The organism is Tabrizicola sp. YIM 78059, from assembly GCF_004959785.1.
GTDB classification, from domain to species: Bacteria; Pseudomonadota; Alphaproteobacteria; order Rhodobacterales; family Rhodobacteraceae; genus Tabrizicola; species Tabrizicola caldifontis.
In genome coordinates, this window is record NZ_SJZH01000012.1 from 1 (window position 1) to 113,579 (window position 113,579).

Below are 113,579 nucleotides of genomic sequence, written 5' to 3' on the forward strand. Positions count from 1 at the left end.
ATCGGGAGAACGCTTTCTCTAGGGCAAGTGGCGGAGGAGGTGGGATTCGAACCCACGGTAGAGTTGCCCCTACGTCGGTTTTCAAGACCGGTGCGTTAAACCACTCCGCCACTCCTCCGGCCCATCGCACATACCCGGGGTCTCGTGATTCTGAAAGGGCTGCGGCCAGAGCCTCAGGGGGCTGATCCGGCGGGTTTTTCCGCTGATCGTGATGGAAGGGCTGTGCCTCTGCCCTTTCCACCGGTCGTCGAAGCCGGTATGCTTGCCGAAAAGGCAGGCGTATCCGGACCGGACCAGCGGCGCAGCAACAGCCCGGTTGGCAGCAACACCGGCAGGATGGAACCAAAGCGCGGCGCCCAGACCGCGCGATCTTGAGGGCGGAACATGGCAAGAGCGGTACTCCGGCATATTCTGTTGGGTTGTGCGGCGGGTGGCTTGCTTGCGGGCTGCGTGGCCAGCGGCGGCGCAGGGTCGGGTGCTGCCGGTGCCAGCGCAGGCATGCTGGCCTCGCCTTCGCGCTCCGGGGCTGCACGCGAAGTCGAAGCGCCGGAAATCTACCAGACCACCGACACTGCGCTTTGGGACGGGCGGCCCTCGCTGGGCGGCATCTGGGTGGCCGCAACCGATGTGAAGGATCCCGAACGGGTCATCATGGTCAACCTCGCAAACGGCAAGTCCGTGGCCGGCGCCCTTTTCCGGCGCGAGGCGGGGAACCCCGGGCCCAAGCTGCAGCTGTCCTCTGATGCCGCAGACGCACTGGGCGTGCTGGCCGGTCAGCCGGTGCAACTGCGCGTGACGGCGCTGCGCAAGGTCGAGGTCGAGACGCCGGCCGCCCCTGCCCCCAAGGTAGCCGCCCCGGAAGAAACCCCGCCTGCCGCGCCGGCGCAGACTGCGGCGAGTACCGCCGCAGTGGCCGCCTCGGCGCTGGAGGCAGCCGACAGCGGCGCGCCGACCGCCACCTCGGGCGGAACGGAGGCCGTTTCGGCAGCGCCCGCAGCCGCCCCCGAGGCACCGCAGCGCAAGACCTGGGCCGAGCGCCGCGCCGAGGCGAAGGCCCGGCGCGAAGCGGAAAGGGCAGCGCGGGCCGCAGCCAAGGCTGCCGCGGAAGACCAGGCTGCAGATGCCGCCGCGGCCGAGGGGATTGGTGTGACGGCAATCGAATCCGCGCCGCTTGACGCCCGGGCGCCCGAAACCGCCGCTGGGGCCGCGCCGCCCGTAGCGGCCGGCCGCCCGATCCAGGTGGCGTCCTTCTCTCAGGAAGAAAATGCCAAACGCGCCGTGGAAGCCCTGGCGAGAATCGGCATAAGTGCCAGGCCCGTGCGGTCGGAACGCGACGGCAAGGCGGTCTGGGGCGTGGTCGCCGTGGGCGACGCCGAGCTTCTGAAAAAGATCAAGGGCGCGGGATTCGCCGACGCCTATTTCCTGCAATGACCCATCCGAAAGGCCCCCGATGCTTCAGCGCCTGCGCACTGTCCTGATCCTTCTCGCCCTTGGTCTGGCGGCCCTGCCCGCCCGTGCCTTCGAGACGGCGGCCACCGCGGCCTGGGTGTATGACATGTCCACGCAGACCGTTCTGATGGACAAGAACGCCGATGTGCCGCTTCCCCCGGCATCGATGTCGAAACTCATGACTATCAACATGCTGTTCGAGGCGCTGCGCGACGGGCGGGTCACGATGGAGACGGAATTCGCTGTCTCGTCCCGCGCCAAGGCAATGGGCGGCTCGACCATGTTCCTGCAGGAAACCGACCGCCCCACGGTGAAGGATCTGATCCACGGCATGATCGTCAATTCGGGCAACGACGCCTGCGTTGTGGTGGCCGAAGGGCTGGCCGGTTCGGAAGAGGCGTTTTCGGCGCAGATGACCGAACGCGCCAAGGCCTTGGGAATGACGAATTCCACCTTCGCCAATGCAAGCGGCTGGCCGGATCCGAACCACCGCATGTCGATGCGCGATCTCGGCATCCTGGCGCAGCACCTGATCCAGGATTTCCCCGAATACTACCCGATCTTCGCCGAGACCCAATTCAACTACAAGGATCGCGCACCTGCAAATGCGCGCAACCGCAACCCGCTTCTGGAGCTGGGCGTCGGCGCCGACGGGCTGAAGACAGGGCATACACAAGAGGCGGGCTATGGTCTTGTCGGCTCGGCCAAGCAGGGCAACCGACGGATCATCTTTGTGATCACCGGTCTGCCGTCGGAAAAGGCGCGGGCCGAGGAATCCGAACGCATCGTGGCCTGGGCCTTCCGCCAGTTTTCCGAAAAGACGGTTGCGAAGGCAGGGGCCCGCGTGGCAGAGGCCGAGGTCCATCTGGGCGATGCCGATACTGTCGGCCTGGTTCCGGCCGAAGATGTGCGCCTGCTGGTCCCGGCGCTTGTCCAGGACAGCATGACCGCCGAGGTCGTCTACAAGGGCCCGCTGATCGCCCCGGTCGCCGCTGGCACGCCAGTGGCCGAACTGATCGTGCATGTCCCCGACCTGCCCGATCGGCGCGTCCCGCTGGTAACCGAGGCGGCGGTCGGCAAGGCCGGCTTCGTCAAGCGGCTGACCACCGCGGCCGAGGTGCTTTACCGGCAGTATGTCGGATCGCCGGCCAGCTGAATGCCGGGCCTGTTCCTCAGCCTCGAAGGCATAGACGGTTCGGGCAAGTCCACTCAGGGCCGCCTGCTCGCCGAACGGCTACGCGCTGCCGGTCATGCCGTGACCCTGACGCGCGAACCGGGCGGCAGCCCTGGTGCCGAAGAGATCCGCCGCCTTGTGCTGGAAGGTCACGTCGACCGCTGGTCGGCCGAAACGGAAATCCTTCTGTTCACGGCAGCCCGGCGCGACCATCTGGAAAAGACCATCCGCCCGGCGCTGGCGCGCGACGAGATCGTGATCACCGACCGCTTCGCGGATTCCACCCGTGTCTTTCAGGGCCTTGCCCGAGGCGACCTGACCGAAACGGTCAATCGTCTGCACGACCTCATGATCGGGATCGAACCCGACCTGACACTGCTGTTCGATCTCGACCCCGCTGTTGGCCTGGCGCGCGCCACGGCCCGCCCCGGTGCCGAGCTTCGGTTCGAGGACATGGGCCTTGCCTTCCAGGAAAGAGCCCGCGCCGGCTTTCTGGCGCTGGCCGCGCAGAACGCACGTTTCCGGGTGATCGATGCCGACGCCGACGCCGAGACCGTAGGCGCCCGCGCCTGGGCAGCGGTCGCGCCCCATCTGCCCCAGGCATAGGCCCTGCACCGGCCGGCTTCCCGGCGATTCGCCCTTTTCCAACGGCCGGAGCTGAGCCGGACCGATCCAGGAATGGAACAGGAGGCAGCAAAGATCTGGAAAAGACCGGCGCCCAGACGATCTGAGGCCGGACAATGCGCAGCGCGCCAGGGCGTGGCCCTGACCTTGTTGCCTGACTGCCTGCCCTTGGCGTGATTTCGCTGCCATGCCGGCAACCGCTGCGGCGACTGCCCGCCTACCCCTCTTCCCCCGTCCCGCTTGCCTGTGCAATCTGCCAGCCATGGCCGCGACCGATCCCCTGCCCGAACCCGATCGCCTGCAAGGCGCCCCCCACCCGCGTGAGACGCACAGGCTTTTCGGCCATGCCGTTGCCGAGGCCGAGTTTCTGCGCGCCCATGGCTCGGGCCGGCTGCACCATGCCTGGATGCTGACCGGCCCTAGGGGAGTGGGCAAGGCCACGCTGGCGTGGCGCATGGCCCGTTTCCTGCTGGCCACACCGGATGATGACGGCGGCATGTTCGCCGCCCCCCGGGCCGAAACGCTTGACATCCCCGACAGCCACCCCGTCGCCCGCCGCCTGCTGCAACTGGCCGAACCGCGGCATTTTCTGCTTCGCCGCGGCGCGAACGACAAGGAAACCGCCCTGTCTCAGGTCATCTCGATCGACGAGGTGCGCAGGATGAAGTCCTTCTTTGCCCTCTCTGCCGCCGACGGCGGACGGCGCACTGCGATCATCGACGCAGTGGATGAAATGAACACCGCCGCCGCCAATGCGCTTCTGAAACTTCTGGAGGAACCGCCGCTAAACGTGACGCTTTTCCTGATCGCGCATCAACCCGCGCGGCTTTTGCCGACAATCCGCTCTCGTTGCCGCGAACTTCGGCTGTCGCCGCTGGGTCCGCAGGATCTGGCCGATGCCCTGACACAGGCAGGCGGCGAGATCACGCCAGAGGATCGTACCGCCCTGGCCGAATTGTCCGGCGGCTCGGTGGGCGAGGCCTTCCGGTTGACCAACCTCGAAGGCCTGAAGCTGTACGCAGCCCTTGTCCGCCTGTTTGCCACCCTGCCCCGCCTTGACCGACCGCAGGCTCTGGCGCTGGCCGACCTTGCCGCCGCTCGGGGTGCGGCCGAGACCTTCGAACTTCTTGTCACCCTGATCGACCTGTTTCTTGCACGTCTTGCCCGGTTCGGTGCGACCGGTGCCCTGCCGCCAGAAGCCGCGCCAGGCGAAGCCCAGCTTCTGCAGCGGCTTGCACCGCACCCCCTTGCCGCACGCGCCTGGGCCGACCTTGCGCAATCCCTTTCCGCCCGCGCCCGTCGCGGCAAGGCGGTCAATCTTGACCCCGCCGCGCTTCTGATGGATATGCTCCTGAAGGTCGACGAGACGGCGGGGAGCCTCGCCCCGAGGTAGCCCGAAGATGTCCCCCACCGCACCTGCCCTTCCCGATCTGGTTGACAGTCACTGCCACCTCGACTTTCCCGACCTGATTGGAGAACTGCCCGAGGTCATCGCCCGCGCCCGAGCTGCCGGGGTGAACCGCATGGTCACGATCTGCACCCGGCTTGGGAACGAACCAGGGGTGCGCGCCATTGCCGAGGCACACCCCGAGGTCTTCTACGCCGCCGGCACCCACCCGATGAGTGCCCATGAAGAACCGCTGGTCACGGTCGAGACCCTCGTCTCGCTTGCCCGCCACCCGCGCTTTGTCGGCATCGGCGAGACCGGGCTCGACTACCACTACACCGCCGAAACAAAGGCCATCCAGCAGACCTCGCTTCGCATCCACATCGAGGCCGCGCAGGAAACCGGCCTGCCGCTGATCATCCACGCCCGGGACGCGGATGAGGACATGGAGGCGATTCTGGCCGAAGGCATGGCGCGCCGCCCCTACGCCTGCGTGATGCACTGCTTCTCCTCCGGGCCGCGCCTTGCCGAAGCGGCGCTGGAGATGGGTTTCACCCTTTCGATTTCCGGCATCGCGGCCTTTCCGAAATCGCAGGCGTTGCGCGACATTTTTGCCAGAGCACCGCTCGACCGGCTGATCCTGGAAACAGACAGCCCCTATCTTGCGCCGCCGCCCCATCGCGGCAAACGCAACGAACCCGCCTATGTCGCCCATACCGCCGCCGCGCTGGCGCCGGTCTTCGGGCTTGCCCTGCATGAGTTCGCGGCGATCACCACCGCGAACTTCGACCGTGTCTTTCCCCGTGCCGCCCTCGCGGCCAAGGCGGCCTGATGGCCCGGCTTTCGTTCACCATCCTTGGCTGCGGATCTTCGGGCGGGGTTCCACGCCTTGGCGGCGACTGGGGCGCCTGCGACCCCACGAATCCGAAGAACCGGCGTCGGCGCTGTTCTCTTCTTGTCACGCGCGAAACCGAGGCAGGTTCGACGCGCGTCCTGATCGACACCTCGCCCGACATGCGCGACCAGCTTCTCGACGCGGGCGTGGGCACACTGGATGCCGTGGTCTATACCCACAGCCATGCCGACCACATGCACGGCATCGACGACCTGCGGCAGATCGTCTTCAACCTGCGCAACCGTCTGCCCGTCTGGGCCGACGGCCCCACGCAGGAGGCTCTGCTGACGCGCTTTGGCTATGCCTTCATCCAGCCCGAGGGCAGCCCCTACCCACCGATACTTGATCTGCACACGATCGAGGGACCGATTTTCGTCACCGGCGCGGGCGGCCCGGTAACGCTGACCCCGTTCCGTGCCGAACACGGTGCAATGGATGCGTTGGGCTTTCGCATCGGCCCCCTGGCCTATCTGCCCGATGCCGTCGAAATTCCTGCCGAAAGCTGGGAGGTGCTTCGCGGCCTCGACTGCTGGATCGTCGATGCGCTGCGCCGCAAGCCGCATCCGACCCATGCGCACCTAGCTCTTGCGCTGGAATGGATCGCCCGGGCGCAGCCCACCCGTGCCGTGCTGACCAACATGCACATCGACCTCGACTACGAGACGCTCAGGGCGGAATTGCCGCCGCACATCACCCCGGCCCATGACGGCATGACCTTGACCTATGACAACCTGCCCTGAGTCTGCCGCCTGCCAACTGCAGGATGTTCCATCGGGAGGCAGGGGATGTGGAATCCCCGGCCACGGCCTGAATTGAGCGCCCTGCTCGACGTCATCTTGCCGGTCTTTCTGGTCATCGGCTTCGGCTATGCGGCCGTCCGCGCCGGATGGCTTGGCGAGTCCGCCATCGACGGGCTGATGCGCTTTGCCCAGACCTTCGCAGTGCCCTGCCTTCTGTTCCGGTCCATCGCGCATCTCGACCTTGGCAGCGCCTATGATCCCGGGCTGATGGTCAGCTTCTACACCGGGGCCTTCGCGGGCTTCTTCGCCTGCTTCTTCGGCGCCATGGCGATCTTCGGCCGGGCGATGCCCGATGCCGTCGCGATCGGCTTTGCGGGTCTCTTCTCCAATTCGCTGCTTCTTGGCCTGGCGATCACCGAACGGGCCTATGGGGCGCAGGCCCTGCAGGCGAACTATGCCATCATCTCGCTGCATGCGCCCATGCTGTACGGGTTCGGCATCGCCCTGATGGAATGGGCGCGCTCGCGCGGCCGGGGCCTTTCGGGGGCGACGCTTGCCCGGCAGATCGGCAAGGCGATCCTGTCACAGGCACTGGTGATCGGCATCCTTCTTGGCTTTGCGGTGAACCTGGCCGGGAACCCGCTGCCCGGCTTCATCTGGTCGGGGGTGGACATGGTGGCCGGAGCGGCGATTCCGGTTGCACTTTTCGGTCTGGGCGGCGTGCTCACCCGCTACCGGATCGAGGGTGACCTGGGCCCGGTGCTCATGGTGAGCCTTGCCTCCCTGGTCCTGCACCCGGCAGTCACCTGGGTTCTGGGTGCCCATGTCTTCGGCCTGGGTGTGGACGCATTGCGGTCCGCCGTGGTCACGGCGGCCATGGCGCCGGGCGTCAATGCCTATGTCTTTGCCCACATGTACGGCGTCGGCAAACGGGTGAACGCCAGCGCCGTTCTGGTCGCGACAGCGGCCTCGATCGGCACTGCCTGGTTCTGGCTGCACCTTCTGCCGTGATGCCGCATCATGATTTCACCCCGCGTCGCGACAGGACAGCGACGTGGGGGCGCAGTCCGATCGGGAACCTCCTACCGCCCCGTCACCCCGCGCAGCCGGTCCGAGCGCCGCCGCAGAAGTTCAACCGAAGCCAGAAGCAGCACGGAGATCACCACAAGGATCGTCGCCACCGCAAGGATTGCCGGGGAAATCGCTTCGCGAATCCCGTTGAACATCTGCCGCGGGATGGTCTGCTGGTCGGGTCCGGCGATGAACAGCACCGCCACCACCTCGTCGAATGATGTGACAAAGGCAAACAGCGCGCCAGAGATCACGCCGGGCAGGATCAACGGCATGATGACCTTGAAGAAGGTCGTGCGCGGGTTCGCCCCCAGCGAATGAGCCGCCCGGATGAGCGACTGGTCGAAGCCGGAAAGCGTCGCGGTGACGGTGATGATGACGAAGGGAATGCCAAGCACCGCATGGGCCATGATCACGCCCAGATGCGAATTGGCCAAGCAGCCTTTTTCCGACAGGAACATCCCGAAGATCGCGCCCATTGCGCTGTCAGGCGCCACGCAGGCCTTGGCGAAGAAGAAGCTCATCCCCACGGCGATGATGATGATCGGCACGATCATCGGACTGATCAGCAGTGCCATGATCAGCCGGCGATAGGGCATTTCCGGTCGCGACAGACCCAGCGCCGCGATCGTGCCCAGCGTGGTCGCCAGGATCGTGGCCCAGATCCCGATCCAGAACGAGTTCTTCGCCGCCCTGATCCAAGTCGCACGCTCCCAGGCCGTGCTCCACCATGCGGCGTCGCGGGGTGCGTCTGCCGTCGGATGGCCCAGGGTCAGAAGCGCGTCATACCACCGCAGCGAATAGCCTTCGGGGTCGAAGGTCAGCATCTTTTCGGTGAAAGTGAAATAGGGCTCGGCGTTGAACGACAGCGGCAGGATCACCAGGATCGGCGCAATCAGGAAAAGAAAGATCAGCGCGCAGATCACCAGGTAGGTGTAATACCAGACGCGTTCCAGCGGAGAGGCATAGGTGGGCAGGGCCATGGTCGTTTCCCTCAGCCGAATTTCAGCCGGTCGATGCCGATCAGCCGGTCATACAACCAGTAAAGCAACAGGATCGATACCAGAAGCATCGCCGCGATCGCCGCAGCCAGCGACCAGTTCGACTTGGACATGTGGAATGCGATGAGATTGCTGATCAGCTGCCCGTCCGCACCGCCGACCAGAGCCGGCGTGATGTAGTAGCCAACCGCCAGAATGAAGACCAGAAGCGAGCCCGCCGCGATTCCCGGCAGGGTCTGCGGCAGATAGACCCTGCGGAAGGTCGTCCAGCTGGTGGCACCCAGGCTGCGTGCGGCACGGGCATAGCTGGGCGGGATGACCCGCATCACTGAATAGAGCGGCAGGATCATGAACGGCAACAGAACATGGGTCATGGCGACCACCGTGCCGGTCATGTTGTACATCATCGCCAGCCTGCCGGAATTGTCGATCAGCCCCAGCGCCACCAGCACGTTGTTGACCACGCCCTGTTCCTGCAACAGCACGATCCACGAGGTCGTGCGCACCAGAAGCGAGGTCCAGAATGGCAGAAGCACCAGGATCATAAGAAGCGAGGACTTTGCCAGCGGCAGAGTGGCCAGCAGATGTGCGACAGGAAAGGCCAGAGCCAGGCAGATCAAGGTGATCAGCGCCGAAACCAGGAAAGTCTTGCCGAAGAGGTATAGGTAGATCCGTTCGTTTTCCGCCCCCCTTGCCCAGCCGGCATCAGTCAGCTTGTGGTCCGAGGCGACCAGGTAGAACTCCGGGGTGTAGACATGGCTGGCCGACTCCATCCCACGCCACAGCGCGGGCCGCCCCCAGGCCGGATCCACAGCTAGCAGCGCCTCCTTGTACGGCGGCTGAAGGTCGGCGGCGACGCGGGCGCCGCCCTTGAACAGGCTGATCGTACCCGGCACGGAATAATTGATGCGGGTTCCTGCCACACCGGTTGTCTTTTCAACCTGCATGCGGGCAAGGTCGGACACTAGGGCGGCAAAAGCCTCTTCCGGCGGGTTGGCGGGATCGAAGTCCGGGTTTTCGGCGAACCAGGCAACCAGTGCCGGAGCCGAAGAAGCAAAACCGTCATGCTCAAACGAGCGCTTCAGCATGTAGCCGATCGGAACGAGGAAGGTCAGAAGCACGAAAAGCAGCAGCGGCAGGACCAGAAGAAAAGCCCTGCGCCGTGCACGCGCCTGCGCCGCCTGAAGCGCAGCCTTCAGCGGACGCCCGTCCGCAGTCGTCAGAAGTTCGCCAGCCACTTCGGCCATGCCTGCCCTCGTCAGGTAGAGAACCGGGCGCGGCATGCACCGCGCCCGGCAGGTCGGATCAGCGGGTGAGCCAGGCCTGGAAGCGCTCGTTCAGTTCCGCGTCGTAGTCGACCCAGAAGTCTGCCGAGGTTTCCAGCGCGTTACCCATGTTTTCCGGCGCGGTCGGCAGGTGCGGCGCCATGACCGTCTTGCCATCCTTGAAGATCAGCTCTTCCTTCATCGAGGATCTGCGAGCCGGACCGTAGGAAATGTGCTTCGCCTGGGCGCGCAGACCTTCGGTCGAGGTGGCGTAGCGGATGAAGTCCATCGCCAGATCCTTGTTCGGGGCCCCCTTCGGAACGACATACATTTCGTTCTCATAGATCTGGCCGTCCCAGACGATCTGGAAGGGTTTGCCCTCATTCACCACAGCGGCGAAGATCCGGCCGTTGTAGGCAGTGGTCATCGCCACCTCGCCGTCGGCCAGAAGCTGTGGCGCCTGGCTGCCGGCTTCCCACCAGACAACCTGGCTCTTTATCGTGTCGAGCTTGGCGAAGGCGCGGTCCACGCCCTCGGGGGTGCGCAGCACATCATAGACTTCGGCCGCAGGCACGCCGTCGCCCAGCAGCGCGAATTCCAGAACCGCCTTGGCGCCCTTGCGCAGGCCGCGCTTGCCGGGGAACTTCTCCAGGTCGAAGAAATCGGCAGCCGTCTTCGGGCCTTCGGGGAACTTGGTCGTGTCGTAGGCGAACACGTTCGACCAGATGTCGGTCGAAACGCCGCACTCGGTGATCGCACCGGGCAGGAAATCCTCGGTCGCGGGGGTGCCGTCGGGCGCGGGCGGCAGGCTGGCCGCGTCGATCGGCTCCAGGATACCTTCGTCGCACAGGCGGATCGCGTCGGCATATTCGACCGAGGCAACATCGACCGTGACGTTGCCCGCCTCGACCATGGCCTTGATCGCGGGCGCGGGGTTGTCGCTGTCCACCATGATGGCGGCATGGCCGGTCGCTGCCGACCAGGGCTTCACGTGGGCTTCGTTCTGGGCCTCGCCATAGGCACCGCCCCAGGACATCACCGTCACGTCGGCCTGCGCCGCGAAGGCAAAGCCTGCGAGGGCTGTAGAGAGGATGAGGGTCTTCTTCATGTCTTGCTCCCTGTTTGTTTCACTGGCTACCGACCGGGTATTCCCGGCCCTTCATCAAGGGTCCAGCGCGCGGGCATCCTGCGGATGCCAGCCCACCTTGATCTTCTGGCCGGGTTCCAGACGGGTCTGGCCCAGCGTGTTGCGCATCTTCATCACGAAGTCGTCCGAGCCGGCGACTTTCAGAACGACGCGCAGGATGTCGCCCATGTAGATGACCTCGACCACCTCGGCATCCAGCGTATGGGCGCCAGGCGGCATCATCTCGGGTTTGAACTCCACCCGTTCCGGGCGGATCGAGACCAGCGTCTGCTGCCCCTTTTCCTTGATGTTTACCGCAGTTGCGTCGATCAGTTCGCCCGTCCGCAGCCGCACCAGCGCCTTGTCGCCCGAAAGCTCCTCGATCGTTCCCGGCAGCTTGTTGTTCTCGCCGATGAACTGGGCGACGAAGCTGTTCTCGGGACGTTCATAGAGTTCGGCCGGCGGTGCAAGCTGCTGGATCCTGCCGTCATTGAACACGGCCACGCGGTCGGACATCGTCAGCGCCTCGCCCTGGTCATGCGTGACGTAGACCACCGTGATGCCAAGGTTTTCATGCAGATGCTTGATCTCGAACTGCATGTGCTCGCGCAGCTGCTTGTCCAGCGCGCCCAGCGGTTCGTCCATCAGCACAAGCTTGGGGTCGAAGACCAGCGCCCGTGCCAGGGCGATGCGCTGCTGCTGTCCGCCCGATAGCTGCGCCGGGCGGCGGTTGGCATAGGCGCCCATCTGCACCATGTCGAGTGCCCGCTTGATCTTGCCTTCGCGTTCCGTCTTGCCCATGCCGCGCACTTCAAGCGGAAACGCAAGGTTTTCGGCCACCGTCATGTGGGGGAACAGCGCATAGTTCTGGAACACCATGCCGATCCCGCGCTTGTGCGGGGGCACCGAGTTGATGTTCACGCCGTCCAGCCGGATTTCGCCATGGGTTGCGGTCTCGAACCCGGCAAGCATCATCAGGCAGGTCGTCTTGCCAGACCCCGAGGGCCCGAGCATCGTCAGAAATTCGCCCTTGCCGATCGTGAGGTTCAAGTCCTTCACGACCAGCGTCACGCCGTCATAGCTTTTCTGGACATGCTCAAACACGACGAAAGCGTCGTTGCGGGACTCAAGCGTCAACCGTGTCTCCCTGGTCTTCCGGGCGCTCTGCGCCTTCTATTGTTTCCCGACTAAAGCGAAAGGTCAGCCCCATTGCAACGCAGATTCAGTGGCCCGAGGGGCGATTCCGAAACTGCGGGAAATTCGGGCAGGAAAGCCGTCGATCGCCGGTCATTTGGACGCGAATCTGCTCGCTGACGGGAAAAATTCCGACATGATCAGGCAAGAAAACGTCATACGCCACCATCCACGGCAAGAAGTGCGCAGAAAGAAAAAGGACGCAGGGGGCATAGTCCCTTGCGTCCTTTGCTCTGCCTCCGGCTGGGTTGGTGCGGATGAAAAGACTCGAACTTTCACTCCGGTTAAGGAACAGCGACCTCAACGCTGCGCGTCTACCAATTCCGCCACATCCGCACATGCCCCATCGGGACGCCCGCTATCTAGCGGCAGTTGCGGGCGAAGAAAAGGGGGATTCGCATGTGCCGCGCCCCCCTTGGCTGGCCGCGCGCATGTGACCGCGCGGGCAGACCGGGCACCTTCTCCCTTCAGAAGCTGGAAAAGATCAACAGCGGCAGACGCGCCGCCGTAATCGCCGCCTGGGCGCCGACCGCCAGGATCCCGGCCTCGTCCGACGCCGCTGCACTGGGCTCGGGCCGTGCCGCAGGCGTGCCGATCCTCAGATCAGCGACCTTCGGCGCCACAAACACCGGTGGCCCGGCCGGAACCACAGACGACGGCTCCGGCAGGACCACGGGATCTGGCGGAACGGTCGCTCCCCCTGCCGACACAAGATCGGCAGCCGGCGCGACCGGCTCCGGCTCGGGCGCAACCACGGCCTCTTCGACCACGAGGGCGGGTTCGGGGACAATGTCGAACACGGGCAGAGCGGCCTCCTGCACGTTAGGGGCGGGCATCGCAGGCTGCAGTTCCGCGGCACGGCCGTTGATCGTGTAGGCCGCCTTGCGGATCAGGGCGTCACGTCCGCCAATACCCGGCGCCACGACCATCTGCCCCTGTCCCATGGCATCCAGCGACAGCTGATACCAGTCCATGGCCAGATCGGGCCGCCGGGTTGCGCCGAAGCCCTGGCTCAGATGATGGCCCAGGTATTCCGCGTAACCCCGCTCGCCCATCGCTGCCAGCAGCAGTGCCGAACCGATGGCGACATCCATTTCGTCACGCGCATATCCCATGCCGAGACAGACCCTGGCCGTGCCCGCCAACTGCGCCGGCGTCATTCCCGAAGAAAGGACGAAGGTCTCGACGCCCTTAAGCACCTCATCCGCGGGTTTCAGCGAAACTGCGGCGACATGTTCCTTCAGCACTGGCCCGAAGGCCGCGCACTGTTGCGCGATCTGGTTAGAGGTGAAGCCGGCAATCTGCGCGGCAAGCTCGTCGCTTGTGGCCATGGCATAGCCCCGGGCGAGGCAGAACTGCTCGGCCAGCGCGAAATTTGCATCCTGCATGCCCTCGACCGTGGTCATCCTGCCGTTTGAGGCGGTCTTCAGGCTGATCGCGCCGCATTCCGCTGCAAGCGAGCCCTTTGCCGCCGCAGATCCCATGAACGAAGGCAGCTCTGGCGCTGCCTCGGCCACGAGGGCCCCGGGCTCGGGCTGTGTGGCGACCTCGACCGCCACCTCCTCTGCTGGTGGCGCCTCTGGCACAAGCTTCGGCAGGGCGGCAGCCGCGGCGGCGGCCACGCTGCCCTGCACCGGATCGCCCGGCGCCGCCGGCATGATCCCGCCCGGTGGCAGGCCCGCCATCTCGTCCTGCTGGGCAATCAGCACGGCCTTGAGGCCATGCATGCTGCCGGCAACTGCCTGCGCTACCAGCGGCCCCCCTGCCACGGCGCGATGATAGGCGGTGATCAGGATCGTGCGCTCGTGCTCGGTCAGCTCGCCGGTGGCCGGATATCCCAGGAACGCCTGGTATTCCTTGATGGCAGCCCGCGACTTCGGCCCGATTGCGCCATCGGGGGTGCCTACAGGGTAGCCGAAATAGTTCAGCGCGACCTGCACCTCCTTGTTCGCGGCGCGCTGCTCGGCGCTGATCGAGGGCGCCTTTGCCTTGGCCGTTCCAGCCTTGGTCGATTTCGCTGCCTTCTTCTTGTTGTTCTCGTTCGTCACCGCGCTGCCAATGATGCCCCCGATGATCGCGCCGGCGATGAAATCGCCGCTGTCGGCGCGGGCCGGGGCCGAAACGGGCGACAACGGCGACATGGCCAACGAGGCCATCAGCGCAGAGGTTGCAATTGCCCTGATCTTCATAGCATGACTCCTGGAAATAAAGGGATTCTATGGCTGTGATCGTAGCACGGCCTTGCCCTTGCGTAAGGCTGGAATCCGCGGCCGCATTGGGGATTGGAGCGCAGCTTGGTCGAATGGCGCCACATGCCGGGGCTTTCGCCCTACGAGGAAACCGTCGCCGCGATGGAGGCGCATGTCGCCGCAATGCACGAAGGTCGCGCCGCGGAATCGATCTGGCTGCTGGAACATCCGCCGCTCTACACTGCCGGAACATCGGCGCGTGCCGAGGATCTGGTCGATCCGCACCGCTTCCCAGTCCATCCTGTCGGGCGTGGCGGGCAATATACGTATCACGGGCCAGGCCAGCGGGTGATCTATGCCATGCTTGACGTAAAGGCCCGGGGCCAGGATGTCCGATGCTTCGTGCGAGAACTGGAACAATGGGTCATCGACACACTGGCCGAGTTCAACGTCAGAGGCGAAATCCGCCCCGGCAGGGTCGGCGTATGGGTTCAGCGTCCCGACAGGCCAGGCCCGGATGGGCGCCCGACCGAGGACAAGGTCGCCGCCATTGGCATCAGGCTGCGCCGATGGATCAGCTTCCACGGCATCGCGATCAATGTGGAACCCGATCTGACGCACTTCGATGGAATCGTCCCCTGCGGCATCCGAGAGCATGGCGTCACCAGCCTTGTCGACCTTGGCCTGCCGGTCACGATGTCCGACCTCGACGCCGCCCTGATCGCCACTTTCCCGCGCCGGTTCCGGGGGGCTGCCTGCGGGGTGTGATGCCGCATAACACAAGGTTGCTATTGCATATCAAGGCCTCGTGCCCCCATGTTCGACGTCGTGAGGCGTCTGCCGGCCTCCGCTGATCGTGAGGACAACATGAGCAAGTTCATCCTTCTGGCCATTGCCGCCGCCGCGCTTGCGGCCCCCGCCTTGGCGGGCGATCCGGCTGCGGGCGAGGAGGCGTTCAAGAAATGCAAGGCCTGCCATTCGGTCGTGGCCCCCGACGGAACCGAAATCCAGAAAGGCGGCCGCACCGGGCCGAACCTCTGGGGCGTGATCGGGCGTCGCGTCGCGTCCGACCCCGACTTCCGCTACGGCGAATCGATTGCCGCCCTGGGTGCGACCGGCGCGGTCTGGGACGCGGCGAGCTTTGCGGCCTATGCGGCCGACCCGGCGGGCTATCTGAAAGAGGCACTGGGCGATCCGGCCGCAAAATCGAAGATGTCCTTCAAGCTGCCCGCGGGTGGCGAGGATATCGCGGCCTACCTTCAGTCGGTTTCGCAGTAGGCGCTAGCGGAAAGGTCATGGGGCGCGGTCCGGCAGGGCCGCGCCGTTGCCATTTCAAGACGCATTTTCAGGCAAGATTTCTTCCCCCTGCGGCAAAGTCGGACATTGCGACATCGACCGGGCGCGGCTAAAGACGGAAGCACAAGGGAACCGGGCGGACCCAGGCTTTGGGGCCGTCAACCGGCAGGACAGAGAATACCAAAGCGGGAGAAGCCAATGGCGGACGCAGCCATTCACGGCCACGAACATGAACGACCTGGGTTCTTCACCCGGTGGTTCATGTCAACCAACCACAAGGACATCGGCATCCTCTACCTCTTCGCAGGTGGGATCGTCGGTCTGATTTCGGTCATCTTCACCGTCTACATGCGGATGGAGCTGATGGAGCCGGGCGTTCAATACATGTGCCAGGAAGGCATGCGCCTGGTGGCTGATGCGGGCGCGACCTGCACCCCGAACGGGCACATCTGGAACGTGACCGTCACGGCGCACGGCATCCTGATGATGTTCTTCGTGGTCATTCCTGCGCTCTTCGGCGGCTTCGGCAACTATTTCATGCCGCTTCAGATCGGCGCGCCGGACATGGCCTTCCCGCGGATGAACAACCTGTCGTTCTGGCTGTACATCGCGGGCACCTCGCTGGCCGTGGCCTCGCTATTTGCCCCGGGCGGCGGCGGCGACCTTGGCACCGGTGCAGGTGTCGGCTGGGTGCTTTACCCGCCGCTCTCGACCACGGCCGAAGGCGGCTATGCGATGGACCTGGCGATCTTCGCCGTTCACCTGTCGGGCGCTTCGTCGATCCTGGGCGCGATCAACATGATCACGACCTTCCTGAACATGCGCGCGCCGGGCATGACCCTGCACAAGGTGCCGCTGTTCGCGTGGTCGATCTTCGTCACCGCGTGGCTGATCCTGCTGGCGCTGCCCGTGCTGGCCGGCGCGATCACCATGCTGCTGACCGACCGCAACTTCGGCACCACTTTCTTCACGCCCTCGGGCGGCGGTGACCCGGTGCTCTACCAGCACATCCTGTGGTTCTTCGGCCACCCGGAAGTCTACATCATCATCCTGCCGGCCTTCGGCATCATCAGCCAGGTCATCGCGACCTTCTCGAAAAAGCCGATCTTCGGCTATCTGCCGATGGTCTATGCGATGGTGGCAATCGGGGTGCTGGGCTTCGTCGTCTGGGCGCACCACATGTACACCGCCGGGATGAGCCTGACGCAGCAGTCCTACTTCATGCTCGCGACCATGGTCATCGCGGTGCCGACCGGCATCAAGATCTTCTCGTGGATCGCGACGATGTGGGGCGGCTCGGTGGAATTCAAGACGCCGATGCTCTGGGCCTTCGGCTTCCTGTTCCTCTTCACCGTCGGCGGAGTGACCGGGATCGTGCTGAGCCAGGCGCCGGTGGACCGCGCCTACCACGATACCTACTATGTCGTGGCGCACTTCCACTATGTGATGTCGCTGGGCGCCGTGTTCGGCATCTTCGCGGGCATCTACTACTGGATGGGCAAGATGTCGGGCCGGCAGTATCCGGAATGGGCAGGCAAGCTGCACTTCTGGATGATGTTCATCGGCTCGAACCTGACCTTCTTCCCGCAGCACTTCCTGGGCCGTCAGGGCATGCCGCGCCGTTACATCGACTATCCCGAGGCCTTCGCCTACTGGAACTGGTTCTCGTCGATCGGCGCATTCATCTCGTTCGCGTCCTTCGTGTTCTTCATCGGCATCGTGGTCTACACCCTGACCGCCGGGCGCCGCGTGACCGAGAAGAACTACTGGAACGAATACGCCGACACGCTGGAATGGACCCTGCCCTCGCCTCCGCCCGAACACACGTTCGAGCAGCTGCCGAAGCGAGAGGACTGGGACAAGTCCCACGCACACTGAGGCGCACAGCCTGACAAGGGGGCCCCGGGAAGAAAGACCCGGGGCCCTTTGCTTTCTTCACACCGGAGACGACGGATGCGCCTTGTTCTGATGTTCGTCTTCATCTTTGCCTTGGCCGCGGTCGGCTATGTCGCCGCCACCGGCCATTTTCTGGCCAAGGCCGCAACGGACCTTCTGAAGGTCGGCAACATCTCTTCGCTCATAGCCACCGCCACGCCGCCCGAGGATCCCATGTCGCCTGGTTATCGCGGCGATCCGATGCAGGCCTTGTCGCTGCCATTCCAGGTCGTGCGGATCGCGACACCCCTCGGCCCGGCCGAGGCCTGGAAGGTGCCGGCTGCAGGGCGCGAACGGGGCCGGGCGATCTATGTTCATGGAATCGCCGGTGCGCGCGAGGATGGCTATCGGCACCTTTCCCTGTTGCACGAGGCCGGCTGGTCCGTCCTGCTGATCACCTACCGCAACGACCCTTCGGCGCCGGGCGGGGCGGACCACCGCTATGGCTTCGGCCTGACAGAGTGGCCGGACCTGGAGGCGGCGGTCGCGCACCTGTCGCCCGGACCGGACGGCCCCGGGGTTCTGGTGGTGGCTGAATCGATGGGCGGGGCGATACTCGGCCAGTTCCTGGCGCAAAGCCCGCTGGCCAACCGCGTATCGGCCGTGGCGCTGGACAGCCCGGCCCTCAGCTTCCGGGCGGTGATCGGGCAGCTGGCCTCTCAGAGCGGCAAACCTCTTCCCGGGCCGATGGCATGGGCTGCGGGCCTGATGCTGCCCTACATGTCGGAGCTGCCGCTTGAACGTGCCGAAGTCGCCGACACCATCGCGGCCTTCCCCGGCCCTCTGTTCATCGCCCACGGCAGCGGCGACAGAATCGTGCCGGTCGGCCCCTCGCAGGCTCTGGCCGCTGCACACCCGGGGAAGACGACAGCGTTGTGGACCGGCGCGGATCACCTGGGCTCGTACACGGCAGACCCGGCCGCCTATCGCAGCGCGTTCCTCGCCTTTCTGGAAACCCTGGAAGACTAGCCCCCTTCTAGGCTTGACGCTCTTTCCATTTCCGACGGCACGACTAATCTTGCGCCATGCCCTACGAATGGCTTTCCACCCCTGACACAGAGGCAAGGCTGCATGTCTGGCCGCACCGTTCGCTATCGCAGCGGGGGTTTGTCTGGTTTCTGGGACTTACCGCCGCGCTGATCGCCCTGCCACTTCTCGGCATTCTCGGCAGTCCGGTGGTCTGGGCACTGCTGCCCTTCCTTCTGGCCGCGATCTGGGCGATCTGGTTCGCGCTCCGCAAGAACGGCCGCGACCGCGACATCGTCGAAGATCTCAGCCTTACGCGCGACAGGGTGCACCTTGTCCGCCACGGGCCACGCGGGCAGCGCCGGGAATGGGATGCAAACACCTATTGGCTGCGCGTCACCCTGCACAAGACTGGTGGACCGGTGCCGAACTATCTGACGCTCAAGGGCGAGGGGCGCGAGGTCGAGCTGGGCGCCTTCCTGTCGGAAGAGGAACGCATCGCGCTGAAGGACGAACTCGCAGAGCGCCTTGCCCGTTTGCGCTGAAGCGCCCTAGCGTCAGATGCCCCGGCGACGGGTTCAGGGTGATCCGGCCAGGTTCTACCCCAGCCGCGCCTTCACCAAGCCGCCGACAGCACCGAAGTCCATCTGGCCGGTGTATTTCGCCTTTAGGGCGGCCATGACCTTGCCGACATCGCGGATGCTGGCCGCGCCGGTTTCCGCCACCGCCGCATCCACGGCCGCCGCGACCTCTGCCTCGGACAACTGCCGGGGCAGGAACTCCTGGATCACCGCGATCTCGGCAAGTTCCTTTTCTGCCAGCTCCAGCCGTCCGCCCTCTTCATAGGCCTTGGCTGATTCCTGACGCTGCTTCACCATCTTGCCCATGATCTGCAGGATCTCCGCCTCGCCGACTTCGCCGGCCTCGCCCTCGCCGCGGACGGCGATCTCGCGGTCCTTGATGGCGGCGTTGATCAGGCGCAGCGTGGACAGCCGGTCGGCATCCTTGGCCTTCATGGCCTCTTTCAAAGCCGCCTGCAAACGGTCGCGCAAGAGCATGGTTGCACCTTCCCCATGGTTCCCCAAGTCTGGCAACATACCCCTTACCGCCTGGAACCGCAACCGTGGCCTTGTTCTGCAAGGCATTGAATTATATTGATAATCCATTTCCCATCCGGTCTTGACCCAGACACCCGCAGCCCTTAGGTTTCGGCCAATTTGCCCTTAAGGAGAGTCGCCATGCCCGCCCCGCGCGATGCCACCGCCTGCCTGGCCCTGGCCGATGGCACGATCTTCTATGGCAGGGGCTTCGGCGCCACCGGGGAAACGGTCGCTGAACTGGTTTTCAACACCGCAATGACCGGCTACCAGGAAATCATGACTGATCCCTCCTACGCGGGCCAGGTCGTGACCTTCACCTTTCCCCACGTCGGCAACGTCGGCGTCACGCCCGAGGACGACGAGACCGGCACCCCGGCCGCAGCCGGGATGGTGGTGAAATGGGATCCGACCGAACCCTCGAACTGGCGTGCGACCGGTGAACTTACCCAGTGGATGACGAAGATCGGCCGCATCGGGATCGGCGGTGTGGATACCCGGCGCCTGACGCGCGCGATCCGCCAGCAGGGCGCGCCGCATGTTGCGCTTGCCCATGACCCCGAGGGGCGGTTCGACATCGAGGATCTGGTGGCGAAGGCGCGGGGATGGAAGGGTCTTGTCGGCCTCGACCTGGCGAAAGAGGTTACCTGCGCGCAAAGCTATCGCTGGGACGAAATGCGCTGGGCGTGGCCGCAGGGCTATCAGCGGCGCGAAGGGCCGGGCCTGCGGGTTGTCGCGGTCGACTACGGCGCGAAACGCAACATCCTGCGCTGCCTTGCATCGGTCGGCTGCGAGGTCACCGTGCTGCCCGCCACCGCCACTGCCGAGGACGTTCTGGCACTGAACCCGGAGGGGGTGTTCCTGTCGAACGGCCCAGGTGACCCCGCTGCCACGGGAAGCTATGCCGTGCCGATGATCCAGGGGGTTCTGGAAAAGGATCTGCCGCTGTTCGGCATCTGCCTTGGCCATCAGATGCTGGCGCTTGCGCTGGGGGCAAAGACCCGCAAGATGAACCACGGCCATCACGGTGCCAACCACCCGGTCAAAGATCTTACCACCGGCAAGGTCGAAATCACCAGCATGAACCACGGGTTCACGGTCGATGCCGACACCCTGCCGAAGGGCGTCATCCAGACGCATATCAGCCTGTTCGACGGCACGAATTGCGGCATCGCGGTGGATGGAAGGCCGGTGTTTTCAGTCCAGTATCACCCCGAGGCGTCGCCGGGCCCACAGGACAGCTTCTACCTTTTCGAGCGCTTCGCGAACGCCATGCAAAGCCGCAGGACCGGCTGAACGGCATTAACGGGCCGTTAACCCGTTTGCCGCAGGATGCCTTCCGCATGGCGGGGGCCGGATGGGGCAGAGCGCGGTTCAGATGGACGGTCTGGTGGCACCGGCATCGCCGCGGCGCTCGATCGCGGCCCGGCTTCTTCGGGATGGCGTAGTCTCTGCCGACGACATTCTCGGCGCGCTGACCTGCAGGGGGCGGGAAGGTGCGCGTCTGCCCGATGTGCTGCGTGCGCGCGGACTGGTGGCAGAGCGCGACCTTCTCGAGGCCGAGGCAAAGACCTGGGGCATCGGCCTGCTTGACCCGTCGCGGCACCTGCCTGACCCGCGCCTGATCGACGCGATTGGCGCTGCCGACTGTCTACGATATGGCCTGGTGCCGTGGCGGCGGGTAGGCGATGTGACCGTCATCGCCCTTTCGCATCCAGAGGAGTTCCGTCGCCTTCGCCCGATGCTCGAGGCGAGACTCGGCCCGGTCTGTGCCGCCCTGGCTTCCAGCCGGGCGGTGACGGCTGCGGTGCACGCGTGGCGCGGGCCACAACTGGCCCACTCGGCGGAAAACCGGGTGCCCGCCGCCGAAAGCTGCCGCGATTGGCCACGGCTGCACCTGCTGGCCACCCTGGCCATCGCCATCGCAGTTGTCATGACGGCACCGATGGCGAGTGGCCTTGCCCTGCTCTGGCTTGCAGTCCTGTCGCTTGCCGGAAGTGTCGTGCTTAAGTTTGTCGCCATGATCGCCGCGCTTCGCCAGCCCCCGCAGCCCACGCTGGCAAACGGCAATGACATTGCGCCAATCGTCACGGTCATCGTGGCTCTTTACCGCGAAGGCGACATTGCCGGCCGCCTCATTCGCCGGCTCGCCCGTCTTGATTACCCCGAAGAGCTTCTGGATGTCATTCTCGCGGTCGAGGCCGGGGACAGCATGACGAAGGAAGCCCTGGACAAGGCCGAACTGCCCCCCTGGGTCCGCATCCTCATCGTTCCCGAGGGCACGGTGAAAACCAAGCCAAGGGCGTTGAATCATGCGCTGATCTGCGCGCGGGGCACCATCGTCGGCGTCTACGATGCCGAAGATGCCCCCGCCCCAGACCAGATCCGCAAGGTGGTGGCCCACTTCCAGCGCTGTGGGCCCGACGTCGCCTGCCTGCAGGGTGTGCTTGATTATTACAACCCTTGCACCAACTGGCTTTCCCGTTGCTTCACCATCGAATACGCGGGCTGGTTCCGGCTGATCCTGCCCGGGATCGCGCGGCTTGGACTTGCCGTTCCGCTGGGCGGGACAACACTGTTCTTCCGCCGCGAAGTGCTGGAAAAGCTTGGCGGGTGGGATGCGCACAACGTGACCGAGGATGCGGATCTGGGCATCCGGCTTGCCCGCCACGGCTACCGGACCGAGCTGATCGATACCGTAACCGAGGAAGAAGCCAACTGCCGCGCCCTGCCCTGGATCAAACAGCGTTCGCGCTGGATCAAGGGCTACATGCTGACTTGGGCCGTCCACATGCGTGACCCGCTGCTTCTATGGCGCCAACTCGGGCCACGCGCATTTCTCGGCTTTCAGATCATGTTCCTGGGGACCATTGCGCAGTTCCTGCTGGCGCCGCTGTTGTGGTCCTTCCTGTGCATCCCGTTCGGCATCCGGCACCCGCTGCTGGGCCTGCTGTCCCCGCCAGTGGTATGGGTGATGCTTGCCACCTTCATCCTGTCCGAAGTGGTGAACCTCAGTGTCGGCATCATCGGCCTCGGCCGCACGCGGCACCGGATCAGCGCCTGGTGGGTTCTGACACTGAAAGTCTACTTTCCCCTGGCTTCACTTGCGGCCTACAAGGCGCTGCTGGAACTGGTCACGCGCCCCTTCTACTGGGACAAGACCGCGCATGGCCTGTTCGACCATGTCGCAGGAAACCGGGGATAACGACATGGGCGCATTGGGTGGGGCTGCCTGCGGTCGAATGGCTGCACCGCCAAATTGGGCGTCAACGCATCTTCAGTTCACCGGCGTCCACCCGAAGACGGGTCTCGAAGGCCTGGCTGATGTGGGATTTCAGGGCCTGATAGGCAGCCTCGCCGTCGCCCGCCTCGATTGCCGCCACGATCCGGGCATGTTCCTCCAGCGCCACCTCGTCCCGCCCTTCCGCGGCAAACGAGGTATTGGCCATCAGCGCCATCGACCGGTGCACCAGGTCCAGCTGCTGCACCAGGAACCGGTTGTGGCTGGCAAGATGGATCTGCTTGTGGAACCTTTTGTTGGCCCGGCTCAATGCCTTCGGATCGCCCCCTAGAAGCGCGCGGTCGTCCTCCACCATGCTTTTCAGCACCCGCACCTCTTCCGGGGTCGCATGCCGGGCCGCCAGCCGGGCCGCCAAACCCTCCAGTTCGGTGCGCACGGCGTAAAGTTCGGCCAGCTGGTTGTGGTCCAGGCTGGCCACGATCAGGCTGCGCCCGTCGCGGGTCAGCATGGCCTGGGTCTCAAGCCGTTGCAGAGCCTCGCGCACCGGCGTGCGGCTGACACCCAGACGCTCGGCCAGTTCGCTTTCGACCAGGCGATCGCCGGGCTTGTAGATCCCCGCCTCGATCGCCTCCATGATCAATGTATAGGCGTCTTTCTGCACCGCTTCAGCCTTTCGCAACATCGCCGGACCCTAGCGCGCCGCCCGCCCCGCAATCAACCCTTCCCAAGGGCGCAGCTTGGCACTAGACCCGGCCCATGCCGGCTGCCGATTTCACTCATGTCACAACCTGGGTCTTCGACCTGGACAACACGCTTTATCCGCCGCACATGCGTCTGTTCGACCAGATCGAGGTGCGGATGACGAACTGGGTGATGCGCGCCCTGAACGTCGACCGGGCGCGGGCGGACCACCTGCGCGCCCACTACTGGCAAACCTACGGCACCACCCTGGCCGGCCTGATGACCGAGCACGGCATCGATCCAGGGCCCTATCTGACCGAAGTGCATGACATCGACTTTTCGGTTCTGTCCCCCGATCCCCGCCTGGCCGAGGCCATTGCGGCGCTGCCCGGACGGCGAATCGTCTACACCAACGCCTGTGCCCCCTATGCCGAAAAGGTTCTGCAAGCCCGCGGCCTGGCTGGCCTGTTCGATGCAATCTATGGGGTAGAGCATGCCGGCTTCCACCCCAAGCCCGATGCCCGGGCCTTCGCCGCGGTCTTCGACAAGGACGGACTGGTGCCGGACGCCGCTGCGATGTTCGAAGATGACCCCCGCAACCTCGCCGTTCCGCACAGCCTGGGGATGCGAACTGTCCATGTCGCCGCGGAACCCAGGCCGGCGCCGCATATCCACCACCACACCGACGACCTCGCCGCCTTTCTGGCCCGGCTGCAGGGGTGACGAAACGTCACAACCCCTGACCCTTTCCCAGCCCTGTCCTATCTTTTAGGCACCAACCAAGGAAAGGACGCCATGACCGCACAAAGCTTCGAAACCCTCAGACCCGCCCGTAGCCCGCTTTCGCGCTTCTTACGTGCCTTGCCTGTCGTCGGACGGGTGATCCGCGAGATCGAACGCGAGATCGACACGATCTACTACCTGATCGTCATCCTGCTTACCGCGCTTGTCCTGGCGGTGCAGGCCTGGGGGCTGGCGGCGCTGGTCGTGACGGCGGTCAGTCTGGTCCCGGTGATCTTCGTGCTTCTGATCTGGATCACCCTGCCCTGACGCAGCCCTTGGGACAACCTGTCCTCTGGCCGCCAGCGCTGCTGCGACCTATGGTCCAATGCGGAGGCCCAAGATGCGCGAGACGACCGACATTCTGATTTCCGGCGGCGGTGTTGCCGGGCTGACCGCGGCATGTGCCCTTGGATCGGCGGGCTTCCGGGTTATCTGCGTTGATCCAGCGCTGCCCGTGACCTCGGATGAGGCAGACGGTGCCGACCTGCGCACCACAGCCTTCCTGCAACCATCGATCCCGGTGCTTCAGGGCGCAGGCCTCTGGCCGCGCCTTGAACCTCATGCCGCCGCCCTCCAGGTCATGCGTATCATCGACGCGGGGGGAGCCGAACCCATCGCGCGGCTGACAAGGGATTTCGACGCCCGCGACATTTCCGACCAGCCCTTCGGCTGGAACCTGCCGAATTGGCTGTTGCGGCGCGAAATGGTGGCACGACTGGAAGAGCTGGCGAATGTCAGCTTCCGTCCCGGCATCGGGTTTTCCCGGATGCTGGTCCGCGAAAGCGAGGCGCTGGTCACGCTGACTGACGGAACCCGGATCGCCGCCCATCTGGTGATTGGCGCGGATGGAAGGCAGTCGCCGGTGCGCGAAGCGCTAGGGATCGGGGCGAAGACCTGCCGTTACGGCCAGAAGGCCCTGGCCTTTGCGGTGGCCCATGACCTGCCGCATGGCAATGTCTCGACCGAAGTGCATCGCAAGGGCGGCCCGTTCACGCTGGTGCCGCTGCCCGATCGCGACGGCCGACCCGCCTCGGCCGTCGTCTGGATGGAGTCGGGCCCCGAGGTCGCCCGGCTGGTTGCCTTGCCGGTGTCGGACTTCGAAGCCGAGATGACGGCTCGCTCCTCCGGCATTCTGGGGCAGCTTCGGTTGATCAGCCGGCGGTCGGTCTGGCCGATCATCAGCCAGATTGCGGACCGGATGTCCGGCCAGCGCAGCGTGCTGCTGGCCGAGGCCGCCCATGTCGTTCCGCCCATCGGCGCGCAGGGCCTTAACATGAGCCTTGCCGACCTGGCCTGCCTGTTGTCCCTTGTCGAAAAGCACCGCGATGACCCGGGCGTGGCAGCGGTGACGGAAGCCTATCATCGGCGCCGGCACTGGGAGGTAAGGGCCCGCGTGACCGGCATCGACCTTCTGAACCGTGCCTCGATGGCCGAGGCGCGGCCCTTGCGCGATCTGCGGGCAAGGGCGCTGGATCTGCTTTATTCGACAAAACCCGTGCGCCAGACCCTGATGCGCGCGGGCCTCGGCTTGGGTGCCGTCGGCGCCGGGACAGACCCCTCCTGAGGTTTCGTGCAATTGCGCACATGAATGCTGCACCTCCACCAGGTGCGCTGAAGCCGTAGCTTGATGTGAACTGCGGCTCGCCTGCCACGCCGAAAGTGCTGGGAAAACCCCGATATCCGCGCGGCAAGAGGCACGGACCATCACATTGGGGGCGACCCGCGGCGATCAAGGCGTGATTTCCCTCTTGCGGTTTCAGAACCCATCCCTGCCGCACCGCCCCATGGTTGGGCAGGAAGAAACCAGCGAAGGATTACAACATGAAGCGCATCGTTCTTGCATCCGCCTTGGTCGCAACAACGGCTTCGGCGCCCTCGCTCAGGAAGCTCCGGTCACCCTATCTTCGGAGATCACCTCGCAAATCCTGACCCTTGTTCCGAACGCAGATCTGTCTAACCTGACCAATACCCAATACGCCCAGATGGTCACCTTCTTTGGTGACAGCGGGAACCTGCGCACCCCTGCCGGTGCTGCTCAGGGCGTCTTTGTCATACTCGGCGCGCAGTAATCCGCAGGCCAGACAACAGAAACGCACAGGCCGGATGCTCCCTTCCGGCCTGTGTGTCGCTAAAGGACCGCGTCCACCGCCCGCTTCAACCGCGCGACCGTCGCGTCCACATCCTTCAGCTTGTCCAGACCGAAGAGACCCAGGCGGAAGGTCCTGAACTCCGGCCCCTCGCCCACCTGAAGGGGCACACCTGCGGCGATCTGCAGCCCCTCGGCCCGGAACTTCGCCCCGTTCTGGATGTCCGGGTCGGCAGTGTAGCTGACGACCACCCCTGGCGCCTGGAAGCCTTCGGCCGCGACCGACGCTACCCCCTTCTCCGCCAGCATGGCCCGGACCGCCCGCCCCAGTGCCCATTGTGCGGCCTTGGCGGCCTCGAAGCCCATCGCCTTGGTCTCGACCATCGCGTCGCGAAAGCCGACAATCGCGTCCGTCGGCATCGTCGCGTGATAGGCGTGCCCGCCCTTCTCGTAGGCCTCCATGATCGCGCGCCACTTCTTCAGGTCCAGCGCGAAGGAGTTCGACGTGGTCTCGGCCAGCCGCGCCTCGCCCGCCGGCGACAGCACCACGACACCTGCACTGGGAGAGGCCGACCACCCCTTCTGCGGGGCCGAGATCAGCACATCCACCCCCGTCGCGGCCATATCCACCCAGACAGCGCCGCTTGCGATGCAGTCCAGCACCATCAGCGCGCCCACCTCATGCGCGGCCGCCGCCATCTGCGCGATGTAGTCGTCGGGCAGGATGATGCCCGCGCTCGTCTCGACATGCGGGGCGAACACCGCCTCGGGGCGAACCTCGCGGATCTTCGCCACCACCTCTTCGATCGGCGGCGGGGCGTATGGCGCGCGCGCGTCATTCCCGGTCTGCCGCGCCATCACCACCGTCGTCTCGGCGGCGAACCCGCCCGCCTCGAAGATCTGCGTCCAGCGATAGCTGAACCAGCCGTTGCGGACGATCAGGACGCGCCCTTGGCCGAACTGCCGCGCCACGGCCTCCATCGCATAGGTGCCGCCGCCCGGCACCAGCGCCACGGCGGTTCCCTTGTAGACCTCCTTCAGCATGCCCGAGACATCGCGCATCACCTGCTGGAACCGCGCCGACATGTGATTGAGCGAGCGGTCGGTGAAGACGACCGAAAACTCCTCCAGCCCCTCGGGGTCGATGTGCGCGTGCAGTCCGGGCATCTCAGGTCCTTTCCGAAACCTTGTGGCGGGCGCGGGCCAGCCAGTCGGGGTTGATCTCCACCCCCCAGCCGGGGGCCTCTGTCACCGTGGCATGGCCGTCCTCGATCCGGTAGGGATCGTTCAGGAACAGGCCGTGCTGCCAAGGATAGTAGTCCAGCCCCTCGATGGAAAACTCAAGGTATTTGCCGGGGTTCGGGATCGCGCGTAAAAGGTGCATCGTGCAAAGCGTCACCAGGCCAAGGTTCGCCGCATGGGGCGTGATCGGCAGGCCCGCCGCGTGGCCCATCCGGCAGACCTCCAGCGTGCGATACATCCCGCCGAGGTAAAGGATGTCCGGTTGCAGGATGTCCACCGCCTTGTGCTCGATCGCCAGCTGCCAGGCGGTCAGCTCGCAATCCTGCTCGCCCCCCGCCACGTCAAGGTTCAACGCGGCGCGGACCTCGGCGGTCTGGTCTACCTCCCAATAGGGACAGGGCTCCTCGAAATGGCCGATGCCGTGATCTTCCAGCATGCGGCCGACTTCAATGGCGCGGGCCGGGGAATAGCAGGAATTCCCATCAACCAGTTTCTCGACATCGTCGCCGAGTGCCTTGGAAACAATGGGAATTACCGCCTCGGTGCGCCCCGGCCATTCGTCCTCGTCGCGCCCCACTTCCGCGCCCACGCGCCACTTGAAGGCGGTGAAGCCATGCGCGTCGCGCAGACGCAGGAAACGCTCTGCCTCGGCCTCGGGCGTGATGTCGCGCTTCATCGACGACGCATAGGCCCGCACCCGGCCGGGCGTCCCGCCCAGCAGCTCCACCACCGGTTTGCCCAGGGCCTTGCCCCGCAAATCCCAGACTGCGGTGTCCAGCCCGGCCTGCGCTCGGCGCAGGTAGCTGCCGGGGAACTTGTGCTCGCGCTCGAAGATCCGCCGCAGCGTGTCCTCCAGGTCCTCGACACGGGTGCCCAGCGCATGGGGCGCGACCTGGCGGTGGAAGATTTCCGCGGTGATGTCCGCCTGATAGGTCGAACACTGGCCCCAGCCGGTATCGCCCGTGTCGGCTGTGACCTTCACGAAGCAGACGTAGGGCGTGTCGAAGGTTTCCAGTTTCGCGATCCTCATGGCCCCTCCTGCGGCGGCTCGTCGTACGATTGCGGCATCCCCTCTAGACGAGGGGGCAGGCCCAACCCTAGATGCGGCGGATCTCCCTTTCACGACCGTTTCCGTCAGAGCCGGGCACCGCCAGCGTCATTCCGCGCCAGCCCATTGGGCAAGGGACACCTCGCTGCAACGCGCAAGGATCGCCTCGATCAACCGGCGGGCCGAGGGCGTTGGCTGCGATCCGGCACGGGTCACAAGGCTGAACGGGGCAACTGCAAGCCCGAGATCGACCGGCAGCGAAACGAAGGGAATCGACGGGTTCCCGGCAAAGCTGTCGACAACCGGCGTCGCCATCGGCGCGATGCAGTCGGTCTGCGTGATCAGGGCCAGCGTGAACAGGAAAGACGAGGTCGAAATGCGCCGTTGCGGCATCGGCAAGCGCAGTTCGGCAAGACGCGCCTTCACCGACTGGGTCAGCAGCGTTTCGTCGTCGCCCATAACCCAGTCGTGGCACATCAGGTCGGCTGGCTTGATTCGGGGCAGGACCAGAAGTGGATGGCCACGACGCACCACCAGCGACACTGGTTCGCCCGCGATCAGCCGCGCGTCAAGTTCACCGTCCTCGGGACCGGGCCGGGCCAGGGCAAAGTCCAGCCGGCCCGCACGAAGCTGGTCGCAAAGGGCGACAGACGTGGTCACCGTCACCTCTGACCGCAGGTGGGGATGGCTCTGCTGAAGTTCCTTCAGAGCCGGCAGCACCAGGTTCAGCGCCGGACCGGTCACCGCCCCGACGCGCACCACACCCGCACGGCCTGTCGCCGCCTCGGCCAGGTCGCGGGCGGCATCGGCGATCTCGATCTGGATGCGCCGCGCCCGCAACGCCAGTGCCGCACCGGCCGGGGTCAGGCGCAGGCCACGTCCCTGGCGTTCGTGCAGGGCAATGCCGAGATTCGCCTCCATCTCGGCCAGAAGGCGCGAAGCGGCGGGCTGCGCAATTCCCATGCGCGCCGCAGCCACACCCAGCGCGCCGCTGTCGGACAGTTCCACCAGCAACCGCAGATGCTGCTGACGCAGTTGCCGCAACTGGCTGGAAAGGCCTGCGATGGACGAATTCATGACGAAACCGTTATGTTTTTTTTCGATAGCGTCATTTGACAGATATGCAACTTCCACGCAATCTGCGCTGCGTCCGTGAGCAGGGGCCTATTCGGCATGCTCATTGCGGATGCAAATAAGGTATCATCGGGAGGAAACAGATGATCTTGACCCGCCGCGGCCTCATGGCCCTTGCAGGCTCCACTGCTGCGCTTTCGGCCCTGCCCGTCTTTGCCCAGGACAAGGGCACCATCGGCATCGCCATGCCCACCAAATCCTCGTCGCGCTGGATCTCGGACGGCGAGTCGATGGTGAAGGCCTTCCAAGAGGCCGGTTATGCCACCGACCTGCAGTATGCCGAGGACGACATCCCGACGCAGCTGAACCAGATCGAGAACATGATCACCTCGGGCGTCAAGGCGCTGGTGATCGCTGCCATCGACGGCACCACCCTGTCGAACGCGCTGGAAAACGCCGCCGCCATGGGGATCAAGGTCATCGCCTACGACCGCCTGATCCGCGACAGCGCGAACGTGGACTATTACGCGACCTTCGACAATTTCAAGGTCGGCGTCCAGCAGGCCGAAAGTCTGGTGAAGGGCCTGAAGGAACGCTTCCCCGACGTAAAACCGTGGAACGTGGAACTGTTCGGCGGCAGCCCGGACGACAACAACGCCTTCTTCTTCTACAACGGCGCGATGTCGATCCTGCAGCCGATGATTGATGCGGGCGACATCGTGATCCCGTCGGGCCAGATGGGCATGGATGTGGTTGGCACCCTGCGCTGGGATGGCGCGGTGGCCCAAGCACGGATGGACAACCTTCTGACCTCGAATTACGGCGACAAGCAGCTGCACGGCGTGCTTTCGCCCTATGACGGGCTGTCGATCGGGATCCTGTCGTCGGTCAAGGGCGTGGGCTACGGCTCGGGCGATCTGCCGATGCCGATCGTCACCGGCCAGGACGCCGAAATCCCCAGTGTCAAGTCGATGATCGCGGGCGAGCAGTATTCGACGATCTTCAAGGACACCCGCGAACTGGCGAAAGTCACCGTGAAGATGGTCGATGCCGTGCTTGGCGGTGGCGAGCCCGAAATCAACGACACCTCGACCTACGACAACGGCGTCAAGGTCGTGCCGTCCTACCTGCTGGAGCCGGTCTCGGTGGACATCTCGAACTACGAGGAAGTCCTGATCGGTTCGGGCTACTATACGGCCGATCAGCTGAAATAGGCTGATCACAGGGTTGCCCGCCTGCGCGTGCTCTCACCGGCAGGCGGGCGACCTTTGCGGAGGGCACATGACCACACTTCTGGAAATGCGGGAGATCACCAAGGTCTTCCCCGGCGTGAAGGCGCTTGACCGGGTCAGCCTGACTGTAGAGGCGGGCGAGATCCACGCGATCTGCGGCGAGAACGGCGCGGGCAAATCCACCCTGATGAAGGTGCTGTCGGGTGTGTATCCGCACGGCAGTTTCGAGGGAGAGATCCTTTACGACGGCGCCCCTCTGCGCAACCGTTCGATCCGAGACAGCGAGGACAAGGGCATCATCATCATACACCAGGAACTTGCGCTGATCCCGCTGCTGTCGATCGCCGAGAACCTGTTCATGGGCAACGAGGTCGCCTCGAGGGGCGTCATCTCCTGGCCCGCGGCCTTCAAGAGAACCGAGGAACTGCTGCGCCAGGTCGGGTTGAACGAACCCCCAGGCGCGATCGTCGGCAAGCTGGGCGTGGGCAAGCAGCAGCTGATCGAGATCGCCAAGGCGCTGTCGAAGAACGTCCGCCTGCTGATCCTGGACGAGCCCACCGCCGCCCTGCAAGAGGCCGATGCCGACCGGCTGCTGGACCTGATGCTGGAACTGAAGGCCCGCGGCGTGACCCAGATCATCATCAGCCACAAGCTGAACGAGATTTCCCGCGTCGCCGACCGGATCACCGTGATCCGCGACGGCACCACCGTCTCCACGCTGTCGAAGGATGAAATCTCCGAGGACCGCATCATCAAGGACATGGTCGGCCGCGACATGGCGCACCGCTACCCCGAACGCGAAAGCCACCCGGGCGAGGTGCTGTTCGAGGTGGAAAACTGGTCCTGCTGGCACCCTGAACAGGCCGGACGGCAGATGATCAAGGATGTCAGCCTGAACGTCCGCAAGGGCGAGATCGTGGGCATCGCCGGGCTGATGGGCACGGGGCGCACGGAACTTGCCATGTCGATCTTCGGTCGCAGCTACGGCAAGGGACATCAGGGAACCGTGCGGATGCATGGCAAGCCCGTCGATGTCTCGACCGTCAGCAAGGCCATCGCGGCCGGCATTTCCTATGTGACCGAGGACAGGAAGGCACTGGGCCTGATCCTGGACGAACCGATCGTCAAGAACATCAGCCTGGCGAACCTTGCCGGCGTGGCGCAACGCTGGGTGCTGGACAAGCGGCGCGAGATGCAGGTGGCCGAAAGCTACCGCAAGCAGCTGGCGATCCGTACCCCCGGGGTGCAGCAGAAGGTGGTGAATCTGTCCGGCGGCAACCAGCAGAAGGTGGTGCTGTCGAAATGGCTGTTCACCGACCCCGAACTTCTGATCCTGGACGAACCGACCCGCGGCATCGACGTGGGCGCGAAGTTCGAGATCTACACGATCATGAAGGACCTGGCCGATCAGGGCCGCGGCATCCTGATGATCTCAAGCGAGATGCCCGAGCTCCTGGGCATGTGCGACCGCATATATGTGATGAACGAGGGCCGGATCGTCGGTGAACTGGCGCGCGGCGAGGCAAGCCAGGAACGGATCATGGCACTGATCGTGACAGACAACGGCAAGACCACGGGAAAGGTGGCGTGAATGTCTGACGTGAAGACAAATCCTCTGGGCAGCCACCTGCGCGAGAACGGGATGCTTCTGGCGCTGGTGGCGATCGTGGTGCTGTTCTCGATCCTGGTGGCGATGCAGGGCAAGCCGATGTTCCTGCAGGCGCCGAACATCACCAACATCTTCCTGCAGAACGGCCATGTCATCATCCTGGCGCTGGGGATGCTCTTGATCATCGTCTCGGGCCACATCGACCTTTCGGTGGGCTCGGTCGCGGCCTTCACCGGGGCGGTCGCCGCCTGGCTGACGGTAACGCACAAGCTGCCGGTATATGCGGTCATCCCGCTGACGCTGATCGTCGGCGGGCTGATCGGGGCTGCACAGGGCTACTGGGTGGCCTACTGGCGCATCCCCAGCTTCATTGTCACGCTGGCGGGGATGCTGGTGTTCCGCGGGGCAACGCTGTGGCTCCTGGGCGGGCAGAACATCGGCCCCTTCCCACGCGAGTTCCAGGCCATGTCCTCGGGTTTCATCCCCGACCTGACCGGCCTGATGAAGCCGCACGGCCTGACGCTGATCATCACCGCGCTGGCCATCGGTGTTGTCATCTGGATCGGCCTCAGATCCCGCGCGCGGGATGCGGAATTCGGCATCACCCCGGAACCCGCCGGCCTGTTCTGGGGCCGAACGCTGATCATCGCGGCGGCAACCGCCTTTGTCGGCTGGCAGCTCGCCAGCTTCCGCGGGCTGCCGAACGTGCTGATCGTGCTGGCGGTTCTGACCGTCCTTTATGCCTTCTTCACCGAAAACACCGTTCAGGGGCGGCGCATCTATGCTGTAGGCGGCAACGAGAAGGCGGCCAAGCTGTCGGGTATCCGCACCGAACGGCTGGTGTTCTTCTGCTTCGTCAACATGGGGATGCTGGCGGCGCTTGCCGGCATGATGGTGACGGCACGGCTCAACAGCGCCACGCCCAAGGCCGGCACCGGCTTCGAACTCGATGCCATCGCCGCAGTGTTCATCGGCGGGGCCTCGATGGCCGGCGGCTCGGGCAAGATCGTTGGCGTTGTGATCGGAGCGCTTATCATGGGCGTGATGAACATGGGCATGTCGATCCTGGGCGTCGGCATCGACTATCAGCAGATGATCAAGGGGTTGGTGCTTCTGGCCGCCGTCATCTTCGACGTCTACAACAAGACCAAGTGAGGCCTGTCATGCATCTGTCCACCGTCCGGGGTGTCGGCGTCGTCGTCCGCGAGGGCACCGAGGCCAGGGTTCTGCGCAACACGGGCTCGGTCTACGAACTGGCACAGGCGGCCATCAAGGCTGGCCACGGGCTGGCAGCCGAGGTCGCCCGGCGCGACCTGGGGGAAGGCGTGGACCTGACCCGCGCCACATTCGATCTGCCCGTCAGCCACCCCGACCCGGCGCATCTTCACCTGACCGGGACGGGCCTGACCCATCTTGGCAGCGCCGCCGCACGCGATGCGATGCATGCCAAGCTGGACGGAGGGGAAAACCTGACCGACAGCATGAAGATGTTCCGCATGGGCCTGGAAGGCGGCCGCCCGGCGCCGGGTGAGGTGGGAGCACAGCCCGAATGGTTCTACAAGGGCAACGGCCATTCCGCAGTCGCCCCCGGCGCGGCGCTCGAAGCCCCGGGTTTCGCCGAAGATGGCGGCGAGGAACCGGAAATCGCCGGCATCTACCTGATCGGCCCGGATGGCACGCCGCACCGCATAGGCTGGGCGCTGGGCAACGAGTTTTCTGACCATGTGACCGAACGGGTCAACTACCTGTGGCTTGCGCATTCAAAGCTGCGCGTCGCGTCCTACGGCCCGGAAATCCTGGTGGGGGATCTGCCGGCCGACATCAGGGGCACCAGCCGCATCCTGCGGGGGGGGCACGTGATCTGGGAAAAGGCGTTCCTCTCGGGCGAGGCGAACATGTCGCATACCATCGCCAACCTGGAACACCACCACTTCAAGTATGGCATCTTCCGCCAGCCTGGCGATCTGCATGTGCATTTCTTCGGCACGGCCACGCTGTCCTTTGCCGACGGCATAAAGACGGAGCCAGGCGACACCTTTGAAATCGAGGCGGCCGATTTCGGCCAGCCCCTGCGCAACACCCTCAGCTTCGAACCCCGAATGAAGGGCGCCGTCCGCGTCCATCCGCTTTAAGGAACCGACCATGACCACGTTCAAACCCGCCCCCTGGCCGCGCAAGCTGCGTTCGCAGGAATGGTTCGCGGGCAGCTCCAAGGACGCCATCTACCACCGCAGCTGGATGAAGAACCAGGGCCTGCCGGCCGACCTGTTCGACGGCCGCCCGGTGATCGGCATCCTGAACACCTTCAGCGAGGCCAACCCCTGCAACGCACACCTGAACGACCTGGCCGAGCGGGTAAAGCACGGGGTTTACGAGGCCGGCGGCTTTCCGATCATCGTCCCGGTATTCTCGGTCAGTGAAAGCGCCTTCCGCCCCACCGCGATGATGTTCCGCAACCTGGCCGCCATGGCGGTCGAGGAGACGATCCGCGGCCAGATGATGGATGGCGTGGTCTGCCTTGTCGGCTGCGACAAGACCACGCCCAGCCTGCTGATGGGCGCGGCCTCGGTCGATCTGCCGACGATCATGGTCTCGGGCGGGCCGATGCTGAACGGATACTATCGCGGCGAGCGGGTCGGCTCTGGCACCCATCTGTGGAAATTCTCCGAAGCGGTGAAGGCCGGCGAGATGACGGCCGAGGAATTCGTCGAGGCCGAAGCCTCGATGTCGCGGTCGCCCGGATCGTGCAACACGATGGGCACTGCCAGCACCATGGCCAGCATGGCCGAGGCGCTGGGGATGACGCTGTCGGGCAACGCCGCAATCCCGGCGGTGGACAGCCGCCGCCGGGTCATGGCGCAACTGACCGGACGGCGCATCGTGCAGATGGTGAAGGACGACCTGCGCCCCTCCCACATTCTGACCCGCGAGGCCTTCCAGAATGCGATCCGCACCAATGCGGCCATCGGCGGCTCGACCAACGCGGTGATCCACCTTCTGGCCATCGCGGGCCGCTGCGGCATCGACCTGACGCTGAACGACTGGGACGCCTGGGGCAAGGATGTGCCGACCATCGTGAACCTCATGCCCTCGGGCAAGTATCTGATGGAAGAATTCTTCTATGCCGGCGGTCTTCCGGCGGTGATCAGGCGGCTGGGCGAGGCGGGGCTTCTGAACAAGGATGCGCTGACCGTCTCGGGCGGGCCGATCTGGGACGAGGTGAAGGATGCCCGCATCCACAACGACGATGTGATCCTGCCGGCAGAAAGGGCGCTGACGCAATCGGGCGGCATCGTGGTGCTGCGCGGCAACCTCGCCCCGGACGGGGCCGTCCTGAAGCCTTCGGCCGCCAGTCCGCATCTGATGAAGCACCGGGGCCGCGCGGTCGTCTTCGAGGACATCGACGACTACAAGGCGAAGATCGAGGATGAAAGCCTGGACATCGACGAGACCTGCGTCATGGTGCTGAAGAACTGCGGCCCCCGCGGCTATCCCGGCATGGCCGAGGTCGGCAACATGGGCCTGCCGCCCAAGGTGCTGCGCAAGGGGATCACCGACATGGTGCGCATTTCGGACGCGCGCATGTCGGGCACGGCTTATGGCACGGTCGTGCTGCACACCAGCCCCGAGGCCGCACGCGGAGGTCCGCTGGCCGTTGTCCGCAACGGCGACATGATCGAGCTGGACGTGGAAAACCGCCGCATCCATCTGGACATTTCCGACGAGGAGCTGAAGGCCCGCCTTGCCGCCTGGAAACCGCCCGTGGACCCCCCGTCCTCGGGCTATGCCAAGCTTTACCACGATCATGTGCAGGGCGCGGACAAGGGCGCGGACATGGACTTTCTGGTCGGGTGCCGCGGCAACGCCGTCGCGCGGGAGAGCCACTGATGCCGAAGATGAAGGTCGCTCTGGTCGGCATCGGCAAGATCGCGCTGGATCAGCACGTCCCGGCGATCGCTGCCAGCCCCGACTGGGAACTTGCCGCCACCGTCAGCCGCAAGGGCAGCGTTCCGGGTGTGCCCGCCTTCACCGACTTTGCGGCCTTCCTGGCCGAGCGGCCGGATGTGCAGGTGGTCTCGCTGTGCCTGCCCCCCGTTCCGCGCTTCGACTATGCCGAGGCCGCGCTTCTGGCCGGGCGGCATGTGATGCTCGAGAAACCCCCCGGCGCCACCCTGGCCGAGGTGCACGAACTTGAACGGCTCGCCCGCGACCGGGGCCTGACACTCTATGCCACCTGGCACAGCCGCATGGCCCATGCCGTCGCGCCGGCGAAGGCCTGGCTTGCCGACAAGGCGGTGCACGAGGCCCACATCACCTGGCGTGAGGACGTGCGCAAATGGCACCCCGGCCAGGAATGGGTGTTCGAGCCCGGCGGGATGGGCGTCTTCGATCCCGGCATCAACGCCCTTTCAATCCTGACCGAGATCCTGCCGCAGCCCATCCACCTGACAAAGGCTCGGCTGGAATTTCCTGCCAACCGCCAGACCCCGATCGCCGCGCAGCTTGCCTTCACCGGTAACGTGACGGCCGATTTCGACTGGCGGCAGGAAGGCCCGCAGACCTGGGACATCATCGTCCAGACCGACCGGGGCGAACTTGCACTGCGTATGGGCGGCAACGTGCTGGAGATCGACGGCAAACCGATGGCCGGAGAGAACTCGATCATGGGGGAATACCCCGCGCTTTACGCCCGCATGGCAGAACTGGTGCGCAAGGGCGAAAGCGAGGTTGACCTTGCCCCGATGGTCCATGTGGCCGATGCGCTTACGCTGGGCGAGCGGGTGACGACCGCCGCCTTCGAATTCTGAAAGGACACCTTCCATGCTGACCGGAAAACACCTGATCGCGGGCGACTGGGTCGGAAGCGACCAGACCTTTGCCTCTTCTCCCGCCCATGGCCCGGCGCATGACTTTGCCGTGGGAACACCAGCCCATGTCGATGCCGCCTGCCAGGCCGCCGAAGCCGCCTTCCTGCCCTACGCCGCCCGCTCGCGCGCCGATCGCGCGGCCTTCCTGAACCGCATCGCCGACGAGATCGAGGCGCGCGGCACCGCGATCACCGAGATCGGGACCCAGGAAACCGGCCTGCCCGCCGCCCGGCTGGAAGGTGAACGCGGCCGCACCACGATGCAGCTCCGCCTGTTTGCCAGCCATATCCTCAAGGACGACTGGCTGGACCGCCGCCACGACCCGGCCCTGCCCGACCGCCAGCCGCTACCGCGCCCCGACATCAAGATGATCCAGCGCCCGATCGGCCCGGTGGCGGTCTTTGGGGCATCGAACTTCCCGCTGGCCTTCTCGGTTGCTGGGGGGGACACTGCCTCGGCATTGGCGGCGGGCTGTCCGGTGGTGGTCAAGGGCCATTCCGCCCATCCCGGAACCGGAGAGATCGTGGCGCAGGCGATCCTGGCCGCCGTTCAGGCCTGCGACATGCCGAAGGGGGTGTTCAGCCTGGTGCAGGGCGGCAAGCGCGACGTGGGCGAGGCGCTGGTCCAGCATCCCTTCATCAAGGCGGTGGGCTTCACCGGCAGCCTTGCCGGAGGACGGGCGCTTTTCAACCTTTGTGCCGCCCGGCCCGAGCCGATCCCGTTCTTCGGCGAACTTGGCAGCGTGAACCCGATGTTCCTCTTGCCTGCCGCGCTTGCCGCCAGGGGTGAGACGATCGCAAAGGGCTGGGCCGGGTCGCTGACGCTGGGCGCGGGCCAGTTCTGCACCAACCCGGGCATCGCGGTGGTGATCGACGGGCCTGACGCCGACGCCTTCGTGGCCACCGCGAAAGAGGCGGTGGGTGCAGTCGGCCCCCAGACGATGCTGACCGATGGCATCGCCCAGGCCTACCGTCAGGGCCGCGACCGGGTGGCCGCAGGCACCGGGGTCCGGGCCGTCCTGACCACGATGTGCGATCAGCGCGACGCCACGCCATACCTCTTCGAGGTTTCGGGCGCCGACTGGCTAGTAGATCACATGCTGGCGGAAGAGGTGTTCGGGCCCCTGGGCCTGATCGTCCGCGCCCGCCACGCCGCCGAGATGCAGGAAATCGCCCGCAGCCTGCAGGGCCAGCTGACCTGCACGCTACATCTCGACGAAGCCGACATGGACCTGGCGCGCACACTGATGCCGGTGCTGGAACGCAAGGCGGGACGCATCCTTGCGAACGGCTTCCCGACGGGGGTCGAGGTGGTCGATGCCCAGGTCCACGGCGGCCCCTACCCCGCCAGCACCAACTTTGGGCATACCTCGGTCGGAACGCTGTCGATCCGCCGCTGGCTGCGGCCGGTGGCTTACCAGAACATGCCCGACGCTCTGCTGCCGCAGGACTGGGCTCACTAGCCGGGAGGCACACCGTTGGCTGAGATAGAAAGCGTCGGGCAGGTTGAGGGACATGACATCCACGCCGTCACCCTGCGCGGCCCCGGTGGCCTGCGGGCGCGGCTGCTGACCTGGGGCGCCCGCCTCGCCGAGCTGTGGGTGCCCGACCGGCACGGCGCCTTCGCCGACATCGTGCTGGGCTGCGACCGGCCGGAAGACTGGCTGGTCCATGGCGCCTACATGGGCGCCACCTGCGGTCGCTACGCAAACCGGATCGCGCAGGGACGCTTCATGATCGACGGCCATGCGGTGCAGGTCGACCGCAACGAGGGGGAAAATCACCTGCACGGCGGCCGCGCAGGCCTCGACCTCAAGCATTGGCATATCGAAAGCCATTCGGAAACCCATGTCACCTTCACCACCACATCGCCCGATGGCGACATGGGCTATCCCGGTCGTCTTGATGTGCGCACGACCTACAGGATTGACGGCGGCCTCTGGATAAAGATGGAGGCCGAGACCGATGCCCCGACCGTGGTGAACCTGGTGAATCACGCCTATTTCAACCTCGCTGGGCAAGGCACGGGCGACGTGCTTGGCCAGGAATTGCGCGTTGAAGCGGAATATTATCTGCCGGTTGATGACCACCTCATTCCCACCGGAGAGGTGCTTTCCGTCACCGGAACACCCTTCGACTTCCGCCAGCTCCGCCCGATCGGCGCGGTGCTGCCCAGCCCCGGCGGGTTCGACCACAACCTTTGTCTTTCGACGCCAACCGGACCCGATGGCCTGCGCCCCTGTCTCGAAGCGACCGATCCGGCCTCGGGCCGGCGAATGCGGCTTTGGACCACCGAACCCGGCGTCCAGCTTTATACCGGCGCGCACTTCGCAGACACGCCCGGGAAATCTGGCGCGCGCTACCCGCGTTTTGCGGGCTTTGCGGCCGAAACCCAGCGTTTCCCCGACACGCCGAACCGCCCACACTTCCCCTCGGCGCGACTGGACCCCGGCCAGACCTATCGCCACATCATGCGCTTCGACTTCACGCCGGCCCACTGATAGCCACCGCAGCCCGGCACATCCCGCAAGGACGCGGATTCCGCCCCGGACCTGCAAGCCACAATACCCGAGCATCCGCCATCAAGGCGGCACACGGGCGCCGGCAGCGACAGAGCGCCGCCTGGCCGGTTCTGCCTGACCTGACCGCCCCTTGCTGCCACCTCCGCAACCGGGCGGCTTTGTGCTTGCATTCCTCAGCTTAAAAGCTTTATATATGACAAACCATCATCGAGGACCCGAGTCGCATGTCCCGTCCTTTCCACGCGCTGCTTTTCGTCACCCTTCTGGCCGGCCCTGCTCTGGCCAATCCCTTCACCGTGTCCCCCGTGCCGGTCACCGACTGGAAGGCCGTTTATGGCACGGTCGAGGCGCGCGACCGGATCCCGGCCCGCGCGCGGCTGGGGGGAACCCTGGTCGAGCTGTCGGTCGCCGAAGGTGACGAAGTCACCGCCGGACAGGAACTGGCCCGCATCGTCGATGACAAGCTCGACTTCCAGCTGCAGGCCATCGCCGCCCAGCGCGAGGCCGTGTCGGCCCAGCTGGCCAATGCCGAGACCGACCTGAAGCGGGGCGAGGATCTTCTGGCCCAGGGTGTCACCACCACCCAGCGGGTTGAAGCACTGCGAACCCAGGTAGATGTGCTGAAGGGTCAGATCGCAGCTCTGGATGCCCAGGCCGAAGTCGTCACCCAGCAGTCGCGCGAGGGCGTGGTGCTGGCCCCGGTGGCGGGCCGGGTGCTGGATGTGCCAGTGACCAAGGGCGCTGTCATCATGCCCGGCGAGGTTGTCGCGGTCGTCGGCGGCGGCGGCACCTTCCTGCGCATCTCGGTGCCCGAACGCCATGCCGCCGCCCTGGATGCGGGCGACACGATCCGGCTTGCCGGTGCCGAGGGGGACCAGACCGGCACTCTGGCCAGGGTCTATCCGCTGATCGAGGGGGGCCGCGTCACGGCCGATGTTGAAATCGAGGGCCTGTCCGATGCCTTCGTCGGCGCACGGCTTCTTGTCCGCCTCCCGGTGGCGGAACGCACTGCCCTCATGGTGCCGAAGGACAGCATCGTGACACGCGCAGGCCTTGATTTCGTCGCCCTGCAAACCCCTGACGGCGTGGCCCTGCGGTCGATCGTGCCCGGCGAGGTTCACGAGATCGACGGCGTGGCGATGGTCGAGGTGATCACGGGCCTCGTCGCAGGTGACATCGTGGTTCCTGCCACCGAGGTGGCCCATGACTGAGCGCGCGAAACACCCTCTGGGCATCGCCGGGGGCCTGACGAAGGCCTTCATCAATTCGGCGCTGACCCCCCTCTTCATCCTTGCCGCCCTTGCCGCCGGGATTGTTGCGCTGGTCTCGCTTCCACGCGAGGAAGAGCCGCAGATCTCTGTTCCGCTGGTGGACATTCATGTGCAGGCCCAGGGCCTGAAGGCGGCGGATGCGGTCAAGCTGGTGACCGAACCGCTGGAAGTTCTGGTCAAGGGGATCAACGACGTCGAACACGTCTATTCCTCGACCCGCGACGACGGCGCCATGGTGACCGCGCGCTTCATGGTCGGCACCCGGTCGGAAGACGCGATCCTGCGCGTCCATGACAAGATCCGCGCCAACATGGACACGATTCCGGTCGGCATCCCCGAACCGCTGATCGTCGGCCGCGGCATCGACGACGTGGCGATCCTGACCCTGACCCTTTCTTCGGAAGCGGCAACAGCGAACGATCTGACCCGCATTGCCCGCACACTTCAGACCGAAGTCGCCAAGACCGAAAACGTTGGTCTGACCTATCTGGTGGGCGACGCCCAGGACGCAATCCGCATCGAACCCGACCCTGACCGTCTGGCGCTTTATGGCGTCACGCTGCAGCAGCTGGCCGGAAAGGTGGCCCAGGCCAACCGCACGCTGAACACCGGAAAGCTGCGCGATAAGGGCCAGATGGTGGATCTCGTTGCGGGTGAGACGCTGACTGCGCCGGCCGAGGTGGCAAACCTGCTGCTTACCACCCGCGACGGGCGGCCGGTCTATGTCTCGGACGTGGCCAGGGTGCGGTATGTCGAAAACACGAAGGATGCCATCGTCTCGCATCTGGCAAAGGCCGAGGACGGCAGTGTGACGACCGGTCCGGCGGTGACACTGGCCATCGCCAAGCGCGCCGGGTCCAATGCAGTTGTCGTTGCCGAAGAGGTGCTGCATCGCGTCCACTCGCTGGAAGACAAGCTGATCCCCGACGGGGTGCACGTCACGATCACCCGCGACTACGGCGAGACGGCGAACGAGAAGGCCAACGAACTGCTGTTCCACCTGGGCCTCGCCACGGTGTCGATCATCGCGCTGGTCTTGTTCGCGATCGGCTGGCGCGAGTCGATGGTGGTTGCCATCGTGATCCCGGTCACGATCCTGCTGACGCTCTTTGCCGCCTGGATCATGGGCTACACGCTGAATCGGGTGTCGCTGTTCGCGCTGATCTTCTCGATCGGGATCCTGGTCGATGACGCGATCGTGGTGATCGAAAACATCGACCGCCACTGGGGCATGGATCGCCGCAAACCCCGCCTGCAAGCTGCCATCGAGGCGGTGGCCGAGGTCGGCAACCCAACGATCGTCGCCACGCTGACCGTGGTCGCGGCGCTGCTGCCGATGCTCTTCGTCTCCGGCCTGATGGGCCCCTACATGTCGCCGATCCCGGCCAATGCCTCGGCCGCGATGATCTTTTCCTTCTTCGTCGCGGTCATCATCACGCCCTGGCTGATGGTCAAGATCGCCGGCCGCACCGACATGAAGGAGCACGCCCAGGACGACATCCACGGCGGCCACCACGGCGGCTGGCTGGCAACGGCCTATACGGCGGTGGCCCGGCCGGTGCTGAAGTCGAAGGGCGGTAGCCTGGCCTTCCTTCTGGTCACGGCCGCCTTGTCCTTCGGCTCTCTGGCTGCGCTGTACACCCGCGACGTGACGGTGAAACTGCTGCCCTTCGACAACAAGTCCGAGCTTTCCGTGGTCATCGACCTGCCGGAAGGCTCCTCGGTCGAGGCGACGGACCGCGTGGCCCGCGATGTGGCCGACGTGGTGTTGGGCCTGCCGGAAGTGACCAGCGTTCAGACCTATGCCGGCACGCCCGCGCCCTTCAACTTCAACGGCCTGGTCCGCCACTACTACCTGCGGTCAGAGCCGCAACTGGGTGAGGTGGCGATCAACCTGACGCCAAAGACCGAACGCGACCGCGCCAGCCACGACATCGCGCTGGACCTGCGGCAGCGGCTGGCCAGCCTGCCCGTTCCCGAAGGCACAAGCCTGAAGGTCGTGGAACCCCCGCCGGGTCCGCCGGTGATCTCGACCCTGCTGGCCGAGGTCTATGGTCCCGATGCCGAAACCCGCCGTGAAGCCGCCCGGCTGATCCGCCAGGCCTTCGAATCGGTTCCCTTCATCGTTGATGTCGACGACAGCTTCGGGGAACAGACCCGCCGCCTGCGCGCGACGATCTCGACCGACGACCTGGATTTCTACGGGGTCCAGGAACAGGATGTGTTCGACACGCTCGTCTTGTTGAACAGCGGGCAGACCGTGGGCTATTCGCACCGCGGCGAAGGCCGCCTGCCGATCCCTCTGGTCGTGGGGCGCGACAAGTCGGACCGGGTTCTGGACGAACGCTTCCTGACCACGCCCATTCCGGCGAACGCCCTTCCCGGTGCGCGCGGGGTGGTCGAACTGGGCGACGTGATCCGCGTCAGCGAAGAGGCCGCCAGCTACCCGATCTTCCGCCACAACGGCCGCAATGCAGAAATGGTGACGGCCGAACTGGCCGGCGATTTCGAGGCGCCGCTCTACGGCATGCTGGCCGTGGCCGACCAGATCGAGAAGATGGACTGGCCCGAAGGGATGAAGCCCGAAATCGCCCTGCATGGCCAGCCCGAGGACGAAAGCAAGGTCACGCTTCTGTGGGACGGCGAATGGGAGGTGACCTTCATCACCTTCCGCGACATGGGGGCCGCCTTCGGCGTGGCGCTTCTGGGCATCTACATCCTGGTCGTGGCGCAGTTCGGTTCGTTCAAGCTGCCGCTGGTGATCCTGACACCGATCCCGCTGACCTTCCTGGGCATCATGTTCGGCCACTGGCTGTTCGGCGCGCCCTTCTCGGCCACCTCGATGATCGGCTTCATCGCGCTGGCGGGGATCATTGTGCGGAACTCGATCCTGCTGGTAGACTTCATCCGCCACGCCACACCCGAGGGCCAGCGGCCTGTCGTCGCCACCCTGATCGAGGCCGGCGCGATCCGCTTCAAGCCGATCCTGCTGACCGCCATCGCCGCAATGATCGGCGCGGTGGTGATCCTGGCCGACCCGATCTTCCAGGGCCTCGCCATATCGCTACTGTTCGGTCTGCTGACATCCACGCTGCTGACCGTCCTTGTCATCCCGGCCATCTACCGCGTGTTCCGCACATGACCGGCACCCCCCGCCATATCGGAAGAGGAGACTGAAATGGCACATGTCGTCGTTCTTGGCGCCGGACTTGGCGGTGCCATCATGGCCTACGAACTGAAGGACCAGCTTCGGCCGGAAGACAGGATCACTGTCATCACCAAGGATCCGAAGTATCACTTCGTGCCGTCGAACCCCTGGATCGCCGTCGGCTGGCGCGACCGGGAGGACATCACCGTGGACCTCGCCCCCACGATGGCAAAGAAGGGGATCCACTTCATCCCGGTGGCGGCCGAAAAACTGTTGCCCGACGAAAACCGCATCGTGCTGGTGGATGGCGAATCCGTGTCCTACGACTACCTCGTGATCGCGACGGGGCCGGAGCTGGCCTTCGACGAGATCGAGGGGCTGGGGCCGCATGGGGGCTTCACCCAGTCGGTCTGCCACATCGACCATGCCGAGGCGGCGAAATCCGTCTACGAGAAGCTTCTCGCGAACCCCGGGCCGGTGATCATCGGGGCGGCGCAGGGGGCCAGCTGCTTCGGCCCGGCCTATGAATTCCTGTTCATCCTGGAAACGGCGCTGCGCCGGGCCAAGGTGCGCGACCGTGTGCCGATGACCTTCGTCACGCCCGAACCCTATATCGGCCACCTTGGTCTGGATGGGGTGGGCGACACCAAGGGGCTTCTGGAATCCGCCATGCGCGAGAAGCACATCAAGTGGATGACCAACACCCGGATCAAGCGGGTCGAGGAAGGCCACATGTTCGTTGAGGAAATCAACGAGGACGGTACGGTGAAGGCAGAGAAGGACCTGCCTTTCGCCTTCTCGATGATGCTGCCCGCCTTCCGCGGCATCAAGGCCGTCTCGGGGATCGAGGGCCTGTCGAACCCGCGCGGGTTCACCATCGTGGACAAGCACCAGCAGAACCCGAAGTACCGCAATATCTTCGCGGTGGGCGTCTGCGTGGCGATCCCGCCGATGGGTCCGACGCCCGTGCCCTGCGGCGTGCCCAAGACCGGCTTCATGATCGAAAGCATGGTGACGGCGACCGCCCACAACATCGGCAACCTCGTGCGCGGCAAGGAGCCCGACAGCGTCGGCACCTGGAATGCCGTCTGCCTTGCCGATTTCGGCGACGGGGGCATCGCCTTCGTCGCCCAGCCCCAGATCCCGCCGCGCAACGTCAACTGGTCGTCGTCGGGCAAATGGGTTCATCTTGCAAAGGCAGGGTTCGAGAAATACTTCATCCGCAAGCTGCGGAAGGGAACCTCTGAACCCTTCTATGAAAGCCTGGCACTGAAGGTGCTGGGCATCGACAAACTCAAGGAAACCACGAAAGGATGAGGTCTGACATGACACTTGATGCTGCTGTTCTGCGTTTCGCCGGGGTGATGGTCCTGCTCAGCGTCGTGCTGACGGTCTACGTCTCGCCGTATTTCGTCTGGTTCACTGTCTTTATCGGCCTGAACCTGATCCAGTCTTCCTTCACCGGCTTCTGCCCGGCCGCCGCGGTGTTCCGCGCCATGGGCGTGAAGAAGGGCTGCGCTTTCGAATAGGTGGGGGTGATGGCAGAGATACTGGAAGGCTTCGGCGGCACGCCGGAACAGGCCAGCCGTGCGGTTGCGCTGCTGAAATCGCTGTCGCACGAAGGGCGATTGCAGATTCTCTGCCTGCTGATCGAGAATGAGATGAGCGTGACCCAGCTGGCCGAAGCCTTGGGAACGAACCCGGTAAACGTCTCGCAGCAGCTTATGCGGCTGCGGGCCGAAGGGATCGTCCAGACCCGGCGCGAGGGCAAGTCGGTCATCTACAGCCTCGCGCGCGAAGAGGTGGCAGCCATTGTCGCCGCACTGCGCGACACTTTCTGCATGCGGCACTGACAGCGAACCACATGTTGCTGAAACCGCCACTCCTCGTCGGGGCCAGCCCCGGCGAGGGGCAGCAGGCGGTTCCGAAGGGGAGTTCAGCAGGCCTAGGCCGATCGCCTGCCGCCAGGGGTCATCCTGCCCGATCGGCCAGCGGAACCACAGCGGTGCCATCGGTGATCAGATCGCTGGGATGCAGTATCACGCGGTCCCCTGCGGCAAGGCCGGTCAGGACCTGGGCATAGGTGTCGTTGCGTTCACCCAGCGTGATCCGCACAAGACGGGCCCTGCCGTCCCGCACCACGTAGGCCGCCCAGTCCGGCCCGTCGCGGAAAAGTGCCCCGACCGGGATCGACAGCACATCATCGCCCCGCCAGATCGTGATCCGCGCCACGATGCGGAAGCCATGGCCCAGCGCCCTCCATTGGGCCGGATCCCCCTCAAGCGCCAGGATCACCTCGACCCGCTGCTCGTCGATGCCTAGTGCCGAGACACGCGTACGCGCCGTGGGCTCGATCCGTTCCACCCGGGCCGAGAGTGGCGGCCCGCCCCAGCCGGTGATCTCGGCCCTGGCCCCCTCGGTCACCCGCACCGCATCGCGCGACAGAAGCTCGACCCGCACCTCCAACCCTGCCGGATCGCCGATCTCCAGCAGGGGGGTGCCCGGCTGGACAACCTGCTCGCTTTCCGTCAGCACCCGCAGCACCTGGCCAGAGACCGGAGCCACGATTTCCACGCAGCAGGTATCATTTGCTCCGCCGCCGTCTGTCCGCAGCACCGCCAGCGCGCTTTCAAGTTCCTTTTCGCGCACCGCAAGGTTCGCCTTTGCACTCGCAACCGCAGCCTCTGCCGTCTTCTGCTCGCGGATTGCGCTATCGTAGGCCCGTTGCGAGATCGCGCCACGATTGAACAGCGCAATCGCCCGGTTCGCCTCGCTGGTGGTGAACTCCAGCGTCGCCTCTGCCTGGGCCAGTTGGGCACGGGCCAGATCGGTCGCGGCCTGCGCGGCGGCGGCCGTTGCCTCGGCCACGGCGCGCGAACGGCTGTCCAGCAGCACGGGCGCCGCCGGGCCGATCACCGCGACCACCGTTTCGTTCGCCACGACCGGATCACCCGGATGCAACCCGATCCGTTGCAACTTGCCGGCAATGGTGGCCGAAATGGTGAAGACATCGCGGATCCTTGCCTGCCCTTCCTCTTCGACGTGAACCTCGATGGTCCGCGGGGCGACCTCGGCAAGATCAACCTCGACCGGGCGGGGCAGGAAGGTCCAGACCAGAAGCCCGGCAAAGGCCAACACGACAATGGCATAGATCAGACGGCGCATGTCATTCCCTGTTCATTCCCTGGTCTTCAGGACCTCGACCATGTCGAGATTGTTGATGCGGTTCCGGACCGCGAGGGCCGAAACGACCGCGGCGAGGCAGACCACCAGGCTTGCGGTGCCGAAGACCTCGCGCCCGATGACGAAGGGCACACGGTAGAGGTCAGATGAAAAGGCCGCCACCATTCCCAGCCCGATCAGATAGCCGATGGCCCAGCCCAGCGGCTGTGCCAGAAGCACGATCACCAGCAGTTCCCCGAACAGGATGCCCGACACCTCGCCCCTGGTGAAGCCCAGAACACGCAGGCTTGCCAGTTCCCGCCCCTGTTCGGACAGCGCGATGCGGGCGAAATTGTAGATGACGCCGACCGCGATGATCGAGGCAAGGGCCACGTAAACGGTGACCATGACGATGATGTTCTCGGCGATCGTGTCACGGAAGCGTTGCACCGTGCGGCCCAGGACGATCACGAACGAAGTTTCGGGCGTGGCCTTGGCCGCGGTGAAGAACTCGGTGTCCTGCAGGGGATCGATGCGCAGGTTCACACCAGAAATCAGCGCGCCTTCCCCCATCACCCGGTTCAGTGCACTGATCTCCATTGCCGCGCCAAGCCCCACATAGCCCAGCGACAGCCCGCTGACCGGCAGTGTCACCGTGCGGCGGCGGCCTTCCAGAAATTCGACCGTCACCAGGTCGCCGGGACGCACGTCCAGCGCCTCGGCCAGGGCCTCGGACAGGATCAACCCGGCCTCGGGCATGGTCATCGGGCGTTCCTGCGGCGACAGCACCCGCGACAGGTCGGTAACCGCAGGCCGCCCGGTGATCGCCAGCTTGCGCGACTGGTTACGGTGACTGATCCTTGCGGCCACGCTGCGGAAGGGCTCGGCCACCATCACACCGGGCATCTGGCGCGCGGCAAACAGCGCACGTTCCGGTTCGGCGCCGGCAAAGGCCACCATCACGTCCTGCCGTTCCGCCCGGAAGAAGGTCAGGTCGATCATCCGGTCGATCGACCCGAAGGACCACAGCGACGCCACCAGAATGGCCACCGCCATTGCCACGCCCAGGATGCCGGATGCGGTGCGCAAGGGCCAGCGGATCAGGTGTCGCACCGTCATCACCGAAGTCTGGCGCAAGGCCACCATCCGCAGCGCGCGCCCCATCCGCGACCGGTAGTCTGGCGGGGCGGGCGGCGTCATCGCCACCGCAGGCGGCAGGGCCAGAACCGAGCGGACCGCGAACAGCGCCCCCGCCACCGCCGCCCCCGCGGTGATCAGCGCGGCAAGCCCGTAGATCTGCGGATCGCGGGCAAAGACGAGGAAGGGAAAGGAGAAGAACCGCGCATACATCTGCGCCAGTTCGCTTCCCAGCCACGCCCCGGCCGCAAAGCCGATACCTATGCCGACGACCGCGATGGCCAGAACGAATTCGACGTAATGCTGCGCGATCGCCCTGCCGGAATAGCCGATCGCCTTCAGAAGCCCGATCTGCTCCCGCTCCAGCGTGACCAGGCGCGACAGCGTCATGTTCACCAGCATCGCCGCGACCAGCAGGAAGATCGGCGGCAGCACCTTGACCATGGCGCTCATCTGTTTCAGTTCGGCGTCCAGAAAGGCATGCGAGATCTGATCCTTCCGCGCCGTTGCCCCCGCCCCGCCATATGGCGCGGTCAGCCGGTCGAGCGTCTCGATCACCCGGTCCTGATCGACGCCGGGGGCCAGCTTCAGAACCAGGTTGGAGAAGGCGCCCTTCAGGTCATAGGCGGCCTCGAGGCTGGGACGCGGCAGCCAGGCGATGCCAAAGCGGCTGGGGTCAGGCATCATTTCGCCCGGGCCCAGCGCATAGATGAACTCGGGCGACAGGGCGATGCCGGTCACGCGAAGCTCGCGCCGCTGTCCGTTCATCACTACCGCGAAAGTCGCCCCCGGGGTCAGCCGGAGCGCGACGGCAAAGCCCTCTGACACCACGGCTTCGTGCGGGGATTGCGGGTCGGGCAGCCGGCCCTGCCGCAGATGCAGCCGGTTCAGCGCCCCCTCGTCCCCCTCGGGCAGCGACACCAGCATGATTGCCCCCGGTTCCACCATGCCCGGCATGTCAAGGAGGCCGAGCTTGACGATCCGCGCCTCGGCGGCCAGCACGCCGTCGATCTCTTCGACCTCGGCCATGAGCGCCCTGGGTGCCCGTGTCACGTCGGCAAAGACATCGGCAAACCGGTAATCCTCGTAATACCGCGCGCGGGTTTCATAAAGCGAGGCATAGGCCCCGTTGCCCAGGATGAGCGTCGCCACCCCGGCCGCCAACACCAGCGCAATGGCCAAGGCCTGTGGCCATAGCCGCACCAGGTCGCGCAGAACCTTGCGCCGAAGGGGGGCGATCACCATGACACCTCTGCCGGGCGCTTCTTGGCGGCATTGACTGTCTCCTCGACGATGCGCCCGTCGGCAAATCGCACCACACGGTCGCCGATTTCGCGGATGGCAACGTTATGGGTAATGACCAGCGTCGTGGCGCCAACAGTGCGGTTCACCTCGCTCAGGGCCTCGAGCACCTTTATGCCGGTCGCACTGTCCAGGGCACCCGTGGGTTCGTCGCACAGAAGAACCTCGGGATTCTTGGCGATGGCGCGGGCGATGGCCACCCGCTGCTGCTCGCCCCCCGATAGTTGCGCGGGGAAATTGTCGCGCCGGTCTGCCAACCCTACCAGCGCCAGCGCGTCGTCGGGCGACATGGGGCGACGGGCAATCTCGGTCACCAGGGCTACGTTTTCCCGCGCGGTCAGGCTGGGAACAAGATTGTAGAACTGGAAGACGAAGCCCACATGATCGCGCCGGTATTGGGTGAGTTCACGCTCGTTCATCACGGTCAACTGGTGTTCCTGGAACCAGGCCTCGCCACCCGATGCCATGTCCAGCCCGCCCACGATGTTCAGGAAGGTCGACTTGCCAGACCCCGACGGTCCGAGGATGATGACGAACTCGCCCTTCCGCGCCGCGAAGTCCACCCCGCGCAGGGCATGCACCTCCTGCGCGCCGCTGCGGTAGACCTTGGTCAGGCCGCGCGTGCGAAAGACGGTCTCGTCTGGGCTGGTCATCGTGTCGCCACTCCTTTGTCTGATACTCTAGCAGGATTGCGCGACCTTTTGGTGATCTGGATCAAGGGCCCCGCTGCATTGCCACGAAAAGGCAGCCCGACCGTGGCCTGCCGTCGCCAGGCGCGGCCTTCTTCCTGCGCCAAGCGGTGATACCCCATTTGACGGCCTTTTCGCCCTTCCGCACCCGGGAACGACGGACGTCCTTTCCGCGTGGCCTTCGGGTTGATCCAGCCCATCCTTCAAGATTCCATCCAAGCGCCCCATTTTCGCCGTCATCCACAACCAACGATCCAACAGTGGATTGGTGCGTTCGTGTGGACGATGCCGGCAAGTTTGCAGGGCCCTCGATCTTTCGCCCGGCAGCCGGAAACGCTGACAGGGGCATCGAACGGGAATTCTTGCTGGAAGGAAGGGCGAGATGGCTCAGCAAACGGCTATCGAGGCTCCGGCCGAAGAACTTGAAGATCTGGTCGATGAACTGCAGCCCGGGACCAAGCTGCTGAAGGGCCAGTATACGATCACCCGCTTCCTAAACAGCGGCGGGTTCGGGATCACCTACCTTGCCAAGGACAGCCTGGATCGCGACGTGGTGATCAAGGAATGCTTCCCATCGTCCTTCTGCCGCCGTTCGCAGACCATGGTGACCGCACGCTCGCGCGCCCATTCGGCCGAGCTGCGGTCGGTCGTGCAGCTCTTTGTGCGCGAGGCGCGCAACCTGGCCAAGATCGTGCATCCGAACATCGTCGCCGTGCACCAGGTGTTCGAGGACAACGGCACCGCCTACATGGCCATCGACTATGTCGACGGGCTGGACCTTCAGCAGATCATCGACGGCCAGGGCACCATGCCCGGCCCGGATGGGATCGTGCGGATCACGGAAAAGCTGCTGGAAGCGGTTGGTTTCATCCACGCCAACGACATGCTGCACCGCGACATCTCGCCCGACAACGTGCTGATCGACCGCGCGGGTGAGCCGATCCTGATCGACTTCGGCGCTGCGCGGGAACAGGCTAGCCAGAAAAGCCGCGCCATGTCGGCACTGCGGGTGGTCAAGGACGGCTACTCGCCGCAGGAATTCTACATCGCCGGGTCTGAACAGGGCCCCTGGAGCGATCTTTATGCCCTGGGCGCCACCCTTTATCACCTGATCTCCGGCCAGGCTCCGGTCAACGGGCAGGCGCGCCTGGCCGCCTTGGCAGAGGACCGCCCCGATCCCTATCTGCCGCTCGAGGGTCGCTTTCCGGGCTATCCGCCGGGCTTCCTGCGCGCCATCGACACTGCGCTGAACACCCTTCCGAAGCAGCGCCTGCAATCGGCGCAGGAATGGCTGTCCTTCTTCAAGTCGGGCCCGGCGGCGGCACGAACGCTGCGTCCGGTTGATCCCGTCGCGGCTGCCGTGCATCAGATGGTTCAGTCCTCCCTCAGGGATCCCGCAAAGGCCGCGGATGCGCCGGCCACGGCATCGCCTGCTGCGGACAAGCCGACCCCAACAGCACCAGAGGCGACGCCCCCGCTGACAGCTGCACAGACGCAACCGCAGGCAGAGGCCACCTCCGAGAAGGGCGGCGGCGTCGGACTGGTCCAGGTAGCTGCGGGGATTGTTGTCGTCCTGGCCCTGGTGGGCGGCGGGATGGTGCTGCTGCGCGGCACCGAGGCACCGCCCGCGTCCGAACCGACCCTTGCCTCGGCTACCCCAACCGCTCCTGCGCCCGCTGCCTCTGCCCCGCCCGAGTCGGCACCCGCAGCTGCACCAGCACCGGCGACCGAGGGCAAGCCGATTCCCGAAGTTGCACCGGTGTCAGATGAAACCGCCGCGGCGGCAGCACCAGAGACACCCAAGGCCGAAGACCCTGTCGCCACGGCCCAAACCTTAGTGCCTGCCGCGCCTGTTGCCGTAACGGGAACGGACCTTGCAGTCGAGGCACAGCAGGCAGCACCTGAACCGACAACCGCAGCACCTGAACCGACAGCCGCAGCGCCGGAAAGGGCAGACGCTGCGCCGGAACCGGCCGTCCCGACAACCGAACTTCTGGAAAACCAGATCAGCTTTGCGGCCTGGGATGTGGAAATGCCCTTCATCGAAGGCAACCGACTTGTCGCCAATCGCCGGGTCGCCGTCATCGAACGGCTTCTGCCGACTGCCGACCTCGCCGAGACCGGTACATGGCTGGCTCCGGGCCTGGTGATCCATTCCGTCAACGGCACCGATGTCCAGCAAAGCGGCAGCATTGCGGCGGCCATCCTGAATGCGCTGAACGTCGATCCCGACGGGCGGGCACGCGTGGTGGTGGAATATTCGCTGGCGTCCGGGCAGGATCGGCAGACCGGGTTGCTTACAGTCAAGGCCAAGCGGATCGTCAGCCTTGCCAACGGGTTGACCGTCTCGATCGCTAGCACCGATGGCGAATGGCGCACCGTGGTGGACAGCGTGCCACAGGCATCGCCGGCCGCCCTGCAACCTGGCGATGTTCTGTTCCGCGACAAGACGACTGGCACCGCCCTGGACGGACCACAGTCACTGGAAACGATCATGAATGATCTGGTCGGGCTCGGCGCGCGCGAGACGGAGTTCTCGATCATTCGCAACAACCGCGTGACAGTCGCCGCGATGCAGCTTGTCGCGCGGTAAGGAGGCACCAGATGGCACAGGCAGCGACAAGACCGCGCGGCGAGCGCCGGCACGAACGATCGCCGGCCCCTGACGACCCCTCGCGGGAACAGGGCACACCCTATGCGCCGGGTCACGAGCTGGACATCCTGATCGACCTGCTCGACCAGGCCGTCGCCAGGCGGGAGACATGGAGCGCCGGCACTCCGGACTCCTGAGCGCAGGTACCGAAAGTGGTTTCCAATCCCGCCGCGGCGACGCGGCCGGGTCGANAAAGTGGTTTCCAATCCCGCCGCGGCGACGCGGCCGGGTCGATGCAATGCCCGCTGGGCTGCCTATGGCGCCCGGGCAGAGGAGCGGATGGATGACGATGACGGCTAGGACATTGTGGATCGGCTGCGCAGCGGCGCTGCTGTCCGGTGGAGCGGTTCAGGCGCAAGAGGCCTGCACGACCTACACGATCGCCCCCGGCGACAACCTGCGCCGCATCGCCCGCAAGGCCTATGGCGACCCCGACCTCTTCCGCGTGATCTATGAAGCCAATATTGCCGTCATCGGTGCCAAGGCAGACCTGATCGCCGTGGGTTCACGGCTGGTCATTCCCTGCGATCCGAACGCCCCGGTGGAGATGGGTGCGGCTGGCCCAGGCGGGTCTGCCGTAGTCGGCGATGCCATGAACCCCGCCGCAGACCAGACGGAAGTCGTGACCGTGCTTCCGGCCGAAACATCTGTCGAGAACACCGAAGCCGAGCCGCCCGTGACCGCAGCCGCGGCACCTGCGGCCGATGCCGGCGCGCCCGTGCCGCAACCGGCCCCGCCCGTGCGCATCGTTACCGGGAACGGCTATGCCCCCTTCGCCGACAAGACCCTGCCTGGCGGCGGCATGTTCACCCAGCTTGTGGAAATGGCGATTTTTCGCGCCGATCCCGCCATCACCTACAACCTGACCTTCATCAGCGACTGGCAGGCGCATATCGACGCGCTGCTGCCGTCGCAGGCTTATGATCTCAGCTTCCCCTGGCTCAAGCCCGACTGCGAAGGGACGACGATCCTTTCTCCGGGTGATCAGGCGCGGTGCGACAATTTCGTCTTCTCAGCGCCCTATTACGAAATTGTCGATGGCTTCTTTGCGCGCAGCGACAGCGATCTGGTGGATGCAACCAGCTATGCGGCCTTCGAGGGAAAGCGCATCTGCCGCCCCGAAGGCTTCACCACCGGGGTTCTGGATGCTGTCGGCCTGTCGGTCCCCGTGGTCGAACTGATGCGCCCGATCGAGGCGGTGGACTGTTTCGAAGCCCTTGAGGCGGGCAAGGTCGATCTGGTTTCGATCGACGTCGAAGTGGGCGATTCCACCATTGCGAGGCTGGGTCTTTCGAAACGGTTCGCCCAGAACCCGCATCTCTTCACGCTGCAAAGCCTGCATGTCATCGCGCACAAGTCCAACCCAGCCGCAGTTGCCATGATCGGCGTGATGGACGAAGGGCTGATCGAGATGTACGAGTCGGGCGAGTGGTACGACATTGTATCGACCGCGCTCAGCCAGAACGCGCAGCTTCAGCAATAGGCCGGGCGTGATCGGCACAGATGCTGCCCTTTCCGCCCGCACGGCAGGCCCAGCGCGCAAGATCGCGGGATTTGTTTCCTGAACGATCAGAAGTTGGCCGCGCCCATGCGTTGGATGCGCGGGTCAAATGCAACCCCAAGACAGCTATGCGGCGCCCTTTTCACACCGCAACTCACCCCGAAGGCGAATTGCTCGTTTGAATCCACCGAATTGCCTTAATCGTGCCACTTCAGGAAGGCTTGCTAGCACCATTCATGGATTGTTTCGGAAACGTCACCGCGAACACCAAGGCACCAGTCGTCAGAAGGACGTGACAAAGATGAAGACTGCATCTCACAATTACCGGTCGACTGCGCTGGCTGCGGTCCTGATCCTGGCCCCTGCGATTGCCTCGGCCCAGCAGGCCTGCACGACTTATACGGTCAAGGATGGGGATACCCTCGGCTCGATCGCCCAGGCCGCTTACGGTTCCTATGACTACCAGATGATCTTCAACGCCAACCGCGACGCACTTGCGCAGAATCCGAACAGTCTGCCGGCCGGGCTGCAACTGATCCTGCCCTGCGAGGACGGGCGTCTGACGCCGGATTCGGAACTGAGCGCGGTCATCGAACGCGAAAGCGCGCGGCAGGAAGCAAACCGGAAGAAAAGCAATGTCTATGAACCGCCGCTGAAGTTCGTCACTTCGAACGACTGGGCGCCGTTCACCGACGAATCCCTGACCGGCGGCGGCATCTTCGTACGGATGGCAACCACCGCCATGCAGCGCGGCGGGAACGACCGCGACTATACCGTGGCCTATGTAGACCACTGGATGTCGCACATCGAGACACTCTTGCCATCGGGTGCCTTCGACGTGTCGATCGCCTGGGAAGCGCCAGACTGTTCGAAGCTTGACATGCTTGGCGAATTCTCGGTTCGCATGTGCACCGAATTCGACTTCTCGCTGCCGATCTACGAGACCGCCTATGCGTTCAACACGCTGGCCGACAGCAAGTATGCCAACGCCCGCAGCTTCAGCGACTATGCCGGCGCAAGGATCTGCCGTCCCGACGCATGGCCGATCAGCGATCTCGAGGTGCAGGGCCTGGTCGAACCGCTGGTGTCCTACGTTCACCCCAAGTCGCCGCTCGACTGTGCGCGGATGCTGCTGGACGGCGAGGTCGACCTCTACTCGATCGAGGCAGAAACCTCGGCTTCGAACTTCAAGGAACTGAATGCCGGCGACCGCGTGTCCACCAACCCGGCGCTGGCAACCTTCATCAGCTATCACTTCATCACTGCGAAAAGCAATCCGCGCGGCCGCGTCTATATTGCCATGCTGAACCGAGGCATCACCGAAATGCGCGAATCCGGCGAATGGTACGATATCCTGGCCACCGGCCTGGCTGAATACAACAAGCTCAGCCAGTAGCGCCTTTTGCGGCCCGACTTCCGGCCCTCGCGCTGCAAGGCGTGGGGGCCTTTGCCTTTAGGCCAGGGCAGACAGAGATGACCGTACCCCCGGCCCCTGCGACAGGGTTGCCAGCACCTGCGTTGCAGCCTGCCCAGCCGACCATGGCGCCACCAGGTGCCGGCGCCCTGGCTGACCGCTGCGAATAATCTTGGAACATTCATTCCATATGTTATGCTCGCAGTTCAGTCAGCCCGAGCCAGCCATGACCGACGCCCCGCCTGCCACCATCCCCGCACTGCTGGACCGGATGGCGCGGATGTCCGGCAACTTGCCGCGCCGCCTGCAACAATGTGCGGATCATATTGCCGCCCATCCCGACAGCATTGCGCTATCGACCGTCGCGCAGGTTGCGGCGGCGGCAGGTGTGCCGCCATCTGCCGTGATGCGGTTCTGCCAACTGCTCGGCTTCTCGGGTTATGCGGAAATGCAGCGCCTCTTTCGCGCTGCCCTGATTGGCCCGGCACCGGATTATGCCACCCGTCTGTCCAGACTGAAGGCCGGGGGCGCCGACCGCCCCGCCGCCCTTGTGGCCGAATTTGTCGAGGCGGGACGACAGTCAATGGAACGTCTGGCGCAGGATCTAGACGAAACAAAGCTGGATCAATGCGTTACTCTGCTTTCCGGGGCTGACGCGATCCACCTGGCCGGCTTCCGCCGGTCCTTTCCCGTTGCCGCCTATCTTGCCTATGTCTTTGACAAGCTTGGGGTTCCGACGGTTCTGCATGACGGGGTGGCGGGGCTTGGGCAGCTTTCGGCGCTGCGGCCTGGCGATGCGCTTCTGGCCATCACCTTCGCCCCCTATTCCGAAGAAACCCTGACCATTGCACGCGAGGCCCGCGCGCGGGGGCTGCCAGTGGTCATCCTGACCGATCCGCCCGCGACCAGGCTTGCCCCGACGGCCGATGCCATCCTGACCGTGACCGAGGTCGATTTCGGTGCCTTCCGCTCGCTCTCGGCGGCCATCGCCCTGGCCCTTGCGCTTGCCTTGGCCGTGGCCGCCCGGCGCGAAGTTTAGGGCTTCCCCGCTTCATCAGAATGGAATATTCATTCCATTATCCCGACTCAGGCCCGGAACCCGCCATGCCTCAGCCTGCAAAGACCCTTGATGTCATCACGATCGGCCGGTCCTCGGTCGATCTTTACGGCGCGCAGATCGGCGGCCGGCTGGAGGACATGGGCTCGTTCCAGAAATACATCGGCGGCAGCCCCACCAACATGGCTGCCGGCACCGCGCGCCTGGGCCTTAAATCCGCCCTCATCACGCGGGTCGGAGACGAACACATGGGCCGTTTCATCCGGGAAGAGCTTGCCCGCGAAGGCGTGGACGTGCGCGGCGTCAAGACCGACCCTGAACGGCTGACCGCGCTTGTCCTTCTGGGTATCCGCGACGACAGGCAGTTTCCGCTGATCTTCTATCGGGAGAACTGCGCCGACATGGCGCTTTGCGAGGACGACATCGACGAAGCCTTCATCGCCGAGGCGCGTTCGGTCGTGGCCACCGGAACCCACCTCAGCCACCCGCGCACCGAAGCTGCCGTTCTGAAGGCCCTTGCCCTTGCACGGAAGCACGGGGCGCAAACCGCGCTGGACATCGACTACAGGCCGAACCTCTGGGGCCTGGCTGGCCATGGCGACGGCGAAAGCCGGTTTATCGAAAGCGCTCAGGTCACGGCAAAGCTGCAATCCACCCTTCACCTGTTCGACCTGATCGTCGGCACCGAAGAGGAATTCCACATCGCCGGTGGCAGCACCGACACGATCGCCGCGCTGCGCGCCGTTCGGGCCGTCAGTGCGGCGACCCTAGTTTGCAAGCGCGGCCCGATGGGCGCAGTCGCCTTCACCGGTGCCATCCCCGACAGCCTGGACGACGGCGAAACCGGCCCCGGCTTTCCGATAGAGGTTTTCAACGTCCTTGGCGCGGGGGACGGGTTCATGTCGGGCCTGCTGAAAGGCTGGCTGGACGGCGAGCCCTGGCCTGTCGCCCTGAAATACGCCAATGCCTGCGGCGCCTTCGCCGTTTCCCGCCACGGCTGCACCCCGGCCTACCCAAGCTGGCAGGAGTTGCAGTTCTTCCTGCACCGCGGGATCGTCACGCCAGCACTTCGCAAGGACGCCGAACTGGAACAGATCCACTGGTCCACCAACCGGCACGGGGACTGGCCCACGATGCGGGTCTTTGCCTTTGATCATCGCCTGCAACTTGAGACGATGGAAGGCGCAACGCCCGCCAGAATCGGTCAGTTTAAGGAACTTTGCCTGCAAGCAGCCCTGGCCACAGCCAATGGACAGCCAGGCTACGGCATCCTGTGCGACAGCCGCCTGGGGCGCGACGCCCTGTATCGTGCAGCAGGAACCGGCCTTTGGATCGGCCGGCCCGTGGAATGGCCAGGATCACGCCCACTGACGCTAGAGCCCGAGCTTGGCCCGGATTTCGGCGGCCTGCAGGAATGGCCGCTGACCCATGTGGTCAAGGTGCTGTGCTTCTATCACCCCGAGGACGACGCCGCGACGAAGGCCGCGCAGGAAGAGACCGTCCGCCGCCTTTTCCACGCGGCGCGCCGCAATCGGCTTGAGCTGCTGTTGGAAATCATCCCCTCGAAGGTCGGCCCCGTCACTGACGACACCTCGGCCAGGGTGATCCAGCGCTTCTACGACCTTGGCATCTACCCCGACTGGTGGAAGCTGGAGCCCTTCACCACCGACGCCGCCTGGGAACAGGCCTGTTCGGCGATCACCCGCAACGACCCGCACACCCGTGGCGTTGTGGTCCTTGGGCTGGACGCCCCAGAGACGGAACTGGCCGCCGCGCTGGCGCTTGCCGCCCGGCAGCCCCTGGTGAAGGGTTTCGCCATCGGTCGCACGATCTTTGGCGATGCGGCCCGCGGCTGGCTGAAGGGCGAGATGACGGATGCCCAGGCCGTCGTGATGATGACCGAACGCTACAGGCGCCTGTGCTCTGTCTGGGACGCGGCGCGCGAGGGAGGAACGCAATGACCACGATCCGTCTGACTGCCGCCCAAGCCATGGTGCGCTGGCTTTCGGCCCAGAAGGCCGAGGACGGCTCGCGCTTCATCGAGGGCGTGTGGGCGATTTTCGGCCACGGCAATGTCGCCGGCCTGGGCGAGGCACTGCACGCCCACCGCGATGCCCTGCCCACCTGGCGCGGCCACAATGAACAGACGATGGCCCATGTCGCTGTCGCCTATGCCAAGGCGCAGGGTCGGCGGAAGGCGATGGCCGTCACTTCGTCCATCGGGCCGGGCGCCACCAACATGGTCACGGCGGCCGCCGTCGCCCACGTGAACCGCCTGCCCGTCCTGTTCATCCCCGGCGACGTCTTTGCCAGCCGTGCGCCCGATCCGGTGCTGCAACAGATCGAGGATTTCGATGACGCGACCGTTTCGGCCAACGACTGCTTCCGCCCCGTGGTGCGCTATTTCGACCGGATCAGCCGGCCGGAACACATCCTGACTGCGCTGCCCCGCGCGCTGCGGGTAATGACCGACCCGGCGAACTGCGGCCCCGTCTGCCTGGCCTTCTGCCAGGACACCCAGGCCGAGGCATACGACTATCCGGCCGAGTTCTTCGAGCCCCGCGTATGGCACATCCGTCGCCCCGAACCCGACCAGCGCGAGCTTGAGGCTGCCGTCGCCGCGATCCGTGCTGCCACCACCCCGCTGATCGTGGCCGGCGGCGGCGTGATATATTCGGGTGCCGAACAGACACTGATTGACTTCGCGCGCGCCCACAACATCCCCATCGTCGAAACTCAGGCCGGAAAGGGCTCTGTGGACTGGGAGGAGCGGCTCAACTTCGGTTCTCCTGGCGTGACAGGCACCGGTTGCGGCAACGAACTTGCGGCCGGGGCCGATCTGGTGATCGGTGTCGGCACGCGCTTCCAGGACTTCACGACCGGCAGCTGGACGGTGTTCTCGCGCCCCGGCCGCAAGCTTCTGTCGATCAACATCCACGGCTACGACGCGCACAAGCGCGCGGCCCAACCCCTTGTCGGCGATGCGAAGGTGACGCTGGAAAAGCTGTCCGCGGCGCTGGGTGACCATCGCTTCCCCGACCCCGACTTCGCCCTGCGCGCCCGCTGGTTCCAGACCACCGACACCTTGACCGCCGCACCGACGAGCAATGCACTTCCCTCCGACGCGCAAGTGGTGGGCGCGGTCCAGCGCACCACAGGAAAGGATGCCATCGTCATGTCCGCCTCGGGCTCGATGCCGGGCGTCCTGCATGTCCTATGGAAGGCGTCCCGTGGCGGCTATCATATGGAATACGGCTTTTCCTGCATGGGCTACGAAATCGCCGGCGCAATGGGCATCAAGATGGCCCGGCCCGATCGCCATGTCGTCTGCATGATTGGTGACGGCAGCTACATGATGGCCAATTCTGAACTTGCGACCGCCGTGATGATGGGCATTCCCTTCACCGTGGTCCTGACAGACAATCGCGGCTTCGGCTGCATCAACCGGCTGCAGAAGGCCACAGGCGGGGCGCCCTTCAACAACCTGTTGCAGGATGCCTATCATGTGAACCCTGCCGAAATCGACTTTGCCGCCCATGCGCGCGCCATGGGGGCAAACGTTGTGAAGGCGGGCTCAATCACCGAGCTTGAGGCCGCCATGAAGGACGCGAAGACTGCCACCATCCCCACGGTGATCGTCATCGACACCGACCCCGTCCCCGGCACCGGCGCCGGCGGCACCTGGTGGGAAGTGGCGGTGCCCGAAGTCTCGGACCGGGCAGAAGTGAACGAGGCCCGCAAGGGCTATGAAGCGGCCCGCAAGGCCCAATGGCTGTTGAACTGAAGGCACCCGCGATGAGCGTCAAGATCGGCATCTCTCCCATCTGCTGGCAGAACGACGATCTGCCGGACCTGACTGCCGCCTACACGATGGAGCAGGCGCTCCGCGAGGCGCGCGAGATCGGTTATACCGGCGTCGAACGCGGCCGCCGCATGCCTGCGGACACAGAAGGCCTGCGGTCTTACCTGAACGCCAACGGGCTTTACCTCTGTGGGGGCTGGTGTTCCGGCAACCTGCTGGTCAACGACGTGAAGACCGAGATCGAGGCCGTACGCGCCCAGGTGGAACAGTTCGTGGCCCTAGGCGCCCCCTGCATCGTCTATGCGGAATGTTCAAACACCGTTCAGGGCGACATCGCGGTTCCGGTCAACAACCGCCCGAAATTCGCCGCCGAAGACGTGCAGGCCTATGGCGCGAAGCTTTCCGAACTGGCGAAATGGATGGCGGATCAGGGCATGACGCTTGCCTATCACCATCATATGGGCTCGTTCATCGAATCCGAGGATGACGTGAACGCACTCATGGAAGGTTCCGCACCCGAAGTGAAGCTGCTGTTCGACACCGGCCACCTTCTGTTCGGCGGGGCCGATGTCCTGCGCGTTCTCGACCGCTGGGCCGACCGGGTACACCATGTGCATTTCAAGGATATCCGTCCCGACGTCGTCCGGGACGTGCGGCGGAACAACCGCAGCTTCCTCGACGCCGTGATCGCCGGTGCCTTTACTGTGCCGGGCGACGGCTGCATCGACTTTCAGGCCGTGACCGACAGGCTGAAGGCAATGAATTATGCCGGCTGGATCGTTGTCGAGGCCGAACAGGATCCGGCCAAGGCGCCACCCTACGAGTATTCGAAACTTGGCTACGACCACATTCTGAAGGTCTGCGCCAAGGCAGGCCTGACGATCGACCACAGCCGCCCTTCCTGAAGGATCAGGACCATGCCCCACCTCCTCCGCCATCCGACCGGCACCCGCGGCAAGGTGCATGAGATCACTCCCGAAAACGCCGGCTGGGGCTATGTGGGCTTTACGCTCTACCGGCTGGAACCGGGCGACATGGCCGAAGAGGCGACGGGGGACCGCGAGGTCATCCTCGTCATCGTCGAGGGCAAGGCCAGGGTCCAAGCCGCCGGTCAGGACTGGGGCGAGATGGGCGACCGGATGGATGTGTTCGAAAAGACCCCGCCGCATTGCCTTTACGTCCCGAACGGGCAAAGCTGGAAGGCCGTGGCCACCACGCCTTGCACCATCGGCGTCTGCAAGGCGCCGGGCAGGGGGGGGCACAGGGCGCAGCGCCTTGGCCCCGAGGGGATCACGCTGACCCCCCGCGGCAAGGGGACCAATACCCGCTATGTCAACAACATCGCCATGGAAAGCCGCGAGGTCGCCGACAGCCTGCTGGTGACCGAAGTCTTCACCCCTGACGGCCATTGGTCGAGCTACCCCAGCCACAGGCATGACGAGGACGCCTTCCCCCGCATGACCTACCTGGAGGAAACCTATTACCACCGCCTGAACCCCGCCCAGGGTTTCGGCATCCAGCGGGTCTATACCGAAGACGGCACGCTGGACGAGACGATGGCGGTGAAGAACCATGATGTCGTGCTTGTGCCGAAGGGCCACCACCCTTGCGGTGCGCCCTACGGCTACGAGATGTATTACCTCAACGTCATGGCCGGCCCCCTGCGCAAGTGGCGCTTCCAGAACGATCCCGACCACGACTGGATTGCGCAAAGGGACGCCTGATCCCATCACGCCACGGCCCAGGCCGCCAGAAGCACTGTGGGCCTCTGGCTGCGGTCAAACCGCTCCCGGCCGTCCAGCCCTTGCCGAAAAGACCCTGACCGCCGGATTACCCGCTGCAAGGCGATGCTTCCCGATCAAAGCGATCCGGCGCAGTCGCCGATCCTCTGCCTTGCCGGATGCCACCATCCAGAACCGAAGTAGATAAGCCATGACCAGAGACCTCCCCAGGGTTTTTCCGCATGCACAGGATGACCGCTAAAGTTGTGCCGAATATGACCTGGGCGGGACAGTGCCATGCGGTTTCATGGCAATCCTGTGAACTGGTTTGCGGCTGTAAACGGTTGTCGTCGCAGCCGTTGTTTGCGGCATCCCCCGCGACAACCGCTGACTCTGCTGCCTGCGGACCAGTCCGACCATCAGGATATTGCCGTATGGGCGGCCAGCCCCGCGTCTGCAAAAGCAGCCGAATGCCGTGGCCTCAGGCCACCCTCTGCGGCACCCGCCCCTCGAACCAGCGGAACAGCGTCACGATCACCCCGGTGATGCCAAGATACACGACCGCAAGCAGCAGAAGCGGCTCATAGGTGATCAGTGTCTCCGACCGAACCCGGCTGGCGACGGCGTAGATATCGACCACCGTGATCATCGCCACCAGTGGCGTCGCCTTCAGCTGCAACACCGTCTCGCCGCCCAGGGTCGGCAGCACGCGGTGCAGCGCCTGCGGCAGCCAGATGCGGCGAAAGATGGTCAAACGCGGCATTCCCATCGCCCGCGCGGCCTCAAGCTGGCCGTGCGGAACCGCCTTGAAGGCGCCGCGCATCACCTCGCCCTCATAACCCGCGACCGACAGCGACAGACCGACCACGGCATAATACCAGGCATCACGCAGGATCGGCCATGCCCAGCTGTCGCGGATGCCGGGGATCCCGGGGAACAGGCTTCCGATCCCGTAATACAGCAGAAACAGCTGCAGAAGCAGCGGCGTACCCCGGATCACCGAACAGAATACCCGCGCCGGCACCGCCAGATACCAGGGTCCCACCGCCTGCGCCAGGCCCAGCGGGATCGCCAGCGCCATGCCGATCGCCATGGTCAGCACCAGCAGGATCAGCGTGTTGCCGATCCCCCGCACGATCAGTGCCTGATACTTCGGATTGCCCAGCCACTCCCACCGGCCATAGGCCACGACCAGCCCGGCCATCACCGCCAGGATCGCCAGCATCACCAGCCGCCGGGGGATCAACAGCGACCGGATCATCCCTGCACCGGCCTCTGCCCACGCCGCGCGCGCCGTTCCAGCACCGAGAAGATCAGAGTAGAGGCAAGCGAGACCGCCAGATACAGCACGCCGGCCGCCGCGTAGAAGGTGAAGAAGGCCTTGGTGGTCGATGCGGCCTGCCGGGTCGCCTGCGTCAGTTCCGCAAACCCGACTACAGCCAGAAGTGCGGTGTCCTTGGTCGCAATCAGCCACAGGTTCGCCAACCCCGGCAGGGCCAGCGCCAGCATCAGGGGCAGCGTCACCCGTCGCGCCAGCATCACCGGCGGCATGCCCATGGCGCGAGCGGCCTCGATCTGCCCCGCCGGCACCGACAGGATCGCTCCTCGCAGCACCTCGGTCGCATAGGCCCCCTGCACCACGCCCAGGACCAGGATCCCCGCCGCAACACCGGAGATCTGCACCTTCTCGCGCCCCAAGGCGACCAGGATCTGGTTCAGCGCATCAGTGACCGCGAAATACAGGATCAGGATCAGGATCAGCTCCGGCACGGCCCGGACCACCGTGGTATAGACCGCCAGCAGATCCTTCGTCACCGGCCCGCCATAGATCTTGCCATAGGCGCCCAGGACCCCGATCCCAAGGCCCAGCGCGAAGGCCCCCGCCGCGATCAGCACCGAATGCCAGAGGCCCCAGAGAAGCACCGCCCCCCAGCCCGGCGGGTTCAGCGCCAGAAGCTCCAGCGTCGAGGACAGCAGCGCCCCGCTCATCGCCCGCCCGCCCCCGAGCTTGCTTCTTGCAAATGATCCACGGGGATACGGGGGTGGGAAACCCCCGCCGCCCGAGCCGGTTGCGCGCCTGCGCGCAGAGGCGAGACACAAGGCTTGCCCCGCCACGCGCTCAATGCCGCTGGCCGGCCGCCCCGCGCGCCGCGGGGGCCGGCAGCCCCCCCTCCCTCTCCCTCCCTCACGCAGGGGGAGGGAAGCGCCGCACCCGTTTGCCGGCGCATCCGACCGGTCGGCGCGCCTCCCTTCCCCCGCGTGGGGAAAGGATGGGGGTGGGGGATCCGTCGCGGCATCAGCCGCACGCCCGCGCCTGCCTCATTCGCCGTAGATCGACGAGGCGAAATACTGCGCCGTGATCTTGTCGTAGGTCCCGTCCTCGCGGATCTTGGCGATGCCGGCGTTGAACTTCGCCTTCAGTTCGTCCTCGCCCTTGCGCAAGCCCACGCCCACGCCAAGACCCAGAACCTCGGGGTCGTCGGCCACCGCGCCCACGATCTCGCAGCAGGCCGCCCCGATGTCCGAGGCGATGAAGGCATCAAGCGCGATGCTGTCGGCCTGTGTCGCATCTATCCGGCCCGCCGCAAGATCCTGGTTCGCCTCGTCCTGGGTCTGATAGACCTTGATCTCGGCCGCCGAGCCGGCGAAGTGCTTGTTCACATAGGCCTCGTGGATCGTGGCCACCTGGACGCCGATGACCTTTCCGGCAAGCCCCTCGGGCGTCGGCGTGATGCCCGATCCCTTGGCGGCCGCGATCACCGTGGGCGTGTTGTAATACTTGTCGCTGAAGTCGATGGTCTTCATCCGCTCTTCAGTGATCGACATCGAGGCCATGATCGCATCGATCTGGCCCGAGGTCAGCGAAGGGATGATCCCGTCCCAGGCCACCGGCGTGATGACGCAGTTCATCTCGGCAGCGGCACAGACCGCATTGATGATCTCGACCTCCCAGCCGACCCAGTTGCCGGAGGCATCGGGGCTTGCGAAGGGCGGATAGGGTTCGGCCGCGATGCCGACCTTCACGTCCTGCGCGGCGACTGGGGCGGCCATCAGCAGCAGCGCAGCGGCGAGGGTTCTGATCTTCATTGATATCTCCTTGCTGGTTGGTTCCGCCGTCTCATGCGACGGATTTGAGAAACTGTTTCAGCCGCTCGGATCTGGGCGCCCCGAACAGCGCATCGGGCGGCCCTTCCTCCTCGATCCGGCCGTTGTGCAGATAGATCACATGGTCGGCGACCTCGCGGGCGAATTTCATCTCGTGCGTGACGAGGATCATCGTCCGGCCCTCGTCGGCCAGCCCCCGGATCACCTGCAGGACCTCGCCCACAAGCTCGGGGTCCAGGGCGCTGGTCGGCTCGTCGAACAGCATCGCCTTGGGCTCCATGCACAGCGCCCGCGCTATGGCGGCGCGCTGCTGCTGGCCGCCCGACATGAAGGCGGGATAGGCCGCCTCCTTCTCGGCCAGCCCGACCCGCGCCAGAAGCTTGCGGGCACGCTCCACTGCCTCCTCCTTCGGGGTCTTCAGAACATGCACCGGCACCTCGATCAGGTTCTCCAGCACGGTGCGGTGGGTCCACAGGTTGAAGGACTGGAACACCATCCCCAGCGACTGGCGGATCCGCTCGATCTGCCGCCGGTCGGCGGGGCTTCCGTCCGCCCGCATCGCCACTGGCTCTCCGGCAACGGTGATCCGGCCCGACGACGGCGTTTCCAGAAAGTTGATGCAGCGCAGCATCGTGGACTTGCCCGAACCCGAGCCGCCAATGATCGCCACCACGTCACCCTCGCGCGCAGTCAGCGACACGCCCTTCAGCACCTCATGCGCGCCAAAGCTCTTGTGCAGGTCCTCGACCCGGATCGCCTCGGGCCTTGCCGATGTCTCTGCCATGCGCCCCCCTGTTATTGTTATCTGAGCGTGCAATTCGGCCTCGTGCAAGTCTTTCCTGCGTGAATGCTGGCCCGGCATGGCGCCTTGAAGGGTGGGCGCCTGTCGTCTAATCAGGGGGGATCACGGGGGACCCATGCGCATCCTGATCACCAACGACGACGGCATCAACGCACCCGGCCTTGAGGTCTTGACCGCAATTGCCACAGAAATCGCCGGGCCAGGGGGCGAGGTCTGGACCGTTGCCCCCGCCTTCGAGCAATCGGGCGTCGCGCATTGCATCAGCTACACCCATCCGATGATGATCGCCGAGCTTGGCCCCCGCCGCTTTGCCGCTGAAGGCAGCCCGGCCGATTGCGTGCTGGCCGCGATCTATGACGTGCTGGACGGGGCGAAGCCCGACCTCGTGCTTTCGGGCGTGAACCGCGGCAACAACGCGGCCGAGAACGTGCTTTACTCCGGCACCATCGGCGGGGCGATGGAAGCCGCGCTGCAAGGGGTTCCTGCCATTGCGCTGTCGCAGTTCTTCGGACCGGAGAACGTGGTGCTGGCCGATCCGTTCGAAAGCGCCCGCGTCCACGGTGCCGCGGTGATCCGTGCGTTGCTGGACAAGGGGGTCTGGACGCAGGACGACTACCGCGTGTTCTACAACATCAACTTTCCGCCCCTTCCCGCCAGCGCGACGCGCGGAACCAGGGTCGCCCCCCAGGGCTTCCGCCGCGACACTTCGTTTTCGGTGGAACCGCATCTTTCGCCATCAGGCCGCAAGTTCCTCTGGATCAAGGGTGGCCACCAGCACACGCCCACGCTGCCCGGCTCGGACGCGGCGGTGAACCTTGACGGCTGGATTTCGGTCACGCCGATGCGCGCCGACCTGACCGCGCATGACCTGCTGGCCGATCTGGAACGGCGGCTTGCCTCATGACAGGGACGGAGGACGACAACCCCTCCGAAACGCTTGCCGAACGCAAGATGCGCTTCCTCTTTGCCCTCCGATCACGCGGCGTGACCGACACCCGCGTGCTGACCGCGATGGAAATGGTTGACCGCGGTCTTTTCGTCCGCGGCATCTTTGCCGGGCGCGCCTACGAGGACATGCCCCTTCCCATCGCCTGCGGTCAGACGATCAGCCAGCCTTCGGTGGTGGGACTGATGACCCAGGCGCTGAACGTCACTCCCCGCGACACCGTGCTGGAGGTCGGCACCGGCTCGGGCTACCAGGCCGCGATCCTGGCGCAGCTCGCCCGCAGGGTCTATACGGTTGACCGCTACCGTCGTCTGGTACGCGAGGCGACCGATCTGTTCCGTCAGCTGGACATCACCAACATCACCGCCATCGCGGCCGACGGCTCGTTCGGTCTGCCGGAGCAGGCGCCCTTCGACCGCATCCTCGTGACCGCCGCCGCCGAAGACCCGCCCGGCCCGCTTTTGGAACAGCTCAAGCCCGGCGGCATCATGGTTCTGCCCGTAGGCCAGTCGGATACGGTGCAAAGCCTGATCAAGGTCACCCGCACCTCACGCGGGTTTGATTACGAGGAACTCCGCCCGGTGCGCTTTGTGCCACTGGTAGAGGGGCTGGGGTCCGAGTAGTATGGCAGACCAGCCGGGCAAACCCGGAAGCAGTCGAGCAAAGAGGCGGGACGGAATGCGCACCATCGGCAGAACCCTGCGGACGACACTCGTGCTGGGGGCCAGCGCGCTTGCGCTTTCGGCCTGTGTGAACACCGGCGAGATGGACTGGGATCTGCGGGGGAACGGCGGCAGCACCGCAGACGCGGCACGTCAGGCCACGGCACGGGCGCCGACCCCGGATTCCAACGGCATCCTTTCCTACCCCGACTACCAGCTTGCCAAGGCCCGGCGCGGTGAAACCGTGGCGTCCATGGCCGGTCGTCTGGGCCTGAACGCAACCGAACTTGCCCAAACCAACGCGTTGCGGCCAACCGATCCGCTGCGCGAGGGCGAGCTGCTTTTGCTGCCCCGCCGCGTCGCCGCCACACCCCAGCCCGCGACCATAGGCGGCAGCGCACCCGTCAGCGGCGGCGTTGACATCTCGGCCATCGCAACCACAGCGCTGGACTCGGTCGGCCCGGCCACGCCAGCGCCATCGGCCTCGAAACCGATCCCGAACCAACCTGCAACCCACCGCGTCGCGCGGGGCGAAACCGCCTTCACCATCGCGCGCACCTACAATGTCTCGGCCAAGGCGCTGGCCGACTGGAACCAGCTGGGCCCCGACATGGCCGTGCGCGAGGGCCAAACCCTGATCATCCCCATCGCCACCGGGCCCGCCCCGAACCCCGAACCTGTGCCCACTCCGCCCGGCGCCGGCAGCCCGACGCCCGAGCCGCCCTCGGCCGCCAAGCCCCTGCCGGACGAAAAGACCACCCCTGCGGCGGCAAAACCCAAGGACACGCCGCCCTCGCCCGACCTTGGCGCACAGGCCACTGCGGCCTCGGCCTCGAAATTCGGCATGCCTGTGCAGGGCAAGATCATCCGCGGCTACGACAAGCGCACGAACCAGGGCATCGACATCGCCGCCCCCGCCGGAACCCCTGTTGTGGCCGCAGCCGCCGGCACCGTCGCCGCCGTTACCCGCGACACCGATCAGGTGCCGATCGTGGTGATCCGGCACGATGGCGGACTGCTTACCGTTTATGCCGGCCTTGACGCGCTGAAGGTGAAAAAGGGCGATACGGTCAGCCGCGGGCAGGCCATCGGCGTGGTGCGCAAGGCTGATCCTGCCTTCCTGCATTTCGAGATCAGGAAGGGCGTGGACAGCATCGACCCGATGACGTACCTGCGATAGTCCGGCGCGAAACGCTCGTCGATGAGTTCGTGACTTATCTCGGCGCGGTCACACGAGGCGGCCGCACGACGAACAGACGAAGCCGCAAGAAGGGGATCTGCGCCGGAATGCCTGGCGGGGATCAGACCGCGACCCGCACGCCTTCACGCGCCGCGAGGTCACAGAAGAACTGCCATGCCACCCGGCCAGACCTTGCGCCCCGCGTGGCCTGCCATTCCACCGCCTCGGCGTGCAGCCTTTCCTCCGGCACGCGCACCCCATGGGCGGCGCAGTAGCCGCGGATCATCTCCAGGTATTCGTCCTGGCTGCAGGGATGGAAACCCAGCCACAGGCCGAAGCGGTCGCTGAGGGAAACCTTCTCTTCCACCGCCTCCGAAGGGTTGATCGCGGTGGAGCGTTCGTTCTCGATCATGTCGCGGGGCATCAGGTGGCGGCGGTTCGAGGTCGCGTAGAACAAAACGTTCTCCGGCCGCCCCTCGATCCCGCCGTCAAGTACCGCCTTCAGGCTCTTGTAGTGCTGATCATCATGACTGAAGGACAGGTCGTCGCAGAACAGCAGGAACCGGTATGGCGCTTCGCGCAGATGCGCCAGAAGCCGCTGGACACTGGGCAGATCCTCGCGGCTCAGTTCCACAATCTTCAGGTCGTGCCCTTCCGAACGCACCTTCGCATGCACGGCCTTCACGAGGCTTGACTTGCCCATCCCCCGCGCACCCCAGAGCAGCGCATTGTTCGCAGGCAATCCGGCGGCGAAATGCCGGGTGTTTTCCAGCAGGGTATCGCGCGACCGGTTGACACCCACAAGCAAAGACAGATCCACCCGTGCGACGCGCTTCACAGGCTCCAGACGGTCGGGGCCTGTATGCCAGACGAAGGCCTCGGCGGCGAAATCCGGCGCGGGCATCGGCGCCGGCGCCAGCCGCTCCAACGCGGCGGCAATCCGTTCCAGTGCGTCAGTCACGCCTGCTTCTCCGTCTCGTCTGCCTCGTCCTCGTCCCACAGACCCTCGGCGCGCAGTTCCGCCTCACGCTTCTTCTCGATGCGGCGGATCATGAAGATAGACACCTCATAGAGCGGGTAGACCGCGAAGAACAGGATCAGCTGGCTCATCACATCGGGGGGGGTGACCAGCGCGGCCACAACGAGGATCAGCACGATCGCATATTTCCGCATCCCCGCCAGCCCTGCGGAAGTAGCCAGCCCCGCCTTGCCCATCAGCGTCAGAAGCACCGGCAGCTGGAAGCACAGACCGAAGGCGATGATCAGCTTCAGGCTGATGTCCAGCGTCTCGTTCACCTTGCCTTGGAAGACGATCTCGATCCCCTCGCTCGGCACAGCCACCGGCACATCGGCCGGGGTGTCGGTGACCAGCGGTGCCAGCACCGACAGAAGCGAGGCGCTGTCCGCGAACCCCAGGAAGAACCGCATCGCGATGGGCGTGACCACATAATGCGCAAAAGTCGCGCCCAGCAGGAACAACGCGGGCGAGGCGATCAGGAACGGCAGGAATGCCTGCTTCTCGCTGCGGTAAAGCCCTGGTGCGACGAACCGCCACAGCTGGTAGGCAATGACCGGAAAGCTGACCATCAGCCCGGCCACGACCGAGATGTGGACCAGCGTGAAGAAATACTCCTGTGGGGCGGTGTATTGCATCACCGGGTTCGGGTTGCCCAGATCGCGCATCGCCTGCTCGATCGGGCGCAGCAGGAAATCAAGGATCGGGTCGGCCACGATGAAACAGGCCAGCATCGCCACGATGAACGCCGAAACCGACCAGATCAGCCGGTTGCGCAGTTCCGCCAGATGCTCGACCAGCGGGGCCGAGCTGTCGTCAATCTCGTCCTTCGCGCTCATGCGCCCTCACCCGTGCCGCTTTCGGCCTTCCTGCGCACCCGGCCGCCCCGCTTTGGCGTCGGCGGCTCGGCTGCTGCGGAAACCGGGGCCTCGCGCGCCGCGCGGATGGCCGCCGCCTTTTCTGCCGCCGCCGCCTTCTTCGCCGCCACCGTCTCGGCCAAGGCTGCCGTCGCCGATCCCGGCGCCGCCGCAGCAGCAGCCGAAGCGACAGGGGCCGCAGCGGCCGGCATCGGTGGTGGGGTCAGCGGTGCGGTGCCGGTCGCTGTCGGCTTCGCCGCAGGCTTCAGAGGATCCCACTTCTCGAACTTGTCCGCAGCCGACTTGACCGCGTCCAGCCCCATTGACTTGGGATTGGCGACCTTCTTCAGATCCGCCGCCACCTCCTTGACGCCGGTCTCCTTTGCTGCCTCTTCCATCGCCCGACTGAACTCGCGCCCCATGGCCCGCACCTTAGCCATGAAACGGCCGAACTGCTGGAACATACCGGGCAAGTCCTTCGGACCGATGAAGATCAGCGCAACGATCCCGATGACCAGAAGCTCGGACCAGCTGAAATCCATGGGCTATCCCCCGAAAAGGCCCGAAGCTCAGGCCTTGTCCTTCTCGGCCGGCGTCACGTCCTTGGCCGCTTCCGCCTTGGCATCCTCGATTTCCTTGGTGCCGTCGGCCACACCCTTCTTGAAGGCCGTGATCCCCTTGCCGACCTCGCCCATCAGGCTGGACACCTTGCCCTTGCCGAACAGGACCAGCAGCACGACCGCAATCAGCAGAAGGCCGGGAAGGCCGATGTTGTTGAGCATGTGAACCCCCTCCATGCAGGCCCCGAAGCCGGGGCGGATTCCGTCACTGCCCCCAATTACGCCCCCGATCCCGCCGCTTCCAAGACCCAAGCCGCTTGCGCCCCGCAGTCAACTGACAGTATTTTGTCAGTAAGTCGGACCGATACCCCGGCGAAATGGCCCATGAAACGCGACGCCCGCCTTTACGACATCGTCCAGGCCCTGCGTGACGGGCGGCTGCATACGGCGGCCGAACTGGCGCAGCGGCTTGGCGTGTCCACCCGAACGATCTGGCGCGACATGGAGATGCTGGCCGCCACCGGCCTGCCGGTCACCGGCGAACGCGGCCTGGGCTATATCCTGCGCTCGCCCCTGATGCTGCCGCCCACCATGCTTACGCCAGAGGAACTCGAGGCGCTGGTCGAGGGGCTTCGCCACGTCGGCCAGGACGGCAACCCCCGCGCGAAGGCGGCGCGCAGTCTTCTCTACAAGGTCGCCACGCTGCTGCCGCAGTCGGGGATCGAGACCGAGGGCTGAACATGGACAGCAATCCCACCGGCCCATGTCCAGCCTGCAGCCCTGGGTGCCTCCCCCTCGTTGGTGAGGGATGGGTGTGGGGGCATCCCGCCGGTGCGACTGCGGCGAACGCGGCGACGGCCCGGCCGGAGCTTGCCGGGCCACATGTGGATGTAGAACAGACACAACGCAGCAAGGGCGCGCAGAGGGAAGGACGACACAGGAAGGAGGGCTTGCACCCTGTCCAGGCCACTGGAACGACACCGCATTTCCGGCTGATGCGTCAAACACCGAACACGAAGCACCGATCGCGCCGGATCATCAGCCAAAGAACGGTTCCCGGTTTGGGCAGGAATACCCCCGGGACGCTGGCCGTCAGCCGCGCCCCCTCGAAATCCATCGCGAAGTCGACCAGGCTCTCGCGCCCCAGATAGCGGCTTCTGATGACTGTGCCCCGCGCCGCCGTGCCATCCTGCGGCGTCGGATTCGGCCCCTTGCCGCCGCGGTCGAAGTCGATGCGCAGGTGCTGCGGGCGGATCACGATCTCGACCTCGGCCCCGTCCCTGTGCCCCGGCGTGAGGAAGGCGCCAAAGGGCGTCTCGGTCAGCGCACCCTTCGATACACCGCGGATGACATTGATATCACTGAAGAAAGCCGCTGCCGCCTTGTCCACCGGCGCATTGTAGACATTGTAGGGCGCCCCCTTCTGCACGATCCGCCCTGCCCGCATCAACGCGATTTCGTCGGCCATCCGCATCGCCTCATCGGGTTCGTGCGTGACCAGCAGAACCGCCGTCTGTTCCTCTTTCAGCAGGTCCAGTGTCCGGTCGCGGATGCCGTCGCGCAGCCGGTTGTCCAGGCCCGAAAACGGCTCGTCCATCAGCATCACACGGGGGCGCGGCGCAAGCGCACGTGCCAGCGCCACCCGCTGCTGTTCGCCGCCGGAAAGCTGGTGCGGATGCTTCTGACCAAAGCCGGAAAGATTGACCTTTTCCAGCAGTTCACCCACCCGCCGCGCCTTTTCGGCCTTGTCGATCCGCAGCCCGAACCCGACATTTTCGGCCACCGTCAGATGCGGAAACAGCGCAAAGTCCTGGAACATCAGACCGACCGATCGAGCCTCGGGCGGCACATGCACTCCAGCCCCCTCGACCAGACGACCGTCGATCCTGACTTCGCCGCTGTCGGCCCGCTCGACACCCGCGATGATCCGCAGCGTGGTCGATTTGCCGCATCCCGACGGGCCCAGCAGGCAGGTCACCTGCCCGGCAGCCACGGTCAGCGAAACATCTTCGACCACGGGTCTTCCACCGAAGGCACGGGTCAGATGCGAAACTTCCAGGCGAAGGGGGGCTTTGTCCGGCATGTAGTCCAAGAATTTTCGTCAGGTTTTCATATCAGCGCCCTGCCCCCACCACAAGCGACAGCAAACCCGCCGCGCCCTGGCCGCCGGCTACAGCTGCATCCACATGGGGGGGCGACCGCACATGGCTTGCACCCGAGGCAAGCGAACACTTCGACCACCCGCCCTGATCAAGACAAGACCCGGATCGGCAGCGCGCAGCGTGGCCGGCCTCGACCGCAACCGGCTACAGCGTCGTGTTGGTCGCCCCGCCATCCAGCAGGATGTTCTGCCCCACAATGAAACCGGCGTGCTGAGAGCACAGAAAGGCACAGGCCGCCCCGAATTCGGCCGGAGTGCCATAGCGCCCGACCGGAATGGTGGCCGCCCGTTCGGCAATTGCCTGCTCCATGCTGATCCCCCGCGCCTTGGCCACCGCCGCATCCAGCGCAACCGCGCGGTCAGTGGCGTGGATGCCCGGCAGCAGATTGTTGATCGTGACGCCGCTGCCTGCCACCTGACGTGACGTGCCTGCAACGAAACCGGTCAGTCCCGCCCTGGCCGAGTTCGACAGGCCCAGAACCGCCACCGGTGCCTTGACCGAGACGCTGGTGATGTTCACCACACGCCCCCAGCCCCGGTCCATCATCCCCGGCAACACCGCCTGCATCAACGCGATCGGCGTCAGCATGTTGGCGTCGAGCGCACGGATGAAATCCTCGCGCCCCCAGTCCGACCACTTGCCCGGCGGCGGTCCGCCCGCATTCGTCACCAGAATGTCGAACGGCCCCTCGGCCAGCACCGCCGCCCGGCCGCCTTCCGTGGTGATGTCACCCGCAACGGCGACAACATTCACCTGATGGCGCGCCCGGATCTCTGCCGCTGCTGCGTCCAGCGCCTCCACGCCCCGCGCGTTCATCACCAGGTCCACTCCGGCCTCGGCCAAAGCCTCGGCACAGCCCCGCCCCAAGCCCCTGGACGATGCACAAACCAGCGCCCGCTTTCCCCTGATCCCCAGATCCATGACCGATCCTCCCTGCCTTGCGGACCCTAGCATCCGCCGGGACAAGGACAAGAACCCCAAGCCGATTTGCTCCTTCCTAAATACTCTCGGCGCGATTGGCGGGCTAAGCGCCCCCAACGCCCAAGAAGGAGGCGAAGCCCGACGACGAGGCAAAAGCCTTGCGGCCATGGCCGCTTCGGTCAAAGGCCCCCCGGCAGCTTCCTTGCGGGACGGGCGCACAACCCCTATACGGGCGCCCATGTCGAACCGTGCCCCCCTTCCGCCCGAAATCGCCCGCCGCCGGACCTTTGCGATCATCTCGCACCCGGACGCGGGCAAGACGACGCTGACCGAAAAGTTCCTGCTGTTCGGTGGGGCGATCCAGATGGCAGGCCAGGTCCGCGCCAAGGGCGATGCGCGGCGCACGCGGTCGGATTTCATGAAGCTGGAACAGGAGCGCGGAATCTCCGTCTCGGCCTCGGCCATGTCGTTCGACTACCGCGATTTCCGCTTCAATCTGGTCGATACCCCCGGCCACAGCGACTTTTCCGAAGACACCTACCGCACGCTGACCGCCGTTGACGCCGCAATCATGGTGATCGACGGGGCCAAGGGCGTGGAATCCCAGACCCGCAAGCTGTTCGAGGTCTGCCGGCTGCGCGACCTGCCCATCCTGACCTTCTGCAACAAGATGGACCGCGAAAGCCGCGACACCTTCGCCATCATCGACGAGATCCAGGAAAACCTGGCCATCGACGTGACGCCGGCAAGCTGGCCGATCGGCATGGGACGCGACTTCATCGGCGCCTACGACCTCCTCCACGACCGGCTGGAGATCATGGACCGCGCCGACCGCAACCGGGTGGCGGAATCGATCAAGATCAGCGGGGTGGACGACCCCAAGCTTGCCGAACACATCCCTGCCGACCTGCTGGCGAAGTTCCACGAGGAACTGGAAATGGCGCGCGAGCTTCTGCCCGCCTTCGATCGCACGGCCTTCCTGAACGGCTCGATGACGCCGATCTGGTTCGGCTCGGCCATCAACTCCTTCGGCGTGAAGGAGCTGATGGACGGCATCGGCGAATACGGGCCCGAGCCTCAGCCGCAGAAGGCCGCCGAACGCCAGATCGACCCGTCCGAACCCGCCGTCACCGGCTTCGTCTTCAAGGTCCAGGCGAACATGGACCCGAAACACCGCGACCGCGTGGCCTTCGTCCGCCTCGCCTCGGGCCATTTCGAACGCGGCATGAAGCTGTTTCATGTGCGCTCGAAAAAGCCCATGTCGATCACCAACCCGGTCCTGTTCCTGGCCGCCGACCGGGAACTTGCCGAGGAAGCCTGGGCCGGCGACATCATCGGCATCCCGAACCATGGGCAACTGCGCATCGGCGATGCGCTGACCGAAGGCGAATCCCTGCGCTTCACCGGCATCCCGAGCTTTGCGCCGGAACTCCTGCAAACGATCCGCGCGACCGATCCGATGAAGGCCAAGCACCTGGAAAAGGCGCTGATGCAGTTCGCCGAGGAAGGCGCGGCCAAGGTGTTCAAGCCGATGATCGGCTCGGGCTATATCGTCGGCGTCGTGGGGGCCTTGCAATTCGACGTGCTGGCATCCCGGATCGAGCAGGAATATTCGCTGCCCGTCCGGTTCGAGGGGTCGAACTTCACCTCGGCCCGCTGGATTTCCGGCGACAAGGCGGCAATCGAAAAGCTGGTCAACGTCAACAAGGGCCATATCGCGCATGACAGCGACGGGGACCTGGTGTTCCTGACGCGCCTGCAATGGGACATCGACCGCGTGCTGCGCGATTATCCGGGGGTGAAGCTGACTGCGACCAAGGAGATGATGGTCTAGCCCACCGGACTTGAAACCTGCGCCATGATTGCGGGCCGCCAGCCATGATCGGGTGACAGCTTGGCCAGCGTCACCTTGCGGACGCTGGCCGGTATGGCCGCGCAGCCCTCGGCCACGATCGTCAGCAGATACTCGCCCACAGGAAACCTCTGCCCTATCCGCACCACGGCAAGCTGACCGGGAACCAGAGGTGGTGTATGGCCCAGGAAAGCGCCGGACGGGCCTTCGACGCGGAACCGGAGCCGCCCGCAGGCGCTGTCTGGCGCGACGATCAGGATTCCATAGCTGCCAAAGTCAGAGGTGGAGGCCAAACGAAACTCGGCGCGGCAACCCTGCGGGTGGCAGCCGTCCGGATCGGCAGACAAGGGCATGGGCAACACCGCCAGCAGGGCGGCAATTCGGAGCAGGGTTCTCATAATGTGCCTGACAGAAAAAAGGAGTCGCGGAATGCAGTGCAGATGTAGTCTGGTCGGCAAAATTTTGAAAAAAAATACCACAGACTAGGCGGTCTGACCAGACGGATCCCGCCTGCCTTGACCCTTGGACAAGTTTCGGCTATGGGCACCCGGTGGCCACAGGGGTCACGACGCCGGGGCGCCCGGAAACTTGCGTCCCAGAACTCATGCGGTCCGATGCCGCATTCACAGGACGCACATGACCAAATTCTCCGACCTCGCGCTTGACCCGCGCGTGCTTCAGGCCATCAGCGAAGCTGGCTACGAAAGCCCCACGCCCATTCAGGCCCAGGCCATCCCCGAGGCGCTGAAAGGGCGCGATGTTCTTGGCATCGCCCAGACCGGCACCGGCAAGACGGCAAGTTTCACCCTGCCGATGATCACGCTGCTGGGCCAGGGCCGCGCCCGCGCCCGGATGCCGCGCAGCCTGGTCCTTGCACCTACGCGCGAACTGGCCGCCCAGGTGGCCGAAAACTTCGACATCTACGCCAAGCACACCAAGCTGACCAAGGCGCTCCTGATTGGCGGCGTTGCCTTCGGCGAACAGGACAAGCTGATCGACCGTGGCGTCGATGTGCTGATCGCCACCCCCGGCCGCCTCTTGGACCATTTCGAGCGTGGCAAGCTTCTTCTGACCGGCGTGCAGATCATGGTGGTGGATGAAGCCGACCGGATGCTTGACATGGGCTTCATTCCCGATATCGAGCGCATCTTCCAGCTTACCCCCTTCACCCGCCAGACCCTGTTCTTCAGCGCCACCATGGCGCCCGAGATCGAGCGGATCACCAACACCTTCCTGACCAATCCGGCCCGGATCGAGGTGGCGCGCCAGGCGACGACCTCGACCACGATCACGCAAAGCCTGATCGAGGTGACACCGGCGCGGAAGGATCGCGCCTTTGCCGACAAGCGGGCCGTGCTGCGCGCGCTGATCAAGGCAGAAGGCGATTCCTGCACCAATGCGATCATCTTCTGTAATCGCAAGATGGATGTGGATGTGGTGGCCAAGTCGCTGAAGGCGCATGGCTTCAACGCAGCACCCATCCATGGCGACCTTGACCAGTCGCAGCGGATGAAGACGCTTGACGCCTTCCGCGACGGCACGCTGCACCTGCTGGTCGCCTCGGACGTGGCGGCGCGCGGGCTCGACATTCCTGCGGTCAGCCATGTGTTCAACTTCGACGTGCCATCGCACCCCGAAGACTATGTCCACCGCATCGGTCGTACCGGACGGGCCGGGCGTCTGGGCAAGGCCTTCACGATCGCCGTGCCCTCGGACGAGAAATACATCAAGGCCATCGAAAGCCTGATCAAGTCCGAAATTCCGCGCGGGCCACTGCCCGAAGGCTTCACCCCCAGCGCAGACGATGGCCGGCCGGACCGCCCGCGCGAGGATCGCGGCCCCCGCGGCCGCGACCGCGGCACCCGCGGCCGGGAACGGGAACGCCCGGTGAAACCGCATGACGAGGTGGCGCCGATGGAACCGCTTGTCGCCGCACCGAAGCCCGAGGCAGTCGAGGCAGTCGAGCCGGCCGAGCCCCGCCGAGCAGAACGCCGCGAGGACCGGCGCGAACCGCGCGGCGACCGGCGCCGGGAGGACCGGCCCGAACGCAGGGAAGACCGCCGCGAGCCGCGCGAGGATCGGCGCGACTACCGCCGCGACCGCGACCTCGGGCCTGCCGTCGTCGGCATGGGCGACCATGTGCCAGACTTCATCCTTCGCAGCTTTGCGCTGAAGCCCGCACCCGCCGAAGAGACAGACGACACGGCAACGGGCACCCAGGGCTGAGGGCAGGCGCACAGGCCCCCTTACCTCGTCGGTTTCGACTTCCTGCCGGCTGGAAGCCCGCAAGGAGTGACGGTGTCCTCGACAATCGGTCTGGCGGCTGACTACTCGGCCATCAGCCGGCTGATGACCACGGTCACTTCTGGCTTCTTCCCGATCTCTTCCATTGCAACCTGGCGCACCAGCCTGCGGATTTCCTCTTCCAGCTTGGCGTCATCCTTCAATAGCTTCCGGCCCGCCCGATCGGTGAAATGGGCAAGGTCCGCTTCCATCGCCTCGGCAAGCGGCCGGTTGCCCCGCCCGGTGGCCGGCAGTCCCATCAGCTCGACCCAGGGTTCGCCCATCGGCTCGTCGGTTTCGTCCAGAATCACCGTCACCAGAACATGACCGTTCAGGGCCATGCGGATGCGGTCACGCACCACACCGTCCAGGGCCCCGATCAGCGCGTTGCCGTCCAGATAGACCCGGCCGGTCTCGACGTATTCTGCCACTTCCGGCACGTCACCGGTCAGGTCCAGCATCGTTCCGTTCACCGCCACTGCCGCAGCAATGCCGCTTTCGGTGGCAATGCGCACATGCTCGGCCAGATGACGATGTTCGCCGTGCATCGGGATCAGCATGTCGGGCAGGATCAGCCTGTGGACATGTTCCAGATCCGGCCGGTTGGCATGGCCAGAAACATGATACCGCCCGCCCTGGTCATCGACCACGATCACGCCTTTCTCGGAAAACGCATTCCAGACCCGCAGCACGTCGCGTTCATTGCCGGGGATGGTCTTGGACGAAAACAGGAAGGTGTCGCCCTCCTTCATCTCGAGCCCCAGATACTTGCCGCGCGACAGCTGGGCGCTGGCCGCCCGGCGTTCGCCCTGGCTGCCGGTGACCAGAAGCATCAGGTTCCGCCGCGGAATCTCGGCCGCCTCTTCCGGGGTGACGGTCCTTGGAAAGCCCGAAAGAACCCCGGCCTCCTCTGCCGCCGTCAGCATCCGCTTCATCGACCGACCCAACACACAGATCGTGCGGTCGGCAGTGCGGGCGGCCTCGGCAAGGGTCTTCAGCCGCGCGACGTTCGAGCCGAAGGTCGTCGCCACCACCATGCCCGAGGCATTGCGGATCAGCTCGGTCAGAGGTTCGGCCAGGGTGGATTCCGACCGGCCGGGATGGGTGGAAAAGACATTGGTGGAATCGCAGGTCATCGCCTTGACCGGGCGCTCTGCCACGATCTCGGCCAGACGTGCGTCGTCCCAGGGTTCGCCCACCACCGGGCTATGGTCTATCTTGAAGTCGGCCGAATGGAAGACGCGTCCCGCTGGCGTGTCGATCACCAGGGCCGAGCTTTCCGGAATCGAATGCGACACGGGCACGAACTGCACCCTGAAGGGCCCCGCCTCGACTGCCGCCGGCCGCGCATCAACGGTCACGATCTGGTCGATGGGAAGGCCGGCCTCTTCAAATTTCAGCCGCCCTATGGTCGCTGTGAAGCGGCGCGCATAGACCTTCTTCTGCAACCGGGGCCAATGGTGACCCAAGGCGCCGATATGATCCTCGTGCGCATGGGTGATGAAGATCGCCTCAAGCCGGTCCAGCTTGTCGTGCAGCCACGAGATATCGGGCATGATCAGATCGACACCGGGCGACGTGTCCATGTCGGGGAAGGCCACGCCCAGATCGACAAGGATCAACCGTTCCCTGCCGATCGGACCGTAGCCATACACGTAGCAATTCATGCCGATCTCCCCGGCACCGCCAAGGGGAAGATAGATCAGCCGGTTTGCAGTCATCGGGTATCCTTGTTGTAGGCATTGATCAGGACAAGGCCATGGATGGTCAGGTCGTCCTCGATCGCATCAAACAGGTCGGTTCCTTGCGCGAACAGGGAAGCGAGACCACCTGTCGCAATCACTTTCATCGGCCTCTCGCGCTCGCGCCGCACCTCACGCACGATGCCCTCGACCAGGCCCACATAGCCCCAATACACGCCAGATTGCATGCAGGCCACCGTATTCGTGCCGATGGCCCGGGCCGGCTTCGCGACATCAATATGGGGGAGGGCTGCTGCGGCCATGTGCAGGGCCTCGAGCGACAGGTTCACGCCGGGGGCGATCACCCCGCCGACATAGGCGCCGTCGGTGTCCACCACGTCGAAGGTGGTGGCGGTGCCGAAATCCACCACGATCAGGTCGCCGCCGTGCCGGTCGTGGCCTGCAACCGTGTTCACCAGCCGGTCGGGGCCGACCGTCGTGCCCTGATCGACACGCGGCGCCACCGGCAGCTTGCAGTCGGGCTTGCCGACCACCAGCGGGCGGCAGTTGAAATAGCGGTCGCAGAGGACGCGCAAGTTGAAGACCACGCGCGGCACGGTCGACGAAATGATCGCTTCCGTAATGGTAGCCTTTGTTCCGGTCATGGTCATCAGCGAACAGAGCCAGACATAGTATTCGTCCGCCGTCCGCTTGTGATCGGTGGCGATCCGCCAGGTGGCGATGAAGCGCGCGCCGTCCCAGATCGAGAAGACAGTGTTGGTGTTGCCGCAGTCGATGGCAAGAAGCATGGGGGGCGTCTTTCGCTTTGGCAGCGGATCGGGGGTTTCACACCCCCGGTCCGCCGTAGAGTATTTTGCAAGGAGCAAGCCCAAGGTCGTTCAAAAGAACACCTCCGCCGCGGGGATGGCAACAGGGCCATCCTTCATCCGCAGGATCAGGTTGCCGTTTTCATCAATGGTCTCGAACCGCCCTTCGCGCGTCTCTGACCCGGTACGGGCACGGATCGTTTCGCCAAGGCGGGCGGCATGTGCCAGCCATGCGGTGCGAAGCGGGGCGAAACCCTGCGTCTGCAGGGTCTCTTCCCAGGCGGCAAAGGCGGGGGCGAGCGCATCAAGCAGGGTTTCCGGCAGGATTCGCAGGCCTGTCTCCTGCAAGAGCGAAACCGGCGGCACCGCGCCGGGTTCGACCATACTTGGTTCTGGGGCGGCGATCAGGTTCACGCCGATCCCGATGCAGAGCACGGGATCACGGCTGCCAAGGCCCTGGCTTTCCAGCAGGATGCCAGCGATCTTTCCCCCGTTGCACAGCACGTCATTCGGCCACTTCAGCGCGAAGCTGCCCGGAAGGCCTGACAACCGCACCAATGCATCTCGCAGGGCCAACGCGGCAACGAAAGACCGCAATGCCACGGTCTCGGCGCGTTCTGCCGGTTTCAGCACCAGTGAGCCGTGAAAATTGCCCCGCGGGCTTGCCCAGGGGCGCGCCCTGCGGCCGCGACCGGCCGTCTGGATTCCGGCGAGGATCCAGGTCGGACGCGACAGTCCAGGGGCGCGACGGAAGCCCTCGGCATTGGTGCTGTCGATTTCGGGCAGGACGATGCGCCCTGCCCCGCCTTCAGCGGACAAGCGCTTCGGCGGCCAGCGCCGCCGGACCCTCGATCCCGAACAGATTGATGACGCCCAGAAGCATGATCGCGGCCACGGCGACCAGCATGGCCCATTGCACCGGCGCCATGCGGCTGTCCACCGGATCCTGTTCGGCACCGAAGTACATGTAATAGACAAGGCGCAGGTAGTAGAAGGCCCCGATCACGCTTGCGATGGCGCCGGCCACGGCCAGCCAGACCATGCCCGCATCGACGGCCGCCTTCAGCACATAGAACTTGCCGAAAAAGCCCACCATCGGCGGAACGCCGGCAAGCGAGAACAGCAACACCAGCATCGCCAGGGCCTTCAACGGCTCTTTCTTCGCGAACTGGTTCAGGCCGGCGATATCCGAAACGGGGCGTCCGTCGCGTTCCATCGACAGGATGAAGGCGAAGGTGCCCACGTTCATCGTGACGTAGATCGCCATGTAGATCAGCGTGGCCTGCACGCCATAGGCCGTGCCGACCGCGAGGCCGATCAACGCATAACCCATATGGGCGATCGAGGAATAGGCCATCAGCCGCTTGATGTCGCGCTGGCCAATCGCCGCCACGGCGCCAAGGAACATCGACGCGACTGCAAGGCCCGCAAGCACCTGGCCCCACTGCGTCGGGATGCTGCCGAAGGCGTCCTGCGCCAGGCGAGCGATCAGCGCCATGGCTGCCACCTTCGGCGCGGTTGCGAAGAAGGCGGTGACTGGCGTGGGCGAGCCTTCATAGACGTCGGGCGTCCACATGTGGAAGGGCACGGCACTGACCTTGAAGGCCAAGCCTGACAGCATGAAAACCAGCCCGAAGAGCAAGCCCAGGGGCACGCCGTCCTTCACCGTGGACAGGATACCCGCGAACTGCGTGGTGCCGGCATAGCCATAGACCAGCGAGGCACCGTAAAGCAGAAGGCCCGAGGAGAGGGCGCCCAGAGTGAAGTATTTCAGGCCCGCTTCCGACGATTTCACGCTGTCACGCCGCATCGCAGCCACGACATAGAGCGACAGCGACTGCAGCTCGAGCCCCATGTAGAGCGTGATCAGGTCGGCGGATGAGACCATGACCATCATCCCCACCACCGCCAAGGTAACGAGTATCGGGTATTCGAAGCGCAGAAGATCGCGGCGGGTCATGTAGTCCTGGCTCATCACCAGCACTGCCGCCGCCGAAAGCAGGATCGTGACCTTGGCGAACCGGGCAAAGGGATCGTCGATGAACAGCCCGTTGAACACCGTGCGCTCGCCGGTGCCGGCGAAACCGATATAGAGGGCCAGCGCCACGAACAGCCCGGCCGTCGCCCATACCAGCGTCGGGGCCAGCCGGTCCCTGGTGGAATAGACCGCCACCATCAGCGCGGCCATCGCATAGCCCGACAGAAGGATCTCGGGCAGAAGGATGCGGAAATCTGCAGAGGTCATGTCGGGCTTCCTAGTGCATGGCCAGCGCCGCCGGATCGGCAGGCAGCGCGGCGTGATAGTCGGAGACGAGGGCGGCGACCGAGGGGCCGATGATGTCGGTCACAAGGCTCGGATACACGCCCAGGATCAGGGTCATGGCGATCAGGGGGGCGAAGATCGCCTTCTCGCGGCGGTCCATGTCGGTGATCGACTTCAGCGCCTCCTTGATCAGGTCGCCGAAGACGACCCGGCGGTAAAGCCACAGCGCATAGGCTGCCGACAGGATCACCCCCGTGGTGGCCACCGCCGCGACCCAGGTGTTGACCTGAAAGACGCCGACCAGGGTCAGGAACTCGCCGATGAAGCCCGAGGTGCCGGGCAGGCCCACGTTCGCCATGGTGAAGAACATGAAGACCAGCGCATAGGCCGGCATCCGGTTCACGAGCCCGCCGTAGGCGTCAATCTCTCGGGTGTGCATCCGGTCGTAGATCACGCCCACGCAAAGGAACAGGGCTCCCGAGATGAAGCCGTGGCTCAGCATCTGGAAGATCGCTCCATCCACGCCCTGCTGGTTCGCGGCGAAGATGCCCATGGTCACATAGCCCATGTGCGCGACCGAGGAATAGGCGATCAGCTTCTTCATGTCGGTCTGCGCCAGCGCCACCAGCGAGGTGTAGACGATGGCGATGGCCGAAAGCCACAGCACCAGCGGCGCCATCACGTCCGACCCCACCGGGAACATCGGCAGGCTGAAGCGCAGGAAGCCGTAGCCGCCCATCTTCAGAAGGATCGCGGCCAGCACCACCGATCCGGCGGTCGGCGCCTGAACGTGGGCATCCGGCAACCAGGTGTGCACCGGCCACATCGGCATCTTCACCGCGAAGCTGGCGAAGAAGGCCAGGAACAGCAGGGTCTGCAACCCGCCCACGACATGAATGCCGAGCAGGCTGAACGTCTCCGACCCGAAGTTGTGGGTCAGAAGTTTCACGATGTCAGTCGTGCCTGCGTCCATGTACATCGCGATCATCGCGACCAGCATCAGGACCGAGCCGAGGAACGTGTAGAGGAAGAACTTGAAGGCCGCGTAGATCCGGTCCTTGCCGCCCCAGATCCCGATGATCAGGAACATCGGGATCAGGCCCGCCTCGAAGAACAGGTAGAACAGCACCAGGTCCAGCGCCATGAAGACGCCCAGCATCAGCGTCTCAAGCACCAGGAAGGCGATCATGTATTCCTTCACCCGGTGCTCGACGTTCCAGCACGACCAGATGGTGATCGGCATCAGGAACGTGGTCAGCATGACGAAAAGGATCGAGATGCCGTCCACTCCCATCTTGTAGGTCAGGCCCAGAATCCACTGGCGTTCCTCGACGAACTGGAAGCCGGTGTTCGACGGGTCGAAGCGCAGCAGCACGAACAGCGAGATCACGAAGGTCGCGCTGGTGGTGAAAAGCGCAAGCCACTTGGCCCCGTTCCGTGCCGCCGCGTCGTCGCCACGCAGGAACAGTGCAAGGATCAATGCCGCGACCAGCGGCAGGAAGGTGATGATCGAGAGAAGCTGGTTTTCCATGATCCCGCGCCCTTACTTCGCGCCGCCGAACAGCGTCATCCAGGTGACAAGGATCACGATCCCCAGCACCATCGCGAAGGCGTAGTGGAACAGATAGCCGGACTGAGCACGGCCTGCGAGGCGGGTGAAGAAGGGAATGATCCCCATGGCCACCCCGTTGATGGTGCCGTCGATGACAGCACCGTCGCCCCTTCTCCACAGGAAGCTACCCAGCCATTTCGCCGGCCGAACGAACACCCAGTCGTAAAGTTCGTCGAAATACCACTTGTTCAACAGGAACAGGTACAGCGGGCGCTGCTGGGCGGCCAGACGGCCTGGCAGGTCTGGACGGCGAATGTAGAACAGCCAGGCCACGGCAAAGCCGATCAACATGGCAAAAAAGGGCGAGACCTTGACCCAAGCGGGCACAAGGTGCGCCGCATTGATCATGGTGGTCGGCGCATGTTCGGCCTTGGCGACCTTGGCTGCATCCAGCCGGCTGTCGACGAGCGCCTGTTCCTCCGGTGTGAAGGGCAGCATGAGCAGCGCCCCTTTCGGCGCCGCAGCAATGCCGTGCGCTGCTGCGCCATGGTCGGTTGCGGGCATGGTACCGCCTTCGGTGTCTGCGGCGGCCGCATCGCCATGGGCTTCGGCCGGGGCTTCCGCCCCATGGGCGGCAGTGTCGCCATGCGCGGCAACTTCCATTCCGAACCAGTTCCGCACCGCAGTCTCGTCGCCGAAGAAGACCTTGTACCAGATCATGCCCGAGAAGACCGCCCCCAGTGCCAGAACCCCAAGCGGGATCAGCATGACCAGCGGGCTTTCGTGCGGCTCGTGGTGGTGGTCGTCGTGACCATGGGTCTCATGCACCGCGCCGTTCTGGTGGTCCTGGGCATGACCATGCGCGCGGCTTTCACCGTAGAAGGTCATGAACATCAGCCGCCAGGAATAGAAGCTGGTGAAGCATGCGGCGATGACCAGCAGCCAGAAGGCATAGGACGAGCCGACATAGGCCGATTCAATGACCGCATCCTTCGACAGGAAGCCGGCAAAGCCGTAATGGGTCAGCGGGATGCCAACGCCAGTAATCGCCAGCGTCCCGATCATCATCGCCCAGAAGGTCAGCGGGATCTTCTTCCGAAGGCCGCCATAATTGCGCATGTCCTGTTCGTGGTGCGTGGCATGGATCACCGACCCGGCACCCAGGAACAGCATCGCCTTGAAGAAGGCATGGGTGAACAGGTGGAACATCGCCACCGGATAGACCCCCACGCCTGCGGCCACGAACATGTAGCCCAGCTGCGAGCAGGTCGAATAGGCGATCACGCGCTTGATGTCGTTCTGCACCAAACCCACGGTCGCCGCGAAGAAGGCGGTCGTCGCCCCCAGCACGGTAATGAAGGCTGTCGCCTGCGGCGCGTATTCGTAAAGCGGCGACATCCGGCAGACCAGGAAGACCCCTGCCGTCACCATGGTCGCGGCGTGGATCAGCGCGGAAACCGGCGTCGGGCCTTCCATCGCGTCGGGCAGCCAGGTGTGCAGGATCAGCTGCGCCGATTTCCCCATCGCCCCGATGAACAGCAGGACGCCCACCAGGTTCGCCGCGTTCCACTCGGACCACAGGAAGGTCAGGTTGGTCTCTGCCAGTGACGGAGCGGCAGCGAACACGTCGTCGAAGCGGATCGAGTCGGTCAGGAAGAACAGCGCCATGATCCCCAGCGCAAAGCCGAAGTCGCCGACCCGGTTGACCACGAAGGCCTTGATCGCAGCGGCATTGGCACTGGGCTTGCGATAGTAGAAGCCGATCAGCAGGTAGGAGGCGACGCCCACGCCCTCCCAGCCGAAGAACATCTGCACAAGGTTGTCCGCCGTCACCAGCGTCAGCATGGCGAAGGTGAAGAACGACAGATAGGCAAAGAAGCGGGCCTTGTAATCCTCGCCCTCGTGCCAGTTCTCGTCATGCGCCATGTAGCCGAACGAGTAGAGATGGACGAGCGCAGAAACCGAGTTCACCACGACCAGCATGATCGCGGTAAGCCGGTCAAGGCGGATGGCCCATTCGCTGCCCAGCGTGCCGCTTTCGATCCAGCGGAGGATAACGATACGCTGAGTCTCGCCGTCGAAGGTCAGGAAGATCCACCAGGACAGTGCGGCGGCCAGGAACACCAGCGAGGTGGTGATGACCTGCCCGGCCTTTTCGCCGATGAGGCGCCAGCCGAAGCCGCAGATGATGGCCCCGATCAGGGGAGCGAAGAGGATGATCGTTGCCATGTCCTTAGCCCTTCATCACGTTCACGTCTTCCACCTCGATGGTGCCGCGGTTGCGGAAGAAGACGACAAGGATCGCCAGGCCGATGGCGGCCTCGGCGGCGGCGACGGTCAGGACGAACATGGTGAAGACCTGCCCTACCAGATCGCCGGAATAGGAGGAGAAGGCGACAAGGTTGATGTTGACCGCCAGAAGCATCAGTTCGATCGACATCAGGATGACGATCACGTTCTTCCGGTTCAGGAAGATCCCGAAGATCCCGATCACGAACAGGGCCGCGGCCACTGTCAGGTAATGTTCAAGTCCCACCATCTCTCGTTCCCTCCGGGTCTGAAGCCCGTTGTCGTTCCGTCGTTCGTTGCGTCAGGCCTGCCCGGCCAGATCGCAGGCGCAGTGGGTCAGCGGCATTCTGACCCGGCTGGCCCGGTATCCGCTGGCCCGCAGGCTGGCCTGAATGTCGCCCAGCGTCTGCGCTGCCTCATCCCACATCGCGCCGCGCATGATGGCCGCGGCGCCGGCCAGGGTGCCCTCGGCCGCACCCGGATTCACGCACAAGGCGCGCCCCGACCGGCAGCTTGCCAGCACCATCTCGCCCGCAGCGTCGCGGTCGGATGCCGTCCAGAACAGCACCCAATCCCCGCGCGCCCCCTGATCCTGCAGCTCGACCACGCGGCCAGCTTCGTCCTCGCAGACAGGCAGACCTTGCAGGTCGGGCGTCCGCGCTCCGGCGGGCGCGACCAGCGCTGCGGTCAGAACAAGGGGAGCAGCAGCGTTCATCACAACCCCTGCCCCGGTTTAACGTCCTTCAGCTCCATCGCCTTGGCCGGGTCGCGCCACATCTGGGCCAGAACGTTCTGCCGCTTGATGTCCTTGCGGTGCCGCAGCGTCAGCAGGATCGCCCCGATCATCGCCACCAGAAGGATCAGGCCGGCCAGCTGGAACAGCAGGAAATAGCGGTCGTAAAGGATAAGGCCCAGCGCACGGGTATTCTCTACCTCGGTGGCAGAAGGCGCGACGGCCTTGCGCAGCGCCTCGGCCTGGTCCGCGACCTGCCAGACGCCGACGCCGATTGCCACCTGCATCAGCAGGACAACACCGATCAGCAAGCCCAGCGGCATGTAGCGCGCAAGTTCGCCCTTCAGCGCGGCGAAGTCGATGTCCAGCATCATCACGACGAACAGGAAAAGAACCGCCACCGCGCCGACGTAGACGATTACCAGAAGCATCGCCACGAACTCGGCCCCAAGCAGCACGAACAGGCCCGACGTCGAAAGGAAGGCAAGGATCAGCCACAGCACCGAATGCACCGGATTGCGGCTCAGCGTGACCATCAGGCCGGCCGTCACCGTCGTCGCGGCAAAGGCGTAAAAGGCGAAATCGAAGACGGTCATGCGTCTTTCTCCTCAGGTTCGTCAGTCTCGGCAAAGACGGCTTGCGCAATCTCAAGCGCCTTCTGCATGGCGGGCAGGCCGCCGAACATCGACATCTGCCAGATCACTTCCGCGATCTCGCGCTTGGTGGCCCCGGCGGCAAGGGCGTTGCGGATCGTCATCCGCAACTGCGGCTCGCCCGCCGGGCCAAGCACGGTCAGGGCAGCGATGGTTATCAGAAACCGGGTGCGGGCATCCAGCCCTTCCGGGTTGAAGGTCTTTCCGAACCACATCTCCAGAAGCTCTCTGGGCATGGCGGGAAAGAACTTTTCAAACGACTTCGGGTCGAAGTTCTCCATGCCCGGCATGAAGGCCTGGGCCATCTTCTGGCCCTGCTCCATCCAGGCAGCGAACATCTTGGCGAAGTCGTCGGTCATCACCCAAGGGCCTCAGCGGTACGGGGCGTCGATTTCCAGGTTTCGGGCGATCTCGGCTTCCCAGCGCTCGCCGTTCGCAAGGAGTTTTTCCTTGGTGTAGAACAGCTCTTCGCGGGTCTCGGTCGAGAATTCGAAGTTCGGGCCTTCGACGATGGCATCGACGGGGCAGGCTTCCTGGCAGAAGCCGCAGTAGATGCACTTGGTCATGTCGATGTCATAGCGCGTGGTGCGGCGGCTACCGTCTTCGCGCGGTTCGGCGTCGATGGTGATGGCCTGCGCCGGGCAGACGGCTTCGCACAGCTTGCAGGCAATGCAGCGTTCCTCGCCGTTCGGGTAGCGGCGCAGCGCATGTTCGCCGCGGAAGCGGGGCGACAGCGGCCCCTTTTCGTGCGGGTAGTTCACGGTGGCCTTGGGGGCGAAGAAATACTTCAGGCCCAGGGCGAAGCCCTTGATGAAGTCGGTCAGAAGGAAATAGCGGGTCGCGCGATTCCAGTCGATGTTCGCCATCGTCAGCCTCCAATCGTCCAGCGGGCCCAGAAGCCGCCGAGCACTTCGAACTTCGCGAGGAAGGCCACGATCACCACCCAGGCCAGCGACATTGGCAGGAACACCTTCCAGCCGATCCGCATCAGCTGGTCATAGCGGTAGCGGGGCACGATCGCCTTCACCATGGCGAACATGAAGAAGAAGAACCACATCTTCGCCACCATCCACCACCAGCCATCGGCAAGGCCCGGGATGGGCGAGAGCCAGCCGCCAAAGAACAGAAGGCTGATCAGCGCGCACATCAGGAAGATGGCGATGTATTCGCCGGCCATGAACAGCAGATACGGCGTCGAAGAATATTCGACCATGAAGCCTGCCACGAGTTCCGATTCCGCTTCCGGCAGGTCGAAGGGCGGGCGGTTGGTTTCCGCCAGTGCCGAGATGAAGAACAGGAACACCATCGGCAGGTGCGGCAGCCAGTACCAACCGAACAGGCCATAGCCGGTATCCTGGGCCGCGACGATGGCGCTGAAGTTCATGGCCCCGGTCGAGATGATGACACCAATGATGATGAGGCCCAGCGAGACCTCGTAGGAAATCATCTGCGCCGCAGAGCGGAGACTGCCGAGGAAGGCGTATTTCGAGTTCGAGGCCCAGCCGCCCATGATGACGCCATAGACCTCTAGCGACGACACGGCAAAGACGAACAGGATCGCCACGTTGATGTTGGCCAGCACCCAGCCGTCATCGAACGGGATCACCGCCCAGCCCAGCATCGCCAGGACAAAGGACAGCATCGGCGCCAGGAAGAACACCGGGCGGTCCACCCCGGCGGGAATCACGATCTCCTTCACCACATATTTCAGTGCGTCGGCCACCGACTGCAGCAATCCGAAGGGCCCCACCACGTTGGGGCCGCGACGCATCTGCACGGCGGCCCAGACCTTGCGGTCGGCATAGACCAGGAAAAGCAGGCTGATCATCACGAATGCCACGATCAGAAGGCTTTGTGCCGCAATCAGCACCGCCGTTCCGAACCCCGTGGAAAGAAACTCCGACATTTCAGCCCCTCATCCTCAAACCGTCGGTATTCCAAGCTCTGCGCATTCTGCCACCGCCACCGCCGCGTCGATGGTCCGCAGGCCCTGCGGCTGCCCGGGCGAGATGAGATAGACCGCATCCCCTACCCATGACCGCCCTTCCCTTCTGACTATGGTTCGCACCTGCCGCGCGAACCCGTATCCCCGATCCAGCGCATATTGCGCCGCCGCACAGCGGCCATAGGCCTCGACCTCTGCCCTGCCTGCCGGGCCACGCATGGCGACGGTCAGACTGACCAGGTCGTCGGTCAAGGGGGTCGCCTGAACCCCCTCATAGACCGGCTGGCCGCGTCCCTCTGACACCTCCGCCGCGGGCGCGCAAGCCCCCAGCGCCGCAGTCGCGGTGCCGAGGGTGGCGATCAGGGTCAGCGGGTGCTGCATGGCTTACTCCGCCGCCATCGGCGCGGCCGCCCGTGCCTTGGCCATCGCCGAGAGTTCCGCCATGACCGAGGAGGCCCGCGCGATAGGGTTCGTCAGGTAGAAGTCGCGGATCGCATTGCGGAACGTGGCCTTGGCCATGGGCTTCAGTTCAAGCGGCTGCCAGGCGTTCTCGGCCACCTCGTCTATCCGCCCCAGAAGCGGGTGCGCCGTGATCAGCGCATTACGCAACTGCGCCAGGCTGTCCCAAGGCAGCGTCGCCCCCAGCTCCGCCGAGAGCGCCCGCAGGATGGCCCAGTTCTCCTTTGCCTCGCCCGGGGCAAAGCCGGCGCGGAACGCAAGCTGCGGCCGCCCCTCGGTGTTGACGAACAGGCCGTTCTCCTCCGTCCAGGCCGCGCCCGGCAGGATGATGTCCGCCCGGTTCGCACCACGGTCGCCGTGGCTGCCCTGATAGATGACGAAGGGCGCATTGGTCCCGTCGCGGGTGATTTCCACCTCGTCGGCGCCGAGGTTGTAGATCACCTCGGCCCCGTTCACCGCCATCGAAAGCCCGCCATCCGTCACCGCGCCCACATCCATCGCGCCCACGCGCGACGCCGCCGTATGCAGGATCAGAAGCTTCGACTTGGAATTCTCGGCCAGCTTCATCGCATGGGCCAGAACCGCCTCGCCATCGGCCTCGTTGATCGCGCCCTGGCCGACGATGACCAGGCTGGGCTTGGCCTTCGTCTCGTCGGCGAACGCCTGCGATGCCAGCCTTTCCAACGCAGCGCGGTCAGTACCGATGTGGTCGTAGTCATAGGTCAGATCGGCCGCTTCACCGACCAGCCTGACAGTCGCGCCGGCCAGCCAGGCCTTGCGGATTCTGGCATTCAGAACGGCGGCTTCCACGCGCGGGTTCGTTCCGATCAGCCAGATCGCCCTTGCGCCGTCGATATCCTCGATCTTCGCGGTACCGACATAGCCCGAACGGTTGCCGGCGGGCAGCTTCGCGCCGTCGGTGCGGCATTCGACGCGCCCACCCAAACCCTCGATCAGCTGCTTCAGCGAATAGATCGCCTCGACCGGGGCCAGATCGCCAACCAGCGCGGCGACCTTCTTGCCTTTCATCGCCTCGGCTGCCTTGGCCAGGGCCTCAGCCCATGTCGCCTTCCGCAGCTTGCCGTTTTCGCGAACGTAAGGCACGTCCAGCCGCTGGCGGCGCAGCCCGTCCCAGACGAAGCGGGTCTTGTCGCTGATCCATTCCTCGTTCACGCCGTCATGGTTGCGCGGCAGGATACGCATGACCTCGCGGCCCTTGGTATCGACCCGGATGTTCGAGCCGAGCGCGTCCATCACGTCCACAGTCTCGGTCTTGGTCAGTTCCCAGGGCCGGGCGGTGAAGGCATAGGGCTTGGAGGTCAGCGCCCCCACCGGACAAAGGTCGATGATGTTGCCCTGCAGGTTCGAATCCAGCGTCATGTTCAGATAGCTGGTGATCTCGGCATCTTCGCCGCGGCCGGTCTGGCCCATCTGGGTGATGCCGGCAACCTCGGTGGTGAAGCGCACGCAGCGGGTGCAACTGATGCAGCGGGTCATCGCCGTCTTGACCAGCGGGCCCAGATCCAGATCCTCTGACGCCCTCTTGGGTTCCCGATAGCGGCTGAAGTCCACGCCATAGGCCATGGCCTGATCCTGCAGGTCGCACTCGCCGCCCTGGTCGCAGATAGGGCAGTCAAGCGGGTGATTGATGAGCAGGAACTCCAGCACCCCTTCCCGCGCCTTCTTCACCATCGGCGACTTGGTCTTGACCACCGGCGCCTCGCCGTTCGGACCCGGCCGCAGATCGCGCACCTGCATCGCACAGCTGGCTGCGGGCTTCGGCGGGCCGCCCACCACCTCGACCAGGCACATCCGGCAGTTGCCCGCGATCGACAGGCGTTCATGGTAGCAAAAGCGCGGGATCTCCACCCCTGCGACCTCGGCCGCCTGGATGATGGTCATCGCGCCATCGACCTCGACCTCGATCCCGTCGATGTTGATTTTCCTGAGATTGGTCATGGCCTTGCTCCGCCGTCCCTTCTGTGCACCCGCAGTCTCCTTGCGGCAGCAGTTCGTTCTGTTCGTCCCCGGCGCAGGCATGGCAGCCGTGGCCATTCCATGATGCCGGGATAAATCCTTTGCGCCCCCGGCCCAGCCGCGACGACACCGGGGCTGGCGTCCCACGGGCATTCGGGCATGACGGGGGCCATGGTCATCATTTCGTCGACCTCAGAAGCTGGCCGACCAGGCTGCCCTTGGCGATCTCTTCCTCGCCGATGGCGCAATAGACGTCGGTCTTGCCCGGCTCGGCCCCACGCTCCTTCAGGATCGCGGCCGCCAGCGCCTTGCCGCGCGCCTTTTCCTCCTTCGAGGTCACGAAGGCGCGGATTTCCTTGGCGGAATAGCCCTTCTTCAGCGCATAGTCGCGCAGCTTGGCCAGTTCGTTCAGCGCGCGCAACTTTCGCGGCTCGATGGTCGGGCAGTTGTCGGCGATGGCATCACCGATGAAACCCTGAAGCAGGGTTTCGTTGATGTAGGGTTCTTCGTTGATCGGCACCAGCGCCAGCGCCGGCGTTGCGGCGAGGGTGGCGCAAAGGGTCAGAATCCTGAACGGGCGCATGAGTGTCTCCTTGGCTGCTCGTGCCGCAGAGATGGAGGCGACGTTCCCTGATATGCCATGACAGACCGCTTTTCTCAGCGGTTTGTGATCCGTGATGACCGCGCCAGTCATGCACAGCCCCCCGGATAGACCCATTCCCCCGTCACGCGATCGTAGCGGTCATAGATCGTGGACCGCACGCCCCGCGGTCCGCACTGGGCATCTGCAAACTTCCGCGCGACGGCCCCTTCCCACATGGCGAAGGGCTGGCCGTTCTTCGTGACGCGCACCGGGCCGCTTGCGGCAACCGGCACCGTCTGCGGTGCCGTCGCCACGCAGGCAGCCTGAGCCATCATCAGCGAAAGGGCCAGCGCCATCCGCATCACTCCGCCGCAACGGCCGAGATGCGCCCGGTCTTGCGGGCCTTGATGCGGTCCTCGATTTCGTCGCGGAAGGCGCGGATCAGGCCCTGGATCGGCCAGGCCGCCGCATCGCCAAGGGCGCAGATCGTGTGCCCCTCGACCTGCTTGGTCACCGACAGAAGCATGTCGATCTCCTCGATCTCCGCCTCGCCGCGCACCAGCCGGTCCATGACCCGCATCATCCAGCCCGTGCCTTCCCGGCAGGGGGTGCACTGGCCGCAGGATTCATGCTTGTAGAACTTCGACAGGCGCCAGATCGCCTTGATGACATCGGTGGACTGGTCCATGACGATCACTGCCGCCGTCCCGAGGCCGGACCGCTGCTCGCGCAGCCAGTCGAAATCCATGATCGCATCGTCGCATTGCGACTGGGTCAGCAGCGGAACCGACGAGCCGCCCGGAATGACCGCCTTCAGGTTCTTCCACCCACCGCGCACGCCGCCGCAGTGTTCCTCCAGAAGCTGCTTCAGGGGAATCGACATCGCCTCTTCGACGACGCAGGGATAGTTCACATGTCCCGAGATGGCGAACAGCTTCGTGCCGGCATTGTTCGGCCGCCCGAAGCCCGCAAACCATTCCGGCCCCCGGCGCAGGATCGTGGGCACGACTGCGATGCTTTCGACGTTGTTCACCGTGGTCGGGCAGCCATAAAGACCGGACCCGGCCGGGAAGGGCGGCTTCATCCGGGGCATGCCCTTCTTGCCTTCCAGGCTTTCGAGCAGTGCCGTTTCCTCGCCGCAGATGTAGGCCCCGGCGCCATGGTGCAGGTAAAGGTCGAAATCCCAGCCCGACTTGGCCGCGTTCTTGCCCAGGAGGCCCGCGTCATAGCATTCGTCGATCGCGGCCTGCAGCACCTCGCGCTCGCGGATGTATTCGCCGCGGATGTAGATATAGCAGGTGTGTGCCCCCATCGCGAAGGACGCGATCAGCGCCCCCTCGATCAGCGTGTGGGGGTCATGCCGCATGATTTCGCGGTCCTTGCAGGTGCCGGGCTCCGACTCGTCGGCATTGATCACCAGGTAGGAGGGCCGTCCGTCCGACTGCTTGGGCATGAAAGACCATTTCAATCCCGTCGGGAAACCAGCCCCCCCGCGCCCGCGCAGGCCGGATGCCTTGACCTGCTCGATGATCGTGTCGCGGCCGCGCTTGATGATTTCGGCAGTGCCGTCCCAATGGCCGCGCTTCATAGCGCCCTTCAGGCTGCGGTCGTGCATCCCGTAAAGGTTTGTGAAGATACGGTCCTGATCGCGTAGCATTGCAGCCTTCCTAACCCCGGCGTCCCCGCCAGATCTGATACGTCACCACAAGGGCCCATAGAAACGCGGCCAGTGCGGCAAAATCGAACAGGAAGACGCAGCGCGTCTCCCACCCCAAGCGGCCGCCCAGCCATTGCGCCCCCATCCAGAGAAGCATCGTCACCGCCAGCACGATGCCGACCAGCCGCGCCTGGGCTGCCCGCTTTAGGTCCTGGGGATCGGGGCGATGCATTGGTGGCCCTAGTAATTGTTGGTCTTCGCGCGCTCGCGAAAGGCTTCCAGCCCCTCGCTCACGATGATCTTCGCCTGCACCACCCAGCGGTCTCGGACGATGCGGCCCTTGAAATTCTCCATTTCGGCATCGACCAGAACGATATCATCATCGCTCCAGCCTGCGATCTGGTCGAAGTGATAGAAACCAAGGGAATTCAGCAGCTTTTCCAGTGCGGGACCGATTCCCTCGATCTCCTTCAGGTCGTCAGCCCTGCCATTGCGCGGCGCTTGCAGCCGTTGCGGCCCGACGGGCGCGGCGGCAGCAGCCAAGGGGGCTGCGGGCGCGGTCACCGGCTGCATCGACGCGACGGCGGCTGATGCTTCGGGGGCCGGCACGATCTTGCGAACGCGCGGGCCGGGCTGGGCAGGGGTGGTTGCGCCCCAGGGCATGCCCAGGATCAACCCTACAAGAACGGCAAGGACACCGCCAAGGAAGGCTGCCGGAAACAGATCGAACTTGCCGACGACAACCAGGGCACCAAAGGCCACAAGGCCTGCCGCCACTCCGATCGCCCACCCCCCGAGATTCGGGGCATTCAAATTCTCAGCCTTGCGCATCTGCCGTCCCTCTCTGTGGTGCCCGTTGCGGGCTGTGTCAGTCTTCTCGTCCTTCCCTTACACCTTCGCTGCGCGGTGGGCGTCCTCGACCGAACCGCCCGCAGCCAGAACCTTCGCCTGCGCCACCCAGTTATCGCGGGTGACTCGGCCCTTGAACCCTTCCAGATTGGCATCGACCCAGGCCACTTCGGCCGGCGTCCAGGCAGCGATCTGGTCGAAATGCCAGAAGCCAAGTTTCTGACACAGCGCCTGCAATTTCGGCCCGACACCGCTGATCATTGTCAGGTCATCGCCCTTGCCATCGCGCGGCTCGGCAAGCGTCGCAGGCTTTACCCCTGCGGCCGCAGGGGTATCCGGGGCCGCAGCACCAGCCGGCGCCTTGGCCTTTGCAGCAGGCCTAGCCGCCTTGGCAGACTTGCCGAGCCACGGCATCGAAAGCGGCACTTCCGTTCCGTCGATCCGCTTCACCGTGTCGCCGATATCCACCGCCAGCTGCACACTGGCGTTGTATTGTGTCCGGCCGCTCTCGAACTCGGTCAGGCTGGTCAGCCCCGCCGCGGGTTCCGCCGCATAGCGCCCGATCTGCGAACCGGGCACCGGAACCTCTCCGGCCGAGAAACGCGCGATCAGCTCGCGCAGTTTCCCGGCGGTGAGATCCTCGTAGTAATCCTTGCCGATCTGGGCCATGGGTGCATTGGCACAGGCACCCAGGCATTCGACCTCTTCCCAACTGAACTTGCCGTCCGCACTCAGCGTATGGGGTGTCGGCGCGATCAGTTCCTTGCAGACCGCGATCAGATCCTCGGCACCGCAGATCATGCAGCTCGTGGTGCCACAGATCTGGATGTGGGCCACGCTGCCCACCGGCTGCAACTGGAACATGAAGTAGAACGTCGCCACCTCAAGCGCCCGGATGTAGGGCATGCCCAGCATGTCCGCGACATATTCGATGGCAGGACGGGAAAGCCAGCCTTCCTGCTCCTGCGCGCGCCACAGAAGCGGAATGATCGCCGATGCCTGCCGGCCCTCGGGGTATTTGGTGATCTGGCCTTTTGCCCATTCCAGATTCGCCGGGGTGAAGGCGAAGCTTTCGGGCTGGGTATGGTGAAGGCGGCGCAGCATGGCTCAGAAATATCCCCTGGCGAAGGTCAGGACCACGGCGGCCACGGCGCCCGAGACGGCGCCCATGACCAGCTTGTGGCCGTAGCGTGAACCGATCACCCCGGCGAGGCCCGAGGCCGCGCCCAGGATCAGGGTCCACAGATTGATCGTCACGTCCGGCATCAGCGGTCGATCTCGCCGAAAACGATGTCCAGCGTCCCGATGATCGCGCTGACATCGGCCAGCTGGTGGCCGCGGCACAGCCAGTCCAGCGATTGCAGATGCGGATAGCCCGGCGCACGGATCTTGGCGCGATAGGGACGGTTGGTGCCGTCGGCGACAAGATATACCCCGAACTCGCCCTTCGGCGCCTCGACTGCGGCATAGACCTCACCGGCGGGGACGTGGAAGCCCTCGGTGTAAAGCTTGAAGTGATGGATGAGGGCCTCCATCGAGGTCTTCATGTCGCCCCGCTTCGGGGGCGTGATCTTGCCGCGGGCCAGCACGTCGGTCTGTGCGGCCGGCTCGCGCAGCTTGGCGATGGCCTGACGGATGATCTTCGTCGACTCGCGCATTTCCGCCATGCGGCAGAGATAGCGGTCATAGCAGTCGCCGTTCTTGCCGACGGGGATCTTGAAGTCGAACTCGTCGTAGCATTCGTAGGGCTGGGCGCGGCGCAGGTCCCAGGCCAGACCTGAACCGCGCACCATCACACCGGAATAGCCCCACTGCTGGATGTCCTTTTCCGTGACCACGCCGATATCGGCATTGCGCTGCTTGAAGATGCGGTTTTCCGTCAGCAGGCCGTCGATGTCGTCCAGCACCTTGGGGAAGGCCTCGGCCCAGGTCTCGATGTCGTCGATCAACTGCGGCGGCAGATCCTGATGCACTCCGCCTGGGCGGAAATAGGCCGCGTGCAACCGGGCGCCGCAGGCGCGTTCGTAGAAAACCATCAGCTTCTCGCGTTCCTCGAAGCCCCAGAGCGGCGGGGTCAGCGCGCCTACGTCCATCGCCTGGGTGGTCACATTCAGAAGATGGTTCAGGATGCGCCCGATCTCGGAATAGAGAACCCGGATCAGACTTGCGCGGCGCGGCACCACCGTGCCGGTCAGCCGCTCGATCGCCAGGCACCAGGCATGTTCCTGGTTCATCGGCGCCACATAGTCCAGCCGGTCGAAATAGGGCAGGTTCTGCAGATAGGTGCGGCTTTCCATCAGCTTTTCGGTGCCGCGGTGCAGCAGACCGATATGCGGGTCGCAGCGTTCGACGATCTCGCCGTCCAGCTCCAGCACCAGCCGCAGCACACCGTGCGCCGCCGGGTGCTGGGGTCCGAAGTTGATGTTGAAGTTGCGGATGCGCTGCTCGCCGGTCTCGAAATCGGTCGAGCCGTCGTCATAGACCGTCTTGCGGATATCGCCGTCCATCAAACCGTCTCCTCTGCCCCGGTCCCGGCCTTCGCCATGGCCTTCGGCACGAATTTATCCCAGCGCACCAGAGCGCGCTGATGCCGCCCCTCGCCGATCATGTCCACCCCGTCATGGGCGCGAACCCTGAACCACACGAACCTGCCCTCGACGGCCGTCACTTCGGTCTCGACCTTCACCGTCAGGCCAGGAGGCGTGGGCGCAACGTGACTGACATCGACATACGTTCCCAGCGAGCCCTCGCCCTGTTCGTAATGGGGGGCAAGCTGCTCGATGCAGGCCCATTCCATCAGGCCCACCATGTAGCCCGTGGCAAAGACGCCCGGCATCGCCCGGAAAAACGCCGACTCCGGGTAAAGGGCCGGCACCGTGTGGCCGGCACCGATCCGGTGGCGGAACTCTGCCCGGTCGCCGATGGCAAGGCCCGGTTTCATTTCGCCTCGGCCTTCTGATCGCCGGGAAGGATGTATTCAGCCCCTTCCCAGGGCGACATGAAATCGAACTGCCGGTATTCCTGAACCAGTTTCACGGGTTCGTAGACGACACGTTTCAGCGCCTCGTCATAGCGAACCTCGGTGTAGCCGGTGGTCGGAAAGTCCTTGCGCAGCGGATAGCCGCGGAAGCCGTAGTCGGTCAGGATGCGGCGCAAGTCGGGGTGGCCCGAGAAGAGGATGCCGAACATGTCGAACACCTCGCGCTCGAACCAGTTGGCGCTGGGGTGCAGTTCGGTGATCGAAGGTAACATCCCGTCTTCGCGCACTGCCACCTTCAACCGGATGCGGTGGTTCCGATACATTGACAGGAAATGATAGACCACATCGAACCGCTGAACCCGTTCGGGGTGATCGACGGCAGTGATGTCGACCAGCGTCGAGAACCGGCAAGCCGGATCGTCGCGCAGGAACTCCACCAGCGATTCCAGATTGGCCAGGTTCGCAACGACGGTAAGCTCGCCATGAGCGATGGTATGGGACATCACCGCCTCGGGCTGCTTCAGCTCGATGATCCCGGCCAGTTCCTGAAGGGCTTCGTTCATGATTACCTCACCAGGGTGCCGGTGCGGCGGATCTTCCGCTGCAACTGAAGGATGCCGTAAAGCAGCGCCTCTGCCGTGGGCGGGCAGCCCGGCACATAGACATCCACGGGGACGATCCGGTCGCAGCCGCGCACCACCGAATAGCTGTAGTGGTAGTAGCCGCCCCCGTTGGCGCAGGAGCCCATGCTGATGACGTAGCGCGGCTCTGGCATCTGGTCATAGACCTTGCGCAGCGCCGGCGCCATCTTGTTGGTCAGCGTGCCCGCCACAATCATCAGGTCCGACTGCCGCGGGCTGGCGCGCGGCGCGGTGCCGAAGCGTTCCAGGTCATAGCGCGGCATCGAGGTATGCATCATCTCGACCGCGCAGCACGCAAGGCCGAAGGTCATCCAGTGCAGCGACCCGATCCGCGCCCAGTTGATGATGTCCTCGGTCGAGGTCAGGATGAAGCCCTTGTCCGACAGCTCGCGGTTCAGCGCCTGGACGGCGACCTCGTGGTCAGCGGCGGCGGTGTTGGCTCCGGTCATCACTCCCATTCCAGCGCCCCCTTCTTCCATTCATAGGCAAAGCCGACGGTCAGCACGGCCAGGAACAGCATCATCGACCAGAAGGCCGCCATGGAAAGTTCGCCGAAGGCGACTGCCCAGGGGAACAGGAAGGCCACTTCCAGGTCGAAAATGATGAACAGGATCGACACCAGGTAGAACCGCACGTCGAACTTCATCCGCGCGTCGTCGAAGGCGTTGAAGCCGCATTCGTAGGCGCTGACCTTTTCGGGATCCGGGTTACGGACGGCCAGGACCGCCGCGGCAAGGATCAGGACCAGACCCAGGCCAACGGCAATACCCAGAAGAATGAGTATGGGAAGATACTCTCGGAGAAGCAGATCCACGAGGGGCTCCTTGATGCTGGCGACACGCGAGCAGCGCGGACTCTGATGGCCCGCTTCGTCTCACGGTCCGTTTACTCCGCCCCCCCGGCGGGGTCAACCGAACCCGGGGGGGATTCCGGCCTTTGCAGATGCAGAAATTTCGGGAAGCCATAGCATTATTCTCGGAAATTCTGCAACGCATCCGCCGCCTTGTCGGGCCCGCGCGGCAAGGCTGAGGCCGCGCAGGGGGCCAGCTCCCGACCCTCAGCGCAAGAGCGGGCCGCCCTTGTCGCGGACTTGCCTTGTCGCGGACTTGGGCTACCGGACGACGATTTCGCCGATGCGCCCTGCCCCTTCCCATTGCTGCCGCGGCCGCGACGCCCCTGACAGCCGCCACCGGGCCATGGCCCCCGCTGCAATCGAATCGCGCATCGCCAACGGAAAGCCGCGCCACGGTCAGATCCTGTCCGACACCTCCTGCGGGCCGCCGGCCAACCGGCTGGAGCGCCGGGGGTTCCACCCCCGGACCCCAGAGTATTTGACAAGAAACAAATCCAATTGCTCCTTGCAAAATATTCCCCCGGGGGGGGGGTCAGGATGCCTCCAATCGACGCGGAGGAGGCGAAGGCCGATGACGAGCCGAAGGAGTTGCGGCGCAAGCCGCGCGTTTTAATGGCGGCGGGTCACCGGGTGGAAGGCCTGCCCTCTGATCCATTCCCTCCTTCCAGACAAGCCGCGCGTGTCGGGTGGATGCGCAGGGTACTCGGCGGCATCTCCCGGGTTTTGAGAACCGGCGCGTCGTGGCGCGATCTGTCGCAGCGCAATGCTCTCCGCACAACCATCCATAACCGCTTCAAGCGGTGGGCCATTGCGGGGGTCTGGGTTCAGGCCTTTGAAACGCTGGCCGATAGACACCCCGACAGCATGCAGGTCATCGCCGACTCGATCATCCGTGCCCATCAATGGGCCGCAGCCCCCAAGAAGGGACAAGACCCGCCCCTCGGTCTGACGACGGCGAGGGCCTCCGACAAGACAGCGGTTGCGGACCTGATCGCCGCACGCAGAGGGCGCGGTCGCATCCCCGTCTAGCGTAACCGAAAGGTGCCACGGCCGGTCGATCCCGGTCTTTGCCGCCAGCGCAACCTCGTCGACCGCTTCTTCAACAAGCTCAAGCACTTCGGCAAGATAGCCAAACGTCACGAAAAGTCAGGGCGAAACGACCTCGCCGCCGTCCTCCTGGCCTGCGCAAGGCTCTGGGCCCGATATCATGAGGCTGCATCCTAGTCCGCGGCCGGAGCAGCCAGGGTATCAAGCCGCTCGGCCCGTGCCGCGCGCGCCACCTCTTCGCCGATGATGCGGGTGATCTGAGCCACATCGTCAGGCGTGAAGGTCAAGGGCAGGCGCATGTCGATCAGGCCGGCCAGTACACGGTCGGTCTGCGGCAAGGTCTCGGGCGCGGCATAGCGCCAGTGGGCATAACGGCTGGTGAAGCCCTGCGGATCGGCTGCGCCGAACCATTTCAATTCGACCCCCCGGGCCGCCGCACCCGCGACAAAGGCGGCCACCCGCGCCGGATCCCAGCCCGGCAGCAGAAACTGGAAGGACGAGCCGACATAATCCTCATGCTGCGGTCGCGGGATCAGCCTGATCTCCGCCACGCCGGCAAGGCCCTTTTCCATCCCCTGGTAGAGCACCCGCCAGCGTGCCCGTCGATCGTCCAGCAGCGCAATCTGCGGTCGCAGGATCGCCGCACGCAGGTTGTCCATCCGGCTTGAGACGTTGGGAACCTCGAGCTTCAGCGACTCGAACACCTCGGGCGGGGGTGCGGCGCGGTGACGAGCGTAAAGCATGTAGGAGCCCGACAGCAGCACCGCCCGCGCGGCAAGCTCGGCATCGTCCGTGACAAGCAGGCCGCCCTCGCCAGAATTCATGTGCTTGTAGGTCTGCGTCGAATAGCATCCGATCGCGCCGTGCCGCCCTGAGGGCACGCCGCGCCACTTCGCTCCCATCGTGTGCGCGCAATCCTCGATCACCCGCACACCCAACCGATCGCAAAGTGCCACCAGCGAATCCATGTCGCAGACATGGCCGCGCATGTGCGACAGAAGCAGGATCCTTGCGCCACTGGCCCTCGCCTGCGCCTCCAGATGTCCAAGATCGATGGTCAGATTCTCGGTCACCTCCACGAAGACGGGCCGCGCGCCGAGACTGGCAATCGCACCCGGCACCGGGGCAAGCGTGAAGGCATTTGACAGCACCGGATCCCCCGGTTTCACCTGACATGCCCGCAACGCACAGGCCATCGCCGCCCCGCCGGAAGCCAGCGCCAGACAATAGCGCGCGCCGACATAGGCCGCGAAGTCCTGTTCCAGGGCTGCCGTCTCGGCCACCTCGCCGGCCACCGTGTTGTACCGGTGCAGCCGCCCATGCCGCAGCACCGCCAAGGCCGCTTCGATCCCCGCCTCGGGGATCGGCTCCTGCTGCGTGAAGCTTCCGCTGAACCGCTCGCTCATGCCTTCTCTGCCCGTTTCAACAGTGCAAACAACACGGTCGTCGCCGCCATGAACCCAGCCGCTACCCAATAGGCAACATCGGTAGAGCGCCAGGCCCGTTCTTCAGCCCAGAAATGCCCGAAAAGGAAGGCGAAGAACACCGTGCCGAACAGCATTGCCACATTGGTCACCGCCGAGATGCCGCCCTGCAGCTCGCCTTGCGCATCCTCGGGCACGCGTTTCGTAAGCATCGCCGTCATCAGGGGATGCACGAACCCTTCCGGTCCGTGCAGGATCATGAGCGCAAAGACGCCAAGGACCGTTCCGACGAAACCATAGCCCAGCACCACCAGCGTCGCGCAGACCAGCCCGAACATGGCCACCCGCCATTCGCCGAACCGCGCCGCAGCCGGGCCGGTGAGAAACCCCTGAAAGCCCCCCGCGATCAATCCGAAGATCGCCAGAGTCAAGCCCACCATCGCCTCGGACCAACCGAACTTGGCGATGCCCCAGAAGGTCCAGATTGCCGGGTAGACGGCGGTCGAAAAGAAGAACAGCCCCATGACCAGCACCATCGGCAGCACGCCGGGGTAGCTGGCAAAAACCCGGAATGCACCGAAGGGGTTGGCGCGCCACAGTTCGAACTTCCGCCGGTTGGCCGGGGCAAGCGACTCTGGCAGAACCAGCAGGCCATAGACGAAATTCAAGAGCGAGATCCCCGCCGCCACCCAGAACGGCACCCGCGGCCCGAACTCGCCCAGAAGGCCCCCGATCGCAGGTCCGATGACAAACCCCACCCCGAAAGCCGCCCCCATGTAGCCATAGACGCGCGCCCGGTCCTCGGGCGCGGTCACGTCGGCGATGAAGGCCGACGCGATGATCCAGCTGGCACCGCAGATGCCGGCAATGATCCGGCCTGCGAACAGCCAGGCCAGTGACGGCGCCAGCGCCATCAGGATGAAGTCCATCCCCAGCCCGAAGATCGCCAGCAGCAGAAGCGGCCGGCGCCCGAACCGGTCGGCTAGGTTGCCCATGAAGGGCGCAAAGACGAACTGCGAAAGGCTGAAGGCCGCGAACATCCAACCGCCGATCACCGCGGCTCGGTCGATCGTGACATGGCCCACGTCCTCGATCAGCTTGGGCACCACCGGCATGATGATCCCGAAACCCACCATGTCCAGAAACACGGTGATCAGCACGAAGGTCACCGCATGGCGGCTGACCTGCGGACCCGGGGGTGCTTCTGCGGCAAGGCTCATGGCCGCGGACGGTATGGGGGCCCACGCAAACTGTCAAACGGGACAAGCGGCCCAGCCAGAGGGCGGACGCCGACGCATCCTGTCCCTTCCGGCCATGTCCCGCCAGAGGTTTTGAATATTCGAAATGCTCTGGCGCCGCTCTTTCCCCGGACGCTACCCCAGCAGACGCTCGGCCAGTCCCGGCAGATCCTCGTAACGGTCCAGAAGCGCCGCCGGGGCGAACCGCCCCACCCCCGCGCCTTCCGGCCCGAAGGTCACCAAGGCCACCGGCACCCCAGCCGCGACGCCGGTCTTGGCGTCGGTCTCGGTATCCCCGACCAGCATCGAGCGCCCGACCACACCCCCGGCCCGCTCGACGGCGGCGCGATAGGGCAGCGGGTCGGGCTTGCGCACCGGAAAGGTGTCCGCGCCGACCAGAGCCCCGAATGCCTCCCGCACCCCAAGCGCGCGCAAGAGCTGCTCGGCCAGGGCCTCGGGCTTGTTGGTGCAGACCGACACCGCAAAGCCCGCCCCCTTCAGCGCCTCGACCGCCGCCATCGCGCCGGGATAAAGCTGCGTATGCACCGCGATCCCTTTCGCATAGGCATCCAGAAGCACGGGATAGGCCGCCTCGACATCGGCCTCGGACCACGCCATTCCCAACCGCGAAAAACCCAGCCGCAGCATCGCCCGGCCGCCGTGAAAGGCTGTCAGCGCGTCCTGCGGCCCCAGAACCGGGGCGGGCAGGCTGGCATTGGCCGCCGCCAGAAGATCGGCCGAAGTGTCGGCCAGCGTTCCGTCCAGATCGAAAACCACGCAGCGCATTGCAGCATCCTGTAACCTGACGTGAGGCCCCGCCCCCTTGTCTCCCTGTCGGCGGGGGGTAAAACGGGCGCAACGACAAGGGAAGGGGCAGAATGCAGGTATCCGTCATCGTATTGGCCGCCGGTCAGGGCACGCGAATGAACTCCGACCTGCCCAAGGTGCTGCACCGCATGGCCGGCGCGCCGCTGCTGCACCATGCGCTGGCCAAGGCCCAGGCGCTGGAGCCAGAGCGCCTTGTCGTGGTCACCGGCCACGGCGGCGAAGCGGTCGTGGCTGCAGCGCGCGACTGGTCAGAGGCGGTCGAAACCGTCGTCCAGGATCCCCAGCTGGGCACGGCCCATGCCGTGGCCCAGGCGGCCCCCCGGCTGGCCGACGCCACAGGCGAAGCCATCGTTCTGTACGGCGATACCCCCCTGATACGCGAGGAAACCCTGCGCACCATGCTGGCCGCCCGGTCGCGCCATGCCGTCGTCGTGCTGGGCTTTCACGCAAGGGATCCGGGGCGCTACGGGCGCCTGATCACCGAAGGTGACGAAGTGCTGGCTATCCGCGAATTCAAGGACGCCAGCCTTGAGGAACGCGCCATAACCCTTTGCAATTCTGGCGTGATCTGCGCAAATGTGCATCTGCTTCTTTCGCTGGTCGCCGAGGTGCGGAACGACAATGCCGCAAAGGAATACTATCTGACCGATGTGGTCGAACTGGCCCGCCGCCGCGGCCTGTCGGCGGGTGTGGTCATCTGCGACGAATCCGAAACGCTCGGGGTCAACACCCGCGCGCAGCTGGCCGAGGCCGAGGCCGCCTTCCAGGCGCGCGCGCGCACCGCTGCGCTGGACAACGGTGTTACCCTGACCGCGCCGGATACCGTGTTCTTCGCGCTGGACACCTGGGTCGGTCGCGATGCGGTGATCGGCCCGAACGTGATCTTCGGTCTCGGCGTCACAGTGGAATCCGGCGCCGAGATCAAGGGCTTCTGCCATCTCGAAGGCTGCCACATCAGCCGCGGCGCCAGCGTCGGCCCCTTCGCCCGCCTCCGCCCCGGCGCGGAACTGGCCGAGGACGTGCACGTCGGCAATTTCGTGGAAATCAAGAACGCCATCCTGGACGAGGGCGTGAAGGTCGGTCACCTGACCTATCTCGGCGATGCCCATGTCGGCGAACACACCAACATCGGCGCGGGCACCGTCACCTGCAATTACGACGGGGTGATGAAGCACCGCACCGTGATCGGCAAGCGCGCCTTCATCGGCTCGGACACCATGCTGGTCGCGCCGGTGACGGTGGGCGACGGGGCGCTGACCGCCTCTGGCTCGGTCATCACCGAGGACGTGCCGCCCGAGGCGGTTGCCATCGGCCGCGCCCGACAGGTCACAAAACCCGGCCTTGCCACCCGGATGTTCGAAAAGTTGAAGGCCATGAAGGCTGCGAAGGCGAAAGGTCATTAGGAATGTGCGGTATTGTAGGTGTCTTGGGTAACCATGAGGCAGCCCCCCTGCTGGTCGAGGCCCTGAAACGGCTGGAATACCGGGGCTATGACAGCGCCGGCATCGCCACGGTGAATGCCGGCAGGCTCGACCGTCGCCGGGCGGTGGGCAAGCTGGTGAACCTGTCCGATCTACTTGTTCATCACCCTCTGCCAGGCAAGGCAGGCATCGGCCACACCCGCTGGGCCACCCATGGCGCGGCCACTGTCGCCAATGCCCATCCGCACCGTGCCGGGTCGGTCGCCGTGGTCCACAACGGCATCATCGAGAACTTCCGCACCCTGCGCGAGGAGCTTGCCGCTGACGGCTATGCCCAGGAATCGGACACCGATACCGAGACCGTCGCGCTGCTGGCCCGGCGCGCGATCGACCGCGGCGCAACACCGGTCGAAGCCGCGCGCAGCACCCTGAAACGGCTGGAAGGAGCCTTCGCGCTGTGCTTCCTCTTTGAAGGCGAGGAGAACCTGCTGATCGCCGCCCGGCGCGGCAGCCCGCTTGCCATAGGCCATGGCGAGGGCGAGATGTTCGTCGGCTCCGACGCCATTGCACTTGCCCCGCTGACGGACCGGATCACCTATCTGGAGGAAGGCGACTGGGCGGTGATCACCCGTGACGGTGCGCAGATCTTCGACGCTGCCGACCGGCTGGCGAACCGCGCAGAGACCCGTGTCCGGCTGGACAGCACCCGAATCGAAAAGTGCGGCCACAAGCATTTCATGGCCAAGGAGATCGCCGAACAGCCCGTGGTCATCGCCGACGCGCTGAAGGGCTACACCTCGGCACGCGGCACGCTGGAAATGCCGCAAGATCTGGATTTCACCGGCATAGACCGCGTGACCCTGGTTGCCTGCGGCACGGCCTCCTACGCCTGTCACGTCGCCAAATACTGGTTCGAGCAGCTCGCCGGCCTTCCCGCCGACATCGATATCGCCAGCGAATTCCGCTACCGCGATCCGGTCCTGTCCCCTGCCTCGATGGCCGTCTTCGTCAGCCAGTCGGGCGAGACCGCAGACACCCTTGCGGCACTGCGCCATGTGAAAGAGAAGGTCGCAAGGGTCGTCGCGGTGGTCAACGTCCCCACCTCCTCGATCGCGCGCGAAAGCGATCTCGCGCTGCCGATCCACGCCGGAGTTGAGGTCGGCGTAGCCTCGACCAAGGCCTTCACCTGCCAGCTGACCGTGCTTGCACTGATGGCGCTGAAGGCGGCGCAGGATCGTGGCCGGATAGACGCCACCACGCTGAATGACCGGCTCGAAGCCCTTCGCGTCGTGCCCGGCCTGATGAACGCCGCCTTTGGCCTTTCCGAACCGATCGCCCGCATCGCCGAGGATCTGGCCCGCGCACAGGACGTCCTGTTCCTTGGCCGTGGGCCGATGTTCCCGCTGGCCCTGGAAGGCGCCCTGAAACTTAAGGAAATCAGCTATATCCACGCTGAAGGCTACGCCTCGGGCGAGCTGAAGCACGGCCCCATCGCCCTGATCGATGCCGCCGTGCCGGTGATCGTTCTGGCCCCCAAGGATGCGCTGTTCGACAAGACGGTGTCGAACATGCAGGAGGTGATGGCCCGCAACGGCAAGGTGCTGCTGTTGTCGGATGCCGAAGGAATCAGAACCGCCGGCCACGGCACCTGGAAGACCCTCACTCTGCCCACGGTCGATCCGCTCTGGGCGCCGATCCTCTATGCGGTGCCGGCCCAGCTTCTGGCCTACCATACCGCCGTCGCCAAGGGCACCGACGTGGACCAGCCGCGCAATCTGGCGAAATCCGTGACAGTCGAATAGCGCCCGCGGTCCGGCATCGCCCACGGAACACGCCCCGGCCTGATCCGGCCAGGTCTCCGGTCCGTATTCCTGCAAAACCGGAGTCCGCCATGCAGCGCAGAACCCTGCTTCTTTCCCTTGCCACCCTGCCCTTAGCGGCCTGCGCCTCTGCCCCGGCCATCCCCAGCGAACCCGGCCCGCCTATCACCCTTGTCTCCGCCTTCCGCGGACGCACGACCGGACGCGGGCATTTCCGCGTGTGGCTGACCGGCGACGAACGCCGCTTCACCGCACGGCTGAATGGCAGCGTCACCGGGCCGAGCGGTGCGCGGACCCTGACCGTGGTCGAAGATTTCGTTTACGACGACGGCCAGCAGGACCGCCTGACATGGATCTTCCGCGAAACCGGGCCCGGCCGCTGGACCGGCAAGCGCGAAGACACCGTGGGCGAGGCCGCCGTCATCGAAGAAGACGGCCGTATACGCCTGAGCTACACCGCCGATTTCCGATCGCCCTCGGGTATCACCCGGCTGGGCTTTCAGGATATCATCTATTCCCGTCCCGACGGGACGGTGGTCAACGATGCCGTGGTCAGCCGGGCCGGCATCCCGGTTGCCTCGGTCCGCTTCGTGATCCGGCGCTGACTTGCCGCCGGGCACGCGGACTGGCAGGTAGGGGCTGACCGCGCAGGATACGCCCCGGGATACGCCAGATGACACCACTTGCCGAACTTCAGGCACTTGCCGACCCGGCCCGGGCAGCCGAAATGCTGGCCTATCACAAGGCACCTCGGCCCTACCTGGGTGTCTCGGCGGCTGCGATCGCAACCCTGGCCGATCGCTGGCGCTCCGAGCGTACGCTTGAAGACCGCATTGCACTTGCCGCCGACCTCTGGCGCACCAACATCCACGAGGCCCGCATCGCCGCCGCAAAGCTTCTGACCCAGGCCCGCATCCGACCGGATGAGGCCGCCTGGGCCCTGATCGTTTCGTGGGTGCCCGATTTCGACGCCTGGGCCATTGCCGATCACGCCAGCATTGCCGGGCAGAAGCGGCTGGTAGCCGACCCCTCGCGGCTTGATGTGGTCGAGGCCTGGATTGTCAACCCCCACATGTGGACCCGCCGCGCGGCGCTTGTGATGACGCTGCCCTGGACCAGACAGAACTTTCCGAAAGCGGCCGACCTTGCAATCCGCGACCGCGTGCTTGGCTGGTGCGCCAGCCTTGCGGAAGATCCCGACTGGTTCATCCAGAAGGCCGTGGCCTGGTGGCTGCGCGATCTGTCGAAACATGACGCCGGGCGCACGCGCAGCTTCCTTGCCGACCATGGCGCCCGGCTGAAATCCTTTGCCCGGAAAGAGGCCGCGCGTCACCTGCCGGACTGAGGCCCGCCTGCACTTGATCCTTGCGGAAATACTCCGGCGGTCCGGGGGCTGCCCCCCGGTGGCCAAGGTCGGGCACGACGCCGATCAGCGCGCGAAGATCGTCACCTCGGGCAAGCTGGTCAGCGGCAGGCCCAGCGCCTGATAGGCAGCCAGCGACAGAAGCGCCGCGCCCGTGCCCGGCCGCAGCTCGACCGCTATGCTCTTGCCGTCTGCCGTCGTGATCCGGCCCTGCGTCACCTCCTTGACCAGCGCGGTGGACAGCCACAGTCCCTGCTCGGCTGGCGGGCCCAGCGCGACCACGACCCTGCCCAGCTGCCTTTCGCCGCCCGTTGCCCGGGCGGACAGGGCCGCAGCCTTTTCCTCGGGCGTGGTCCGGTCCAGTGCCGCCGCGCTGACGGCCCGCGCGCCCAGCACCGTGGTGGCGACGGCAGGGGCGGTTTCGGTCGCTGGCTGTGCCTTGGAAGGTCCGGTCACCGGGCCGGGGCGGGCATCCGCAGCCTCTTGCCGAAACAGGGCGCAGCCCGACAGCACAATGGCCAGAACCGGGAAAAGGGCAAGGTATCTCATGGTTGAGAGCCTAGCCCGCCGCATCCCGCCCTGCAATTGTCGTTCGCGCACTTGTGTGGCCCGTCAAGCTGACCTAGCTTTCCGGCATGACCTTCCCGGCGCCGCCCCTTGTCGATCCCTTTGCCCGGCCGATCAGCTATCTTCGGGTCTCGGTCACCGACCGCTGCGATTTCCGCTGCACCTACTGCATGTCGGAAAACATGACCTTCCTGCCCAAGGCCGAACTGCTGAGCCTCGAGGAGCTGGACCGCCTCTGCTCGGCCTTCGTCCGTCTCGGCGTGCAGAAACTGCGTATCACCGGGGGCGAGCCGCTGGTGCGCAAGGGGATCCTGACCTTCTTCGAGGCAATGGCACGGCATCTGGGTACGGGCGCACTGAAGGAACTGACGCTGACCACCAACGGCAGCCAGCTTGCCCGCTTTGCCCGGCCCCTTGCCGACCTTGGGGTTCGCCGTGTCAATGTCTCGCTCGACACGCTGGACCCCGACAAGTTCGCCCGGATCACCCGTTGGGGCCGCCTGCCCCAGGTGCTGGAGGGGATCGAGGCGGCCAAGACTGCCGGCCTGCGCGTCAAGATCAACGCCGTCGCGCTTAAGGGCTTCAACGAGGATGAACTTTTCCCTCTTCTTGACTGGTGCGCGACCGAAGGCCATGACCTGACCTTCATCGAGGTCATGCCGATGGGCGAGGACATGTCCCCCCTTCGCCTTGACCAGTACTGGCCGCTCAAGGACCTCCGCGCCCGGCTGGCCGAACGGTTCAGCCTGACCGATCTAGCCGAACGCAGCGGCGGCCCCGCCCGATATGTGCGCGTTGAGGAAACCGGCCAGAAGGTCGGCTTCATCACGCCGCTCACCCACAATTTCTGCGAAAGCTGCAACCGCGTTCGTCTGACCTGCACGGGGCAGCTCTACATGTGCCTCGGCCAGGAGGACATGGCTGACCTGCGCGCACCCCTGCGCGCCAGCACCGATGATGCACTGGTAGAACAGGCCATCCGCGCGGCCATCGCCCGCAAGCCCAGGGGCCACGACTTCGACTATTCCCGCCAGAAGGTCACCGGTCAGATCACCCGCCACATGAGCCATACCGGCGGCTGACCGGCCCTGCTGTTTCGACCGCGCCGCCCTACTGGATCACAGCCGAAGAGCGGCGCCGAAATCATCAACCAGCCGTCAGACCAGCGCCCGCTGTTCCGCCACGTCCAGCAGCGCCTCAAGCAGTGCCAGTTCCACCACGCGGCCGGTCCCCAGACCGATGCCCTCGATCTCGTCGCTGCCGCGCGTCTCGCGGAGGGAACAGCGCCAGTGCCCGTCCGGCTCGGTCGCCTTGCCGGTAAGCTGGATCGACCACCCCGGCAGGCACAGGTCCACTGCATGCAGAAGCTGCCCGATCAGGTCACCCCTGCCCGGCGCAGGTTCCGGCATCTTCGGAAACACCCGACATAGCAGAACGGCAGCGCGGTCGAATTCTTCCGCCCCCAGGGCCGAGGCACCCTGCAACCGCCGCCTCAATTCCCGAATTTCGCTCTTGCTCATCCTGCGCCCTCTTTCCTCATTTCCCGAACATAGGACATGCCGGCCGGCATGCCCACCTTGATCCGTATCAAGACGCGCGGCGAAATACGGGCGCATGCTCTCACCTGAATTCCTGTCACCTGGTTGGAGCGCACGATGCCGCAAAAGTCCGTCAACGTCATGTGGTTCGAGGATCTCACGCGCGGCGATGTCGCAATGGTCGGGGGCAAGAACAGTTCACTGGGCGAAATGGTCCGGCAACTGGGCAAGAAGGGAATCCGGGTTCCCGGCGGCTTCGCCACCACTGCGGATGCCTATCGCGCCTATCTGAAGGCAAACGATCTGGAAGACCGGATCGGTGCCGTGGTGGCGCGCTGGCAGGATCACCGCATCACGCTGCAGGAAGCCGGCCAGCAGATCCGCGCGATGGTCCTGCAAGGCGACTGGCCGAAGGACATCCGGGATGACATCATCGAAAGCTATCGTGAGCTCTCGCGTCGGGCCGGCACGAGGGATTTGCCTGTTGCCGTCCGATCTTCCGCCACGGCCGAGGATCTGCCGGATGCCAGCTTCGCCGGACAGCAGGAAACCTACCTGAACGTCCGGGGCGAGGCAGAAGTTCTGGCGGCCTGCCGGCGCTGCTATGCCTCGCTTTTCACCGACAGGGCGATGACCTACCGGCAGTTGAAGGGCTTCGATCACACCAAGGTCGCCCTTTCCGTGGGTGTCCAGCGCATGGTTCGCGCCGATACCGGCGGGTCGGGGGTGATGTTCTCGATCGACACCGAAAGCGGTTTCGACAAGGTGGCGCTGATCACCGCTGCCTGGGGCCTTGGCGAAAACGTGGTACAGGGCGCGGTCAACCCCGACGAATACGTGGTGTACAAGCCTTTCCTTGCAAACAGGAAACTGAAACCGATCCTGAAGAAGTCGCTGGGCGAGAAGGCGATCAAGATGGTCTATGCCGGCGGGCAGGGCGCGGCGACGAAGAATGTTCCGACCTCGAAGGCCGAACGCGCCGCCTTCGTCCTGTCCGACGCCGAAATCCTCGACCTTGCCCGCATGGCCGCCACGATCGAGGCGCATTACGGCCTGCCGATGGACATGGAATGGGCCCGCGACGGCGAGACGGGGGAACTCTTCATCGTCCAGGCACGGCCCGAAACGGTTCAGTCGCGCGCTGCTGCCGGCGAAATCCGGTCTTACACGGTGAAGAAGGCCGGAAGACCGCTGGTCACCGGTCTTTCCGTAGGTTCGGCCGTTGCAACGGGCCGCGTCTCGATCCTCGAAAGCGCGAAGGACATCGACAAGTTCATCGACGGCTCGATCCTTGTCACCGGCACGACCGACCCTGACTGGGTGCCGATCATGAAACGCGCCTCGGCCATCGTCACCGACCACGGGGGGCGCACCAGCCACGCCGCCATCGTCAG

General features: G+C 65.1%; 108 protein-coding genes and 2 tRNA genes (1 of these 110 running past the window's edge). 53 read left to right on the forward strand and 57 right to left on the reverse strand.

The features are described 5' to 3' along the window. Positions 1-28 precede the first annotated feature (28 nt). Positions 29-118: transfer RNA gene (locus EZM81_RS14260), tRNA-Ser, on the reverse strand. 317 nt (positions 119-435) lie between these two features. Here EZM81_RS14260 and EZM81_RS14265 point away from each other — a divergent pair. From EZM81_RS14265 to EZM81_RS14295, 7 genes are all read left to right on the forward strand, one after another. Then, the gene (locus EZM81_RS14265; protein ID WP_169052382.1) at positions 436-1,431 is read left to right on the forward strand and encodes an SPOR domain-containing protein; all 996 of its coding nucleotides are present in this window, start codon (positions 436-438) and stop codon (positions 1,429-1,431) included. 19 nt (positions 1,432-1,450) lie between these two features. Further along, the gene (locus tag EZM81_RS14270; protein WP_135450735.1) at positions 1,451-2,605 is read left to right on the forward strand and encodes a D-alanyl-D-alanine carboxypeptidase family protein; all 1,155 of its coding nucleotides are present in this window, start codon (positions 1,451-1,453) and stop codon (positions 2,603-2,605) included. Continuing rightward, entirely contained in the window at positions 2,606-3,229 is a 624-nt protein-coding gene (tmk, locus tag EZM81_RS14275) for a dTMP kinase (RefSeq protein ID WP_136646180.1), read from the forward strand. Positions 3,230-3,509: 280 nt separating this feature from the next. Beyond that, positions 3,510-4,640 carry a DNA polymerase III subunit delta' gene (locus EZM81_RS14280; protein WP_136646181.1) on the forward strand — a complete coding sequence of 377 codons (1,131 nt, stop codon included), beginning with the start codon at positions 3,510-3,512 and terminating at the stop codon, positions 4,638-4,640. A 7-nt stretch (positions 4,641-4,647) separates the two neighbouring features. Beyond that, positions 4,648-5,466 carry a TatD family hydrolase gene (locus EZM81_RS14285; protein WP_136646182.1) on the forward strand — a complete coding sequence of 273 codons (819 nt, stop codon included), beginning with the start codon at positions 4,648-4,650 and terminating at the stop codon, positions 5,464-5,466. Continuing rightward, complete coding sequence (locus tag EZM81_RS14290) at positions 5,466-6,269, forward strand: MBL fold metallo-hydrolase (RefSeq protein WP_136646183.1); 804 nt, start codon at positions 5,466-5,468, stop codon at positions 6,267-6,269. The genes EZM81_RS14285 and EZM81_RS14290 overlap by 1 nt, the downstream gene beginning before the upstream one ends. A 72-nt stretch (positions 6,270-6,341) precedes the next feature. Beyond that, positions 6,342-7,280, forward strand: coding sequence for an AEC family transporter (locus EZM81_RS14295; protein ID WP_136646184.1), 939 nt, complete (start codon positions 6,342-6,344; stop codon positions 7,278-7,280). A gap of 71 nt (positions 7,281-7,351) precedes the next feature. On the opposite strand, the gene EZM81_RS14300 is transcribed toward EZM81_RS14295, so the two are convergent. From EZM81_RS14300 to EZM81_RS14325, 6 genes are all read right to left on the reverse strand, one after another. Beyond that, complete coding sequence (locus EZM81_RS14300) at positions 7,352-8,323, reverse strand: ABC transporter permease (protein ID WP_135450729.1); 972 nt, start codon at positions 8,321-8,323, stop codon at positions 7,352-7,354. A gap of 11 nt (positions 8,324-8,334) precedes the next feature. Beyond that, the gene (locus EZM81_RS14305; RefSeq protein WP_240784170.1) at positions 8,335-9,624 is read right to left on the reverse strand and encodes an ABC transporter permease; all 1,290 of its coding nucleotides are present in this window, start codon (positions 9,622-9,624) and stop codon (positions 8,335-8,337) included. Positions 9,625-9,646: 22 nt separating this feature from the next. Continuing rightward, the gene (locus EZM81_RS14310; protein ID WP_136646185.1) at positions 9,647-10,714 is read right to left on the reverse strand and encodes an ABC transporter substrate-binding protein; all 1,068 of its coding nucleotides are present in this window, start codon (positions 10,712-10,714) and stop codon (positions 9,647-9,649) included. A gap of 54 nt (positions 10,715-10,768) precedes the next feature. Next, positions 10,769-11,869 (reverse strand): ABC transporter ATP-binding protein, encoded by a 1,101-nt coding sequence (locus EZM81_RS14315; RefSeq protein WP_136646186.1) that lies wholly within the window; start codon positions 11,867-11,869, stop codon positions 10,769-10,771. Positions 11,870-12,175: 306 nt separating this feature from the next. Continuing rightward, positions 12,176-12,262 (reverse strand) — tRNA-Leu (locus tag EZM81_RS14320). A gap of 131 nt (positions 12,263-12,393) precedes the next feature. Next, a complete protein-coding gene (locus EZM81_RS14325) occupies positions 12,394-14,115 on the reverse strand; it encodes a peptidoglycan-binding domain-containing protein (RefSeq protein WP_136646187.1) in 1,722 nt (573 codons plus the stop codon). Positions 14,116-14,238: 123 nt separating this feature from the next. On the opposite strand from EZM81_RS14325, the gene lipB reads away from it, so the two are divergent. The 5 genes from lipB to EZM81_RS14350 all read left to right on the forward strand — a co-directional run bounded on the left by lipB (position 14,239) and on the right by EZM81_RS14350 (position 18,857). Beyond that, positions 14,239-14,883, forward strand: a complete 645-nt coding sequence (gene lipB, locus EZM81_RS14330; RefSeq protein ID WP_136646241.1) for a lipoyl(octanoyl) transferase LipB — start codon at positions 14,239-14,241, stop codon at positions 14,881-14,883. Between the two features lie 99 nt (positions 14,884-14,982). Continuing rightward, positions 14,983-15,393, forward strand: coding sequence for a cytochrome c family protein (locus EZM81_RS14335; protein WP_135450725.1), 411 nt, complete (start codon positions 14,983-14,985; stop codon positions 15,391-15,393). A gap of 216 nt (positions 15,394-15,609) precedes the next feature. Then, positions 15,610-17,289: a cytochrome c oxidase subunit I gene (ctaD, locus tag EZM81_RS14340; protein WP_136646188.1), complete on the forward strand. Its 1,680-nt coding sequence runs from the start codon at positions 15,610-15,612 to the stop codon at positions 17,287-17,289. Between the two features lie 75 nt (positions 17,290-17,364). Beyond that, positions 17,365-18,315 (forward strand): alpha/beta hydrolase, encoded by a 951-nt coding sequence (locus EZM81_RS14345; RefSeq protein ID WP_136646189.1) that lies wholly within the window; start codon positions 17,365-17,367, stop codon positions 18,313-18,315. Positions 18,316-18,371: 56 nt separating this feature from the next. Continuing rightward, the gene (locus tag EZM81_RS14350; protein WP_135450722.1) at positions 18,372-18,857 is read left to right on the forward strand and encodes a DUF2244 domain-containing protein; all 486 of its coding nucleotides are present in this window, start codon (positions 18,372-18,374) and stop codon (positions 18,855-18,857) included. Between the two features lie 54 nt (positions 18,858-18,911). On the opposite strand, the gene EZM81_RS14355 is transcribed toward EZM81_RS14350, so the two are convergent. Beyond that, entirely contained in the window at positions 18,912-19,370 is a 459-nt protein-coding gene (locus EZM81_RS14355; protein ID WP_135450721.1) for a GatB/YqeY domain-containing protein, read from the reverse strand. Between the two features lie 180 nt (positions 19,371-19,550). Between EZM81_RS14355 and carA the strand changes: the two genes are divergently transcribed. Further along, positions 19,551-20,705 (forward strand): glutamine-hydrolyzing carbamoyl-phosphate synthase small subunit, encoded by a 1,155-nt coding sequence (carA, locus tag EZM81_RS14360; protein WP_136646190.1) that lies wholly within the window; start codon positions 19,551-19,553, stop codon positions 20,703-20,705. A gap of 61 nt (positions 20,706-20,766) precedes the next feature. Further along, the gene (locus EZM81_RS14365) at positions 20,767-22,614 is read left to right on the forward strand and encodes a glycosyltransferase family 2 protein (RefSeq protein ID WP_248298234.1); all 1,848 of its coding nucleotides are present in this window, start codon (positions 20,767-20,769) and stop codon (positions 22,612-22,614) included. Positions 22,615-22,675: 61 nt separating this feature from the next. Here EZM81_RS14365 and EZM81_RS14370 read toward each other — a convergent pair whose 3' ends face one another. After that, on the reverse strand, positions 22,676-23,311 hold the full coding sequence (locus tag EZM81_RS14370; protein ID WP_135450740.1) for a GntR family transcriptional regulator: 636 nt from the start codon (positions 23,309-23,311) through the stop codon (positions 22,676-22,678). A 95-nt stretch (positions 23,312-23,406) separates the two neighbouring features. Here EZM81_RS14370 and EZM81_RS14375 point away from each other — a divergent pair, with 95 nt between their 5' ends. From EZM81_RS14375 to EZM81_RS14390, 4 genes are all read left to right on the forward strand, one after another. Beyond that, positions 23,407-24,054, forward strand: coding sequence for a pyrimidine 5'-nucleotidase (locus tag EZM81_RS14375; protein ID WP_136646191.1), 648 nt, complete (start codon positions 23,407-23,409; stop codon positions 24,052-24,054). 72 nt (positions 24,055-24,126) lie between these two features. Further along, positions 24,127-24,381, forward strand: coding sequence for a hypothetical protein (locus EZM81_RS14380; RefSeq protein WP_136646192.1), 255 nt, complete (start codon positions 24,127-24,129; stop codon positions 24,379-24,381). A gap of 73 nt (positions 24,382-24,454) precedes the next feature. Continuing rightward, complete coding sequence (locus EZM81_RS14385) at positions 24,455-25,678, forward strand: UbiH/UbiF family hydroxylase (RefSeq protein WP_136646193.1); 1,224 nt, start codon at positions 24,455-24,457, stop codon at positions 25,676-25,678. 220 nt (positions 25,679-25,898) lie between these two features. After that, positions 25,899-26,183, forward strand: coding sequence for a hypothetical protein (locus EZM81_RS14390; protein ID WP_136646194.1), 285 nt, complete (start codon positions 25,899-25,901; stop codon positions 26,181-26,183). 59 nt (positions 26,184-26,242) lie between these two features. On the opposite strand, the gene EZM81_RS14395 is transcribed toward EZM81_RS14390, so the two are convergent. From EZM81_RS14395 to EZM81_RS14405, 3 genes are all read right to left on the reverse strand, one after another. After that, positions 26,243-27,367 (reverse strand): aminotransferase class V-fold PLP-dependent enzyme, encoded by a 1,125-nt coding sequence (locus EZM81_RS14395; protein ID WP_136646195.1) that lies wholly within the window; start codon positions 27,365-27,367, stop codon positions 26,243-26,245. Between the two features lies 1 nt (position 27,368). After that, complete coding sequence (locus tag EZM81_RS14400; RefSeq protein WP_136646196.1) at positions 27,369-28,472, reverse strand: mandelate racemase/muconate lactonizing enzyme family protein; 1,104 nt, start codon at positions 28,470-28,472, stop codon at positions 27,369-27,371. A gap of 126 nt (positions 28,473-28,598) precedes the next feature. Continuing rightward, positions 28,599-29,567, reverse strand: coding sequence for a LysR family transcriptional regulator (locus tag EZM81_RS14405; RefSeq protein WP_136646197.1), 969 nt, complete (start codon positions 29,565-29,567; stop codon positions 28,599-28,601). Positions 29,568-29,731: 164 nt separating this feature from the next. Here EZM81_RS14405 and chvE point away from each other — a divergent pair, with 164 nt between their 5' ends. The 13 genes from chvE to EZM81_RS14470 all read left to right on the forward strand — a co-directional run bounded on the left by chvE (position 29,732) and on the right by EZM81_RS14470 (position 46,066). Further along, entirely contained in the window at positions 29,732-30,778 is a 1,047-nt protein-coding gene (gene chvE, locus EZM81_RS14410; RefSeq protein ID WP_240784172.1) for a multiple monosaccharide ABC transporter substrate-binding protein, read from the forward strand. 67 nt (positions 30,779-30,845) lie between these two features. Continuing rightward, the gene (gene mmsA, locus EZM81_RS14415; protein ID WP_135450711.1) at positions 30,846-32,387 is read left to right on the forward strand and encodes a multiple monosaccharide ABC transporter ATP-binding protein; all 1,542 of its coding nucleotides are present in this window, start codon (positions 30,846-30,848) and stop codon (positions 32,385-32,387) included. Further along, on the forward strand, positions 32,388-33,560 hold the full coding sequence (mmsB, locus tag EZM81_RS14420) for a multiple monosaccharide ABC transporter permease (protein WP_136646198.1): 1,173 nt from the start codon (positions 32,388-32,390) through the stop codon (positions 33,558-33,560). Positions 33,561-33,568: 8 nt separating this feature from the next. Then, a complete protein-coding gene (gene araD1 / locus EZM81_RS14425; RefSeq protein WP_136646199.1) occupies positions 33,569-34,537 on the forward strand; it encodes an AraD1 family protein in 969 nt (322 codons plus the stop codon). A gap of 10 nt (positions 34,538-34,547) precedes the next feature. Then, positions 34,548-36,293 (forward strand): L-arabinonate dehydratase, encoded by a 1,746-nt coding sequence (gene araD, locus EZM81_RS14430; protein WP_135450708.1) that lies wholly within the window; start codon positions 34,548-34,550, stop codon positions 36,291-36,293. An 8-nt stretch (positions 36,294-36,301) separates the two neighbouring features. Beyond that, a complete protein-coding gene (locus tag EZM81_RS14435; RefSeq protein ID WP_136646243.1) occupies positions 36,302-37,213 on the forward strand; it encodes a Gfo/Idh/MocA family protein in 912 nt (303 codons plus the stop codon). A gap of 13 nt (positions 37,214-37,226) precedes the next feature. Next, positions 37,227-38,735 (forward strand): aldehyde dehydrogenase (NADP(+)), encoded by a 1,509-nt coding sequence (locus tag EZM81_RS14440; RefSeq protein ID WP_136646200.1) that lies wholly within the window; start codon positions 37,227-37,229, stop codon positions 38,733-38,735. A gap of 15 nt (positions 38,736-38,750) precedes the next feature. Beyond that, on the forward strand, positions 38,751-39,773 hold the full coding sequence (locus EZM81_RS14445; protein WP_136646201.1) for an aldose epimerase family protein: 1,023 nt from the start codon (positions 38,751-38,753) through the stop codon (positions 39,771-39,773). 245 nt (positions 39,774-40,018) lie between these two features. Beyond that, complete coding sequence (locus EZM81_RS14450) at positions 40,019-41,005, forward strand: efflux RND transporter periplasmic adaptor subunit (protein ID WP_135450705.1); 987 nt, start codon at positions 40,019-40,021, stop codon at positions 41,003-41,005. Next, positions 40,998-44,207 carry an efflux RND transporter permease subunit gene (locus EZM81_RS14455; protein ID WP_136646202.1) on the forward strand — a complete coding sequence of 1,070 codons (3,210 nt, stop codon included), beginning with the start codon at positions 40,998-41,000 and terminating at the stop codon, positions 44,205-44,207. The genes EZM81_RS14450 and EZM81_RS14455 overlap by 8 nt, the downstream gene beginning before the upstream one ends. A gap of 36 nt (positions 44,208-44,243) precedes the next feature. After that, entirely contained in the window at positions 44,244-45,530 is a 1,287-nt protein-coding gene (locus tag EZM81_RS14460) for an NAD(P)/FAD-dependent oxidoreductase (protein WP_135450703.1), read from the forward strand. An 8-nt stretch (positions 45,531-45,538) separates the two neighbouring features. Beyond that, positions 45,539-45,742 (forward strand): DUF2892 domain-containing protein, encoded by a 204-nt coding sequence (locus EZM81_RS14465; protein WP_135450702.1) that lies wholly within the window; start codon positions 45,539-45,541, stop codon positions 45,740-45,742. A gap of 9 nt (positions 45,743-45,751) precedes the next feature. Further along, the gene (locus tag EZM81_RS14470) at positions 45,752-46,066 is read left to right on the forward strand and encodes a helix-turn-helix transcriptional regulator (RefSeq protein ID WP_135450701.1); all 315 of its coding nucleotides are present in this window, start codon (positions 45,752-45,754) and stop codon (positions 46,064-46,066) included. A 118-nt stretch (positions 46,067-46,184) separates the two neighbouring features. Here EZM81_RS14470 and EZM81_RS14475 read toward each other — a convergent pair whose 3' ends face one another. Genes EZM81_RS14475 through EZM81_RS14485 form a run of 3 tightly spaced genes read right to left on the reverse strand, consistent with a single transcriptional unit; the run spans position 46,185 to position 50,467 of the window. Continuing rightward, positions 46,185-47,378 carry an efflux RND transporter periplasmic adaptor subunit gene (locus EZM81_RS14475; protein WP_135450700.1) on the reverse strand — a complete coding sequence of 398 codons (1,194 nt, stop codon included), beginning with the start codon at positions 47,376-47,378 and terminating at the stop codon, positions 46,185-46,187. Between the two features lie 12 nt (positions 47,379-47,390). Next, positions 47,391-49,757, reverse strand: coding sequence for an ABC transporter permease (locus tag EZM81_RS14480; protein WP_211195422.1), 2,367 nt, complete (start codon positions 49,755-49,757; stop codon positions 47,391-47,393). Beyond that, positions 49,751-50,467: an ABC transporter ATP-binding protein gene (locus tag EZM81_RS14485; protein ID WP_135450699.1), complete on the reverse strand. Its 717-nt coding sequence runs from the start codon at positions 50,465-50,467 to the stop codon at positions 49,751-49,753. Before EZM81_RS14485 ends, EZM81_RS14480 begins: the two co-directional genes overlap by 7 nt. Positions 50,468-50,885: 418 nt before the next feature. Here EZM81_RS14485 and EZM81_RS14490 point away from each other — a divergent pair, with 418 nt between their 5' ends. The 9 genes from EZM81_RS14490 (at position 50,886) to iolB (ending at position 62,654) form a co-directional block, all read left to right on the forward strand. Continuing rightward, positions 50,886-53,096, forward strand: coding sequence for a serine/threonine-protein kinase (locus tag EZM81_RS14490; protein WP_136646203.1), 2,211 nt, complete (start codon positions 50,886-50,888; stop codon positions 53,094-53,096). Between the two features lie 11 nt (positions 53,097-53,107). After that, positions 53,108-53,293: a hypothetical protein gene (locus tag EZM81_RS14495; protein ID WP_135450697.1), complete on the forward strand. Its 186-nt coding sequence runs from the start codon at positions 53,108-53,110 to the stop codon at positions 53,291-53,293. A gap of 146 nt (positions 53,294-53,439) precedes the next feature. Continuing rightward, positions 53,440-54,639, forward strand: a complete 1,200-nt coding sequence (locus EZM81_RS14500; RefSeq protein ID WP_136646204.1) for a transporter substrate-binding domain-containing protein — start codon at positions 53,440-53,442, stop codon at positions 54,637-54,639. A 319-nt stretch (positions 54,640-54,958) separates the two neighbouring features. Further along, positions 54,959-56,053 (forward strand): LysM peptidoglycan-binding domain-containing protein, encoded by a 1,095-nt coding sequence (locus tag EZM81_RS14505; RefSeq protein WP_135450695.1) that lies wholly within the window; start codon positions 54,959-54,961, stop codon positions 56,051-56,053. 244 nt (positions 56,054-56,297) lie between these two features. Next, entirely contained in the window at positions 56,298-57,110 is an 813-nt protein-coding gene (locus tag EZM81_RS14510) for a MurR/RpiR family transcriptional regulator (protein ID WP_136646205.1), read from the forward strand. A gap of 65 nt (positions 57,111-57,175) precedes the next feature. Continuing rightward, positions 57,176-59,089 (forward strand): 5-dehydro-2-deoxygluconokinase, encoded by a 1,914-nt coding sequence (gene iolC / locus EZM81_RS14515; RefSeq protein WP_136646206.1) that lies wholly within the window; start codon positions 57,176-57,178, stop codon positions 59,087-59,089. Then, positions 59,086-60,912, forward strand: coding sequence for a 3D-(3,5/4)-trihydroxycyclohexane-1,2-dione acylhydrolase (decyclizing) (iolD, locus tag EZM81_RS14520; protein ID WP_136646207.1), 1,827 nt, complete (start codon positions 59,086-59,088; stop codon positions 60,910-60,912). The genes iolC and iolD overlap by 4 nt, the downstream gene beginning before the upstream one ends. Before the next feature lie 11 nt (positions 60,913-60,923). Further along, positions 60,924-61,835 (forward strand): myo-inosose-2 dehydratase, encoded by a 912-nt coding sequence (gene iolE, locus EZM81_RS14525; RefSeq protein ID WP_136646245.1) that lies wholly within the window; start codon positions 60,924-60,926, stop codon positions 61,833-61,835. 12 nt (positions 61,836-61,847) lie between these two features. Further along, entirely contained in the window at positions 61,848-62,654 is an 807-nt protein-coding gene (gene iolB, locus EZM81_RS14530; protein ID WP_135450690.1) for a 5-deoxy-glucuronate isomerase, read from the forward strand. 478 nt (positions 62,655-63,132) lie between these two features. On the opposite strand, the gene EZM81_RS14535 is transcribed toward iolB, so the two are convergent. The 4 genes from EZM81_RS14535 to EZM81_RS14550 form a co-directional block, all read right to left on the reverse strand. Continuing rightward, entirely contained in the window at positions 63,133-63,912 is a 780-nt protein-coding gene (locus EZM81_RS14535) for an ABC transporter permease (protein WP_135450689.1), read from the reverse strand. Next, complete coding sequence (locus tag EZM81_RS14540; protein ID WP_135450688.1) at positions 63,909-64,640, reverse strand: ABC transporter permease; 732 nt, start codon at positions 64,638-64,640, stop codon at positions 63,909-63,911. The genes EZM81_RS14535 and EZM81_RS14540 overlap by 4 nt, the downstream gene beginning before the upstream one ends. A 330-nt stretch (positions 64,641-64,970) precedes the next feature. Continuing rightward, positions 64,971-65,738, reverse strand: a complete 768-nt coding sequence (locus EZM81_RS14545) for a transporter substrate-binding domain-containing protein (RefSeq protein WP_135450687.1) — start codon at positions 65,736-65,738, stop codon at positions 64,971-64,973. Positions 65,739-65,769: 31 nt separating this feature from the next. Further along, complete coding sequence (locus EZM81_RS14550) at positions 65,770-66,540, reverse strand: ABC transporter ATP-binding protein (RefSeq protein WP_135450686.1); 771 nt, start codon at positions 66,538-66,540, stop codon at positions 65,770-65,772. Between the two features lie 133 nt (positions 66,541-66,673). On the opposite strand from EZM81_RS14550, the gene surE reads away from it, so the two are divergent. Genes surE through EZM81_RS14565 form a run of 3 tightly spaced genes read left to right on the forward strand, consistent with a single transcriptional unit; the run spans position 66,674 to position 69,346 of the window. Next, the gene (surE, locus tag EZM81_RS14555; protein WP_135450685.1) at positions 66,674-67,462 is read left to right on the forward strand and encodes a 5'/3'-nucleotidase SurE; all 789 of its coding nucleotides are present in this window, start codon (positions 66,674-66,676) and stop codon (positions 67,460-67,462) included. Further along, positions 67,459-68,127 carry a protein-L-isoaspartate(D-aspartate) O-methyltransferase gene (locus EZM81_RS14560; protein ID WP_135450684.1) on the forward strand — a complete coding sequence of 223 codons (669 nt, stop codon included), beginning with the start codon at positions 67,459-67,461 and terminating at the stop codon, positions 68,125-68,127. The genes surE and EZM81_RS14560 overlap by 4 nt, the downstream gene beginning before the upstream one ends. Before the next feature lie 55 nt (positions 68,128-68,182). Next, positions 68,183-69,346, forward strand: a complete 1,164-nt coding sequence (locus EZM81_RS14565; protein ID WP_136646208.1) for a peptidoglycan DD-metalloendopeptidase family protein — start codon at positions 68,183-68,185, stop codon at positions 69,344-69,346. Between the two features lie 121 nt (positions 69,347-69,467). Here EZM81_RS14565 and EZM81_RS14570 read toward each other — a convergent pair whose 3' ends face one another. From EZM81_RS14570 to EZM81_RS14585, 4 genes are read right to left on the reverse strand one after another with little or no spacing between them, the layout of a single operon-like run. Next, positions 69,468-70,307 (reverse strand): ATP-binding protein, encoded by an 840-nt coding sequence (locus EZM81_RS14570; protein WP_248298235.1) that lies wholly within the window; start codon positions 70,305-70,307, stop codon positions 69,468-69,470. Continuing rightward, complete coding sequence (gene tatC / locus EZM81_RS14575) at positions 70,304-71,200, reverse strand: twin-arginine translocase subunit TatC (RefSeq protein WP_136646209.1); 897 nt, start codon at positions 71,198-71,200, stop codon at positions 70,304-70,306. Before tatC ends, EZM81_RS14570 begins: the two co-directional genes overlap by 4 nt. Continuing rightward, positions 71,197-71,760, reverse strand: coding sequence for a Sec-independent protein translocase protein TatB (tatB, locus tag EZM81_RS14580; protein WP_136646210.1), 564 nt, complete (start codon positions 71,758-71,760; stop codon positions 71,197-71,199). Before tatB ends, tatC begins: the two co-directional genes overlap by 4 nt. 27 nt (positions 71,761-71,787) lie before the next feature. Further along, the gene (locus EZM81_RS14585) at positions 71,788-72,000 is read right to left on the reverse strand and encodes a twin-arginine translocase TatA/TatE family subunit (RefSeq protein ID WP_135450680.1); all 213 of its coding nucleotides are present in this window, start codon (positions 71,998-72,000) and stop codon (positions 71,788-71,790) included. A gap of 162 nt (positions 72,001-72,162) precedes the next feature. Here EZM81_RS14585 and EZM81_RS14590 point away from each other — a divergent pair, with 162 nt between their 5' ends. After that, a complete protein-coding gene (locus EZM81_RS14590; protein WP_135450679.1) occupies positions 72,163-72,516 on the forward strand; it encodes a YafY family protein in 354 nt (117 codons plus the stop codon). 262 nt (positions 72,517-72,778) lie between these two features. Here EZM81_RS14590 and EZM81_RS14595 read toward each other — a convergent pair whose 3' ends face one another. Beyond that, complete coding sequence (locus EZM81_RS14595; protein WP_136646211.1) at positions 72,779-73,861, reverse strand: ABC transporter ATP-binding protein; 1,083 nt, start codon at positions 73,859-73,861, stop codon at positions 72,779-72,781. Positions 73,862-74,084: 223 nt separating this feature from the next. Then, the gene (locus EZM81_RS14600) at positions 74,085-74,861 is read right to left on the reverse strand and encodes an SDR family oxidoreductase (protein ID WP_135450677.1); all 777 of its coding nucleotides are present in this window, start codon (positions 74,859-74,861) and stop codon (positions 74,085-74,087) included. Between the two features lie 238 nt (positions 74,862-75,099). Here EZM81_RS14600 and EZM81_RS14605 point away from each other — a divergent pair, with 238 nt between their 5' ends. After that, the gene (locus EZM81_RS14605; RefSeq protein ID WP_136646212.1) at positions 75,100-76,695 is read left to right on the forward strand and encodes a peptide chain release factor 3; all 1,596 of its coding nucleotides are present in this window, start codon (positions 75,100-75,102) and stop codon (positions 76,693-76,695) included. Here EZM81_RS14605 and EZM81_RS14610 read toward each other — a convergent pair. Further along, positions 76,692-77,111 (reverse strand): hypothetical protein, encoded by a 420-nt coding sequence (locus EZM81_RS14610; protein ID WP_136646213.1) that lies wholly within the window; start codon positions 77,109-77,111, stop codon positions 76,692-76,694. The two genes, EZM81_RS14605 and EZM81_RS14610, sit on opposite strands and share 4 nt — an antisense overlap. A 238-nt stretch (positions 77,112-77,349) precedes the next feature. Between EZM81_RS14610 and EZM81_RS14615 the strand changes: the two genes are divergently transcribed. After that, positions 77,350-78,939, forward strand: coding sequence for a DEAD/DEAH box helicase (locus EZM81_RS14615; protein ID WP_136646214.1), 1,590 nt, complete (start codon positions 77,350-77,352; stop codon positions 78,937-78,939). A gap of 101 nt (positions 78,940-79,040) precedes the next feature. On the opposite strand, the gene EZM81_RS14620 is transcribed toward EZM81_RS14615, so the two are convergent. From EZM81_RS14620 to EZM81_RS14740, 26 genes are all read right to left on the reverse strand, one after another. Further along, complete coding sequence (locus EZM81_RS14620) at positions 79,041-80,717, reverse strand: ribonuclease J (protein WP_136646215.1); 1,677 nt, start codon at positions 80,715-80,717, stop codon at positions 79,041-79,043. After that, positions 80,714-81,487, reverse strand: coding sequence for a type III pantothenate kinase (locus EZM81_RS14625; RefSeq protein WP_136646216.1), 774 nt, complete (start codon positions 81,485-81,487; stop codon positions 80,714-80,716). The genes EZM81_RS14620 and EZM81_RS14625 overlap by 4 nt, the downstream gene beginning before the upstream one ends. A gap of 90 nt (positions 81,488-81,577) precedes the next feature. Beyond that, entirely contained in the window at positions 81,578-82,324 is a 747-nt protein-coding gene (locus EZM81_RS14630) for a biotin--[acetyl-CoA-carboxylase] ligase (RefSeq protein ID WP_136646217.1), read from the reverse strand. Further along, positions 82,314-83,750 (reverse strand): NADH-quinone oxidoreductase subunit NuoN, encoded by a 1,437-nt coding sequence (nuoN, locus tag EZM81_RS14635; protein WP_135450671.1) that lies wholly within the window; start codon positions 83,748-83,750, stop codon positions 82,314-82,316. The genes EZM81_RS14630 and nuoN overlap by 11 nt, the downstream gene beginning before the upstream one ends. Positions 83,751-83,760: 10 nt before the next feature. Further along, complete coding sequence (locus tag EZM81_RS14640; protein WP_136646218.1) at positions 83,761-85,299, reverse strand: NADH-quinone oxidoreductase subunit M; 1,539 nt, start codon at positions 85,297-85,299, stop codon at positions 83,761-83,763. Positions 85,300-85,311: 12 nt separating this feature from the next. After that, a complete protein-coding gene (nuoL, locus tag EZM81_RS14645) occupies positions 85,312-87,549 on the reverse strand; it encodes an NADH-quinone oxidoreductase subunit L (RefSeq protein WP_136646219.1) in 2,238 nt (745 codons plus the stop codon). Positions 87,550-87,553: 4 nt separating this feature from the next. Beyond that, positions 87,554-87,859 (reverse strand): NADH-quinone oxidoreductase subunit NuoK, encoded by a 306-nt coding sequence (nuoK, locus tag EZM81_RS14650; RefSeq protein WP_135450668.1) that lies wholly within the window; start codon positions 87,857-87,859, stop codon positions 87,554-87,556. Between the two features lie 51 nt (positions 87,860-87,910). Next, positions 87,911-88,324, reverse strand: coding sequence for a hypothetical protein (locus EZM81_RS14655; RefSeq protein ID WP_136646220.1), 414 nt, complete (start codon positions 88,322-88,324; stop codon positions 87,911-87,913). Next, a complete protein-coding gene (locus EZM81_RS14660; RefSeq protein WP_135450666.1) occupies positions 88,324-88,938 on the reverse strand; it encodes an NADH-quinone oxidoreductase subunit J in 615 nt (204 codons plus the stop codon). Before EZM81_RS14660 ends, EZM81_RS14655 begins: the two co-directional genes overlap by 1 nt. Continuing rightward, positions 88,935-89,354 (reverse strand): carboxymuconolactone decarboxylase family protein, encoded by a 420-nt coding sequence (locus EZM81_RS14665; RefSeq protein WP_135450665.1) that lies wholly within the window; start codon positions 89,352-89,354, stop codon positions 88,935-88,937. The genes EZM81_RS14660 and EZM81_RS14665 overlap by 4 nt, the downstream gene beginning before the upstream one ends. 12 nt (positions 89,355-89,366) lie before the next feature. After that, positions 89,367-89,861 carry an NADH-quinone oxidoreductase subunit NuoI gene (gene nuoI / locus EZM81_RS14670; protein WP_135450664.1) on the reverse strand — a complete coding sequence of 165 codons (495 nt, stop codon included), beginning with the start codon at positions 89,859-89,861 and terminating at the stop codon, positions 89,367-89,369. A gap of 2 nt (positions 89,862-89,863) precedes the next feature. Continuing rightward, positions 89,864-90,901, reverse strand: coding sequence for an NADH-quinone oxidoreductase subunit NuoH (gene nuoH / locus EZM81_RS14675; RefSeq protein ID WP_135450663.1), 1,038 nt, complete (start codon positions 90,899-90,901; stop codon positions 89,864-89,866). 15 nt (positions 90,902-90,916) lie between these two features. Continuing rightward, positions 90,917-91,321: a hypothetical protein gene (locus EZM81_RS14680; protein ID WP_135450662.1), complete on the reverse strand. Its 405-nt coding sequence runs from the start codon at positions 91,319-91,321 to the stop codon at positions 90,917-90,919. A gap of 3 nt (positions 91,322-91,324) precedes the next feature. Then, on the reverse strand, positions 91,325-93,358 hold the full coding sequence (gene nuoG, locus EZM81_RS14685; RefSeq protein WP_136646221.1) for an NADH-quinone oxidoreductase subunit NuoG: 2,034 nt from the start codon (positions 93,356-93,358) through the stop codon (positions 91,325-91,327). A gap of 196 nt (positions 93,359-93,554) precedes the next feature. Beyond that, positions 93,555-93,959, reverse strand: coding sequence for a DUF5333 domain-containing protein (locus tag EZM81_RS14690; RefSeq protein WP_135450660.1), 405 nt, complete (start codon positions 93,957-93,959; stop codon positions 93,555-93,557). A 107-nt stretch (positions 93,960-94,066) separates the two neighbouring features. Next, a complete protein-coding gene (locus EZM81_RS14695; RefSeq protein ID WP_136646222.1) occupies positions 94,067-94,315 on the reverse strand; it encodes a hypothetical protein in 249 nt (82 codons plus the stop codon). A 5-nt stretch (positions 94,316-94,320) separates the two neighbouring features. Further along, complete coding sequence (gene nuoF, locus EZM81_RS14700; protein ID WP_135450658.1) at positions 94,321-95,616, reverse strand: NADH-quinone oxidoreductase subunit NuoF; 1,296 nt, start codon at positions 95,614-95,616, stop codon at positions 94,321-94,323. Positions 95,617-95,626: 10 nt separating this feature from the next. Beyond that, on the reverse strand, positions 95,627-95,848 hold the full coding sequence (locus EZM81_RS14705; RefSeq protein ID WP_136646223.1) for a DUF5337 domain-containing protein: 222 nt from the start codon (positions 95,846-95,848) through the stop codon (positions 95,627-95,629). Between the two features lie 8 nt (positions 95,849-95,856). Continuing rightward, positions 95,857-96,393 (reverse strand): hypothetical protein, encoded by a 537-nt coding sequence (locus tag EZM81_RS14710; RefSeq protein ID WP_136646224.1) that lies wholly within the window; start codon positions 96,391-96,393, stop codon positions 95,857-95,859. Between the two features lie 111 nt (positions 96,394-96,504). Next, positions 96,505-97,569, reverse strand: a complete 1,065-nt coding sequence (gene nuoE, locus EZM81_RS14715) for an NADH-quinone oxidoreductase subunit NuoE (protein WP_136646225.1) — start codon at positions 97,567-97,569, stop codon at positions 96,505-96,507. A gap of 3 nt (positions 97,570-97,572) precedes the next feature. Next, the gene (locus EZM81_RS18335) at positions 97,573-97,731 is read right to left on the reverse strand and encodes a hypothetical protein (RefSeq protein WP_169052384.1); all 159 of its coding nucleotides are present in this window, start codon (positions 97,729-97,731) and stop codon (positions 97,573-97,575) included. Further along, positions 97,731-98,972, reverse strand: coding sequence for an NADH-quinone oxidoreductase subunit D (locus EZM81_RS14720; RefSeq protein WP_136646226.1), 1,242 nt, complete (start codon positions 98,970-98,972; stop codon positions 97,731-97,733). Before EZM81_RS14720 ends, EZM81_RS18335 begins: the two co-directional genes overlap by 1 nt. Then, a complete protein-coding gene (locus EZM81_RS14725) occupies positions 98,972-99,406 on the reverse strand; it encodes a thioesterase family protein (RefSeq protein ID WP_136646227.1) in 435 nt (144 codons plus the stop codon). The genes EZM81_RS14720 and EZM81_RS14725 overlap by 1 nt, the downstream gene beginning before the upstream one ends. Beyond that, the gene (locus EZM81_RS14730) at positions 99,403-100,008 is read right to left on the reverse strand and encodes an NADH-quinone oxidoreductase subunit C (protein ID WP_136646228.1); all 606 of its coding nucleotides are present in this window, start codon (positions 100,006-100,008) and stop codon (positions 99,403-99,405) included. The genes EZM81_RS14725 and EZM81_RS14730 overlap by 4 nt, the downstream gene beginning before the upstream one ends. 2 nt (positions 100,009-100,010) lie before the next feature. Continuing rightward, a complete protein-coding gene (locus tag EZM81_RS14735; RefSeq protein WP_200833970.1) occupies positions 100,011-100,544 on the reverse strand; it encodes an NADH-quinone oxidoreductase subunit B family protein in 534 nt (177 codons plus the stop codon). Beyond that, complete coding sequence (locus tag EZM81_RS14740) at positions 100,535-100,900, reverse strand: NADH-quinone oxidoreductase subunit A (protein ID WP_135450650.1); 366 nt, start codon at positions 100,898-100,900, stop codon at positions 100,535-100,537. The genes EZM81_RS14735 and EZM81_RS14740 overlap by 10 nt, the downstream gene beginning before the upstream one ends. A 576-nt stretch (positions 100,901-101,476) precedes the next feature. Here EZM81_RS14740 and EZM81_RS14745 point away from each other — a divergent pair. Continuing rightward, positions 101,477-101,968, forward strand: coding sequence for a transposase (locus tag EZM81_RS14745; RefSeq protein ID WP_136646229.1), 492 nt, complete (start codon positions 101,477-101,479; stop codon positions 101,966-101,968). Positions 101,969-102,159: 191 nt separating this feature from the next. On the opposite strand, the gene EZM81_RS14755 is transcribed toward EZM81_RS14745, so the two are convergent. The 3 genes from EZM81_RS14755 to EZM81_RS14765 form a co-directional block, all read right to left on the reverse strand. Then, positions 102,160-103,392 (reverse strand): DegT/DnrJ/EryC1/StrS aminotransferase family protein, encoded by a 1,233-nt coding sequence (locus EZM81_RS14755; protein ID WP_136646231.1) that lies wholly within the window; start codon positions 103,390-103,392, stop codon positions 102,160-102,162. Then, positions 103,389-104,630 carry a TCR/Tet family MFS transporter gene (locus EZM81_RS14760; protein ID WP_135450647.1) on the reverse strand — a complete coding sequence of 414 codons (1,242 nt, stop codon included), beginning with the start codon at positions 104,628-104,630 and terminating at the stop codon, positions 103,389-103,391. The genes EZM81_RS14755 and EZM81_RS14760 overlap by 4 nt, the downstream gene beginning before the upstream one ends. A gap of 153 nt (positions 104,631-104,783) precedes the next feature. Beyond that, positions 104,784-105,434 carry an HAD-IA family hydrolase gene (locus EZM81_RS14765; protein WP_136646232.1) on the reverse strand — a complete coding sequence of 217 codons (651 nt, stop codon included), beginning with the start codon at positions 105,432-105,434 and terminating at the stop codon, positions 104,784-104,786. Positions 105,435-105,526: 92 nt separating this feature from the next. Between EZM81_RS14765 and glmU the strand changes: the two genes are divergently transcribed. The 4 genes from glmU (at position 105,527) to EZM81_RS14785 (ending at position 110,062) form a co-directional block, all read left to right on the forward strand. After that, positions 105,527-106,879 (forward strand): bifunctional UDP-N-acetylglucosamine diphosphorylase/glucosamine-1-phosphate N-acetyltransferase GlmU, encoded by a 1,353-nt coding sequence (gene glmU / locus EZM81_RS14770; RefSeq protein ID WP_136646233.1) that lies wholly within the window; start codon positions 105,527-105,529, stop codon positions 106,877-106,879. Between the two features lie 2 nt (positions 106,880-106,881). Continuing rightward, on the forward strand, positions 106,882-108,699 hold the full coding sequence (gene glmS / locus EZM81_RS14775) for a glutamine--fructose-6-phosphate transaminase (isomerizing) (protein WP_136646234.1): 1,818 nt from the start codon (positions 106,882-106,884) through the stop codon (positions 108,697-108,699). Between the two features lie 89 nt (positions 108,700-108,788). Further along, a complete protein-coding gene (locus EZM81_RS14780) occupies positions 108,789-109,322 on the forward strand; it encodes a DUF3833 family protein (RefSeq protein WP_135450643.1) in 534 nt (177 codons plus the stop codon). A gap of 68 nt (positions 109,323-109,390) precedes the next feature. Next, positions 109,391-110,062 (forward strand): DNA alkylation repair protein, encoded by a 672-nt coding sequence (locus EZM81_RS14785; RefSeq protein ID WP_136646235.1) that lies wholly within the window; start codon positions 109,391-109,393, stop codon positions 110,060-110,062. Positions 110,063-110,146: 84 nt separating this feature from the next. Here the strand turns inward: EZM81_RS14785 and EZM81_RS14790 are convergent, their stop codons facing one another. Continuing rightward, positions 110,147-110,629 carry a D-galactarate dehydratase gene (locus EZM81_RS14790; protein WP_136646236.1) on the reverse strand — a complete coding sequence of 161 codons (483 nt, stop codon included), beginning with the start codon at positions 110,627-110,629 and terminating at the stop codon, positions 110,147-110,149. A gap of 86 nt (positions 110,630-110,715) precedes the next feature. On the opposite strand from EZM81_RS14790, the gene moaA reads away from it, so the two are divergent. Beyond that, the gene (gene moaA / locus EZM81_RS14795) at positions 110,716-111,729 is read left to right on the forward strand and encodes a GTP 3',8-cyclase MoaA (protein WP_135450640.1); all 1,014 of its coding nucleotides are present in this window, start codon (positions 110,716-110,718) and stop codon (positions 111,727-111,729) included. Between the two features lie 75 nt (positions 111,730-111,804). Here the strand turns inward: moaA and EZM81_RS14800 are convergent, their stop codons facing one another. Beyond that, entirely contained in the window at positions 111,805-112,167 is a 363-nt protein-coding gene (locus EZM81_RS14800; RefSeq protein ID WP_136646237.1) for a hypothetical protein, read from the reverse strand. A 135-nt stretch (positions 112,168-112,302) separates the two neighbouring features. Between EZM81_RS14800 and ppsA the strand changes: the two genes are divergently transcribed. Beyond that, positions 112,303-113,579, forward strand: the 5' portion of a protein-coding gene (gene ppsA / locus EZM81_RS14805) for a phosphoenolpyruvate synthase (protein ID WP_135450638.1). 1,138 nt of this gene lie beyond the right edge of the window; 1,277 of the gene's 2,415 nt are visible here — the first part of the coding sequence; it begins with the start codon at positions 112,303-112,305; its stop codon lies beyond the right edge, outside the window.

Bases quoted from the DNA above. Each gene is read 5' to 3' on its own strand.
- glmS (WP_136646234.1), top strand. From the start codon at position 106,882: ATGTGCGGTATTGTAGGTGTCTTGGGTAACCATGAGGCAGCCCCCCTG.
- nuoL (WP_136646219.1), bottom strand. From the start codon at position 87,549: ATGGCAACGATCATCCTCTTCGCTCCCCTGATCGGGGCCATCATCTGC.
- EZM81_RS14745 (WP_136646229.1), top strand. From the start codon at position 101,477: ATGCCTCCAATCGACGCGGAGGAGGCGAAGGCCGATGACGAGCCGAAG.
- EZM81_RS14505 (WP_135450695.1), top strand. From the start codon at position 54,959: ATGAAGACTGCATCTCACAATTACCGGTCGACTGCGCTGGCTGCGGTC.
- EZM81_RS14300 (WP_135450729.1), bottom strand. From the start codon at position 8,323: ATGGCCCTGCCCACCTATGCCTCTCCGCTGGAACGCGTCTGGTATTAC.
- EZM81_RS14310 (WP_136646185.1), bottom strand. From the start codon at position 10,714: ATGAAGAAGACCCTCATCCTCTCTACAGCCCTCGCAGGCTTTGCCTTC.
- nuoK (WP_135450668.1), bottom strand. From the start codon at position 87,859: ATGGTGGGACTTGAACATTACCTGACAGTGGCCGCGGCCCTGTTCGTG.
- EZM81_RS14290 (WP_136646183.1), top strand. From the start codon at position 5,466: ATGGCCCGGCTTTCGTTCACCATCCTTGGCTGCGGATCTTCGGGCGGG.
- EZM81_RS14655 (WP_136646220.1), bottom strand. From the start codon at position 88,324: ATGAACGCTGCTGCTCCCCTTGTTCTGACCGCAGCGCTGGTCGCGCCC.
- EZM81_RS14790 (WP_136646236.1), bottom strand. From the start codon at position 110,629: ATGAGATACCTTGCCCTTTTCCCGGTTCTGGCCATTGTGCTGTCGGGC.
- EZM81_RS14695 (WP_136646222.1), bottom strand. From the start codon at position 94,315: ATGGCGCTGGCCCTTTCGCTGATGATGGCTCAGGCTGCCTGCGTGGCG.
- nuoN (WP_135450671.1), bottom strand. From the start codon at position 83,750: ATGACCTCTGCAGATTTCCGCATCCTTCTGCCCGAGATCCTTCTGTCG.
- EZM81_RS14725 (WP_136646227.1), bottom strand. From the start codon at position 99,406: ATGAAACCGGGCCTTGCCATCGGCGACCGGGCAGAGTTCCGCCACCGG.
- EZM81_RS14460 (WP_135450703.1), top strand. From the start codon at position 44,244: ATGGCACATGTCGTCGTTCTTGGCGCCGGACTTGGCGGTGCCATCATG.
- EZM81_RS14385 (WP_136646193.1), top strand. From the start codon at position 24,455: ATGCGCGAGACGACCGACATTCTGATTTCCGGCGGCGGTGTTGCCGGG.
- EZM81_RS14480 (WP_211195422.1), bottom strand. From the start codon at position 49,757: ATGGTGATCGCCCCCCTTCGGCGCAAGGTTCTGCGCGACCTGGTGCGG.
- moaA (WP_135450640.1), top strand. From the start codon at position 110,716: ATGACCTTCCCGGCGCCGCCCCTTGTCGATCCCTTTGCCCGGCCGATC.
- EZM81_RS14365 (WP_248298234.1), top strand. From the start codon at position 20,767: ATGGGGCAGAGCGCGGTTCAGATGGACGGTCTGGTGGCACCGGCATCG.
- nuoI (WP_135450664.1), bottom strand. From the start codon at position 89,861: ATGGCGAACATCGACTGGAATCGCGCGACCCGCTATTTCCTTCTGACC.
- EZM81_RS14730 (WP_136646228.1), bottom strand. From the start codon at position 100,008: ATGAACGAAGCCCTTCAGGAACTGGCCGGGATCATCGAGCTGAAGCAG.
- EZM81_RS14325 (WP_136646187.1), bottom strand. From the start codon at position 14,115: ATGAAGATCAGGGCAATTGCAACCTCTGCGCTGATGGCCTCGTTGGCC.
- EZM81_RS14690 (WP_135450660.1), bottom strand. From the start codon at position 93,959: ATGCGCCCGTTCAGGATTCTGACCCTTTGCGCCACCCTCGCCGCAACG.
- EZM81_RS14665 (WP_135450665.1), bottom strand. From the start codon at position 89,354: ATGACCGACGACTTCGCCAAGATGTTCGCTGCCTGGATGGAGCAGGGC.
- EZM81_RS14760 (WP_135450647.1), bottom strand. From the start codon at position 104,630: ATGAGCCTTGCCGCAGAAGCACCCCCGGGTCCGCAGGTCAGCCGCCAT.
- mmsB (WP_136646198.1), top strand. From the start codon at position 32,388: ATGTCTGACGTGAAGACAAATCCTCTGGGCAGCCACCTGCGCGAGAAC.
- EZM81_RS14435 (WP_136646243.1), top strand. From the start codon at position 36,302: ATGAAGGTCGCTCTGGTCGGCATCGGCAAGATCGCGCTGGATCAGCAC.
- tatB (WP_136646210.1), bottom strand. From the start codon at position 71,760: ATGGATTTCAGCTGGTCCGAGCTTCTGGTCATCGGGATCGTTGCGCTG.
- EZM81_RS14335 (WP_135450725.1), top strand. From the start codon at position 14,983: ATGAGCAAGTTCATCCTTCTGGCCATTGCCGCCGCCGCGCTTGCGGCC.
- tmk (WP_136646180.1), top strand. From the start codon at position 2,606: ATGCCGGGCCTGTTCCTCAGCCTCGAAGGCATAGACGGTTCGGGCAAG.
- EZM81_RS14680 (WP_135450662.1), bottom strand. From the start codon at position 91,321: ATGCAGCACCCGCTGACCCTGATCGCCACCCTCGGCACCGCGACTGCG.
- EZM81_RS14800 (WP_136646237.1), bottom strand. From the start codon at position 112,167: ATGAGCAAGAGCGAAATTCGGGAATTGAGGCGGCGGTTGCAGGGTGCC.
- EZM81_RS14590 (WP_135450679.1), top strand. From the start codon at position 72,163: ATGAAACGCGACGCCCGCCTTTACGACATCGTCCAGGCCCTGCGTGAC.
- EZM81_RS14595 (WP_136646211.1), bottom strand. From the start codon at position 73,861: ATGCCGGACAAAGCCCCCCTTCGCCTGGAAGTTTCGCATCTGACCCGT.
- EZM81_RS14625 (WP_136646216.1), bottom strand. From the start codon at position 81,487: ATGCTTCTTGCCATCGACTGCGGCAACACCAACACTGTCTTCTCGATC.
- EZM81_RS14765 (WP_136646232.1), bottom strand. From the start codon at position 105,434: ATGCGCTGCGTGGTTTTCGATCTGGACGGAACGCTGGCCGACACTTCG.
- EZM81_RS14490 (WP_136646203.1), top strand. From the start codon at position 50,886: ATGGCTCAGCAAACGGCTATCGAGGCTCCGGCCGAAGAACTTGAAGAT.
- araD1 (WP_136646199.1), top strand. From the start codon at position 33,569: ATGCATCTGTCCACCGTCCGGGGTGTCGGCGTCGTCGTCCGCGAGGGC.
- EZM81_RS14780 (WP_135450643.1), top strand. From the start codon at position 108,789: ATGCAGCGCAGAACCCTGCTTCTTTCCCTTGCCACCCTGCCCTTAGCG.
- EZM81_RS14620 (WP_136646215.1), bottom strand. From the start codon at position 80,717: ATGACTGCAAACCGGCTGATCTATCTTCCCCTTGGCGGTGCCGGGGAG.
- chvE (WP_240784172.1), top strand. From the start codon at position 29,732: ATGGCCCTTGCAGGCTCCACTGCTGCGCTTTCGGCCCTGCCCGTCTTT.
- EZM81_RS14605 (WP_136646212.1), top strand. From the start codon at position 75,100: ATGTCGAACCGTGCCCCCCTTCCGCCCGAAATCGCCCGCCGCCGGACC.
- EZM81_RS14395 (WP_136646195.1), bottom strand. From the start codon at position 27,367: ATGCCCGGACTGCACGCGCACATCGACCCCGAGGGGCTGGAGGAGTTT.
- EZM81_RS14535 (WP_135450689.1), bottom strand. From the start codon at position 63,912: ATGATCCGGTCGCTGTTGATCCCCCGGCGGCTGGTGATGCTGGCGATC.
- EZM81_RS14550 (WP_135450686.1), bottom strand. From the start codon at position 66,540: ATGGCAGAGACATCGGCAAGGCCCGAGGCGATCCGGGTCGAGGACCTG.
- EZM81_RS14735 (WP_200833970.1), bottom strand. From the start codon at position 100,544: ATGGGAGTGATGACCGGAGCCAACACCGCCGCCGCTGACCACGAGGTC.
- tatC (WP_136646209.1), bottom strand. From the start codon at position 71,200: ATGAGCGCGAAGGACGAGATTGACGACAGCTCGGCCCCGCTGGTCGAG.
- EZM81_RS14615 (WP_136646214.1), top strand. From the start codon at position 77,350: ATGACCAAATTCTCCGACCTCGCGCTTGACCCGCGCGTGCTTCAGGCC.
- EZM81_RS14495 (WP_135450697.1), top strand. From the start codon at position 53,108: ATGGCACAGGCAGCGACAAGACCGCGCGGCGAGCGCCGGCACGAACGA.
- iolD (WP_136646207.1), top strand. From the start codon at position 59,086: ATGACCACGATCCGTCTGACTGCCGCCCAAGCCATGGTGCGCTGGCTT.
- EZM81_RS14705 (WP_136646223.1), bottom strand. From the start codon at position 95,848: ATGCATCGCCCCGATCCCCAGGACCTAAAGCGGGCAGCCCAGGCGCGG.
- EZM81_RS14450 (WP_135450705.1), top strand. From the start codon at position 40,019: ATGTCCCGTCCTTTCCACGCGCTGCTTTTCGTCACCCTTCTGGCCGGC.
- EZM81_RS14500 (WP_136646204.1), top strand. From the start codon at position 53,440: ATGACGATGACGGCTAGGACATTGTGGATCGGCTGCGCAGCGGCGCTG.
- EZM81_RS18335 (WP_169052384.1), bottom strand. From the start codon at position 97,731: ATGCCGGACGTGACGATCAATCTGTGGACCCTGATCCTGGGCGCGGCC.
- carA (WP_136646190.1), top strand. From the start codon at position 19,551: ATGCCCGCCCCGCGCGATGCCACCGCCTGCCTGGCCCTGGCCGATGGC.
- EZM81_RS14640 (WP_136646218.1), bottom strand. From the start codon at position 85,299: ATGGAAAACCAGCTTCTCTCGATCATCACCTTCCTGCCGCTGGTCGCG.
- EZM81_RS14610 (WP_136646213.1), bottom strand. From the start codon at position 77,111: ATGAGAACCCTGCTCCGAATTGCCGCCCTGCTGGCGGTGTTGCCCATG.
- lipB (WP_136646241.1), top strand. From the start codon at position 14,239: ATGCCGGGGCTTTCGCCCTACGAGGAAACCGTCGCCGCGATGGAGGCG.
- EZM81_RS14560 (WP_135450684.1), top strand. From the start codon at position 67,459: ATGACAGGGACGGAGGACGACAACCCCTCCGAAACGCTTGCCGAACGC.
- glmU (WP_136646233.1), top strand. From the start codon at position 105,527: ATGCAGGTATCCGTCATCGTATTGGCCGCCGGTCAGGGCACGCGAATG.
- nuoH (WP_135450663.1), bottom strand. From the start codon at position 90,901: ATGTCGGAGTTTCTTTCCACGGGGTTCGGAACGGCGGTGCTGATTGCG.
- iolB (WP_135450690.1), top strand. From the start codon at position 61,848: ATGCCCCACCTCCTCCGCCATCCGACCGGCACCCGCGGCAAGGTGCAT.
- EZM81_RS14565 (WP_136646208.1), top strand. From the start codon at position 68,183: ATGCGCACCATCGGCAGAACCCTGCGGACGACACTCGTGCTGGGGGCC.
- EZM81_RS14440 (WP_136646200.1), top strand. From the start codon at position 37,227: ATGCTGACCGGAAAACACCTGATCGCGGGCGACTGGGTCGGAAGCGAC.
- EZM81_RS14280 (WP_136646181.1), top strand. From the start codon at position 3,510: ATGGCCGCGACCGATCCCCTGCCCGAACCCGATCGCCTGCAAGGCGCC.
- nuoE (WP_136646225.1), bottom strand. From the start codon at position 97,569: ATGCTGCGCCGCCTTCACCATACCCAGCCCGAAAGCTTCGCCTTCACC.
- araD (WP_135450708.1), top strand. From the start codon at position 34,548: ATGACCACGTTCAAACCCGCCCCCTGGCCGCGCAAGCTGCGTTCGCAG.
- EZM81_RS14475 (WP_135450700.1), bottom strand. From the start codon at position 47,378: ATGCGCCGTCTGATCTATGCCATTGTCGTGTTGGCCTTTGCCGGGCTT.
- nuoF (WP_135450658.1), bottom strand. From the start codon at position 95,616: ATGCTACGCGATCAGGACCGTATCTTCACAAACCTTTACGGGATGCAC.
- EZM81_RS14375 (WP_136646191.1), top strand. From the start codon at position 23,407: ATGCCGGCTGCCGATTTCACTCATGTCACAACCTGGGTCTTCGACCTG.
- EZM81_RS14510 (WP_136646205.1), top strand. From the start codon at position 56,298: ATGACCGACGCCCCGCCTGCCACCATCCCCGCACTGCTGGACCGGATG.
- mmsA (WP_135450711.1), top strand. From the start codon at position 30,846: ATGACCACACTTCTGGAAATGCGGGAGATCACCAAGGTCTTCCCCGGC.
- EZM81_RS14390 (WP_136646194.1), top strand. From the start codon at position 25,899: ATGGTTGGGCAGGAAGAAACCAGCGAAGGATTACAACATGAAGCGCAT.
- EZM81_RS14585 (WP_135450680.1), bottom strand. From the start codon at position 72,000: ATGCTCAACAACATCGGCCTTCCCGGCCTTCTGCTGATTGCGGTCGTG.
- EZM81_RS14285 (WP_136646182.1), top strand. From the start codon at position 4,648: ATGTCCCCCACCGCACCTGCCCTTCCCGATCTGGTTGACAGTCACTGC.
- EZM81_RS14540 (WP_135450688.1), bottom strand. From the start codon at position 64,640: ATGAGCGGGGCGCTGCTGTCCTCGACGCTGGAGCTTCTGGCGCTGAAC.
- ctaD (WP_136646188.1), top strand. From the start codon at position 15,610: ATGGCGGACGCAGCCATTCACGGCCACGAACATGAACGACCTGGGTTC.
- EZM81_RS14305 (WP_240784170.1), bottom strand. From the start codon at position 9,624: ATGCCGCGCCCGGTTCTCTACCTGACGAGGGCAGGCATGGCCGAAGTG.
- EZM81_RS14345 (WP_136646189.1), top strand. From the start codon at position 17,365: ATGCGCCTTGTTCTGATGTTCGTCTTCATCTTTGCCTTGGCCGCGGTC.
- iolC (WP_136646206.1), top strand. From the start codon at position 57,176: ATGCCTCAGCCTGCAAAGACCCTTGATGTCATCACGATCGGCCGGTCC.
- EZM81_RS14720 (WP_136646226.1), bottom strand. From the start codon at position 98,972: ATGGACGGCGATATCCGCAAGACGGTCTATGACGACGGCTCGACCGAT.
- EZM81_RS14455 (WP_136646202.1), top strand. From the start codon at position 40,998: ATGACTGAGCGCGCGAAACACCCTCTGGGCATCGCCGGGGGCCTGACG.
- EZM81_RS14350 (WP_135450722.1), top strand. From the start codon at position 18,372: ATGCCCTACGAATGGCTTTCCACCCCTGACACAGAGGCAAGGCTGCAT.
- EZM81_RS14465 (WP_135450702.1), top strand. From the start codon at position 45,539: ATGACACTTGATGCTGCTGTTCTGCGTTTCGCCGGGGTGATGGTCCTG.
- iolE (WP_136646245.1), top strand. From the start codon at position 60,924: ATGAGCGTCAAGATCGGCATCTCTCCCATCTGCTGGCAGAACGACGAT.
- nuoG (WP_136646221.1), bottom strand. From the start codon at position 93,358: ATGACCAATCTCAGGAAAATCAACATCGACGGGATCGAGGTCGAGGTC.
- surE (WP_135450685.1), top strand. From the start codon at position 66,674: ATGCGCATCCTGATCACCAACGACGACGGCATCAACGCACCCGGCCTT.
- EZM81_RS14355 (WP_135450721.1), bottom strand. From the start codon at position 19,370: ATGCTCTTGCGCGACCGTTTGCAGGCGGCTTTGAAAGAGGCCATGAAG.
- EZM81_RS14660 (WP_135450666.1), bottom strand. From the start codon at position 88,938: ATGACCGTCTTCGATTTCGCCTTTTACGCCTTTGCCGCGACGACGGTG.
- EZM81_RS14380 (WP_136646192.1), top strand. From the start codon at position 24,127: ATGACCGCACAAAGCTTCGAAACCCTCAGACCCGCCCGTAGCCCGCTT.
- EZM81_RS14470 (WP_135450701.1), top strand. From the start codon at position 45,752: ATGGCAGAGATACTGGAAGGCTTCGGCGGCACGCCGGAACAGGCCAGC.
- EZM81_RS14405 (WP_136646197.1), bottom strand. From the start codon at position 29,567: ATGAATTCGTCCATCGCAGGCCTTTCCAGCCAGTTGCGGCAACTGCGT.
- EZM81_RS14545 (WP_135450687.1), bottom strand. From the start codon at position 65,738: ATGAAGATCAGAACCCTCGCCGCTGCGCTGCTGCTGATGGCCGCCCCA.
- EZM81_RS14600 (WP_135450677.1), bottom strand. From the start codon at position 74,861: ATGGATCTGGGGATCAGGGGAAAGCGGGCGCTGGTTTGTGCATCGTCC.
- EZM81_RS14755 (WP_136646231.1), bottom strand. From the start codon at position 103,392: ATGAGCGAGCGGTTCAGCGGAAGCTTCACGCAGCAGGAGCCGATCCCC.
- EZM81_RS14400 (WP_136646196.1), bottom strand. From the start codon at position 28,472: ATGAGGATCGCGAAACTGGAAACCTTCGACACGCCCTACGTCTGCTTC.
- EZM81_RS14785 (WP_136646235.1), top strand. From the start codon at position 109,391: ATGACACCACTTGCCGAACTTCAGGCACTTGCCGACCCGGCCCGGGCA.
- EZM81_RS14270 (WP_135450735.1), top strand. From the start codon at position 1,451: ATGCTTCAGCGCCTGCGCACTGTCCTGATCCTTCTCGCCCTTGGTCTG.
- EZM81_RS14485 (WP_135450699.1), bottom strand. From the start codon at position 50,467: ATGACCAGCCCAGACGAGACCGTCTTTCGCACGCGCGGCCTGACCAAG.